The organism is Alcaligenes sp. WGS1538 (assembly GCF_043187505.1).
Taxonomy (GTDB): domain Bacteria; phylum Pseudomonadota; class Gammaproteobacteria; order Burkholderiales; family Burkholderiaceae_B; genus Alcaligenes.
This window is the reverse complement of record NZ_CP171109.1, coordinates 1-113,621: the sequence shown is the minus strand read 5'-3', so window position 1 is coordinate 113,621 and position 113,621 is coordinate 1. Positions and strand designations below refer to the sequence as shown.

Annotated in this window: 99 protein-coding genes and 1 pseudogene (1 of these 100 running past the window's edge); 40 read left to right on the top strand and 60 right to left on the bottom strand. The window is 66.4% G+C overall.

Going from position 1 to position 113,621, the window contains the following annotated elements; translation table 11 throughout:
* The 6 genes from aceK to ACF3ND_RS00475 all read left to right on the top strand — a co-directional run.
* Positions 1-1,142, top strand: partial view of a bifunctional isocitrate dehydrogenase kinase/phosphatase gene (gene aceK, locus ACF3ND_RS00500; protein WP_394063211.1) — the 3' portion only. The gene continues 733 nt to the left of window position 1, outside the view; only the last 1,142 of its 1,875 coding nucleotides appear in the window; the start codon falls outside the window, past its left edge; it ends in the stop codon at positions 1,140-1,142.
* Positions 1,135-2,316: an acetyl-CoA C-acyltransferase gene (locus ACF3ND_RS00495; protein ID WP_394063209.1), complete on the top strand. Its 1,182-nt coding sequence runs from the start codon at positions 1,135-1,137 to the stop codon at positions 2,314-2,316. Before aceK ends, ACF3ND_RS00495 begins: the two co-directional genes overlap by 8 nt.
* A gap of 73 nt (positions 2,317-2,389) precedes the next feature.
* On the top strand, positions 2,390-3,997 hold the full coding sequence (locus ACF3ND_RS00490; protein ID WP_394063207.1) for a carboxyl transferase domain-containing protein: 1,608 nt from the start codon (positions 2,390-2,392) through the stop codon (positions 3,995-3,997).
* A gap of 20 nt (positions 3,998-4,017) precedes the next feature.
* Positions 4,018-6,042: a biotin carboxylase N-terminal domain-containing protein gene (locus ACF3ND_RS00485; protein ID WP_394063205.1), complete on the top strand. Its 2,025-nt coding sequence runs from the start codon at positions 4,018-4,020 to the stop codon at positions 6,040-6,042.
* Between the two features lie 109 nt (positions 6,043-6,151).
* Positions 6,152-7,063 carry a tRNA glutamyl-Q(34) synthetase GluQRS gene (gene gluQRS, locus ACF3ND_RS00480; RefSeq protein ID WP_394063203.1) on the top strand — a complete coding sequence of 304 codons (912 nt, stop codon included), beginning with the start codon at positions 6,152-6,154 and terminating at the stop codon, positions 7,061-7,063.
* 233 nt (positions 7,064-7,296) lie between these two features.
* Complete coding sequence (locus tag ACF3ND_RS00475) at positions 7,297-7,755, top strand: DUF494 family protein (protein ID WP_394063201.1); 459 nt, start codon at positions 7,297-7,299, stop codon at positions 7,753-7,755.
* A gap of 85 nt (positions 7,756-7,840) precedes the next feature.
* On the opposite strand, the gene ACF3ND_RS00470 is transcribed toward ACF3ND_RS00475, so the two are convergent.
* Positions 7,841-10,240 carry a GDYXXLXY domain-containing protein gene (locus tag ACF3ND_RS00470; protein ID WP_394063199.1) on the bottom strand — a complete coding sequence of 800 codons (2,400 nt, stop codon included), beginning with the start codon at positions 10,238-10,240 and terminating at the stop codon, positions 7,841-7,843.
* Between the two features lie 128 nt (positions 10,241-10,368).
* Here ACF3ND_RS00470 and ACF3ND_RS00465 point away from each other — a divergent pair, with 128 nt between their 5' ends.
* The 5 genes from ACF3ND_RS00465 to ACF3ND_RS00445 all read left to right on the top strand — a co-directional run bounded on the left by ACF3ND_RS00465 (position 10,369) and on the right by ACF3ND_RS00445 (position 18,293).
* A complete protein-coding gene (locus ACF3ND_RS00465; protein WP_394063197.1) occupies positions 10,369-12,948 on the top strand; it encodes a DNA topoisomerase III in 2,580 nt (859 codons plus the stop codon).
* A 182-nt stretch (positions 12,949-13,130) separates the two neighbouring features.
* Entirely contained in the window at positions 13,131-13,661 is a 531-nt protein-coding gene (locus ACF3ND_RS00460) for an RNA polymerase sigma factor (RefSeq protein WP_394063195.1), read from the top strand.
* The gene (locus tag ACF3ND_RS00455) at positions 13,662-14,549 is read left to right on the top strand and encodes a FecR family protein (RefSeq protein ID WP_394063193.1); all 888 of its coding nucleotides are present in this window, start codon (positions 13,662-13,664) and stop codon (positions 14,547-14,549) included.
* Positions 14,550-14,628: 79 nt separating this feature from the next.
* On the top strand, positions 14,629-17,142 hold the full coding sequence (locus ACF3ND_RS00450) for a TonB-dependent siderophore receptor (protein ID WP_394063191.1): 2,514 nt from the start codon (positions 14,629-14,631) through the stop codon (positions 17,140-17,142).
* Between the two features lie 14 nt (positions 17,143-17,156).
* The gene (locus tag ACF3ND_RS00445; protein WP_394063189.1) at positions 17,157-18,293 is read left to right on the top strand and encodes a YncE family protein; all 1,137 of its coding nucleotides are present in this window, start codon (positions 17,157-17,159) and stop codon (positions 18,291-18,293) included.
* Here the strand turns inward: ACF3ND_RS00445 and ACF3ND_RS00440 are convergent.
* The 5 genes from ACF3ND_RS00440 to ilvB form a co-directional block, all read right to left on the bottom strand.
* Entirely contained in the window at positions 18,278-18,712 is a 435-nt protein-coding gene (locus ACF3ND_RS00440) for a CopD family copper resistance protein (protein ID WP_394063188.1), read from the bottom strand. The genes ACF3ND_RS00445 and ACF3ND_RS00440 overlap by 16 nt on opposite strands.
* A 28-nt stretch (positions 18,713-18,740) precedes the next feature.
* On the bottom strand, positions 18,741-20,018 hold the full coding sequence (locus ACF3ND_RS00435) for a TRAP transporter large permease (RefSeq protein WP_394063186.1): 1,278 nt from the start codon (positions 20,016-20,018) through the stop codon (positions 18,741-18,743).
* Positions 20,019-20,038: 20 nt separating this feature from the next.
* Positions 20,039-20,536, bottom strand: coding sequence for a TRAP transporter small permease (locus ACF3ND_RS00430; protein WP_394063184.1), 498 nt, complete (start codon positions 20,534-20,536; stop codon positions 20,039-20,041).
* 5 nt (positions 20,537-20,541) lie between these two features.
* A complete protein-coding gene (locus ACF3ND_RS00425; RefSeq protein ID WP_394065870.1) occupies positions 20,542-21,504 on the bottom strand; it encodes a TRAP transporter substrate-binding protein in 963 nt (320 codons plus the stop codon).
* 111 nt (positions 21,505-21,615) lie between these two features.
* Positions 21,616-23,352: a biosynthetic-type acetolactate synthase large subunit gene (gene ilvB, locus ACF3ND_RS00420; RefSeq protein ID WP_394063182.1), complete on the bottom strand. Its 1,737-nt coding sequence runs from the start codon at positions 23,350-23,352 to the stop codon at positions 21,616-21,618.
* A gap of 75 nt (positions 23,353-23,427) precedes the next feature.
* Between ilvB and ACF3ND_RS00415 the strand changes: the two genes are divergently transcribed.
* The 6 genes from ACF3ND_RS00415 to ACF3ND_RS00390 all read left to right on the top strand — a co-directional run bounded on the left by ACF3ND_RS00415 (position 23,428) and on the right by ACF3ND_RS00390 (position 29,643).
* Positions 23,428-24,120, top strand: a complete 693-nt coding sequence (locus ACF3ND_RS00415) for an SET domain-containing protein (protein WP_394063180.1) — start codon at positions 23,428-23,430, stop codon at positions 24,118-24,120.
* A 999-nt stretch (positions 24,121-25,119) separates the two neighbouring features.
* Positions 25,120-25,641, top strand: a complete 522-nt coding sequence (locus ACF3ND_RS00410) for a TRAP transporter small permease (protein ID WP_394063178.1) — start codon at positions 25,120-25,122, stop codon at positions 25,639-25,641.
* A complete protein-coding gene (locus tag ACF3ND_RS00405) occupies positions 25,638-26,951 on the top strand; it encodes a TRAP transporter large permease (protein WP_394063176.1) in 1,314 nt (437 codons plus the stop codon). Before ACF3ND_RS00410 ends, ACF3ND_RS00405 begins: the two co-directional genes overlap by 4 nt.
* A gap of 41 nt (positions 26,952-26,992) precedes the next feature.
* Positions 26,993-28,018: a DctP family TRAP transporter solute-binding subunit gene (locus ACF3ND_RS00400; RefSeq protein WP_394063174.1), complete on the top strand. Its 1,026-nt coding sequence runs from the start codon at positions 26,993-26,995 to the stop codon at positions 28,016-28,018.
* A gap of 151 nt (positions 28,019-28,169) precedes the next feature.
* Positions 28,170-28,976 carry a MetQ/NlpA family ABC transporter substrate-binding protein gene (locus ACF3ND_RS00395; RefSeq protein WP_394063172.1) on the top strand — a complete coding sequence of 269 codons (807 nt, stop codon included), beginning with the start codon at positions 28,170-28,172 and terminating at the stop codon, positions 28,974-28,976.
* 13 nt (positions 28,977-28,989) lie between these two features.
* Positions 28,990-29,643, top strand: a complete 654-nt coding sequence (locus ACF3ND_RS00390) for a methionine ABC transporter permease (RefSeq protein WP_394063170.1) — start codon at positions 28,990-28,992, stop codon at positions 29,641-29,643.
* A gap of 4 nt (positions 29,644-29,647) precedes the next feature.
* Here the strand turns inward: ACF3ND_RS00390 and ACF3ND_RS00385 are convergent, their stop codons facing one another.
* On the bottom strand, positions 29,648-31,150 hold the full coding sequence (locus ACF3ND_RS00385) for an AMP nucleosidase (RefSeq protein WP_394063168.1): 1,503 nt from the start codon (positions 31,148-31,150) through the stop codon (positions 29,648-29,650).
* A 99-nt stretch (positions 31,151-31,249) separates the two neighbouring features.
* Between ACF3ND_RS00385 and ACF3ND_RS00380 the strand changes: the two genes are divergently transcribed.
* The 5 genes from ACF3ND_RS00380 (at position 31,250) to ACF3ND_RS00360 (ending at position 37,228) form a co-directional block, all read left to right on the top strand.
* The gene (locus ACF3ND_RS00380; RefSeq protein WP_394063167.1) at positions 31,250-32,191 is read left to right on the top strand and encodes an AEC family transporter; all 942 of its coding nucleotides are present in this window, start codon (positions 31,250-31,252) and stop codon (positions 32,189-32,191) included.
* A 393-nt stretch (positions 32,192-32,584) separates the two neighbouring features.
* A complete protein-coding gene (locus ACF3ND_RS00375) occupies positions 32,585-34,756 on the top strand; it encodes a malate synthase G (protein ID WP_394063165.1) in 2,172 nt (723 codons plus the stop codon).
* Between the two features lie 296 nt (positions 34,757-35,052).
* Positions 35,053-35,205 carry a hypothetical protein gene (locus ACF3ND_RS00370; RefSeq protein ID WP_394063163.1) on the top strand — a complete coding sequence of 51 codons (153 nt, stop codon included), beginning with the start codon at positions 35,053-35,055 and terminating at the stop codon, positions 35,203-35,205.
* The gene (modD, locus tag ACF3ND_RS00365) at positions 35,202-36,131 is read left to right on the top strand and encodes a ModD protein (protein WP_394063161.1); all 930 of its coding nucleotides are present in this window, start codon (positions 35,202-35,204) and stop codon (positions 36,129-36,131) included. The genes ACF3ND_RS00370 and modD overlap by 4 nt, the downstream gene beginning before the upstream one ends.
* A gap of 113 nt (positions 36,132-36,244) precedes the next feature.
* Positions 36,245-37,228 (top strand): AraC family transcriptional regulator, encoded by a 984-nt coding sequence (locus ACF3ND_RS00360; protein ID WP_394063159.1) that lies wholly within the window; start codon positions 36,245-36,247, stop codon positions 37,226-37,228.
* Here ACF3ND_RS00360 and ACF3ND_RS00355 read toward each other — a convergent pair.
* The 3 genes from ACF3ND_RS00355 to dinB form a co-directional block, all read right to left on the bottom strand.
* Positions 37,225-37,734 (bottom strand): 2,4'-dihydroxyacetophenone dioxygenase family protein, encoded by a 510-nt coding sequence (locus ACF3ND_RS00355; RefSeq protein ID WP_394063157.1) that lies wholly within the window; start codon positions 37,732-37,734, stop codon positions 37,225-37,227. The two genes, ACF3ND_RS00360 and ACF3ND_RS00355, sit on opposite strands and share 4 nt — an antisense overlap.
* Before the next feature lie 195 nt (positions 37,735-37,929).
* Entirely contained in the window at positions 37,930-39,120 is a 1,191-nt protein-coding gene (locus ACF3ND_RS00350) for an acetylornithine transaminase (RefSeq protein ID WP_394063155.1), read from the bottom strand.
* A 190-nt stretch (positions 39,121-39,310) separates the two neighbouring features.
* The gene (gene dinB, locus ACF3ND_RS00345) at positions 39,311-40,465 is read right to left on the bottom strand and encodes a DNA polymerase IV (RefSeq protein ID WP_394063153.1); all 1,155 of its coding nucleotides are present in this window, start codon (positions 40,463-40,465) and stop codon (positions 39,311-39,313) included.
* Between the two features lie 252 nt (positions 40,466-40,717).
* Between dinB and ACF3ND_RS00340 the strand changes: the two genes are divergently transcribed.
* The 5 genes from ACF3ND_RS00340 to ACF3ND_RS00320 all read left to right on the top strand — a co-directional run bounded on the left by ACF3ND_RS00340 (position 40,718) and on the right by ACF3ND_RS00320 (position 46,324).
* Entirely contained in the window at positions 40,718-42,289 is a 1,572-nt protein-coding gene (locus ACF3ND_RS00340; RefSeq protein ID WP_394063151.1) for an ABC transporter substrate-binding protein, read from the top strand.
* Positions 42,290-42,442: 153 nt separating this feature from the next.
* Entirely contained in the window at positions 42,443-43,429 is a 987-nt protein-coding gene (locus ACF3ND_RS00335; RefSeq protein ID WP_394063149.1) for an ABC transporter permease, read from the top strand.
* Position 43,430: 1 nt separating this feature from the next.
* A complete protein-coding gene (locus ACF3ND_RS00330; RefSeq protein ID WP_394063147.1) occupies positions 43,431-44,345 on the top strand; it encodes an ABC transporter permease in 915 nt (304 codons plus the stop codon).
* A gap of 3 nt (positions 44,346-44,348) precedes the next feature.
* A complete protein-coding gene (locus ACF3ND_RS00325) occupies positions 44,349-45,323 on the top strand; it encodes an ABC transporter ATP-binding protein (RefSeq protein ID WP_394063145.1) in 975 nt (324 codons plus the stop codon).
* The gene (locus tag ACF3ND_RS00320; protein WP_394063143.1) at positions 45,320-46,324 is read left to right on the top strand and encodes an ABC transporter ATP-binding protein; all 1,005 of its coding nucleotides are present in this window, start codon (positions 45,320-45,322) and stop codon (positions 46,322-46,324) included. The genes ACF3ND_RS00325 and ACF3ND_RS00320 overlap by 4 nt, the downstream gene beginning before the upstream one ends.
* A 480-nt stretch (positions 46,325-46,804) precedes the next feature.
* On the opposite strand, the gene ACF3ND_RS00315 is transcribed toward ACF3ND_RS00320, so the two are convergent.
* Genes ACF3ND_RS00315 through ACF3ND_RS00290 form a run of 6 tightly spaced genes read right to left on the bottom strand, consistent with a single transcriptional unit; the run spans position 46,805 to position 52,125 of the window.
* A complete protein-coding gene (locus ACF3ND_RS00315; protein WP_394063141.1) occupies positions 46,805-47,515 on the bottom strand; it encodes an energy-coupling factor ABC transporter ATP-binding protein in 711 nt (236 codons plus the stop codon).
* Positions 47,512-48,201 carry a CbiQ family ECF transporter T component gene (locus tag ACF3ND_RS00310; protein WP_394063139.1) on the bottom strand — a complete coding sequence of 230 codons (690 nt, stop codon included), beginning with the start codon at positions 48,199-48,201 and terminating at the stop codon, positions 47,512-47,514. The genes ACF3ND_RS00315 and ACF3ND_RS00310 overlap by 4 nt, the downstream gene beginning before the upstream one ends.
* Positions 48,201-48,800 carry a cobalt transporter CbiM gene (gene cbiM, locus ACF3ND_RS00305; RefSeq protein ID WP_394063138.1) on the bottom strand — a complete coding sequence of 200 codons (600 nt, stop codon included), beginning with the start codon at positions 48,798-48,800 and terminating at the stop codon, positions 48,201-48,203. The genes ACF3ND_RS00310 and cbiM overlap by 1 nt, the downstream gene beginning before the upstream one ends.
* A 9-nt stretch (positions 48,801-48,809) precedes the next feature.
* Positions 48,810-49,316: a hypothetical protein gene (locus ACF3ND_RS00300; protein ID WP_394063136.1), complete on the bottom strand. Its 507-nt coding sequence runs from the start codon at positions 49,314-49,316 to the stop codon at positions 48,810-48,812.
* Positions 49,316-50,014 carry a DUF4198 domain-containing protein gene (locus ACF3ND_RS00295; protein WP_394063134.1) on the bottom strand — a complete coding sequence of 233 codons (699 nt, stop codon included), beginning with the start codon at positions 50,012-50,014 and terminating at the stop codon, positions 49,316-49,318. The genes ACF3ND_RS00300 and ACF3ND_RS00295 overlap by 1 nt, the downstream gene beginning before the upstream one ends.
* Before the next feature lie 26 nt (positions 50,015-50,040).
* Positions 50,041-52,125: a TonB-dependent receptor gene (locus ACF3ND_RS00290; protein ID WP_394063132.1), complete on the bottom strand. Its 2,085-nt coding sequence runs from the start codon at positions 52,123-52,125 to the stop codon at positions 50,041-50,043.
* A 352-nt stretch (positions 52,126-52,477) separates the two neighbouring features.
* Here ACF3ND_RS00290 and nikR point away from each other — a divergent pair, with 352 nt between their 5' ends.
* Positions 52,478-52,939 (top strand): nickel-responsive transcriptional regulator NikR, encoded by a 462-nt coding sequence (nikR, locus tag ACF3ND_RS00285; protein ID WP_394063130.1) that lies wholly within the window; start codon positions 52,478-52,480, stop codon positions 52,937-52,939.
* Positions 52,940-52,997: 58 nt separating this feature from the next.
* Here nikR and panD read toward each other — a convergent pair whose 3' ends face one another.
* Positions 52,998-53,555 carry an aspartate 1-decarboxylase gene (panD, locus tag ACF3ND_RS00280; RefSeq protein ID WP_394063128.1) on the bottom strand — a complete coding sequence of 186 codons (558 nt, stop codon included), beginning with the start codon at positions 53,553-53,555 and terminating at the stop codon, positions 52,998-53,000.
* Between the two features lie 271 nt (positions 53,556-53,826).
* Here panD and ACF3ND_RS00275 point away from each other — a divergent pair, with 271 nt between their 5' ends.
* Positions 53,827-54,603, top strand: a complete 777-nt coding sequence (locus ACF3ND_RS00275; protein ID WP_394063126.1) for an ABC transporter ATP-binding protein — start codon at positions 53,827-53,829, stop codon at positions 54,601-54,603.
* Positions 54,604-54,606: 3 nt separating this feature from the next.
* Here ACF3ND_RS00275 and ACF3ND_RS00270 read toward each other — a convergent pair whose 3' ends face one another.
* On the bottom strand, positions 54,607-55,221 hold the full coding sequence (locus ACF3ND_RS00270; RefSeq protein ID WP_394063124.1) for a flavin reductase family protein: 615 nt from the start codon (positions 55,219-55,221) through the stop codon (positions 54,607-54,609).
* Positions 55,222-55,373: 152 nt separating this feature from the next.
* Here ACF3ND_RS00270 and ACF3ND_RS00265 point away from each other — a divergent pair, with 152 nt between their 5' ends.
* Positions 55,374-56,351, top strand: a complete 978-nt coding sequence (locus ACF3ND_RS00265; protein ID WP_394063122.1) for an AraC family transcriptional regulator — start codon at positions 55,374-55,376, stop codon at positions 56,349-56,351.
* Positions 56,352-56,387: 36 nt separating this feature from the next.
* Here ACF3ND_RS00265 and ACF3ND_RS00260 read toward each other — a convergent pair whose 3' ends face one another.
* The 5 genes from ACF3ND_RS00260 to ACF3ND_RS00240 all read right to left on the bottom strand — a co-directional run bounded on the left by ACF3ND_RS00260 (position 56,388) and on the right by ACF3ND_RS00240 (position 61,686).
* The gene (locus tag ACF3ND_RS00260) at positions 56,388-57,980 is read right to left on the bottom strand and encodes a phytoene desaturase family protein (protein ID WP_394063120.1); all 1,593 of its coding nucleotides are present in this window, start codon (positions 57,978-57,980) and stop codon (positions 56,388-56,390) included.
* Between the two features lies 1 nt (position 57,981).
* Complete coding sequence (locus ACF3ND_RS00255; protein WP_394063118.1) at positions 57,982-58,569, bottom strand: flavin reductase family protein; 588 nt, start codon at positions 58,567-58,569, stop codon at positions 57,982-57,984.
* Between the two features lie 18 nt (positions 58,570-58,587).
* Positions 58,588-59,832 (bottom strand): styrene monooxygenase/indole monooxygenase family protein, encoded by a 1,245-nt coding sequence (locus tag ACF3ND_RS00250; RefSeq protein ID WP_394063116.1) that lies wholly within the window; start codon positions 59,830-59,832, stop codon positions 58,588-58,590.
* A 161-nt stretch (positions 59,833-59,993) separates the two neighbouring features.
* A complete protein-coding gene (locus ACF3ND_RS00245; protein ID WP_394063114.1) occupies positions 59,994-60,776 on the bottom strand; it encodes an SDR family oxidoreductase in 783 nt (260 codons plus the stop codon).
* A 22-nt stretch (positions 60,777-60,798) separates the two neighbouring features.
* On the bottom strand, positions 60,799-61,686 hold the full coding sequence (locus ACF3ND_RS00240) for a transporter (protein WP_394063112.1): 888 nt from the start codon (positions 61,684-61,686) through the stop codon (positions 60,799-60,801).
* 359 nt (positions 61,687-62,045) lie between these two features.
* On the opposite strand from ACF3ND_RS00240, the gene ACF3ND_RS00235 reads away from it, so the two are divergent.
* Positions 62,046-63,416, top strand: coding sequence for a DUF6056 family protein (locus ACF3ND_RS00235; protein WP_394063110.1), 1,371 nt, complete (start codon positions 62,046-62,048; stop codon positions 63,414-63,416).
* A 53-nt stretch (positions 63,417-63,469) separates the two neighbouring features.
* Here ACF3ND_RS00235 and ACF3ND_RS00230 read toward each other — a convergent pair whose 3' ends face one another.
* The 19 genes from ACF3ND_RS00230 to ACF3ND_RS00140 form a co-directional block, all read right to left on the bottom strand.
* Entirely contained in the window at positions 63,470-64,513 is a 1,044-nt protein-coding gene (locus ACF3ND_RS00230; RefSeq protein ID WP_394063108.1) for a TRAP transporter substrate-binding protein, read from the bottom strand.
* Between the two features lie 57 nt (positions 64,514-64,570).
* Complete coding sequence (locus tag ACF3ND_RS00225) at positions 64,571-65,860, bottom strand: TRAP transporter large permease (RefSeq protein WP_394063106.1); 1,290 nt, start codon at positions 65,858-65,860, stop codon at positions 64,571-64,573.
* 15 nt (positions 65,861-65,875) lie between these two features.
* Positions 65,876-66,379 carry a TRAP transporter small permease gene (locus tag ACF3ND_RS00220; RefSeq protein ID WP_394063104.1) on the bottom strand — a complete coding sequence of 168 codons (504 nt, stop codon included), beginning with the start codon at positions 66,377-66,379 and terminating at the stop codon, positions 65,876-65,878.
* A gap of 285 nt (positions 66,380-66,664) precedes the next feature.
* Positions 66,665-67,396, bottom strand: a complete 732-nt coding sequence (locus ACF3ND_RS00215) for an SDR family NAD(P)-dependent oxidoreductase (RefSeq protein WP_394063102.1) — start codon at positions 67,394-67,396, stop codon at positions 66,665-66,667.
* Positions 67,397-67,416: 20 nt separating this feature from the next.
* Positions 67,417-67,830: a Zn-ribbon domain-containing OB-fold protein gene (locus ACF3ND_RS00210; protein WP_394063100.1), complete on the bottom strand. Its 414-nt coding sequence runs from the start codon at positions 67,828-67,830 to the stop codon at positions 67,417-67,419.
* Positions 67,827-69,011, bottom strand: a complete 1,185-nt coding sequence (locus tag ACF3ND_RS00205) for a thiolase family protein (protein ID WP_394063098.1) — start codon at positions 69,009-69,011, stop codon at positions 67,827-67,829. The genes ACF3ND_RS00210 and ACF3ND_RS00205 overlap by 4 nt, the downstream gene beginning before the upstream one ends.
* Positions 69,012-69,014: 3 nt before the next feature.
* A complete protein-coding gene (locus ACF3ND_RS00200; protein WP_394063096.1) occupies positions 69,015-70,646 on the bottom strand; it encodes an AMP-binding protein in 1,632 nt (543 codons plus the stop codon).
* Between the two features lie 22 nt (positions 70,647-70,668).
* The gene (locus ACF3ND_RS00195; protein ID WP_394063094.1) at positions 70,669-71,151 is read right to left on the bottom strand and encodes an aromatic-ring-hydroxylating dioxygenase subunit beta; all 483 of its coding nucleotides are present in this window, start codon (positions 71,149-71,151) and stop codon (positions 70,669-70,671) included.
* 18 nt (positions 71,152-71,169) lie between these two features.
* Positions 71,170-72,489, bottom strand: coding sequence for an aromatic ring-hydroxylating dioxygenase subunit alpha (locus ACF3ND_RS00190; RefSeq protein WP_394063092.1), 1,320 nt, complete (start codon positions 72,487-72,489; stop codon positions 71,170-71,172).
* A gap of 24 nt (positions 72,490-72,513) precedes the next feature.
* Positions 72,514-73,488: a PDR/VanB family oxidoreductase gene (locus ACF3ND_RS00185; RefSeq protein ID WP_394063090.1), complete on the bottom strand. Its 975-nt coding sequence runs from the start codon at positions 73,486-73,488 to the stop codon at positions 72,514-72,516.
* A gap of 321 nt (positions 73,489-73,809) precedes the next feature.
* Entirely contained in the window at positions 73,810-74,598 is a 789-nt protein-coding gene (locus ACF3ND_RS00180; protein WP_394063088.1) for a cyclase family protein, read from the bottom strand.
* Positions 74,599-74,809: 211 nt separating this feature from the next.
* Positions 74,810-75,841, bottom strand: a complete 1,032-nt coding sequence (locus ACF3ND_RS00175; RefSeq protein WP_394063086.1) for a carbon-nitrogen hydrolase family protein — start codon at positions 75,839-75,841, stop codon at positions 74,810-74,812.
* Positions 75,842-75,856: 15 nt separating this feature from the next.
* Entirely contained in the window at positions 75,857-76,780 is a 924-nt protein-coding gene (locus tag ACF3ND_RS00170; protein ID WP_394063084.1) for a fumarylacetoacetate hydrolase family protein, read from the bottom strand.
* A gap of 90 nt (positions 76,781-76,870) precedes the next feature.
* Positions 76,871-78,001, bottom strand: a complete 1,131-nt coding sequence (locus ACF3ND_RS00165) for a cupin domain-containing protein (RefSeq protein ID WP_394063082.1) — start codon at positions 77,999-78,001, stop codon at positions 76,871-76,873.
* Positions 78,002-78,021: 20 nt separating this feature from the next.
* Positions 78,022-80,358 carry a bifunctional salicylyl-CoA 5-hydroxylase/oxidoreductase gene (locus ACF3ND_RS00160; RefSeq protein ID WP_394063081.1) on the bottom strand — a complete coding sequence of 779 codons (2,337 nt, stop codon included), beginning with the start codon at positions 80,356-80,358 and terminating at the stop codon, positions 78,022-78,024.
* Between the two features lie 143 nt (positions 80,359-80,501).
* Entirely contained in the window at positions 80,502-80,945 is a 444-nt protein-coding gene (locus ACF3ND_RS00155; protein WP_394063079.1) for an acyl-CoA thioesterase, read from the bottom strand.
* A 97-nt stretch (positions 80,946-81,042) separates the two neighbouring features.
* The gene (locus ACF3ND_RS00150; protein ID WP_394063077.1) at positions 81,043-81,558 is read right to left on the bottom strand and encodes a MarR family winged helix-turn-helix transcriptional regulator; all 516 of its coding nucleotides are present in this window, start codon (positions 81,556-81,558) and stop codon (positions 81,043-81,045) included.
* A 230-nt stretch (positions 81,559-81,788) separates the two neighbouring features.
* Positions 81,789-83,294 (bottom strand): indolepyruvate oxidoreductase subunit beta family protein, encoded by a 1,506-nt coding sequence (locus ACF3ND_RS00145; protein WP_394063075.1) that lies wholly within the window; start codon positions 83,292-83,294, stop codon positions 81,789-81,791.
* A 21-nt stretch (positions 83,295-83,315) separates the two neighbouring features.
* Entirely contained in the window at positions 83,316-85,514 is a 2,199-nt protein-coding gene (locus ACF3ND_RS00140; protein WP_394063073.1) for a thiamine pyrophosphate-dependent enzyme, read from the bottom strand.
* A gap of 200 nt (positions 85,515-85,714) precedes the next feature.
* Here ACF3ND_RS00140 and ACF3ND_RS00135 point away from each other — a divergent pair, with 200 nt between their 5' ends.
* A complete protein-coding gene (locus ACF3ND_RS00135; protein WP_394063071.1) occupies positions 85,715-86,173 on the top strand; it encodes a MarR family winged helix-turn-helix transcriptional regulator in 459 nt (152 codons plus the stop codon).
* Positions 86,174-86,302: 129 nt separating this feature from the next.
* Here the strand turns inward: ACF3ND_RS00135 and ACF3ND_RS00130 are convergent, their stop codons facing one another.
* The gene (locus ACF3ND_RS00130; RefSeq protein ID WP_394063069.1) at positions 86,303-87,286 is read right to left on the bottom strand and encodes a Bug family tripartite tricarboxylate transporter substrate binding protein; all 984 of its coding nucleotides are present in this window, start codon (positions 87,284-87,286) and stop codon (positions 86,303-86,305) included.
* A 58-nt stretch (positions 87,287-87,344) separates the two neighbouring features.
* A complete protein-coding gene (locus tag ACF3ND_RS00125; protein WP_394063067.1) occupies positions 87,345-88,952 on the bottom strand; it encodes a sulfatase-like hydrolase/transferase in 1,608 nt (535 codons plus the stop codon).
* Between the two features lie 253 nt (positions 88,953-89,205).
* On the opposite strand from ACF3ND_RS00125, the gene ACF3ND_RS00120 reads away from it, so the two are divergent.
* Positions 89,206-89,988, top strand: coding sequence for an IclR family transcriptional regulator (locus tag ACF3ND_RS00120; protein ID WP_394063065.1), 783 nt, complete (start codon positions 89,206-89,208; stop codon positions 89,986-89,988).
* Here the strand turns inward: ACF3ND_RS00120 and ACF3ND_RS00115 are convergent.
* On the bottom strand, positions 89,949-90,884 hold the full coding sequence (locus tag ACF3ND_RS00115) for a 5'-nucleotidase (RefSeq protein WP_394063063.1): 936 nt from the start codon (positions 90,882-90,884) through the stop codon (positions 89,949-89,951). The two genes, ACF3ND_RS00120 and ACF3ND_RS00115, sit on opposite strands and share 40 nt — an antisense overlap.
* 120 nt (positions 90,885-91,004) lie before the next feature.
* On the opposite strand from ACF3ND_RS00115, the gene ACF3ND_RS00110 reads away from it, so the two are divergent.
* From ACF3ND_RS00110 to ACF3ND_RS00095, 4 genes and pseudogenes are all read left to right on the top strand, one after another.
* Positions 91,005-91,706 carry a glutathione S-transferase gene (locus ACF3ND_RS00110; RefSeq protein ID WP_394063061.1) on the top strand — a complete coding sequence of 234 codons (702 nt, stop codon included), beginning with the start codon at positions 91,005-91,007 and terminating at the stop codon, positions 91,704-91,706.
* Between the two features lie 84 nt (positions 91,707-91,790).
* A pseudogene (locus ACF3ND_RS00105) lies at positions 91,791-92,015 on the top strand (putative quinol monooxygenase); the annotation flags it as partial.
* Between the two features lie 138 nt (positions 92,016-92,153).
* Positions 92,154-93,320, top strand: coding sequence for an MFS transporter (locus ACF3ND_RS00100; RefSeq protein WP_394065869.1), 1,167 nt, complete (start codon positions 92,154-92,156; stop codon positions 93,318-93,320).
* Between the two features lie 219 nt (positions 93,321-93,539).
* Positions 93,540-94,517 (top strand): tripartite tricarboxylate transporter substrate-binding protein, encoded by a 978-nt coding sequence (locus ACF3ND_RS00095; RefSeq protein WP_394063059.1) that lies wholly within the window; start codon positions 93,540-93,542, stop codon positions 94,515-94,517.
* A 173-nt stretch (positions 94,518-94,690) separates the two neighbouring features.
* Here ACF3ND_RS00095 and ACF3ND_RS00090 read toward each other — a convergent pair whose 3' ends face one another.
* A complete protein-coding gene (locus ACF3ND_RS00090; RefSeq protein ID WP_394063057.1) occupies positions 94,691-95,752 on the bottom strand; it encodes a CobW family GTP-binding protein in 1,062 nt (353 codons plus the stop codon).
* 57 nt (positions 95,753-95,809) lie between these two features.
* Positions 95,810-96,736, bottom strand: a complete 927-nt coding sequence (locus ACF3ND_RS00085; RefSeq protein WP_394063055.1) for a DMT family transporter — start codon at positions 96,734-96,736, stop codon at positions 95,810-95,812.
* A 201-nt stretch (positions 96,737-96,937) separates the two neighbouring features.
* Between ACF3ND_RS00085 and ACF3ND_RS00080 the strand changes: the two genes are divergently transcribed.
* The 3 genes from ACF3ND_RS00080 to ACF3ND_RS00070 are packed head-to-tail and all read left to right on the top strand — an operon-like array spanning position 96,938 to position 99,428.
* A complete protein-coding gene (locus ACF3ND_RS00080; protein WP_394063053.1) occupies positions 96,938-97,666 on the top strand; it encodes a GntR family transcriptional regulator in 729 nt (242 codons plus the stop codon).
* A 35-nt stretch (positions 97,667-97,701) separates the two neighbouring features.
* Positions 97,702-98,667 carry a Bug family tripartite tricarboxylate transporter substrate binding protein gene (locus ACF3ND_RS00075; protein WP_394063051.1) on the top strand — a complete coding sequence of 322 codons (966 nt, stop codon included), beginning with the start codon at positions 97,702-97,704 and terminating at the stop codon, positions 98,665-98,667.
* Between the two features lie 17 nt (positions 98,668-98,684).
* Positions 98,685-99,428: an aspartate/glutamate racemase family protein gene (locus tag ACF3ND_RS00070; RefSeq protein ID WP_394063049.1), complete on the top strand. Its 744-nt coding sequence runs from the start codon at positions 98,685-98,687 to the stop codon at positions 99,426-99,428.
* Positions 99,429-99,433: 5 nt separating this feature from the next.
* Here ACF3ND_RS00070 and ACF3ND_RS00065 read toward each other — a convergent pair whose 3' ends face one another.
* From ACF3ND_RS00065 to dnaA, 13 genes are all read right to left on the bottom strand, one after another.
* Complete coding sequence (locus ACF3ND_RS00065; protein WP_394063047.1) at positions 99,434-100,216, bottom strand: enoyl-CoA hydratase/isomerase family protein; 783 nt, start codon at positions 100,214-100,216, stop codon at positions 99,434-99,436.
* Positions 100,217-100,243: 27 nt separating this feature from the next.
* A complete protein-coding gene (locus ACF3ND_RS00060; protein ID WP_394063045.1) occupies positions 100,244-101,011 on the bottom strand; it encodes a GntR family transcriptional regulator in 768 nt (255 codons plus the stop codon).
* A gap of 17 nt (positions 101,012-101,028) precedes the next feature.
* Positions 101,029-101,829: an alpha/beta fold hydrolase gene (locus ACF3ND_RS00055; RefSeq protein WP_394063043.1), complete on the bottom strand. Its 801-nt coding sequence runs from the start codon at positions 101,827-101,829 to the stop codon at positions 101,029-101,031.
* A 2-nt stretch (positions 101,830-101,831) separates the two neighbouring features.
* Positions 101,832-102,203, bottom strand: coding sequence for a hypothetical protein (locus ACF3ND_RS00050; RefSeq protein ID WP_394063041.1), 372 nt, complete (start codon positions 102,201-102,203; stop codon positions 101,832-101,834).
* The gene (locus ACF3ND_RS00045) at positions 102,203-103,720 is read right to left on the bottom strand and encodes a class I adenylate-forming enzyme family protein (protein ID WP_394063039.1); all 1,518 of its coding nucleotides are present in this window, start codon (positions 103,718-103,720) and stop codon (positions 102,203-102,205) included. Before ACF3ND_RS00045 ends, ACF3ND_RS00050 begins: the two co-directional genes overlap by 1 nt.
* On the bottom strand, positions 103,713-104,441 hold the full coding sequence (locus ACF3ND_RS00040) for an ABC transporter ATP-binding protein (RefSeq protein WP_394065868.1): 729 nt from the start codon (positions 104,439-104,441) through the stop codon (positions 103,713-103,715). The genes ACF3ND_RS00045 and ACF3ND_RS00040 overlap by 8 nt, the downstream gene beginning before the upstream one ends.
* Positions 104,434-105,204 carry an ABC transporter ATP-binding protein gene (locus tag ACF3ND_RS00035; protein WP_394063037.1) on the bottom strand — a complete coding sequence of 257 codons (771 nt, stop codon included), beginning with the start codon at positions 105,202-105,204 and terminating at the stop codon, positions 104,434-104,436. The genes ACF3ND_RS00040 and ACF3ND_RS00035 overlap by 8 nt, the downstream gene beginning before the upstream one ends.
* Entirely contained in the window at positions 105,201-106,181 is a 981-nt protein-coding gene (locus ACF3ND_RS00030; RefSeq protein ID WP_394063035.1) for a branched-chain amino acid ABC transporter permease, read from the bottom strand. Before ACF3ND_RS00030 ends, ACF3ND_RS00035 begins: the two co-directional genes overlap by 4 nt.
* A complete protein-coding gene (locus tag ACF3ND_RS00025) occupies positions 106,178-107,035 on the bottom strand; it encodes a branched-chain amino acid ABC transporter permease (RefSeq protein WP_394063033.1) in 858 nt (285 codons plus the stop codon). The genes ACF3ND_RS00030 and ACF3ND_RS00025 overlap by 4 nt, the downstream gene beginning before the upstream one ends.
* A gap of 72 nt (positions 107,036-107,107) precedes the next feature.
* A complete protein-coding gene (locus tag ACF3ND_RS00020) occupies positions 107,108-108,265 on the bottom strand; it encodes an ABC transporter substrate-binding protein (RefSeq protein ID WP_394063031.1) in 1,158 nt (385 codons plus the stop codon).
* A gap of 310 nt (positions 108,266-108,575) precedes the next feature.
* The gene (gyrB, locus tag ACF3ND_RS00015; protein ID WP_394063029.1) at positions 108,576-111,029 is read right to left on the bottom strand and encodes a DNA topoisomerase (ATP-hydrolyzing) subunit B; all 2,454 of its coding nucleotides are present in this window, start codon (positions 111,027-111,029) and stop codon (positions 108,576-108,578) included.
* A 76-nt stretch (positions 111,030-111,105) separates the two neighbouring features.
* Positions 111,106-112,215 (bottom strand): DNA polymerase III subunit beta, encoded by a 1,110-nt coding sequence (gene dnaN, locus ACF3ND_RS00010; RefSeq protein ID WP_394063027.1) that lies wholly within the window; start codon positions 112,213-112,215, stop codon positions 111,106-111,108.
* Positions 112,216-112,217: 2 nt separating this feature from the next.
* Positions 112,218-113,621: a chromosomal replication initiator protein DnaA gene (gene dnaA, locus ACF3ND_RS00005; protein WP_394063025.1), complete on the bottom strand. Its 1,404-nt coding sequence runs from the start codon at positions 113,619-113,621 to the stop codon at positions 112,218-112,220.

Here is a 113,621-nt window from a genome sequence, read left to right as displayed (position 1 = left end):
TGGGCCGGCTGATCAACCACGGCGAGGTCCACCCCTTTTCGCTGGCCATCCTGCATCGTCCCTCGGGCCACCTGTACATCGACGCGCTGCTGCACACCACGGACGACCTGTCCACGCTGTTCAGCTTCACGCGGGCCTACTTCCTGGTGGACATGGAAGCGCCGTCGGCCTACGTGGACTTCCTGTCCAGCCTGCTGCCGCGCAAGCCCAAGGCCGAGCTCTACACCGCCATCGGCCTGCAAAAGCAGGGAAAGACGCTCTTCTACCGCGATTTCCTGCACCACCTGTCGCATTCGCACGATCACTTCGACCTGGCGCCGGGCATCCGCGGAATGGTGATGACCGTCTTCACCCTGCCGTCCTACCCCTACGTGTTCAAGCTGATCCGCGACCGCATCCAGAAGCCGGGCATGGATCACGCCACCGTGCGCGCCAAGTATCAGCTGGTCAAGAAGCACGACCGGGTAGGGCGCATGGCCGATACCTGGGACTATTCGCAGGTGGCCCTGCCCAAGGCGCGCTTCTCGCCGGCCCTGCTGCACGAGCTGCGCACCGAAGTGCCCAGCCTGCTGGAGGAAACCGAAGATACCATCGTGCTGCGCCACGTCTACATCGAGCGCCGCATGACGCCGCTGAACCTGTTCCTGAACAAGGCCAGCGACGCCGCCCTGAATGCGGCCGTGCGCCAGTACGGCAATGCCATCCGCGAGCTGGCCGCAGCCGACATCTTCCCCGGCGACATGCTGTACAAGAACTTCGGCGTCACCCGCCTGGGCCGGGTGGTGTTCTATGACTACGACGAGATCCAGCACATGCGCGAGATGAACTTCCGCGCCATTCCGCCCGCGCCCAACGAAGAGGCCGAGATGGCCAGCGAGCCCTGGTATCCCATCGGTCCGAACGACGTGTTTCCCGAGGAATTCGGCTACTTCCTGCTCGGCGAGCCGCGCATCCGCAAGGCCTTCATGGCCCACCACGCGCAGCTGCTGGATCCGCAATGGTGGGCTCAATGTCGCCAACGCGTGACACAAGGCCGAATTGAAAACATTTTCCCGTACGATAGTGACAGGCGGCTGCAGGACTTTCGTCGGCAGGCGCCTGTCACCGTCACTTCTTCACACTCAGGAGTCCCTCATGTCTGATCCAGTAGTCATTGTCTCGATCGCCCGCACTCCCATGGGCGGCATGCTCGGCAGCCTGTCCGACCTGGCCGCACACGAGCTGGGCGCCGTCGCCATCAAGGCCGCGGTCGAGCGCTCGGGCATCGCCGGGGAAGCGATCAACGAAGTCATCATGGGCAACGTGCTGCAGGCCGGGCAGGGACAGGCTCCCGCTCGCCAGGCCGCCCTGGGCGCCGGACTGCCCAAGGGCGTGGCGTGCACCACCATCCACAAAGTCTGCGGCTCGGGCCTGAAGGCCGCCATGTTCGCGCACGACCTGATCAAGGCCGGCAGCGCCAAGGTGGTGGTGGCCGGCGGCCAGGAAAGCATGAGCAACGCCCCCTACCTGCTGCTCAAGGGCCGCCAGGGCTACCGCTACGGCCACTCCACGGTCTATGACCACATGGCCCTGGACGGCCTGGAGGACGCCTACAGCCGCGGCACCGCCATGGGCGTGTTCGCCGAGGACTGCGCCGGCAAATACAACTTCAGCCGCGAAGAGCAGGACGCCTTTGCGCTGGAATCGCTGCGCCGCGCCCGCCAGGCCAGCGAGGACGGCAGCTTCGACTGGGAAATCGCCCCCGTGACCATCGCCGGCCGCAAGGGCGAAGTGGTCATCGCCAAGGACGAGGCGCCCGCCAAGGCCCTGCCTGAAAAAATCCCCACGCTGCGCCCCGCCTTCAAGAAGGACGGCACCATCACCGCCGCCAACGCCTCCTCCATCTCGGACGGGGCCGCCGCCATGGTGCTGACCACCGAATCCAAGGCCAGGGAACTGGGCGCGACGCCCCTGGCGCGCATCGTGGCCCACACCCAGCACTCGCAGGAGCCGCAGTGGTTCACCACCGCACCGGTGGGCGCCATCCAGAAGCTGCTCGACAAGACCGGCTGGAGCGTGGCGGACGTGGACCTGTTCGAGATCAACGAAGCCTTCGCGGTGGTCACCATGGCCGCCATGAAGGAGCTGAACCTGCCTCATGACAAGGTCAACATCCACGGCGGCGCCACCGCCCTGGGCCACCCCATCGGCGCCTCCGGCGCGCGCCTGCTGGCCACCCTGGTCGGCGCGCTGCGCAAGACCGGCGGCAAGCGCGGCATCGCTTCGCTGTGCATCGGCGGGGGCGAAGCCGTCGCCCTGGCCGTCGAGCTGGTCTAAGCAAGTCCGCCTGCCGGGCCGCGAGGCCCGGCAGGGCGCCCGGGCTTTCCTCCGTTCTCTTTCCAGGCACGCCATGTCAGTCATCGAATCCCGCATCAATACGCGCTCCCAGGACTTCCAAGACAACGCCTCGGTCATGCAGGCCCTGATCGCCGACCTGCGCCGGAAACTGCAGCAGACCGCCCTGGGCGGGTCCGAACAGTCGCGCCAGCGCCACCTGGCGCGCGGCAAGCTGCTGCCGCGCGAGCGCGTGGAGCGGCTGCTGGATCCCGGCACCCCTTTCCTGGAGCTGTCCCCGCTGGCGGCCCAGGACGTCTACGACAATGAATCGCCCGGCGCGGGCATCATCACCGGCATAGGCCGCGTGGCCGGCGTCGAATGCGTGATCGTCTGCAACGACGCCACCGTCAAGGGCGGGACCTACTATCCGCTGACGGTCAAGAAGCACCTGCGCGCCCAGGAGATCGCCCAGCAGAATCGCCTGCCGTGCATCTATCTGGTCGACTCGGGCGGAGCCAACCTGCCCAACCAGGACGAAGTCTTCCCGGACCGCGACCATTTCGGCCGCATCTTCTACAACCAGGCCAACCTGTCGGCCCAGGGCATCGCCCAGATCGCCGTGGTCATGGGTTCGTGCACGGCCGGCGGCGCCTACGTGCCCGCCATGAGCGATGAATCCATCATCGTGCGCGACCAGGGCACGATCTTCCTGGGCGGCCCGCCGCTGGTGAAGGCCGCCACGGGGGAGGAAGTCAGCGCCGAGGACCTGGGCGGGGGCGACGTGCACACGCGACTGTCCGGGGTGGCCGACCACCTGGCCGAGGACGATCTGCACGCCCTGCAACTGGCGCGCCGCTGCGTGGGCCGCCTGAATCGCAGCAAGCGCCTGCCCTGGCCCCTGCAGCCGGTGCGCGAGCCGCTGTACGACCCGCAGGAGCTCAACGGCATCATTCCCGCCGACACGCGCAAGCCCTACGACGTGCGCGAGGTCATCGCCCGCATCGTGGACGGCTCCGAATTCGACGAATTCAAGGCGCGCTTCGGCACCACCCTGGTCACGGGCTTCGCGCACATCCACGGCATGCCGGTGGGCATCATCGCCAACAACGGCATCCTGTTCTCCGAGGCCGCCCAGAAGGGCACGCATTTCATCGAACTGTGCTGCCAGCGCAAGACGCCGCTGGTCTTTCTGCAGAACATCACGGGATTCATGGTGGGGCGCAAGTACGAGAACGAAGGCATCGCCCGCCACGGCGCCAAGATGGTCACGGCCGTGTCCACCGCCGCCGTGCCCAAGTTCACCGTCATCCTGGGCGGCTCCTTCGGCGCCGGCAACTATGGCATGTGCGGCCGCGCCTTCGGCCCGCGCCTGTTGTTCCTGTGGCCCAACGCCCGCATTTCCGTCATGGGCGGCGAACAGGCCGCCAGCGTGCTGGCCACGGTGCGGCGCGACGGCCTGGAGGCCCGCGGCCAGAGCTGGAGCGCCCAGGAAGAAGAAGCCTTCAAGGCGCCCATACGCGCCCAGTACGAGCACGAAGGACACCCCTACTACGCCACGGCGCGGCTGTGGGACGACGGCATCATCCAGCCCTCGGACACCCGGCGCGTGCTGGCCCTGGGCCTGTCCGCGGCCCTGAACGCCCCCATCGAAGACACCCGCTTCGGCGTGTTCCGCATGTAAGCCCACGGGAGACAGAAAACATGTTCCAGACCCTGCTGATCGCCAACCGCGGCGAAATCGCCTGCCGGGTGGCCGCCACCGCCCGACGCCTGGGGCTGCGCACCGTGGCCGTCTATTCGGACGCCGACGCGGACGCCCAGCACGTGCGCGCCTGCGACCAGGCCGTGCGCATCGGCGGCCCCGAGCCGCGCGACAGCTACCTGAAGATAGACGCCATCCTGGCCGCCGCGCGCGCCGCCGGCGCCCACGCCGTCCACCCCGGCTACGGCTTCCTGTCCGAAAACGAACATTTCGCCCGCGCCTGCGAGGAGGCCGGACTGATCTTCGTCGGCCCGCCCGCCCAGGCCATCGCGGCCATGGGCAGCAAGTCCGCCGCCAAGGCCCTGATGGAGCGCGCCGGCGTGCCGCTGGTGCCCGGCTACCACGGCGACGAGCAGGCCCCCGACTTCCTGCACCGGCAGGCCGACGCCATAGGCTACCCGGTGCTGATCAAGGCCAGCGCCGGCGGCGGGGGCAAGGGCATGCGCATCGTGGAATCGTCGGGCGCCTTCCTGGGAGCCCTGCGTTCCTGCCAGCGCGAGGCCGCCAGCAGCTTCGGCGACGATCGCGTCCTGATCGAGCGCTACATCACCAAGCCGCGCCACATCGAGATCCAGGTCTTCGGCGACCAGCACGGCCAGTACGTCTACCTGTTCGAGCGCGACTGCTCGGTGCAGCGCCGCCACCAGAAGGTCATCGAGGAAGCCCCCGCGCCCGGCATGACGGCCGAGCGGCGGCAAGCCATGGGAGAGGCGGCCATCGCCGCCGCGCGCGCCGTGAACTACGTGGGCGCCGGCACGGTGGAATTCATCGCCGAGCAGGACGGCCGCTTCTACTTCATGGAGATGAACACCCGCCTGCAGGTCGAACACCCGGTCACGGAGCTGATCACCGGCCACGACCTGGTGGAGTGGCAGTTGCGCGTGGCCGACGGCCAGCCCCTGCCGGCCCGCCAGGAAGACCTGCGCATAGACGGCCATGCCATCGAGGTGCGCATCTACGCGGAAAATCCGGACAAGGACTTCCTGCCTTCCATCGGCACCCTGCGCACGCTGCGCTATCCGGAACACGCGGCCTTTGCGCCCGGCCCGGTGCGCATCGACAGCGGCGTGCGCCAGGGCAGCGTGATCAGCCCCTTCTACGATCCCATGATCGCCAAGGTCATCACGCACGGCGCGGACCGCGAACAGGCCCGCCGCCGGCTGATCCGCACGCTGGCCGACACGCAGGTGGCGGGCGTGCACACCAACAAGACCTTTCTGCAGCGCCTGCTGGGCGATGCGGCATTCGCCCAGGCCGACCTGGATACCGGCCTGATCCCGCGCCGGCATGACGCACTGTTCCCGCAGGCCGGCGCCGTGCCCGCCGCCGTGCTGTCCCTGGCCGCCTGCGCCCTGCTGGCCCGCCAGGGCCTGCCGGGCCGGGGGCGCAGCCCGGCCCCGCCGGCCGATCCCTGGTCGGCCCGCGACGGCTGGCGGGTGGGCGGCGACTACCACCAGACCCTGTCCCTGATGGTGGGCGAGCAACGCCACGACCTGCGCCTGGAACGCCAGGAGCAAAACTGGCGCCTGCAGGCCGCCGACGGCGTGCACCTGCTGGACTGGCAGGCCGCGGCCCGGCCCGACCAGCCCGAAGCGCAGAGCCTGCGGGTCTGGCTGGACGGCGCCGAGCATCGCGGCCAGGTGCTGCAGGACGGCGACCAGCTGCAGGTGAGCCTGGACGGCGCGGACTGGACGCTGAGCCTGTTCGACCCGCTGCTGGCCGCCGGCCAGGGCCGGGACGAAGGACATGGCGGCCGCCTGACCGCTCCCATGCCGGGCAAGATCATCGCCCTGAACGTGGACGCGGGCGCCAGCGTCAAGCGCGGCGACGTGCTGCTGGTCATGGAAGCCATGAAGATGGAGCACTCCATCCTGGCGCCGGCCGACGGCACCGTCACGGAACTGTTCTTCGCAGTCGGCGACCAGGTGCCCGAAGGCGCCGAGCTGGCCGCCATGGAGCACTAGCGCGCGGCGGGCCGATCCGGCGCGCCGCATTGCCGGACCGGCAAAATCAGCGTACAGTCGCAATCGGCAAGGGCCCCCGGAACGGGGCCCTTGCCGTTGAGACCCGATCATGAACGCCTTTTCCGTCCCTTCCTATTGCGGCCGCTTCGCGCCCAGCCCCAGCGGTCCCCTGCACGACGGCTCGCTGGTCGCCGCCATGGCCAGCCATCTGGACGCCCGCGCCCGGCAAGGCCGCTGGCTGCTGCGCATCGAAGACATCGATGCGCCGCGCGTGGTGGCGGGGGCCGACCGGCTCATCATGCAGCAGCTGCAGGCCCTGGGCATGCGCTGGGACGGCGAACCCGTCTGGCAGCAGCAGCGCCTGAGGCGCTATCAGGAGGTCTTCGACGGCCTGCTGGAACGCGGCCTGGTGTACGGCTGCGCCTGCACCCGCCAGGAAATCCAGGCCGCCTCGCGCCCGCCCGCCCCCGGGTCGCACGAACGCCCTTATCCGGGCACCTGCCGCCACGGCGTGGCGGCCGGCCGTTCGGTGCGGGCCTGGCGCCTGCGCGTACCCGAGGGCGTCGAACGCTTCAACGATCGCTGGGCGGGGCCGCAGCAGCAAGACGTGGCCCGCGACGTGGGCGACTTCACCCTGAAACGCGCGGACGGCCTGTGGGCCTATCAGTTCGTGGTGGTGATCGATGACGCCGACCAGGGCGTGACCGACGTGGTTCGCGGCGCCGACCTGCTGGACTCCACGGCGCGCCAGCGCGTGCTGCAGCGTATCCTGGGCGCGTCCTTGCCGCGCACGCTGCACGTGCCGCTGGCCCTGGACGAACGCGGCCAGAAGCTGTCCAAGCAGAACCACGCGCCCGCCCTGGACCTGGACCATCCCTTGCAGACCTTGAATCGCGCCTGGACCTTCCTGGGCTTCGAAGCCCTGGCTGCCGCCGGCATCGAAGACTTCTGGTCCAGAGCGACGGCGGCGTGGGCGCAACGCTTTCCCTGGCCCGGCCCGCAGGACGATGGTTTCAAATAAACCACACATCGGGTGAACCAGATTGCTTATTGTCAAAATTATCAGGCGCCGTAGCAGCAGAGCCCCCAGGCCCCTGCGGCCCTAGGGAAAAAACAAGCTTCTCACAGGGCCGGAGCGCCTGTCAGCCCAAGAAAATCCCCATTTGCCCCGCACCGTAAATCAGCGTAAAGTCTGACACAACGGTTACCGAACCACCCAGCCTTTTAATCACTTAGGACGGCAACCTTATACACATGTTTGATATCCTGGTTTACCTATTCGAGACGTACTACAACCCCCAGGCCTGTCCCAAGGCGGAGGTTCTGGCCCACAAACTGGCCGCTATCGGCTTTGAAGACGAGGACATCAACGACGCACTCAGCTGGCTGCACGCCATGGGCGAGACATCGTCCCAGTGCCAGCCCCTGCAACAACGAAGCGACGCCAGCCTGCGCATTTTCTCCGACCACGAACAGCATGTGCTGGGCGCCGAAGCCATGGGCTTCATCACTTTCCTGCAGAACTCGGGCGCCTTGCCCGCGCACCTGCGTGAAATCCTGATCGAAAGCGCGATGGCGGTGGACGAAAGCCCCGTGTCGCTGGACAAGATCAAGATCGTCGCCCTGATGGTGCTCTGGAGTCACGAAGCGGAGATCGACCACCTGATCTTCGAAGAACTGCTCAGCGACGACTCCACGCGCCTGTCCCACTGAACCCGAACCCGTACGACAAAGCCCCGCGCAAGCGGGGCTTTGTCGTTCAGACGCCGCCCCGGCCGGCGCGGACCGGGGCGCAGGTTCAAGGTATTTCCTGCAGTTGCGCATCCAGCATGCGGCGCAGCAGGGCCTGCCCTCCGTCGGACACGGCAAACTCGCCGTAACGAGCCTTGTCGAAGCGTTCGCCCGTGCCTTCCGCAAAGAACCAGGCGTCCGTACCCGGAGTCCAGCCCGACTGGCGACGCTTCAAGCTCAGGCGCACGGCGTCCTGCGGCTCGGCCTGCTGCTCCACGCCCAGCCAGCGCGATTCTCCGTCCATGTCCACATGCACTCCGCGCAGTTGCGCCACTCCCCGCTCGTCCGGCTGCAGGCTGGCCTGCAGCCGCCCGGCCTGGCGCACAGCCTGCTCCTGTTCGAGCGGCAGCCCGCCGATCAGGGCCGACACCTGCTGGGAGATGGCGAAGTTCAGCGCCATATAGTCGCCCTGCATCAGAGAACGGGGATCCACCGGCGCCAGCTCCAGCACCACGGGGCGGCCGCCGGACAGGATGCGTTCCTTCTGGACGATGACGGCATTGGCCACGCCCAGGACCAGCGCCAGACCGGCCAGCACGCCGGCCACGACTCCCCGAGGCGGGCTGGCCGGCGCAGCGGCCTGCCCGTCAAGGCGCCGTTCCCGGCCCAGCCCGGCCAGGACCACGCATCCGGCTCCGGTGGCCAGCAACAGCCAGGCCTTGTCCAACAGGCTGATGTCCAGCAGGTAGTAAAGCCGCCACAGGCTGAACAGCCCCAAGGCCACGCCCACGGCCAGCAGGCTGAGATAACGCCAGGCATAGGCGGCCAGGATCCAGCTCAAGGCCAGGGCCACGGGCGGATAGGGCAGCCAGGCCGCGCACAGGGCCGCCAGACCGGCAAAAGCGACCAGGCCGACCCGGGGGCGCTCACGCCAGTCCCGCCAGTACAGGCCCAGAATGAACAGGGGCAGGATGGACACCAGCACATCGACCACATTGAGGGGCGGGCGCTCCAGGTAGGCGCTCAGACCCCAGCGCACGGCTTCCCAGGCCACGCTGCGCCACAGGCCATGCAGCATCAGCGCCCAGAACAGCGGCATCCAGAAGGAGCCGCGGTCCGCCTGCTTGAAACTGCGGTGCCCCAGCCAGAGCGCCAGCAGGAAGAAAAGCAGGCCCGGAAGGCTCAGCAGCCAGCCCGGCGGCTCCTGCATGCGTTCCAGGAGGCGGTCGATGAACAAGTATTGCAGGCCCAGCAGCGCCCAGGCCGCCAGCAGGAGGCGCAGCACGAACTGGCCGCGCGCCTGGCGGTACAGCAGGCCGGCGACCAGCACGCCCAACAAGGCGCTGACTTCCCGCGGCCACGGATAATAGCCGTCGATGAGCGGGGCGCTGAGCAGCAGCACGGCGCACAGCACCCAGCCGCCCACCAGATCGCGGCGCGCCAGGGTCTGGGCGCGGACATACAGCAGCGGCGAGGCCAATGCCATCACCGCGCCCACCACGCCCATGGCCTCGATGCTCAAGTCCAGCGACAAGGCCAGATAAAGCAGCACCAGCAGGGGCAAGACGATGTAGAGCACCAGCTTGACCACGCGCAGATACCAGGGATAGTGCTCGTCGCCCGCGGGGTCAGCTTCGTCCCCGCCGGCGGCTGGCCGCGCATTCCGCCAGTGCGCCAGATGCAGCTGCAGGACGCGCAGCAGGCCCAGGCCCAGGGCGATCAGCACCGCCAGGGCCAGCAGGAAGGAGCTGTCGACCAGATAATCCAGCACCAGCGCGAACACGACGCCATAGGCGCCCAGCAGCGCCACCGCCGACATGAACAGATCGCTGCGCCACAGACGATAGAGCCCGTACAGCGCCAGGTACAGGCCCAGCGCCGGCCACAGCCCCTGCTCGATCGCCAGAACGGCGATGAAGCCGGCCACCGCCACGGCCGCGGACCGCGCCAGCAGCCGCCAGGGATCATGACGCGGCCGCCATACGGTTTCCGCCGCCAGGAGCAGCAGCGCATTGAGCCCCAGGCCCAGCCAGATCGGCCACGTTTCTGCGCCGCCCGCCCAATACGTCACCTGCGTGTCTATCCATAAGTACAGGGCGGCATTGAGCACGACCAGGCAGAGCACGGACAGGAACACGCTGCGCACCGTCAGCACCCAGGGCAGGATGAGGGCGGCCCACAAGGCGAACAGCTGCCAAGGGTCGGCCCCCGTCTGGTAGACCTGGCCGATCAGCGCGAACAGGCCGCCGCAGACCACGGCCGCCAGCCCGGTCAGGGCCGCGGGCACGCCCAGATCATGGGACCAGCCGCCCTGGCGCCGCCGCATCAGCAGCGCCAGCAGGGCGGACAGGGCCAACGCCCCCTGGGCCAGCGCCAGCCTGGCCGTCGGCCCCCAGCCCGGCCAATTGGCGGCGATCCAGGTGATCAAACCGCTGGCCAGCAGCAAAACCGCCAGCCCCCAGGCCATTTTTGTCAGAAAGACTCGCCAGTCCGACGGCCATACGTTAGTCTTGTCAGGTCTCATAACTTGCATAGAGCGATTGGCACCTCGTATCATCCGCGCTATTGCCGCGGAATTGCTGTCACTGGAATCATATGGATAAAACACTCATCATTGCCGAGAAACCTTCTGTCGCCGTAGATATATCACGGGCATTGGGCGGTTTCACGCGAGAAGGTGACTATTTTGAAAGCGATCGCTATGTGCTGGCCTCCAGCATCGGCCATCTGCTGAGCCTGGTGGCTCCCAATGATCCCGTGCGCGGCAAGTGGAGCTTCACGCATCTGCCCGTGATTCCCCCGCAGTTCGAGCTCAACCCCACCGACAAGAAATCGGCCGAACGCCTGAAGCTGCTGGTCAAGCTGATCAAGCGCAAGGACGTCGCCGCCGTCATCAACGCCTGTGACGCGGGACGCGAGGGCGAGCTGATCTTCCGCTACATCATGCAGTACGCCGGCGCCAAGAAGCCCGTGCAGCGTCTGTGGCTGCGTTCCATGACGCAGAGCGCCATCCGCGAGGCCTTCGAGAACCTGCGCGACGACGAGGACATGAAGCCGCTGGAGTCCGCGGCCCGCTCGCGCGCCGAAGCCGACTGGCTGGTGGGCATCAACGGCACGCGCGCCATGACGGCCTTCAACAGCAAGGACGGCGGCTTCTTCAAGACGCCCGTGGGCCGCGTGCAGACGCCCACCCTGGCCATCGTCAACGAACGCGAGAACCGCATCCGCCAGTTCGTCTCGCGCGACTACTGGGAAGTGCACGCCGACTTCGTGGCGGCCGCCGGCCTGTACACCGGCCGCTGGTTCGATCCCAAATTCGTCAAGGACGAGCACGACCCGGAAAAGCGCGACTCGCGCCTGTGGTCGCTGCCCGCCGCCCAGACCATCGTGGCCGCCTGCCGCGACAAGCCGGGCGTGGTCACCGAGGAATCCAAGCCCAGCACGCAGATCTCGCCCGCGCTGTTCGACCTGACCTCGCTGCAGCGCGAGGCCAACTCGCGCTTCGGCTTTTCCGCCAAGACCACCCTGGCCCTGGCCCAGACCCTGTACGAGCGCCACAAGGCCCTGACCTACCCCCGTACGGATTCGCGCTACCTGCCCGAGGACTACCTGGGCACCGTCAAGGACACCATGCGCGCCCTGGCCGACAGCGCCACGCCCGCCGCCGCTTCCGTCCAGCCTTTTGCCAGGACCGTGGTCCAGAACAACTGGGTCAAGCCCAACCGCCGCATCTTCGACAACAAGAAGGTGTCGGACCACTTCGCCATCATTCCCACGCTGCAGATCCCGCGCGAGCTGAGCGATGCCGAGAACAAGATCTACGAACTGGTGACGCGCCGCTTCCTGGCCGTGTTCTTCCCGGCCGCGGAATTCAAGGTCACCACCCGCATCACGGAAGTCTCGGGCTACCACTTCAAGACCGAAGGCAAGGTGCTGGTCTCGCCGGGCTGGCTGGCCATCTACGGACGCGACGCCCAGGGCGAGGACGCCTCGCTGGTGCCGGTGGCCGAGGGCGAGAAGGTGCGCACCGAGGACATCGCCCCCAAGGGGCTGGCCACCAAGCCGCCGGCGCGCTTCACCGAAGCCACGCTGCTGTCGGCCATGGAAGGAGCCGGCAAGCTGGTGGACGACGAAGCCCTGCGCGAAGCCATGTCAGAGCGCGGGCTGGGCACCCCGGCCACGCGCGCGGCCATCATCGAAGGCCTGCTCAACGAAGGCTACCTGCGCCGCGAGGGGCGCGAGCTGGTGCCCAGCGCCAAGGCGCGTCAGCTCATGACGCTGCTCTCGGGCCTGGGCGTGAGCGAACTGACCTCGCCCGAGCTGACCGGCGAATGGGAGCACCAGCTCAAGCAGATCGAGCAGCGCCAGCTGGACCGCGACGTCTTCATGCGCGAGATCGCGCAGATGACCCAGGTGATCGTCAAGCGCGCCAAGGAATACGAGCGCGACACCGTGCCGGGCGACTACGCCACGCTGCAGACCCCCTGCCCCAAGTGCGGCGGCGTGGTCAAGGAGAACTACCGCCGCTACGCCTGCACTTCCTGCGATTTTTCCATCGGCAAGCATCCGGGCGGGCGCACCTTCGAGCTGCCCGAAGTGGAGGAGCTGCTGGCCAAGAAGGAACTGGGCCCGCTGCCCGGCTTCATCAGCAAGATGGGCCGGCCCTTTGCCGCCATCCTGCGCATCACCGACGACTACAAGCTGGAATTCGACTTCGGCCAGAACGACGAGGACGAGGACGAAGCCGTGGACTTCACCGGCCAGACTCCGGTCGGCCCCTGCCCCAAGTGCCAGTCCCCGGTATTCGAGCACGGCCTGCGCTACATCTGCGAAAAATCCGTCGGTCCGGCCAAGTCCTGCGATTTCCGCAGCGGCAAGGTCATCCTGCAGCAGGAGATCAACCGCGACCAGATGGCCAAGCTGCTGAACGAGGGCAAGACCGACCTGCTGGACGGTTTCGTGTCCTCGCGCACCAATCGCAAGTTCAAGGCCTTCCTGGTGCGTCAGGCCGACGGCAAGATCGGCTTCGAGTTCGAACCGCGTCCGGAGAAGACCGCGCGCAAGACCGCGGCCAAGAAGAGCGCGACCAAGGCCGCCGCCAAGAAGACCGCCGCCAAGAAAACGGCGGCGAGAAAGACGGCCGTGAAAAAAACCGCCGCCAAGGCGGCGGAATAAGACGCTGCCGCCGCCAAGGCAACGGCCTCCCTCCGGGAGGCCGTTTGCTTTGGATGAGCCTGCGCGCCGCCAAGAACAGCTGAGTTCTACCTGGATTTTCACTTTATATTAAAATAAGAATCGTTTTTATTTGCCTTACCTTTTATAACTCCATTTTCAGCCTAGCAGGCGTCCGATTCTGCATGCCGACAGACTCCAGCTCATCCTCCAACAACCGGCGCAGCCTACTGGTCGACGCCTTATGCGAGCATTATGACGATCTGCTCGGCCAGTTGCGCCGACGCTTTGGAGCCCATGCCTTTGTACAGGACGTGCTGCATGACGCCTGCGTGCGCTTGCTGGAGCGCCCCGAGCCTGCCCTTGTGCGTTCGCCCCTGCGCTTGCTGCGCCGCATCCTGAATCACCTGGCGATCGACCGCTATCGCAGCGATCAGGCGCGCGCACGCCATGACGCCCAATTCAGGGCCATGGACGAGCTGGCCTGCCCGACCGCCAATCCTGAACAACGGACCTGCGCACGCCAGCAGCTGGAGCGATTGATGCATGCCATCGACACCTTGCCGCCCCGCTGCCGCGAGGTCTTCATTCTGCACAAAATCCACGGCATGCATCAGGCCGACGTGGCCCGCCTGCAAGCCATTTCCATCAAGACCGTGGAAAAACATATACGGACGGGCCTGGCGCACTGCCGCCGCCGGATGGAGCGCTGCTGAATGAACCCGACGCCTGCCGAACAAGCCTGCCTGCCCCCAGAGCCCGACGGGCAGGGCATGGACAAGCTGCTGAGCCGTCACCAGGCCGAACTGCGCGCCCGCTTCCCCTTGCCCGACCTGGAGCGCCTGGCCCGCGATGCCGCCGAGCGCAAGCGCCAGCGCGAACGCCGGCGGGCCGGCGGGGGCCTGCTGGCCCTGGCAGCCTTAAGCGCGAGCCTGTGGTATTGGAACCCGGCCTGGCGCCACGAGCGCCTGAGCAGTCCTCTGAACGCCCAGGCCCGGGTAACGCTGCGCGACGGCACATTGGCGACGCTGGACCGCGACACCCGCCTGTCGGTCGCCTGGCGGTTGCGCAGCCGCGACCTGACCCTGGAGCAAGGGCGCGCCTACTTCGACGTCAGCCATTCCGCCTGGCGCCCTTTCCACGTTCAAGCCGGCCGCGTCCAGGTGCGAGTCCTGGGAACTCGCTTTGCCGTGGAGCAGGCCGCCTCTGCCGTGGCAGTGACCGTCGAAGAAGGCCGGGTGCACGTGCGCCACCAGGCGCATCCCGGCATCCAGGACCAGGAACTGGACGCAAACGAACGTCTGATCCTAAGCGATACGGGCCAGGCCAGCCGCGAAACGGTTCAGGCCGACAGGCTGTTGGCCTGGCAGCGCGGCCAGTTGATCATCAATGACCTGCCCCTGTCGCAAGCGCTGGCGCAATTGCAGCCCTACTTGCCCCAGCCCCTGCGCCTGGGCGACCCGGCGCTGGCCCGACAGCGCGTCAGCGCCGTCTTTCAACTGGCCTCATTGGCGCAGCTGCCTGCTCTGCTGCCGCATGTATGGCCGGTGTCCGTCCAGAAACAGGACGACGGAGGCCTGCTCTTGCTGCCCGCCAAGAAGTAACGTTTTGCAACGATGGTAGGGATGACTTCCGATTGAAACGGCTAAGCCTGTTCAGACCTCTTTCCAAGGATTTCCGCTCATGCCCTTGCCGTTCATCGTTCGCCTGGCTCCGCTGGCCCTTGCCTGCGTGAGCGCGGCACTTCATGCCCAGTCCCTGACTTTCAGCCAGGCCGCCCAGCCCCTGGGCACGGCCTTGACCCGTATCGCCAGCCAGGCCGGGGTGCAAGTGTTCTTCACCCAGGACCTGGTCGAGAACCGCCAGGCGCCCGCCCTGCGAGGCCAGTACACGGCCCGCCAGGCCTTACAAGCAGTACTGCAGGGATCAGGGCTGACCTTGAAGCCGGCGGGCCCCGATTCCTACACGCTGCAAACGGCAGACGTCCCGCTCGGCGAGACAAAAACCATCCGACAGGGCGATACCCTGGCTGCGGTGACGGTCGTGGCCTCGCGCACGCCCAAATCCATCGAGGAAACCGCCAATACCGTGTGGGTCATTGATTCGGAGCAGATCGCCGAGCAGACCCGGGGCGGCGTGCCGCTGAAGGAAATGCTGGGTCAGTTGATTCCTGGCCTGGACATGGGCGGGCAATCGCGCACCAATGCCGGCCAATACCTGCGCGGCCGTCCCACGCAAGTCATGATAGACGGCATCTCCCTGAACGGCTCGCGCCAGCTCAGCCGCCAGTTCGACTCCATCGATCCCTTCAATATCGAGCGTATCGAGGTCTTGTCCGGCGCAACCGCCATCCACGGCGGCAACGCGACCGGCGGAATCATCAACATCATCACCAAGCGAGCAGAGCCCGGAGCGGCCAGTTTTGTTTCGGAGGTCGGGATACGCAGCGGCCTGCGCGCCGGCGACGACCTGAACGCCACCTTGTCCCAATCGGTGCAGGGCGGCACCGATACCGTCCAGGCACGGCTGGCCCTGTCCTTGAGCCGCAACGGCGGCGCCTACGACAGCCGCGGCGACCGGGTGCTGCCCGACATCACCCAGACCGATCTGCAGTGGAACCGCTCGGTGGATCTGATGGGCGCGCTGAACGTAGATCTTCAAGACGCCGGCGAGCTGCGGCTGCTGGCCCAGTACTACGACTCCGGATTCCAGCCCGGCAAAGCCCTGTGGCTGCGACCCGGCGCCGACGGCAGCATCCTGACCCCGTCCGAACTGGACATACGCAGCGGCTTCGACTCCGACTACAAGCCGCACACCGAACGCCAGATCCTGGCCGCCGACTACGTCAAGGGCGGCATTCTGGGCGGACAGGACTTGTACCTGAAGGCCTACGTGCGCAACGAGTCCATGCGTTTCTATCCCTATCCCGATTCGGACGCCAATCCGCTGGCGCCAGGCGCCCGCATCTACAACTGGAGCGTGTCCACCCAGGACACGCGCACTTTCGGCCTGAAGGCCATGCTGAACAAAGACTGGGAGCGCATCAGTCTGAACTACGGCCTGGACTACGACCATGAAACCTTCAAGGCCGACCAGACCATGTTCGACATCGCCAAGGCCATGAACAGCGGCGGCCTGGTATTTGACAAGACCAGCACCCTGAAGCGCTATCCCGGTTTCCGCAACCATATCCTGGGAGCCTTCGCGCAGGCCGATGCGCGCCTGAACGACAGGCTGAGCCTGAGCGCAGGCGTACGCCGCCAGCACGTACGCGTGCGGGTGGACGACTTTGTCCAAGGCATCCAGCAGCGTCTGATGGCGGGCGGCTACGGCCAGTCCGCCGACCCCATTCCAGGCGGACGCAACAGCTACGGCACGACCTTGTTCAATGCCGGCCTGCTGTACAAGCTGACGCCCGCTCAGCAACTGTGGGCCAATTACTCCGAAGGCTTCGAGCTGGCCGACCCGGCCAAATACTACGGCACCGGGGCCAGCTACACCCTGGTCGGCAACCATTGGACGCTGGGCCGGCATCTCAGCGTGGAAGGCTCCACCATGGCAGCCATCAAGACCCGTTCGGCCGAGATAGGCTGGCGCTACAACGACGGCCCCCTGTCCGCCCAGGTAGCCTTGTTCCACTCGCAATCGGACAAATCCATCGTCCTGGACCGCAAAACGCTGAACATTTCCCTGATGGACACCAAGGTGCGCAACTACGGCCTGGAAGGCCAACTGGATCTGCGCCTGGGCGATGGCTGGAGCACCGGGGCCAGCTTGCTGCTGATCCGCAACGAAGAGCTGAAGGACGGCGACTGGCAGCGGCGCGGCGTCTACTACTCCAGCCCCTCCAAAGTCACCGCCTATGTCGGCAAGCAAAGCGGAAACTGGGCCGTTCGCGCCCAGCTTGCCCATTCCATGAAGCTGCGCAGCGACATCCCCAGCGTAGGCGGCGGCCAGCAGCAGGAATCCCTGCCCAGCCTGACGCTGGTCGATTTGCTGGGACGTTACCGCTTCGACCACAGCGCCCAGGCCAAGGGCACATTGTCCCTGGGCGTGCAGAACCTGTTCAACAAATCCTACGAGACGCGCTGGAGTCAGCAGGCCAAGCTGATCTACAGCGGCATTATCGCCCCCGGCGTGCTGGACTTCCGCGGCCAGGGACGCACTTACGCCCTGACCTACACCCTGGAATATTAAAAGGAGCGACATTCATGCCTTCACGTTGGACTCTGGCCATGCTGGCCCTCGGCTGCACGCTGGCCGCCCCTTTGCAAGCCCAGCGCCTGTGCGCCCCCGACACACCGCCCTTGCAGAACCAGGTCGGACCCGGGGTCTATGAACTGGCCTACAGCCCCAGCCAACAGGCGGTCTATGCGGCAGTGGCGGGCGGCTTCAAAGACGATGCGCCGCCCAGCAGCGTGGTGCGCCTGGACGCTGCGACCCTGCAAGAGCAGTCCCGCCTGCTCTTGCCTTATCGGGCCTTCGGGCTGGCCCTGGATGATGAAAAAGGGCGCTTATACGTGGGCCACTCTCTGCAGGGACGCATCAGCGTGGTGGATACGGCACGCAATCGGCGGCTGCACACCGTGCAGCTGAGCCGTCCGCGTCCGGACGGCAAGCGCTATGAGCACGATTTGCGCGGCTTGATCCTGGACAAGGCCAACAGCCAGTTGTTCGTGCCCGGCCTGTCGGCCGGCGACAGTGTTCTGTTCGTGCTGGACAGCGACACTCTCGTTCTGAAGAAAACCATTCCCAATCTGGGCATGTATCCGACCGGCTTGGCGCTGGATGAAGCTGGCCAGCGCCTGTTCGTCTCGACCATGGCGGGCGAGATCGCCGTGGTGGACGTCCGGACCCTGCGTGTACTGGGTCGATGGACCCTGACCGGGGTGCACCAGCCGGTCAACCTGGCCTATCACCAAGGGCGCCTGTATGTGGCCGATCAAGGCCTGGAGTCCATCACGCCGTGGCAGCAGCGCCTGCTGCCCAAGCGCGACTGGTCCGGATCGCGCCAACAGGTCCTGATGCTGGACCCGGACAATGGCCAGGTACTGGCTGCACAGGCCGCGCGGGGTCATCCGCTGGCACTGGCCGTCGACGCGGCAGCGGGCCTGCTGTACGTGACCGAGCGCAGCGACGGGCGCGTGGCAGCCTATACGCTGGACGGGCTGCGTCCCGTTGCCGCCGGCTTGACCGGCAAGCTGGCCAACAGCCTGGCGCTGGATGCCGCGCACAGCCGGGTCTACGTGTCTGTAAAAAATCCCGGCAAAAGCGAACAGCCCACCGGCGAATCCGTAGCGCTGCCCTGCTTCGAGCCTTGGACGGCCGTCGCTCAGAACGGGAAATAAAACAGGGACTTGGCCAGCACCACGATCAGCAGCACGTGCACGAAGACGCTGCGATGAATCAGGCGGGAGCGGCGCCCCGTCATGGCGCCGCGCCGGCTCAGGACCATGACGGCGACGAAATGGCCGAACACGCTGAGCGCCAGGACGATCTTGGCGCCCAGCAGCCAGGCGGAGCCTCCGCCCGCCTCGAACAGGGCGCGATGCTGCCAGGCCAGGCCCAGGCCGGCGCCGTACAGGACCAGCAGGACCCAGGGGACGATGCGGCGCGCACGCCGGCCCAGTTCCTGCTCCACCGCGCGCATGGCCGGCTGGGGCACGCGGCGGGCGATGGGCGAGAGCATCAGTACTTCGAAGAACACGGTGCCGATGAAGAACAGGGCGGCCAGCAAGTGCGCCAGGAGCAGGGCCAGATAAGTCATGGAGGAAGCAGGCAGGGCGGACGATGAACTAACGATACACCAGGTCCCGCGCCCAGAGGCTGACTTCCGGCACATAGCTGATCACCATCAAACAGGCCACCACCACCAGCACGAAAGGCACCAGGGGCCTGGCCAGTCTTTCCAGCGAGATGCCCGCCACGGCGCAGGCGGCGAACAGGTTCACGCCAAAGGGCGGGGTGACCATGCCCAGAGCCAGGTTGACCACCATGATGACGCCGAAATGCGCCGGATCGATGCCGAAATGCAGGGCGACCGGCAGCAGCAGGGGGGCCAGCACCACGATGGAGGCGGAGGTCTCCACGAACATGCCGATGAGGAACAGGGCAGCGTTGACGCCCAGCAGAAAGGTGAAGGGGCTGTGGAAAATCTCGCCCAGCCAGGCCCCCAGGGCGGCCGGTATGCCGGCGCGGTTGAGCAGGAAGCCGAACACCCCGGCGTTGGCGATGATGAACATGATGACGGCGGTGGACACCACCGAGCGGTGCAGCACCTTGGAGAGATCGCGCAGGGTCAGGCTGCGATAGACGAACAAGGCGACCGCCAAGGCGTACATGACGGCCACGGCCGAGGCTTCCGTCGGCGTGAAGATGCCGCCGTAGATGCCGCCCAGGATGATCACCGGCATCAGCAGGGCCAGCCAGGCCTGGCGCAGGGCGGCCCCGAAGCCCAGGCGGCCCTGGCCGTCCTGCAGGCCCAGGCCGTGGCGGCGCGCGTACAGCCACACGTACACCATCAGTGCGCCGCCTATCAGCAGCCCCGGCCCCAGGCCGGCCACGAACAGTTCGCCCACGGAGGTGTCGGTGGACACGGCGAACAGAATCATGGGGATGGACGGCGGGATGATGACGCCCAGCTCCGCGGCCGAGGCCTGCAGGGACGCGGCGAAAGGGCGCGGATAGCCGTGGCGCACCATGGCCGGGATCAGGATGGCTCCCACGGCGAAGGTCGTGGCCACGCTGGAGCCGGCCACCGCCGCGAAGATCATGCAGGTCAGCACGCAGCTGCAGGCCAGCCCGCCCTGGACGCCGCCCACCACGCTCTTGGCGAACTCCACCATGCGGGCCGAGATGCCGCCGGCCTCCATCAGGTTGCCGGCCAGGATGAAGAAGGGCACCGCCACCAGGGGATACTTGTCCAGCGCCGCATACAACTGCTGGGCGATGACCAGGAAGGTCATGCGGCCTTCCCAGGCCACCCCGGCCATATTGGCCAGTCCCACCGCGATGGCCACGGGCACGGTCAGCACGAAGAACAGCAGCATGGACAGGAGCATGATCTGGGGCACGGTGTCTTCTCCGCTTCAGGCTAGAGCTGGGTATCGTCCACGACGGCGGGCGCCGGGTTCTCGATCCAGCGCGCCAGCAGGCCCAGCATGGCCAGCACGGCGCCGATCGGGATGGCGATGTACACCCAGGAGATGGACCATTCCAGACTGGGCATGGTCTGGAAACGCACCCGCCAGCTCATCTGCCCACCCACCCAGGCCAGCAGGCCGAAGAACGCCAGGCAGATCAGCAGCACCACGCCGTCCAGCCAGCGCTGCGAGCGGGTGCTCAGCCACAGGCGCGCAACGTCCACGCTGAGCATGGCGCCCTGGCGCAAGGCCAGGCACAGGCCCAGCATCACGGTCCAGATCAGGGCGGCACGCGACCAGGCCTCGCTCCAGTCGGCGGGCGACTGGAGCACGAAACGGGCGATGACCTGGTAGAAGGCCGCCAGCACGGCCGACAGCAGCAAGGCCTGCGCCAGCCACGACACGACGCGGAACAGCCCCCGGTCCAGGACGGACAGCATGGCCTTCATGGCGCTTACTGCGTCTGGCGGATGGCCTCGACCAGTTCCTGGCCGAACTGCTTGTAGTATTGCGGATAGACGGGCTCGACCGCCTTGGCGAAGGCGGCATGGTCCACCGTATTGACCTGCATGCCTTCGGCCTTGACGGCGTCCACGCCGGATTTCTCGATGTCGTCCACATAGGCGCGCATGGCCTGGGCGGCCGCCAGGCCCGCCTCCTTGAACTGCTGCTTGTCCGCGTCCGACAGGCCGTCATAGGCGGCCGGCGACATCAGCACCAGGGCCGGGCCGTACACGTGCGCCGTCAAGGACAGATATTTCTGCAATTGCGGCAGCTTGGCCGACACGATCACGGACAGCGGATTCTCCTGGCCGTCGATGGTGCCCTGCTGCAGGGCGGTGGCCACCTCCGGCCAGGCCATGGGCGTGGCCAGGATGCCCATCTGGCGGAAGGCGGCGATGTGGATGGGGTTTTCCGTGGTGCGGATCTTCAGGCCCTTGGCGTCGGCCGGCGTATTGACCGGACGCACATTGTTGGTCAGGTGCCGGAAGCCCTGCTCGCCCCAGGCCAGCGCCACGATGCCGCGCTTGGGAAATTCCGCCAGCATGTCCTGGCCGATCTTGCCGTCCAGCACACGGCGGGCGTGGTCCAGGTCGCGGAACAGGAAGGGGATGTCGAACACGCCGGTCTTGGGCACGAAGTTCAGGGTGGCGCCCGTGGACACGATGGCCAGGTCTATGGTGCCCAGCTGCAGGCCTTCGATGACCTCGCGCTCGCCGCCCAGGGCGCTGTTGGGGAAGGCCTCGATCTTGTACTGGCCGCCTTTTTCCAGGGTTTGCGCCAGGGCCTTGGCGCCTGCTCCGTAGTGGGAGCTGGTGGACAGGGCGTAGGCCAGCTTCAGGGTGGTCTGCGCCCCCGCCGTGGCCGCCATGGTCAGGCCCAGTGTCAGGGCCGCGGCCAGAAGGCCGTTCTTCATCCGCTTGCACAGCATGACTTCCCCTCCTGTCTGAATGGATCAGATGTATTTAAATCTCAGGCTCTACAGGGCGACATTGGGGTTTCTACGCCCGTGCGCGCCCGAACCGGCCTATTCTTCCACGTACCAGTTGTCCTCGGACAGCATCACCTGCTGGTGCCCGTAGCCGGCCGGCATCATGGGAAAGCAGTTCTCCAGGGCCAGCACTTCCACGTTCAGGAAGAACGGCCCGTCATGGGCCAGGCAGCGCTCCAGCGCGGCGTCCAGCTGGTCGGGCTGGGCCACCCGTTCGGCCTGCCAGCCAAACGAGCGCGCCAGGGCCACGAAGTCCGGCAGCGCCTCGTTGTAGCTGTGGCTGTAGCGTCCGTCGTGGATCAGTTCCTGCCACTGGCGCACCATGCCCATGTGGCGGTTGTTGCACAGGATGACCTTGACCGGGGCGCGGTGCTGCACGGCGGTGGCCAGTTCCTGGATGTTCATCAGCACGGAAGCGTCGCCGCTGACGCACACCACCAGCTTGTCCGGATGAGCGATCTGCGCGCCCAGGGCGGCGGGCAGGCCGTAGCCCATGGTGCCGGCGCCGCCCGAGGTCAGCCAGCGGCGCGGCCGGTTGAAGTGGATGTACTGCGCGGCCCACATCTGGTGCTGGCCCACGTCGGTGGACACGATGGCGTCGCGCCCCTCCAGCTGCGCATCCAGGCGCTGCAGCAGGTGCTGCGGCAGGATGGCGTCGGCCTGCGGCGTAACCTTCAGGCATTCCTGGGCGCGCCAGACGCCGATGCGCTGCCACCAGTCGTCCAGCCGTCCCGCGGGCAGGTCATGGGCCGAAAGCTCTTTGCGCAGGGCGCGCAGCAGGGGGTAGCAGTCGCCCACCAGGGCCACGTCGGCGCGCACCACCTTGTCGATGGAGCCGGGGTCTATGTCGATGTGGATCTTGCTGGCGTGCGGGCAGAAGTCCGACAGGCGGCCGGTGATGCGATCGTCGAAGCGCGCGCCCACGCAGATGATGAGGTCCGCATGGTGCATGGCCAGGTTGGCCTCCAGCGTGCCATGCATGCCCAGCATGCCCAGGAACTGGCCGTCCCTGGCCGGATAGGCGCCCAAGCCCATCAGGGTCAGCGTGCAGGGCGCGCCGGTCTCCTGCACCAGGCTGGTGAAGGCGTGGCAGGCGTCGGCGCCCGAATTGATCAGGCCGCCGCCGCCATAGAAGACCGGGCGGCGGGCATGGGAAATCAGGGCGGCGGCGCGCTTGATGGCGGCTTCCTGTGCGGGAGCGGCCTGCGCGGCCGGCGGCTCGGTCTGGTCCGGTTCGGCGGCCTGGGCGGGCGCCGCGGCGATCTGGATGTCCTTGGGGAAGTCCAGCAGCACCGGGCCGGGACGGCCCTGCGTGCACAGGCGCAGCGCCTTGGCCGCCAGCGCGGCCACGTCCTCGACGCGGCGCACCTGGGCGTTCCACTTGGTGACAGGGCGCGAGATGCCCACGGCGTCGCATTCCTGGAAGGCAGAGGTGCCGATGGCGGTGGTGGCGACCTGGCCGCTGATGCACAGCACGGGGATGGAATCGCACAAGGCGTCCAGCAGGCCCGAGGTGGTGTTGGCCATGCCGGGCCCCGAAGTCACCAGGACCACGCCGGGTTTGCCGGTGCTGCGCGCGTAGCCTTCGGCCGCGTGCACGGCGGCCTGCTCGTGGCGCACCAGGATGTGGCGGATCCGCGGCTCGGCGTACAAGGCATCATACAGCGGTAACACCGCTCCGCCAGGATAGCCGAATATGGTATCCACCCCCTGGGCGATCAAGGTTTCGAGCAAGAGTTGCGCGCCGTTGCGAGCGGTCGGTTCGACTGACATGGTTACGTGGCCCTGCTTGTTTTGTAAGATAGAGATCGCCTTCCAGTTTATTCCTTTTTTACAGGCACATCCCTCATGGTCGCTCAACGCCAACCCTGGCACGTCGTCAAACCTTCGCAACTGCATGGCAACGGCGTGTTCGCCAACCGCGACATCCCCGCCGGCACCCGCATCCTGCAGTACGCCGGCAAGCGGCTGACGCCCGAGCAGGCCGATGCGCTGTTTCCCGTCAACCCGGACGATCCGTACCACACTTTCTTCTTTTCGCTGAGCAGCGGCAAGATCATCGACGGCGGGCAGGGCGGCAACGATTCGCGCTGGATCAATCACTCCTGCGCGCCCAACTGCGAAGGCCACGAGAACAGCGACGGCACGCGCGTCTACATCGTGGCCATGCGCGACATTCCCGCCGGTGAGGAACTGCTGTACGATTATTCCCTGGTCATCGATGACGAGATCACCGAAGAACTGAAACAGAATTACCGCTGCCTGTGCGGAGCCCCCCAGTGCCGGGGCACCATGATCGCCCCCCAGCCGGCCGACGAGCGCCGCCAGGCCGCCGCAGACGAGCTGCGCCAGGCCGCCGCCGAACTGGAAGCCGAAATGGAGCATGCCCGCAACGCCCCTCTGGAAGAGGATGCGCCGGCCGGCGAAGATAAGAAGAAAGGCAAGAAGGACAAGAAATCCAAAAAGAAAAAGGACGGCAGAAAGGACAAGAAAGCCGCCAAAAAGGACAAGAAGGACAAGAAAGAAAACAAGAAGAAGTAGGGCGCTTCGCGCCCGCCGGGTCCGCCCGGCCGCAACCCCGTCGCATGGCGGGGTTTTTTTTTGGTACTGGATCGATTCCGGTGGACTTTGCAGTATGGATGAGGCCTTCTTGGGCCAAGCCGGGAAAAGTCTCGGTTTCCTTGAGGAGGCCTGGGCGGGCCGGCTTGGCTGGGTCCTTCGCCCGTGCTGCGCACGGGTGCCCTTGTCAGCACGCCGGGGCGGGCGGGTCGTGAACTCGGAGCGCGATTCGTCCCCCGGACGAACCGCAAGCGTGCTCCTCGAACAGCACGCCCCTTGCCTCCCGCCCCAACGTCCTGCCAAGGCGAAGTCCCTGACTCGCCCGCCGGCCCGCCCAGGCCCCCTCAAGGAAACAGCATCGCTTTGCTCGGCCCAAACAGCGCTGCGCCAACGTCATGAAGACTCCAGGCGCGGTCCACCAAGGCCAGGATGCTGCAAGACGTTCTTTATCGGCAGACACCTTCCTCGGCTGGTCGATAAGGTGGCCATTGTGTGCCGTTCAAGAAGTGGGCGGGCCGGTCAGGGCGGATCAGACGGCTTGCCGCAGGCGGAGGAACGATCCGGGAGGCAAGCATTCTGCTGTTCGAGCGCGACGCTCATGGCTCGTCCGGGAGACGAGCCATCGCGCGAGTTCAGAATGCGCCCGGAGCGATCCGCCGACAAGGGTACCGGTGCGCAGCACCGGCAAGCCGTCAGCCCAGACGGGCCCGCCCACTTCTTGAACGGCGTCTTTGCAAAGGCCAGCTTGGTTATCGATCGGCCGACTGCTACCCCGTAAACCGGGAAAAACTTTTGTGCCGCCTGTGCTTTCCAAGCCACGAACATCCACCGGGAGGGCAGGCCGCAACCGCAACGTGGAAGAAAAACCTGCCGCCGCTCAGGACTTCATACAGAAACGTCCACCGGGGGAAATCACCCAATGCCAGCGCGCCCCATGACCGCTAGCATGTAGCTTTGTCGCAAATCCCGAATCCATCCTCCATGGAACCACGCCTTCACGAACCGCCGCAAGAACACCTGGTCACCCCGCCGGCGCCCCGCACCCGCATCCCCCTGCAGCTCGAAGACTGGGCCTCGGTCCTGATCATGGCCGCGCTGGCCCTGATCACCTTCGCCAACGTCATCGTGCGCTACCTGACCGACACCTCCTTTGCCTGGACCGAAGAAATCTCCATCTTCCTGCTCGTGGTGCTGACCATGAACGCCGGGGCCAGCGCCTTCGTGCGCCACCTGCACATCCGCATCGAAGTCGTGGCCGACACCGGGGCCGAGCGCCGCCGGCGCCGCCTGGCCCTGTTCGGCATCGGCGTGACGCTGCTGTTCTTCGTCGGCATGGCCGTCTTGTCAGGCCGCATGGCGCTGGACGAACTGGAGTGGGGCGACACCTCGCCCTCCATCGGCGTACCCACCTGGCGGTACTCCATGTGGCTGCCCATCCTGTCCACCACCCTGAGCCTGCGCCTGCTGGGCATGTGGGTGCGTCGCTGGCGGGGCGAACCATGATCGCCGCCGCACTCGCCGCCGCACTGTTCCTGATCTTCATCGCCCTGATGATCTTGGGCGTGCCCGTGGGCGTGGCCCTGGGCGCGGGCGGGGCCTTCGCCATCCTGATGTCCAACCTGGACACGCACTGGTTCGGCCTGATGGCCGTGCCCCAGAGCTTCTACGCCGGGCTGGCCAAGTACCCGCTGCTGGCCATCCCCATGTTCGTGCTGGTGGGCTCCATCTTCGACCGCTCCGGCGTGGCCAGCCGCCTGGTCAACTTCGCCATCGCCGTGGTGGGGCGCGGGCCGGGCATGCTGCCGCTGGTGGCCATCGCCGTGGCCATGTTCCTGGGCGGCATCTCCGGTTCCGGCCCCGCCTGCGCGGCCGCCGTGGGCGCGGTGATGATAGGGGCCATGAAGCGCGCCGGCTATCCCAATCCCTTTTCCGCCAGCATCGTGGCCGCCGGGGCGGCCACCGACATCCTGATCCCGCCCTCGATCGCCTTCATCATCTATTCCGTGCTGGTGCCCGAAGCCTCCGTGCCGGCGCTGTTCGCCGCCGGCATGTTCCCCGGCATCCTGGCCGGCATAGGCCTGATCATCCCGGCGGTGTGGCTGTCGCGCCGCTACAAGCTGGGCACGGCCGAATCCCAGCTGCCGCGCCCGCCGTTCTGGCGCAGCCTGCGCGAAGCGTCCTGGGGCCTGATCGCCCCGGTCATCATCCTGGGCGGCATGCGCATGGGCCTGTTCACGCCCACCGAGGCCGCGGTGGTGGCCGTGTTCTACGGCCTGTTCGTGGGCATGGCCATCCATCGCACCATCAAGGTGCGCGACCTGTTCGACATCCTGCGCGAGGCCGCGGAACTGTCGGCCGTGATCATGATGGTGGTGGCGCTGGCCGGCATCTTCGCCTGGGCCCTGTCCACCCTGAGCATCGTCGATCCCCTGACCTCCGCCATCATCAACTCGGGGCTGGGCGAGTACGGCATCCTGGCGCTGATGATCGTGTTGCTGATCGTGCTGGGCATGTTCCTGGACGGCATCTCCATCTTCCTGATCTTCGTGCCGCTGTTCATGCCCATCGTGCACAACTTCGGCTGGCACCCGGTCTGGTTCGGCGTGCTGCTGACGCTGAACGTGGCCCTGGGGCAATTCACCCCGCCGGTGGCCGTGAACCTGATGGTGTCCTGCCGCATCGCCGGCGTGCCCATGGAAAGCACGCTGCGCTGGGTGGGCTGGCTGCTGCTGGGCATGGGCCTCACCATGCTGCTGGTCATCGCACAACCCGAGATCGCCCTGTGGCTGCCGCGCCACCTGGGCTTCAACTAGAAAACTTCATCACCACTGATAAAAAAAGGGAGACACGCCCCATGAAACTGCGACACATCCTGGCCGCCCTGGCCTGCACGGCCGCCACGCTGGCCGGCGCGCCCGCCGCGCAGGCGGCCTACAAGTCCGAATACAAATTGTCCATCGTGGTGGGCACCACCTTCCCCTGGGGACAGGGCGCGGTGATCTGGTCCGACCTGGTGCGCGAGCGCACCGACGGGCGCATCAACATCAAGATCTATCCCGGCACCTCGCTGGTGCAGGGCGACCAGACGCGCGAATTCACCGCCATCCGCCAAGGCCTGATCGACATGGCCGTGGGCTCCACCATCAACTGGTCGCCGCAGATCAAGCAGCTGAACCTGTTCTCGCTGCCCTTCCTGCAGCCGGACTCCAAGGCCACGGACGCGCTCATCCAGGGCGAGGTGGGCAAGGAGCTGTTCGGCTACATCGAGAAGGCCGGCGTGGTGCCGCTGGCCTGGGGCGAGAACGGCTTTCGCCAGCTGAGCAATTCCCAGCATGAAGTCTCCAAGCCCGAGGACATGAAGGGCCTGAAGCTGCGCGTGGTCGGCTCGCCGCTCTACATCGACACCTTCACCGCGCTGGGCGCCAACCCCACCCAGATGAGCTGGGCCGACGCCCAGCCCGCCCTGGCCAACAAGGCCGTGGACGGCCAGGAGAACCCGCTGTCCATCTATGCCGGCGCCAAGCTCTACGATGTGCAGCAGCAGTACCTGACGCTCTGGAACTATGTGTCCGATCCGCTGGTCTTCGTGGTCAACCGCGACGTCTGGAAGTCCTGGTCGCCCGAGGACCAGAAGATCGTGCGCGAAGCCGCCATCGAGGCCGGCAAGCGCGAGATCGAGATCGCCCGCAAAGGCATCACGGCCGAGGACCCCAGCCTGCTCAAGGAGATCGAAGGCCACGGCGTGACCATCACGCGCCTGACGCCCGAGCAGCACCAGGCCTTCGCGCAGGCCACCGCGCCCGTGGTCGAGAAATGGACCAAGACCATAGGCGAGGACCTGGTGAAGAAGGCGCGCGAGGCCATCGCCCAGTCGCGCTGATGCCCATGGCGGCCGGGCGACGGCTCAGGCCCGCGCCCGGCTATATGTTTACGACCGCGCCCGGCATAACCATGTAATCAGTCTGTCGTAGGGCGCGGGCGGCGAGCTTCCTAGAATGGATCCTTCCATTGCACTCCTGAAGGAAGCCGTCATGAAGCCCTACCTCGCACGCCGCCTGCTGGCCCTGTTCATCCTGACCGCCTCCCAGGCCTGGGCGGCGGACGACGTCCCGCTGAAAGTCGGCGTGCGCGGCGGGGTGGATGAACAGATCTGGGAAGTGGTCACCCGGGTGGCGGCCGAGCGCGGCCTGAAGGTGCAGCCGGTGGTCATCACCGGCACCGCCAGCCCCAACGAGGCGCTGAACAACGGCGATCTGCACGCCAACGCCTTCCAGCACATCCCTTTCCTGAACGACCAGGTCAAGCAGCGCGGCTACCGCATCGTGCCGATGGCCAATACCCTGATCTCGCCCATCGCCTTTTATTCGCGCCGCCACAAGGACATCAAGGACTTGCCCGAGGGCGCCAAGATCGGCATTCCCAACGATCCCAGCAACCAGACCCGCGCGCTGGCGGTGCTGCGCGACCACGGCCTGATCACGCTGCGAGACGGCGCGGACCCGCGCCAGGGCGCGGTGACGCTGGCCGACGTGGCGAGCAATCCGAAGAAGCTGGACTTCGTGGAAAGCACCTCCGTGGTGCTGGCCCGCTCCCTGCAGGACGTGGACGCCGCCGCCATCGTCAACAGCTTCGCCTACCAGGCCGGCCTGATCGCCACCCGCGACGGCATCGCCGTCGAGAAGGCCGAGGACAATCCCTACGTGAACATCATCGCGGTGCGCGAGCAGGACAAGGACGCGCCCTGGGTGCCCGAACTGGTCAAGGCCTACCACTCGCCCGCGGTCAAGGACTTCATCGAGAGCAAGTTCGAGGGCTCGGTGATTCCCGTCTTCGACTGAGGGCGCGTCCGCCATGTCCTCGCCCGCGCTCGACAAGTACCTGGCCGCCTTCCTGGAGACCCTGATCATGGTGGGGGTCTCCTCGGTGATCGCCATCTCGACCGGACTGCTCATCGCGCTCGTGCTGGCCATCAGCGGCAAGGGCGGCATCCACCCCCTGCCACGCTGCCACAAGGCGCTGTCGGTGCTGATCAATGCCTTCCGGGCCGTGCCCTTCATCATCCTGCTGATCGCCATGCTGCCGGTGACGCGCGCCCTGGTCGGCACCACGCTGGGCACCTGGGCGGCCATCGTGCCGCTGTCGGCCAACCTGATTCCCTTCTTCGCGCGCATCGCCCAGGTCAGCCTGAACGACGTGGACCCGGGCCTGATCGAGGCCGCGCGGGCCATGGGCTGCGAGCGCCGCCACATCGTGCGCCACGTGCTGCTGCCCGAGGCGCTGCCGGGCATCATCGGCGGCATGACGGTCAGCGTCATCGCCATGATCAACGCCTCGGCCATGGCCGGCGCCGTGGGCGCGGGCGGCCTGGGAGACCTGGCCATACGCTATGGCTACGAGCGCTACGAGACCCGCGTCATGTTCGAGGTGATCGTGATCCTGATCGCGGTGGTGTCGCTGATCCAGTTCGCGGGCGAATGGCTCGCCCGGCGGGTGAACCACCGCTAGGTTCCTACTGGAAGGCGGTTTCCAGGAAGCTGCGCAGCTTGCGCGAATGCAGGCGTTCCTTGGGCATGTCGCGCAGCAGCTCCAGCGCCCGTATGCCGATGTGCAGGTGCTGGCCCACCTGGCGGGCGTAGAACTCGCTGGCCATGCCCGGCAGCTTCAGCTCGCCGTGCAGCGGCTTGTCGGACACGCACAGCAAGGTGCCGTAGGGCACGCGGAAACGGAAGCCGTTGGCCGCGATGGTGGCCGACTCCATGTCCAGCGCGATGGCGCGCGACTGCGACAGGCGGCGCACCGGCTCGTGATGATCGCGCAGCTCCCAGTTGCGGTTGTCGATGGAGGCCACCGTGCCCGTGCGCATGATGCGCTTGAGCTCCCAGCCCGACAGGCCCGCGACCTCGGCCACGGCCTGCTCCAGGGCCACCTGGATTTCCGCCAGCGGCGGAATGGGCACCCAGGTGGGCAGGTCGTCGTCCAGCACATGGTCCTGGCGCACATAGCCGTGGGCCAGCACATAGTCGCCCAGGCGCTGCGTGGTGCGCAGGCCCGCGCAGTGGCCCAGCATCAGCCAGGCGGCCGGGCGCAGCACCGCCACGTGGTCGGTGATGGTCTTGGCGTTGGACGGGCCCACGCCGATGTTGATCAGGGTGATGCCGGTATGGTTGGCGCGCCGCAGGTGGTAGGAGGGCATCTGCGGGGCGCGGGCCAGGGGCGAACCGGTGGTGGCCGCATGGGCGCCGGCCGGCGTGATGATGTTGCCCGGCTCGACCAGGTCTATGTAGCCCTGGTCGTCGGCCGCCAGCACATCGCGCGCCCACTGGCAGAACTCATCCACGTAGAACTGGTAGTTGGTGAACAAGACGAAGTTCTGGAAGTACTCCGGGCGCGTGGCCGTGTAGTGCTGCAGGCGGTGCAGGGAATAGTCGATGCGCGGCGCGGTGAAGGGCGCCAGGGGCAGGGGCTCGTTGTGCACGCGCTCCCAGGTGCCGTTGACGATGGCGTCGTCCATGACGGCCAGGTCGGGCACGTCGAAATGATCCCTCAAGGTGTCGCCGGGGGATTCGGGAACGATGGTGACGGCGGACTTCACCCCGTTGCTCAACGCGAAATGCAAGGGGATGGGCAGGGAGGATTCGCCGATCTCCACCTTCACGCCGTGGTTGCGGATCAACAGCTCCAGCTGCTCGAGCAGATAGTCGTGGTAGAGCTCGGGCGCCGTGATGGTGGTCATGTAGGTGCCGGGCTCGACCACGTGGCCGTAGGACAGGCGGCTGTCCACTTCCTGGTAGGTGTCCACGCGCAGGCGCACGGCCGGATAGCAGGCCCGGAAGCGCTGGCCGCGCGGAAAGCCCGTCTGCAGGCACTGGGCGAAGGAGTCGCGCAGAAACGCCGTGTTGCGGTCGTAGATGGCGCGCAACTGCGCCACGGCCCGGCCGGCGTCCTCGTAACCAGCGAACGGGACCAGTTCGGGCGTGGACGTGGTGCGGGCATAACCGGTCTGCTCAAGCATGGCGACAGTTCCAAAGCAAAAAAACGAGTATAGAAAGACAGCATGACAATCATAAGCGGTTTATAGTGCCCGCTTATCGCTTCCGCCCCTTATCCTGCCGTGAGCCAGATCATCAACGCCGTCCTGCCCACGTTCGCCCTGATCCTGCTGGGCTGGCTGGCCCGGCGCGGCGGCGTGCTGGGCGGGGAGGCCATGGACGCGCTCAACAAGTTCGTGGTCTACCTGGCCCTGCCGGCGCTGCTGTTCAAGGCCATGGCCGAAATCCCCCTGGACCAGTTGCGCCAGCCCGGCTTCATCGCCGCCACGCTGCTGAGCATCGCCGTCGTCTATCTGCTGGGCTGGCTGTCCAGCCGCCGCCAGGGCGTGGAGCGCGCGGACGCCGCCCTGGACGCGCTCTCGGCCTCCTACTCCAATTCCGGCTACATGGGCATCCCGTTGTGCCTGATGCTTTATGGTCCGCAAAGCCTGCCCGTGGTGGCGCTGGCCATCGTCATGACGGCCTGCCTGCTGTTCGCCTTCACCCTGGCCAAGATCGAGTTCCTGCGCCAGCGCGGCGGCAACGGCCTGGCCGTGGCCCTGACGGTGGGGCGTTCGCTGCTGCGCAACCCCCTGGTGCTGGCGCCGCTGGCCGGCGCAGCCTTCGCCCTGGGCGAACTGCGGCTGCCCGCGGGCCTGTCCAGCACCGCCGGCCTGCTGGGCGCGGCGGCCAGCCCCTGCGCTCTGGTTTGCATTGGACTGTTTCTGGCGCAACCGCAAGCCCCCCTGTCCACCCAGCGGACACGTCTTTCTGTTGTTTTGTGCCTAAAACTGCTCGTCCAGCCAGCCCTGGCTGCGCTGTTTGCCTTCGTTTTGTTCGATATGCCGGTGATGTGGGCCAGCATCGCCGTACTGCTTTCCGCGCTGCCCACCGGCACCGGTCCATTCATGCTCGCGGCGCTCTACATGCGGGATAGCGCCCTGATCTCGCGCTCCATCCTGTGGTCCACATTGCTGTCCGTGGCGACCGTTTCGGTGCTCGTACGTCTTCTACCTCATATATAAGACTTGTCGAAAACCAGTAAATACATTAAGTATGTAGTCTTATTACAATAAGTATGAGATTCGAGCAGGCCGACTCCTTCATAATTTAGCGTTATCCAACCTGGCGTTGTGCTGGACGCGCGTGTGCCGTCTGCCATCAAGCCGCAAAATTAGCCTCCGTTAGAGCTTGTTTGCGAGGGTTTAGCGTTTTTTATATGCCGTTGGATGACGGTCTGCTTGCCCTGATGCCTTACGAGCCCCGACGCCTGCGCTGCGGCCAGCGTCCCGCGCCCGACCCCCGCCCGCCGGCTGTATCGGGCGGGTTGCAGCAGCGATGTACGCCCGGCCTTTGCTTCGGGTTGGTCTGCGACATCGCCTTTACCGAATCACTTTTCACTATCAGCAAGGGTAACCATGACCACACGAATCTCCTGCCAGCGATTGCAAGTCGCCGAGGTGCTTCATCAGTTCATCGAGCAAGAAGCCTTGCCCGGCACTGGTGTTTCCTCCGAGTCCTTCTGGGCTGGTTTCGACAAACTGGTACATGACCTGGCCCCCAAGAACCGCGCACTGCTCGCCGAGCGCGACCGCCTGCAGGCCGAACTGGACAAATGGCACGGCGCGAACCCAGGTCCCATCGCCGACATGGGCGCCTACAAGACGTTCCTGAAATCCATCGGCTACCTGCATGATGCGCCCGCCTCCGTGCAGGTGAACACCGCCAACGTGGACACCGAGATCACCGACCAGGGCGGCCCGCAGCTGGTCGTGCCCATCATGAACGCCCGCTACGCCCTGAACGCCGCGAACGCGCGCTGGGGCAGCCTGTACGACGCCCTGTACGGCACCAACGCCATCCCCGACGCCGACGGCGCGGAGCGCGGCGGCGCCTACAATCCCGTGCGCGGCGCCAAGGTCATCGCCTTCGGCCGCCAGTTCCTGAACGATTCCATCCCCCTGGCCCAGGGCAGCCACGACCAGGCCACCTCCTACGCCATCGTCGACGGCGCCCTGCGCGTCACGCTGGAAGACGGCGGCAGCACCGGCCTGAAGGACACCACCACCCTGCTGGGCTACCGCGGCCAGCCCGACGCGCCCGAGGCCATCGTGTTCCTGCACAACGGCCTGCACTTCGAGCTGCAGATCGACGCCGACAGCCCCATCGGCAAGACCGATCCGGCCGGCGTGAAGGACATCGTCCTGGAATCGGCCCTGACCACCATCATGGATTGCGAAGACTCCGTGGCCGCCGTGGATGCCGAGGACAAGACCCTGGCGTACCGCAACTGGCTGGGCCTGATCACCGGCTCGCTGACCGAAGACATCCGCAAGGGCGACAAGGTCTTCACCCGCCGCCTGGCCGAAGACCGCCAGTACACCGACCTGCAAGGCAAGGCCCAGGTGCTGCCCGGCCGCTCGCTGATGTTCGTGCGCAACGTGGGCCACCTGATGACCAACCCCGCCATCATCGACGGCGAAGGCTTCGAGATCCCCGAAGGCATCCTGGACGCCGTGGTCACCACCCTGATCGGCATGCGCGACCTGCAGCTGAAGAAGAATTCGCGCACCGGCTCGCTGTACGTGGTCAAGCCCAAGATGCACGGCCCCGATGAAGTGGCCTTCGCCTGCGAGACCTTCGACCGCGTCGAAGCCCTGCTGGGCCTGCCCGCCAACACGGTCAAGATCGGCATCATGGACGAAGAGCGCCGCACCAGCGTGAACCTGAAGGCCGCCATCGCCAAGGCCACCGAGCGCGTGGTGTTCATCAACACCGGCTTCCTGGACCGCACCGGCGACGAGATCCACACCTGCATGCAGGCCGGCCCCGTCGTGCGCAAGGCCGACATGAAGCAAGCCGCCTGGCAGCCCGCCTACGAGCGCAACAACGTCCAGGTCGGCCTGCAGTGCGGCCTGCGCGGCCACGCCCAGATCGGCAAGGGCATGTGGGCCATGCCCGACCTGATGGCCGAGATGCTGGAGCAGAAGATCGCCCACCCCAAGGCCGGCGGCAACACCGCCTGGGTGCCTTCGCCCACGGCCGCCACGCTGCACGCGCTGCACTACCACCAGGTCAACGTGGTGGAAGTCCAGAAGAGCCTGGAAAACGAAAACAACGACTACCTGGACAGCATCCTGACCATCCCCGTGGTGGAGAAACCCACCTGGACCGCCCAGGAAATCCAGGAAGAGCTGGACAACAACGCCCAGGGCATCCTGGGTTACGTGGTGCGCTGGATCGACCAGGGCGTGGGCTGCTCCAAGGTGCCCGACATCCATGACGTGGGCCTGATGGAAGACCGCGCCACGCTGCGCATCTCCAGCCAGCACATCGCCAACTGGCTGCTGCACGGCATCGTCACCCGCGACCAGGTCGTCCAGACCCTGCATCGCATGGCCGCCGTCGTGGACAAGCAGAACGCCGGCGACCCCGCCTACCGCGACATGGCCGGCAACTTCGACACTTCGGAAGCCTACAAGGCCGCCGAAGACCTGGTGCTCAAAGGCCTGGAACAGCCCAACGGCTACACCGAGCCCCTGCTGCACCAATGGCGCCTGGTCTTCAAAGAAGCCCACGCCACGGTCTGAGCCCGGCTGCGCCGCCCCGCCCCACGCGGGGCAGGCCCATCCCCAGGAATCCCCGCCTCGCCAGCGGGGATTTTTTTTGCCGCCGGGCCGTCGGAATGCCGCTTCACCCAAGGCAAAAGCGCCCCCTTGGGGGGCAGCGTGGGGGCATTCTTTTACCGCCGGGAAAAATCGGGCCGCCGTGACGGCGATGCCTTTGAAGAACCCCCCTTTCCTGCCGACGCGCTGCGGGCGATTCCTGTTCGTCCATTCTCGTTATAAACTTTCATATATAGCGTAAACCGCCGACAGGAAATCCCATGAGATCTTTGCTGTTTTCCGCCGTCCGCCATGAGCCCATCGACCTGAACCTGGCCGTGCTGAAGGGACGCCTCGACACGCCCGCCCTGGCTTGCTGGACGCGGTTCCTGGGCTGCTTTCTGGCGCTGCGGCGCTACGGAAATCACACATGAACGTATTTTTCGAACAAAGCCAGATCGACCAGTGGATCAGCGAAGATGCTTCCTGCCTGGACCTGACCAGCCACATGCTGGGCCTGACCGAACAGCCGGCCATGCTGCGCTTCGTGGTCAGAAACGAGGCCACCGTGGCCGGCACCGAGGAAGTCATGCGTCTGGTGCAGGCCTGCGGCGGCCAGACCCGGCTGCACCTGCGCAGCGGCGCGCGCGCCGCGCCCGGCCAGGCCTTGCTGCTGGCCCAAGGGCCGGCGCAGGCGCTGCTGCGCGCCTGGAAGGTGGGACAGAATCTGCTGGAATTCGCCTGCGGCGTAGCCAGCCTGACGCACGAAGTCGTGCGGGCCGTGCAGGCCGCGGACCCCGCCGTGGCCGTGCTGACCACCCGCAAGCATGCGCCGGGGCTGCGCAAGCTAGCGCTCAAGGCCACCCTGGCCGGCGGCGCCATGCCCCACCGCCTGGGCCTGGGTGAAACCATCCTGGTCTTTCCCCAGCATCGCGCCCTGCTGGGCGGCTGGGACGAGGTCGGGCAGGCTGTCGCCCGCCACAAGCACGCCATGTGCGAAAAGAAGATCGTGATCGAAGCCGACGGCCTGGACGAGGCCCGCCGCGCGATCGAAGCCGGCGCCGACGTGGTGCAGTTCGACAAGGTGCCGCCCGAGACACTGGCGCGCATCGTGCCCGAGCTGCGCGCCGCCCATCCCGGCGTCCCCCTGCTGGCGGCCGGCGGCATCCACGCGGGCAACGCCGCCGCCTATGCGGCCACGGGCGTGAATGCGCTGGTGACCAGCAACCTGCACTACGCCAAACCGGCCGATATCGGCGTGAAGATCGAACTGGCGGACGGCCGCGGCGAACAGACGCTGCCGGCCATCGGAGTGCCGGCCACCGGGATGCCGGCCACCGGAACCAACGGGTTTCGCTGAGCCGCGAGCCGGATGAAGCGCTCAGGGATACCCCCCATGCAGGCGCCGGCCGGGCGGGCCTACACTAGGCCCTTGCCACATTTCCACTCATGCTCGGGAACGGAGGGTTCCACATGGCGGCGGCAGCAGGGCTGGACCTGTCGGGACTGTACCGCAGCCCGGTCTTTCATTCACAGGCGGCGGACCCGTCGCACCAGGAACTGAGCAAAGTCATCTCCAAGCACGGCCTGACGTGGGGCCGGGGCCGCGTCAACACGACGCTGTTTCGCCGCGACATCAGCCGCATCAGCGTCATGATCCTGGGCTATGGGGCCGAAGTGGAGATCCAGGCCGACGGCTTCCAGGACTTCAGCCTGGTGCAGATGCCCTTGCGCGGCGTCGCCGAATTCATCAGCGACGGCTGCACGCTGACCGCCTGTCCGGGCGAGGTCGCCATCCTGTCGCCGCGCCAGCAGGTGCGCACGCTCTGGCAGGGCGGTTGCGAACAGCTCATTCTCAAGGTCCCCCATGCCCTTTTCGACGGGGCCTCTGCGCAGGACGCGCCGACAGGCGTACGCCCCGCTCCCGCAGGCAAGATCGACGACCGCCACGCGCCGCAGTGGGCGGCCCTGATCCGGCAATTGTTGTCCTTGTCCGGCTCCGACCATCCCGCCTGGCTGCGCCATGTCGAGACCGGACTCGCCCTGTTCCTGCTGTGCCACGGCGCCGCCGAGGAGCCAGCGGCCCGCGAACAGGTTCTGCTCGGATCACAGGACCGGGCCGGGCTGGCGCGCCTGCGGCAGGCGCAGGCCTACGTGCTGGGTCACCTGCACGCTCCCATTTCCCTGGCCGACCTGGCCGGAGCGGCCGGGCTCAGCCCGCGGGCGCTGCACATACTGTGCCGCCGCCACCATGGGGAATCGCCCATGAACTGGGCGCGCAACCTGCGCCTGGAGGCCGCGCGCCGATGCCTGCTGGCCGACCCTCGCGTCGGCGTCACCGAGGTGGCGCTGGCACACGGCTTCGGGCACCTGGGCCGTTTCTCCGCCTACTACCAGGCGCGCTTCGGCGAATTGCCGAGCGCCACGGGGCAGCGCGCGCCGCCCGGTCCGGCCTAGATGAACATGGCCTTGTTGATCGGCAGATCGTGCTGCTTACAGTAGCTCAGGTAGTGGTCCATCATCCAGAACACATCCACGATCTCGATGATGCGATCCTGCTCGTCCAGGAACTCGATGGGCGTGCCCAGGTGGAACAAGGTCTCCATGCCCTCGTCGGAGACCAGGGTGTGCGTGCGGCCGGGACTTTCATGGATGTAGTCGCCCGCCCTGGCCACCCAGTCATATTCTTCGTAGCGCAGGCTGCCCTTCAGCACGTAGCCGGTCACCTTGGCACGGTGCCGATGCCGGCCCAGCGAACCGCCCTTGTCCGCGCGCATGATGTGCACGGATACGTTGTTGCGCACGTCAAAGCTCAAGTGGCGCAGCCAGATGTTGGGGATGAAGGGAATCCACGGCGAGGTCTCTTCCGACGTGTCGAAATGGCCCTCCACCAGCGCAAACTGGTCCCGCACCTGATCCAAACGCCGTTCCACCTCGATGTACTTGTCGACGGTCTGTTCCATGTGTTTGTCTCCTGTTGAAATGATGGCGTGATGCCGGACTTCATTCTAGGAATCGATACGCCGCCAAACTATCCAGAAACCGCATGATGTGGGGCGGCGTCTGTCCGCTTCCGGCACGGACCGCCCGCGCCCATGCCGGGCGCGCAAGAAAAAACCCGCCGAGGAGGCGGGTTTTTCCGGGAAGGCAGCGGGGACTTAGCCGCGCACCTGCACCAGCAGTTCGTCCAGCCAGGCCAGCATCAGGTCGATTTCCTGGGACGTGATGTTCAGGGCGGGCATGAAGCGCAGCAGATTGGGGCGGGGCGAATTGAGCAGCATGCCTTCGGGCGCGCGCTCGCGGGCGGCGTTGACGATGGCCGGACCGTCATCCTGGTCCAGGATCAGGGCGCGCAGCAGGCCGGAGCCGCGCTCGCCCTGCATGCCCCACTTAGCGCTGATGGCCAGCAGGCCCTCGGACAGTTGCCGGGCGCGGGCGTTGACCGCGTCCAGGAAGCCGGGCGAGGTCAGTTCGTCGAACACGGCCACGCCGGCGGCGGTCATGAGAGGGTTGCCGTTGTAGGTGCCGCCCTGGTCGCCGGGCTGGAAGCAGGCCACTTCCTCGCGGGCGCACAGCGCCGACAGCGGCACGCCGCCGCCGATGCCCTTGCCCAGGGTCATGATGTCGGGACGGATGCCGGCCTGTTCGTAGGCGAACAGCGTGCCGGTGCGGCCCATGCCGGTCTGCACCTCGTCCACGATCAGCAGCACTTTATGTTCGTCGGCCAGGGTGCGCAGGCCCTGCAGGAACTCCGCCGTGGCGGGAATGACGCCGGCCTCGCCCTGTACGGGCTCCAGCATGATGCCCACGGTCTTGTCGTCGATCAGGGCGCGGACCGATTCCAGGTTGTTCAGTTCGGCCTTGGGGAAGCCCTCCACCTGGGGCGCGAACAGGCGATCCCAGCCGGGCTTGCCGGAGGCGGACATGGTGGCCAGGGTGCGGCCATGGAAGGAATGGTCGAAGGTGATGATCTTGTAGGCGCCGTCCTTGTTCAGCTGGCCCCACTTGCGGGCCAGCTTGATCGCGCCTTCGTTGGCCTCGGCGCCGCTGTTGGCGAAGAACACGCGGTCAAAGCAGGAGTGCGTGACGATGCGCTTGGCCAGCTCGATGGAGGGCTCGTTGTAGAAGGCGGGCGAGGGATTGATCAGCTTGGCGGCCTGCTCGTTGATCGCCTTGATGACGCCGGCGGGGCTGTGGCCCAGCGCGTTCACCGCCCAGCCCTGGACCGTGTCCAGGTATCGCTTGCCGTTGTGGTCTTCCAGCCAGGAACCTTCTCCTCGCACGAAAACCAACTCCGGACGCTGGGTAATTTCCATTAATGCACGTACACCGGCCCGATCGAATTCCATAACGGCAAACCTTGATCAAAGAAGAAAAAATAAACCAGCCCGGCGGCTGGACAAGCCAATTCTAACGCAGCCTGCCCCGACCGGAACGCTTGAGCCTGGGACAATTGCCTTCCGGCCGCCGATTGTCCCTTTTCCGGCACAAACGGAGCGCCCGGGCCGGCCGCAAGCCGCGCGCCGACGGGCCTGGCAGCTAGAACAGGCCGTCCAGGTTCAGTTGGCGGGGCTGCTCCGGGGGCAGCTCGCTGATGGGCAGCAGGGCGCTGGCCTTGACGCCCAGCAGGCGCAGGCGCCGGTCCAGCACGGCGCGCTTCAGGTTCTGGCGCGCGGCAGCCAGGATGGCCTCGGACGCCAGCACCGGCACGGGCAGGGACAGGTCGCGGGTGACGATCTTGAAGTCCTCGAACTTGAGTTTGACGCCTATGGTCTGGGCGCACATGCCGGACTTGCGCAGGTCCTGCTCCAGCTGCTCGCACAAGGCCTGCAGCACGGCCGACAGGCGGGCGCGGTCCTGGCGCACGTGCAGGTCGCGCTCGAAGGTGGTTTCGCGACTGGTGGACTTCGGAGTGCGTTCGGTGGACAGGGGCCGCTCGTCCTGGCCCCGGGAGACAGCCATCAGCCACCGGGCGTAGCGCAGGCCGAAATGCTCCTGCAGCAGCTCGGCCGGGGCGGCGGCCAGTTCGCCGATCTGGTGTATGCCCAGCCCCGCCAGCTTCTGGAAGGACTTGGGGCCAATGCCGTTGATCTTGCCCACCGACATGGGCCAGATGCGCGTGGGCACGTCCTCCATGGTCAGCACGCAGGCACCGTTGGGCTTGTTCAGCTCGGAGGCGATCTTGGACAGCAGCTTGTTGGGCGTGACGCCCACCGAACAGGTCAGGCCCGTGGCCTGGTTGACGGCGTGACGGATCTGCTCGGCCAGGACCAGGCTGTCTTCGGTCCTGTGGCTGAGGTCCACGTAGATCTCGTCGATGCCGCGGTCCTCGATGCGATCGGACACTGTGGCCACGGCCTGCTTGAACAGGCGCGAGAAATGGCGATAGGCGTGGAAGTCGGCCGGCAGCAGGATGGCCTGGGGCGCCAGCTGGGCCGCCTTCATCAGGCCCATGGCGGAGAACACGCCCAACTGGCGCGCTTCGTAGGTGGAGGTGGTGACCACCCCGCGCCCGACATAATCCCCCAGGCGTGCCAGATGCCAGCTGCCGTCGGGCAACTGGCGCGGCGCCTGCGTGCTGCGCCCGCCGATGACCACGGGCAGGCCGCGCAGATGCGGGTAGCGCAAAAGCTCCACGGAGGCGTAGAACGCATCCATGTCCACGTGCGCGATGCGTCGGTCAAGCGATTCCATCCCCTGCGCCTGGGCCTTGGCCAGCCTCCATACTGTATATATAGACACCATTGTAGCGCCAAGACCGGGCGCCCGGCTGAATGAACCGATGGTTGACCCAGGTCACTAAATTACATAAAACGAGCTTTTCACTGAAATCATGTAATGAGCTTATCTGACTTATAGCTGAAATTACGTATTGAGTCGGCTTGTGTGGCTCATATACTATGCAGCCACTCGTCAGCGAACCACACACCCCACAAGGAGGTTTTCATGAAAAAAACACTATTGGCCGCCGCACTGGCGGCCCTGGTCGCCGTACCCCTGGCCGGCCATGCCAAAACGCTGAGATGGTCCAGCCAGGGCGACTTCATGACCCTGGACCCGCACGCCCAGAATGAAAACCTCATCATCACCGGCAGTTCCTATGTGTACGAGCCGCTGGTGGATTACGACAAGGACTTCAAGATCGTGCCTTCGCTGGCCACGTCCTGGGAGCAGCGCGAACCCACCGTCTGGCGCTTCAAGCTGCGCGAAGGCGTGAAATTCCACAACGGCGAACCCTTCTCGGCCGACGACGTGGTGTTCTCCATCCATCGCGCCCTGGCGCCCACCTCCAACTTCAAGGCCTACGTGAACGGCATCGACAAGGCCGTGAAGGTGGACGAGCACACGGTGGACATCATCACCACCGCCCCCAACCCCGTGCTGCTGCGCCAATTGACCAACGTGTTCATCATGAACAAGGACTGGTCGGAAAAGAACAACGCCGCCCAGCCGCAGGACTTCAACAAGAACGAGGAAACCTATTCCGCGCGCAACACCAACGGAACCGGCCCCTACAAGCTGAAGTCGCGTGAAGTGGACGTGCGCACCGTCTTCGTGGAAAACGAGCAATGGTGGAACAAGGACAAGAAGATCGGCAATGTCACCGAAGTGATCTACACCCCGATCAAGCAGAACGCCACCCGCACGGCGGCCCTGCTCTCGGGCGAAGTGGACCTGGTGCTGGACCCGCCCGCCCAGGACCTGCAGCGCCTGCGCCAGCAGGCCAAGATCGTGGAAGGCAACGAATACCGCACCATCTTCCTGGGCCTGGACCAGAAGAGTCCCGAACTGAAGTACAGCACCATCAAGGGCAAGAACCCCTTTGCCGACCAGCGCGTGCGCGAGGCCCTGTACCTGGCCATCGATACCGAGGCCATCAAGAAGGCCGTGATGCGCGGCTCCTCCGCCCCCACCGGCACCATGATCGCGCCCCAGGTCCATGGCTGGACCAAGGAGCTGGCCCAGCGCGTGCCCTACGACCTGGACAAGGCCAAGCAACTGCTCAAGGACGCCGGCTACGAGAACTCCCTGTCCTTCACGCTGGACTGCCCGAACAACCGCTACATCAACGATGAGGCCATCTGCCAGGCCGTGGTGGGCATGTGGGCCAAGGCCGGCGTCAAGGCCAGCCTGAACGCCATGCCGCGCGCCACCTACTTCCCCAAGGTGCAGAACTACGACACCAGCGCCTACCTGTTCGGCTGGGGCGTGCCCACCTTCGACGCCCTGTACACCCTGCAAAGCCTGATGCACAGCAAGGGCGAAGGCGCCGACGGCTCCTTCAACTTCGGCAACTACGAGAACGCCGAGGTGGACAAGCTGATCGACCAGATCAAGACCGAGACCGACACCGCCAAGCGCGACGCGGCCATCCACAAGGTCCTGGAGATCCACGCCAAGGAATTCGGCCACATTCCCCTGCACGACCAGATCATTCCCTGGGCCATGGCCAAGAACGTGGACGTGATCCACCGCGCCGACAACCGCCTGTCCGCCCAGTGGGTGACCATCAAGTAAACCCGTCCCGCGCCCGCCCCGCATCCGGGGCGGCGCACCTGTCCTGCCGCCGCAGGGAGCCATGCCCCCCATTGCGCAATCCATGGACGAATTCAAACTATAAAGACAACACTGGGGTCGCGAGTGATCCTCGCATTCCACCAGGAGCAGCCTATGCTGGTATTCATCATCCGCCGCCTGATCCAGGCGGTCCTCGTCATGCTGACGGTCAGCCTGCTGGCCTTCGTGCTTTTCCGCTACATCGGCGATCCGGTCACCATCATGCTGGGCCAGGACGCCACTGAACAGGATCGCATCCAGTTGCGCGCCAGCCTCGGGCTGGACCAGCCCGCGCCCGTGCAGTTCACCCGCTTCGTGAGCCAGGCGGTGCAGGGCGAGTTCGGCCTGTCGCTGCGCCAGGCCCAGCCGGTCTCCACACTGCTCAAGGAACGCCTGCCCGCCACCGTGGAGCTGTCCGTGGTGGCCGCCTTCCTGGCCCTGCTCATAGGCCTGCCGCTGGGGGTATACACCGCCCTGAAACGCAACGGCTTCCTCGCCCAGAGCGTGCTGGCCTTCTCCCTGCTGGGCATCTCGCTGCCCACCTTCCTGATCGGCATATTGCTGATCCTGGTCTTTTCCGTGCTGCTGGGCTGGCTGCCCAGCTACGGCCGAGGCGAGGTGGTGCGCCTGGGCTGGTGGAGCACGGGCCTGCTGACCTGGGACGGCATCAAGCACCTCATCCTGCCGGCCATCACCCTGTGCCTGTTCCAGCTCACGCTCATCCTGCGCCTGGTACGCTCGGAGATGCTGGAAGTGCTGCGCGCCGACTACATCAAGTTCGCCCGCGCCCGCGGCCTTTCGCGGCGCGCCATCCACTTCGGACACGCCCTGAAGAACACCATGGTGCCGGTCATCACCATCACCGGACTGCAGCTGGGCGGCATCATCGCCTTCGCCATCGTGACCGAAACCGTCTTCCAGTGGCCGGGCATGGGCCTGCTCTTCATCCAGGCCGTGCAGTTCGCCGACATCCCTGTCATGGCGGCCTACCTGTGCCTGATCGCCCTGGTCTTCGTCATCATCAACCTGCTGGTCGACCTGCTGTACTTCCTGGTCGATCCGCGTCTGCGCTCCCAGTTGTCGGGCGCCAAGGGGCATTGACATGAGCGCCAGCCTGAAACGCGCCTGGAACAGCGACCTGGTCTGGTCGTGGCGCCATTCCCCCATGGCCGTCGCGGCCACCATCCTTACGCTGCTGCTGTTCATCGGCGCCCTGGGCGCCCGCTGGATAGCGCCCTTCGACCCCTTCGACCTGGCCTCCATCAACCTGATCGACGCGCTCAAGCCGCCCGTCTGGGCCGCCGACGGCGAGGCCCGCTACCTGCTGGGCACCGACAGCCAGGGCCGGGACCTGTATTCCGCCCTGCTGTACGGCACGCGCACCTCGCTGTTGATCGGCCTGGCCTCGGTGCTTCTGTCCATGCTCGCGGGCATCGTGCTGGGCCTGGTCGCCGGCTACGCGGGCGGACGCGTGGATGCCTTCATCATGCGGGTGGCCGACGTGCAGCTGTCCTTCCCGGCCATCCTGATCGCGCTGCTGATCGACGGCGTTGCGCGCGCCGTCTTCCCGCTGAACATGCACGATGCCATCGCCTTCCCGGTGCTGATCGGGGCCATCGCCCTGGCCGGCTGGCCGCAGTACGCCCGCACCGTGCGCGGCTCCACGCTGGTGGAGAAGAACCGCGAGTACGTCCAGGCCGCGCGCGTCATCGGCGTGTCCGCGCCGCGCATCATGTTCAGCCACGTGCTGCCCAACGTGACGGGGCCCGTGCTGGTGCTGGCCACCGTGCACCTGGCCACCGCCATCATCACCGAGGCCACCCTGTCCTTCCTGGGCGTGGGGGTGCCGGCCACCTCGCCCTCGCTGGGCACCCTGATCCGCATCGGCAACGACTTCCTGTTCTCCGGCGAGTGGTGGATCACCATCTTCCCCGGCGCCATGCTGGTGCTACTAGTGCTGTCGGTCAACCTGCTGGGCGATTGGCTGCGCGACGCCCTGAACCCCAAACTGAACTGAACCATGACTGCCTTATTGACTGTCCAAGACCTGTGCGTCGAATTCCCGACCCGGCATGGCGTGCTGCATGCGCTCGATCATGTGTCGTTCTCCATCAGCGCCGGCGAAGTGCTGGGCGTGGTGGGGGAATCGGGCGCCGGCAAGTCCCTGACCGGCTCCTCCATCATCGGCCTGCTCGATGCGCCGGGACGCATCAGCGGCGGCCAGATACTGCTGGACGGCCAGCGCATCGACAATCTGGACGAAGAACAGATGCGCAAGGTGCGCGGCCGCCAGATCGGCGCCATCTTCCAGGACCCGCTGACCTCGCTCAACCCGCTGTACACCGTAGGCCGGCAGCTTGCCGAGACCATCGTGACGCACCTGCCGCTATCCTGGAAGCAGGCGCGCGAACGAGCCATCGAGCTGCTGGAGGCCACCGGCATCCCGGCCGCGCGCGAGCGCATCGACCACTACCCGCACCAGTTCTCCGGCGGCATGCGCCAGCGCGTGGTGATCGCCCTGGCCCTGGCGGCCGAGCCCAAGCTGATCGTGGCCGACGAGCCCACCACCGCGCTGGACGTGTCCATCCAGGCGCAGATCATCGACCTGCTCAAGAAGCTGTGCCGCTCGCAGGGCACGGCCGTGATGCTGATCACGCACGACATGGGCGTGATCGCCGAGACGGCGGACCGCGTGGCCGTCATGTACGCCGGGCGCGTCATCGAGATCGGCCCGGTGCAGGACGTGATCCAGAAGCCCAGCCATCCCTATACCGCGGGCCTGATGCGCTCCATCCCCAACCTGCACGCCCAGCTGGAGCGCCTGGAGCAGATCCCCGGCAGCATGCCGCGCCTGAACGCCATCCCGCCGGGCTGCGCCTTCAATCCGCGCTGCAGCCGCCGCATGGAGCGTTGCCTGCGCGAGCGCCCCGAACTGATGCCCGTTCCCCCACAAACGCTGGCGGCCTGTTGGCTGCATGAACAGGAGCCCGCATGAGCACCTCCCATCAAGCCCTGGTCCACGTCGAGGACGCCGCCTGCTGGTTCGACGTCTCGCCGCCGCTGCTCGAGCGCCTGGTGTACCGCAAGCCCAAGGTCAGCCTGCGCGCCGTGGACGGGGTGAGCTTCACCCTGAACAAGGGCGAGACCCTGGCCCTGGTGGGCGAGTCCGGCTGCGGCAAGTCCACCGTGGCGCGCCTGCTGACGGGCCTGTATTCACTGACGCGCGGCGACATCCGCTTTGACGGCAAGTCCATCCAGTCCATGGACAAGGCCGAGCTGCAGGCCATGCGCAAACGCCGCCAGATGATCTTCCAGGATCCCTACGCCAGCCTGAATCCGCGCTGGCGCGTGGGCCGCATCATCGCCGAGCCGCTGGTCACGCACACGCGCCTGACGGCCCAGGAGCAGGAACAGAAGGTGGGCGAGCTGCTGACCCAGGTCGGCCTGAGCCCGGCGGATGCGCAGCGCTATCCGCACCAGTTCTCGGGCGGCCAGCGCCAGCGCATCTCCATTGCGCGCGCCCTGGCCATGCAGCCCGAGTTCATCGTCTGCGACGAGCCGACCTCGGCCCTGGACGTCTCGGTCCAGGCCCAGGTGCTCAACCTGATGAAGGACCTGCAGCGCGAGCTGGGCCTGACCTATCTGTTCATCTCCCACAACCTGGCCGTGGTGCACCACGTGGCCGACCGGGTGGGCGTGATGTACCTGGGCCGCATCGTGGAGATCGCCGGCCGCGATGCCTTGTTCTCGCAGCCGCGCCACCCCTACACGCGCATGCTGCTGGGCGCCATTCCCGACATGAGCGGAGCCGGCAAGAGCCGCATCCCGGTGGCCGGCGAAGTGCCCAACCCGCTGAACCCGCCCTCGGGCTGCACCTTCCATCCGCGCTGTCCCCTGGCCAACGAACGCTGCCGCCGCGAGGCGCCGGCGCTGCTGGACACCGCCGGGCACGAAGTGGCCTGCCATGCGGTGCAGGAGGGTCGCAGCGAGCCGTGAATACGGGCTCTTCCTTGATGAATTCACAGGGGGGCTCTACCTGTTCAGAAGCAGGGGAAGCTTGGGGTCGGCTAAGCAATGGCAAGAATGGTCTTTGTGAAGGCGCCATGGCCTTGGGTCACTGCGCTCCATGTCTTGATCACGCTGGCACACCGCCGTTTGGGCCAAGTAAAGCGATGCTGTTTTCTTGAGGGGGGCCGGGGCGGGCCGGCGGGCGAGTCAGGGACTTCGCCGCAGGCAGCACGCCGGAGCGGGAGGCAAGGGGCGTGCTGTTCGAGGAGCACGCTTGCGGTTCGTCCGGGGGACGAACCGCGCTCCGAGTTCACGCCCCGCCCGCTCCGGCGTCCTGCCAAGGGAACCCGTGCGCAGCACGGGCGGAGGACCCAGCCAAGCCGGCCTGCCCCGGCCCCCTTCAAGAAAACCGAGGTTTCCCCCTGCTTGGCCCAAACGGCCCGCCCCACAAAAACACCCTCAAACGAATCAAGCCCGCCGGCGCAAAGGCTGCAGGCCCGGCGCCGGCGTGACGGCGGGGCGAGGGGCCTGCATGTACAGGCTGCGGGTGGCCAGGGCTTGTTCGCAGGCGTCGTCGTGCGTGGCGAACAGCAGGGGCAGGCCGCAGTCGAGCAGGGCCTGCTCCACCTGCTGTGCCGCCCGACGATCCAGCGAGGCCGTGGGCTCGTCCAGGATCAGCAGCCGCGGACGCATGGCCAGCAGGCCCGCCAGGGCCACGCGCCGTTTCTGCCCGCCCGACAGCACGGCGCAGGGGCGCTGCGCCAGCTCGGCGATGTGCAGCGCCTCCAGCACGCTCCAGGCCCGCTCGGTGGCCTGGGCGTCATTCAATCCCAGGTTCAAGGGGCCGAAGCGCACGTCGTCCAGCACCGTGGGACAGAACAGTTGATCGTCGGGGTTCTGGAACATGAAACCCACCGGCCCGCGCAGCACGTCGAAATCGCGCGGCCGCGCCAGGGCGTGGCCCAAGATGCGCAAACTTCCGGCGTGCAGGGGCAGAAAGCCCATCAGAGCCATCAGCAAAGTGGTCTTGCCGGCTCCCGACGGCCCGCGCAAGGCCAGGCGCTCGCCCGGCAGCAGGTCCACATCCAGCTGGTCCACGATGCGCAGCCCGCCCTGCTCGACGCACAGGCCGCGCGCCTCGATCAGGGAATCGGCAGAGGTGTGAGAAATCGGTTTCATAAGGGCATCCATAACAGCAGCGCCAGCCCCATCAGGGCCAAGGCCGCCAGCAAGCCGTCGCGCCGCGCCGGGCCCGCGTCCGCCCGCACGAGGAAGCGGCCGCGATAGGCCCTGGCCTGCATGGCCCGGGCGATGGCGGTGGCGCGGTCCAGGCCGTCCAGGAACAGGTGGGCCAGCAGCAGGCCCAGCGTGCGATAGCTGTGCCGGTCGCTGCGAAAGCGAAAGCCGCGCGCCGCCAGCACGCGCTCCAGGCGCAGGCGCACCTGGCGAATGTCTTCCAGGTAGCGGATCATCAGAAAGGCCACCAGCGCCAGCTTGTCCGAGCGCGTCAGGGCCGCGATGCCGGCCGCCAGCGAATCGGCATTCTGGCGGCGCAGCGCGATGGCGCACAACAGCATGGCCCCATTGGCCCGCGCCAGGGCGAGCAGTCCCAGGTCCAGGCCCGCCGGCGACAGGCTCCAGGCGGAAATGTCCACCGCCAGCAAAAGCAGCATGAACAGCAGCAATATATTGGCCGGGATCAAGCGGCGCAGCAAGGCGCGCTGCTGGCCGCGCCAGCGCCATAGCGCCAGGGGCAGCAGCAGGACGGCCGCCAGGACGCTGCGCGCCAGATCGTGCGAGACGGCCAGCATCAGGCTGCCGGCGAACGCCAGCAGCAAAGGCAGCCGGGCGTCGCGCGCGGCCATCAGGAGCGCAGCAGCGCGAACACGTCCGGGCGCAGTTGCTGCAGGCCGCGCAGGCACAGCGCCGTCACCACCGCCTCGATGGCGACGATGGGCAGGTGGAACACGAACAAGGTTGCAATGGCCTTGGCGAACAAATGGCCGCCGCTCAGGTACAGCAGCACGGCGGCCACGAGCGCCGCGCCACTGACGCCGGCGGCCGCGGCCAGGGCGCCGGCCAGCAGGGGCCGCGTCTGCAGCCAGGGGCGGGCCAGGTAATGGGCCAGCACGGCCGGCAGCCCCATGATGAGCAGGTTGGCGCCCCACACGGCAAAGCCGCCGAAGCCGAACAGGGCCGCCTGCAGCACCAGGGCCAAGGCGATGACGGGCAGGGCGGTCCAGCCCAGCAGCGCGCCCAGCAGGCCGTTCAGGATCAGGTGCACGCTGCCGGGCCCCACCGGCACGTGTATGGTGCCCAGCGCGAAGAACACGCAGCCCAGCATGGCCGCCAGCGGGATGGTGCGCTCGTTCAGGCGGCGCACCGTGGCGGCCACCAGCGCGCCGGACAGGACCAGGCTGCTGGTGACGACGGGAGCGGACAGGATTCCTTCGGATAGATGCATGGTCGACGCCTAGCGGGGACGGCGGCGGCTGAGCCAGTACAGGTACGCGCCCGCCAAACCGACAATGTAGCCGATTCCGCCCACGATATCCGACAGTCGCACGCGCGCCTCCAGGCGGGCGATGTCCTGGCGGATCAAGGCCAGGTCGGCCGCCTGCGCGGCCGGCACGGCCGAGCCCGCCGAGGCGGCGCTGACGGCCACCTCGGCCTGGGCGCGATGGCCTTCCATGCCGTAGGCCACGGCCAGGTAATGGCCGTCGGGGGCGTCCGGCCACGCGAAGCGGCCCTGGGGGTCGGTCTGGGTGTAATGCCTGGGATCGCCGTCGATCGGGCCGGGCTGGGCGAAGAATTCCACCCGCTCGTCCACGGCGGGCGTGCCGTCGGAATAGAAAAGCTGGCCGGTGACGCCCTGCTCGCCGGACTGGGCCGACAGCATCAGGGCGTGGGACCAGGCCGCGCCCGCCCACAGGGCGGACAGGCCCAGCACGCCGGCGGCGAGTCGCTGGACCGTCTTCATCACTGGCCTGCGTTGAAGATCAGGTTGACGGAGATGGAATTCTCGTCGGTCTTGGGATCGCCCTGCACGGGCACGCGGTGGCTGGCGGAAATGAAATTGCGGCCCGGCGTCACGTCGAAGAAGGCCTTGCCCTGCGCGTCGGTCCTGAGCGGGCTGTCCTCGGAATCGTCGATGCCCACGGCCCAGCCGGCGGCCGGCCGCCCCTGGTACAGCACCTGGACCTCGACCTTCTCGCCGGCCTTGGGAGCCTGGGCGTTCAGGGCAAGGATCTCCGCCTCCTGGCCGGCGGGCCGGCCGGCCTGGGCGGACCAGTCCATGATGTATTTGTGATACTTGACCGGATGCGTGCCATGCGTGGCGCCTTTGTTCTCGTCCTTGGCCACATTGATGGTCTTGCCGCCGGGGGCCTTGCTCCAGTAGCCATTGTCGAACACCAGGGTGGCCAGGGCGGGCTCGCCCGCAAAGCTCAGCACCACGCCCTTGTCGGTGTCCTGGCGCTGCACCTGCAGCGCCTTGCCCTGGGCGTCCACCGCCTGGACCTGTTTGACCTTGTCGTTGGCATAGGGCTCGAAGCCGGCCTTGTGGCCGTAGACCACAGCCCAGTTGCCGTCCTGGGGCGCCAGCCAGGCATCATGCGCCTGGGCCAGGCCCGTCAGGGACAGGGACAGGGCCAATGCGGAAAGAAGGCTTTTTTTCATGACAGACTCCATCAATAAAAATCAGGTTAGAACGAAAGCTGGGCGCCCAGCATGACGCTGCGCGGCGCGCCCACGCCATAAAGCGGCTGGCCGGAGATCATGAACGCGCTGGAGGCGTACTTCTTGTCGAAGACATTGGCCACGTTCAGGTAGAGGCGATGCGCGCCCTTGTGCTTGAAGCGATAGCCGAGGCCGGCGTCGAACACGGTGTAGGCGCCCGCCATGCGCTGCTCGCGAAGCTCGGCGTCAGGCACATTGAGCGCCTGGCGGCCCACATGACGCACGGCCGCGAAACCGCCCAGGCCCAGTTCCGGGCGATAGGACACTTCCAGGCGGCTGGTGCTGCGCGGCACATTGGCCACGCGCGCGCCCACGGCATGGGGATCGGGATTGCGCAGCACCTCGCTGTCGGACCAGGCGGTGACGGCGGCCAGATGCCAGTCGGGTACGAACTCCCAGCCCAGGGACAGTTCCACGCCGTCGCGGCGCGTCTTGCCGAAATTCTGCGCCACCCCGCCCACGGTGCCGATCTCGTTGCTGCTGGTCAGGCGATACCAGGCCAGGTCCGCCTCCAGCGAATCGAGCAGGTCGAACTTGGCGCCCACCTCGATCTGGTCGAAGGTATTGGGCTTCAGGTCCACGCCGCGCTTGTAGATGGCTTCCACGGGCGGCAAGGCGAAACCGCGGCTCCAGCTGCTGCGCAGATCCAGCCAGGGAGCCACCTGCGAGCTGAAGCCGATCTTGGGACTGAACTGCTTGTAGCGCTCGGTGGAGGAGCAGTCCTGTCCGTCGGCCAGCTCCCTGCCGCGCACCGAGCACTTGCCCTTGAAGGTATCGAAGCGCAGCCCCGCCGTGGGACGGAACACGGGCGTGGGCACCCACTGCACTTCGCCGAACAGACCGGTGCTGTCCAGGCGGTAGCGGCGGTTGTTGCCGGGCTCCAGCCCCGCGCGCGAGCGCTCCTGCTCGCCGTCGAAGCGCAGATAGTCCGTGGTCTCGCGGTACAGCTCGAAGCCGCTGGTCCAGTTCAGTTCCGAACCGCCGCCCAGCATGTGGCGGCCGTTCAGGTTCATGCCCGCGCCCAGCACGGTGCGCTTGTAGTCATCCTCGCTCTGGCTCCAGGGGCCGTCCGGCGTCGCGTCCTTGGGGTAGGTGGACCAGCGGGTCAAGGTCTGGTGCGTGGCGTAGGCGAAGCTCAGCAGCTTGAGCTGCTCGGACAGGGCATGGTTGACGTCCACCCGGCCCGTGAAGAAATTCTTCTTGCCGCCATCGCCCTGCACGCGCGGATCCACGCTGTAGGGGTCCCGGTCGAAGCGGTCCTGAGTGACATAGGAGCCGGCATCCCACCTGCCGCTGTAGGCGCGCCCCGAAAAAGCGATGTCCAGATCCGGATTGACGAGCCAGTTGTAGCGCGCCGCCACCGTGCCCTTGTCGAAGCGCGAATCAGCGCGGAAACCCTTGCTGCGGCTCAGCTGCATGGCCGCATTGAATTGGCCGGCCTCGTTCTCGGCGCCGACGGCGCCCTGCAGGTCGCCCGTGCCGAAGGAGCCCCCGGACGCGTCCACCTCCTGGTAGTTGCCGCCCTTGCGGGTCTGCATCTCCACCAGGCCGGCACGGTTGAAGTTGCCGTACAGCACGGAGCTGGGGCCTTTGTAGACCGTCATGCGCTCCAGCTCCAGCGGAATGACCACATTCAGGTCCGCGTAGCCGTCATCGTGCGACATGGCTTCGTTCAAGGGAATGCCATCCAGCATGAAGCCCAGGCTGCCGCCATGTCCGCCGCCGCTGAAGCCGCGCACGGAGATCGAATCGGCGATGCCGCCCAGGTTGTAGTTGTCCACGCTGACGCCCGCCACGCGGTTCAGCAGTTCCTGGGGCTGGCGAGCGGCGGAGTCGCGGATCAGTTCCTGGTCGAAGCTCTGGGCCGTGACCGGCAGCACGTCGGCCCGCAGCGCCTGGCCCTTGACCACGATGGCGTCCAGGCGGGCCGCCTCCTGCGCGTGGACGGTCGCGGCCAGACAGGCCGACAGGACGGCGGCGCTCCATGCGCACAGCCGGACGACAGAAACGTGACGCGACATGCCGCCGTCGCGACCCAGGTGCAACAACATCGAAATTCCTTGAGTTCCAGAGAATGACCGGCGGCCTGCCGCGCGCAACGCGCTCGCCCAGAAGGATCAGCACCGGAGCAAATGGCGGCGCATCCCTGCCGGCGGCAGGCATGGCTCCATGCAGCGTATGAAGAATTCATAAAAGTTCATACGGCGGCACAGAATAGCATAGTGGCGGCGGGAATCAATATGCCGCCCCCAAATACGCATATCGGTTTGAATATAGTCCTGATCAGCTTGGCGCAGGGCGTCGCCTCCAACCGCCCATCAGCGCTCTTTGGCCTGCTTTCCCGCGTAAAACGCGTAAAATCGGACATTGCGCCCACGCCCCGAAACCGCCACAAGGAACGCCATGCGACGCCTAACCATTTCTGTCGAGGACAGCCTGGCCGACGCGTTCGATGAACTCGTCCAGAAGAAGAACTACCTGAATCGCTCCGAAGCCTTCCGCGACCTGGTCCGCAAGGAACTGGGCCAGCACGAACTGCAGGATGATGGCGTGGAGTGGTGCGTGGCCACCGTATCCTATGTGTACGACCACCACGAACGCCAGCTGGCCAACCGCCTGACCCAGATGCAGCACGACCATCACGACGTCATGGTGGTCTCCCAGCACATCCACCTGGACCACGCCCACTGCCTGGAAACCGCCATCCTGCGCGGTCCCATCGCCCAGGTGCGCGCCTGCGCGGACGCCATCGTGGCCCAGACCGGCGTGCGCCACGGCCACGTGCACATCGTGCCGGTGCAAGTCAGCGAGCACGCCCACACCCACGGCCACAGCGAGCACGTGCACGTCCAGCCGCTGCGCTAGGCGGGGCCGGAATCATCTGGCAGGAAGGTAAAGCCCAGGCGCCGCCTGGGCGAAGCGGCTAGCCCTGGCGCGCGGGAGCGAAATCCGCCAGGTGGCAGGACAGGATGTCGGCGATGGCGCGGTCGTCCAGGCCGCGCTGGCGCAGGTCGGCCGACAGGGCGTCTATGTCCACGCGGGCCAGTTCGCGTTCGGCGCCGCGGGGCCGTTCATCGCGCACGATGCGAAAGTCGAAGTCCCGCTGGGCGGTCTTGCGCACTTCGTAGTGCATGATCTCGTCGATCTCGTTCTCGGGCGTGAAGGTCAGCACCGTGGGCCGCATGTCGTACAGCTCGGCCGTCTGCACGTACTCGGAAGCGCAGATGATGACCGTGTCGCCCTTCTGGCAGGTGCGCGCGGCCGCGCCGTTGAGCACCACGCAGCGCGAGCCGGGCTCGCCGTAGATCACGTAGGTGGATATGCGGGCGCCGCTGTCCTTGTTCCAGATCTCCACGAACTCCATGGGCAGGATGCCTGCCTTTTCACAGATTTCGGGATCCAGCGTGATGGACCCGTGGTAATTCAGGTCGGCGCCGGTAATCTTGATGCCATGCAGCTTCGCACGGACCACTTTTTTCATGACAACACTCTCTAGGGTGAATCAGTCCGCTTCGGGCGGACTCCTGGAGCCCTGTGGACGCGCCGGCGGCGCGGGCCCCGCAACCCCGTCGGGGGTAAGATGGAGTCTGAATGATAAACCCAGAAGCTTCGCGAAATACGTTTTTATCCACAAATGTTTACGGGAAAACCACAGCCCGGATGATTTTCCTGGGACGCACTCTGTGATGTAATTCCCCTTTCGCGCGCAACGCCCGGCCGACCTTTTTCATTTCCGACACGATACGCCCTCCATGCCCAACCTGCTCATCGAAAACATTCACAAACGCTACGGCTCCCTGGAAGTCCTCAAAGGAGTGTCGCTGAGCGCCGAGCCTGGAGACGTCATCAGCCTGATCGGCTCCAGCGGTTCGGGCAAGAGCACCTTCCTGCGCTGCATCAACTTCCTGGAGACGCCCAGCGCGGGCCGCATCGTCATCAAGGGCGAGGAACTCAAGACCCGGCCGGACCCCAGGACGGGCGAGCTGGCCGTGCAGGACAAGCAGCAGCTGATGCGCCTGCGCACCAGCCTGGCCATGGTGTTCCAGCACTTCAACCTGTGGTCCCACATGACGGTGCTGGAAAACATCATCGCCACGCCAATCCATGTGCAAGGCGTGGACAAGGCCCAGGCCATCGCCAAGGCCGAGCACTACCTGGACAAGGTGGGCCTGTCGCGCGACCTGGCCAGGCAATACCCGGCCTTCCTGTCCGGCGGCCAGCAGCAGCGCGTGGCCATCGCCCGGGCGCTGGCGCTGGAGCCCGAAGTGATGCTGTTCGATGAACCGACCTCCGCCCTGGACCCGGAACGCGTGGGCGAGGTGCTGCGCGTGATGCAGGACCTGGCCGAGGAAGGCCGCACCATGGTGGTGGTGACGCACGAAATGAGCTTTGCGCGCAATGTATCCACCAAGGTGGTCTACCTGCACGAAGGCGTGGTCGAGGAAGAAGGCGCGCCCGAGCAGGTGCTGGTGGCCCCGCGCAGTCCCCGCCTGGCCCAGTTCCTGGCGGCCGGGGACCACCCGCGCTAACGCCTACTTGGGCCGGCGCATGTCGAACAGCGTCGTGTCCGAGACTTCGAAATAATCGCCGGGGCCGCCGCCGCGCAGAATGGGGCGCGGCAGGGCGGTCTGGTAGATGCCGTCCACGATGCAATCGGGCGACACGTGCACGCCCACGACTTCGCCCAGCACCATCCAGGTGTCCAGTTCCTTGCCCTGCGAGTCCTGCAGGCGGAAATGATGCGTCAGCCTGCACTCCAGCGAAGCCGGACTCTCGCCCACGCGCGGCGCGTCCACGAAACGCGATTCCACCGGCGTCAGGCCGGCGATCTCGAATTCGCGCACGTCCTGCTCCAGGCTGGTCTGGTTCATGCGCTCGGCCAGCTCGCGCGTGGCCAGGTTCCAGGTGAACACGCCGGTCTCGATGGCGTTGCGGATGCTGTCCTTGTAGCCCACGCTGGAAAAGGCGATCACCGGCGGGCGGTAGTTGAACACATTGCAGAAACTGTAGGGGGCCAGGTTCAGCACGCCCTGCGTGCTCTTGGTGCCGATCCAGCCGATGACGCGAGGGCCGACGATGGAACTGATGGGGTCATGACGCAGCCCATGGCCTTGCGTCGGCTCGTAGAAATGAAAATCTTCCTGCACGGTTCTCTCTGTTGTTCGTCAAGGAATGCACCTCGGGAAATCCCGATGGCCCACGATATACTTTACAACTAAAATATAACTGCTGCAAACCGTTGAAACTCAAGGTTTTGCCTACAAACCCTGCCTTCCTGAACCATCCAGGCGCACGAATCATGCAGAACACCACCACACAATGGGCCTGTTTCGCATCCGGTGACCTGGAGCAGGTGCGCAATTCGGTCAGCGACTTGATCAAATCGCACCAGCTCAGCCAGTTGCGCGCCGACCAGACCCTGCAGACCCGATTGCGCCACGCGCAGTTCGGCCAGGTGGCGCTCAGCCGCCTGGGCTATGGCGCCGACGTGCACATCCAGCCCGAGCACCTGGCCGGCTTCTACCTGGTGCAGATGCCGCAGTACGGCACCGCCCGCGTGCGCTGCGGCGGACAGACCGTGGAGTCCGCCCCCGACACCGCCACCATCCTCAACCCCAACGAGGACGTGGACATGGTCTGGCACGCCAACAACGAACAGCTCATGCTCAAGATAGACCGCAGCCTGGTCGAGCAGGCCGCGCGCGGACTGGGGCTGGACGCGGGCCCGCAAGGGCTGGTCTTTCCGGTGCGCCTGCAGGCGCACACCCAGCCTTCCTGGCAGATCATGCTGCGCTTCGTGCTGGACTGCGCCCGCAACTCGCAGGACATCCTGCGCTCGCCGCTGCTCGTCAGCCAGCTCGAACAGCTGACCGTGACCACGCTGCTGGGCCTGCATCCGCCCGCCCAGGCCCGGCGCCAGCCGCTGGGCCGCGTGCTGCCGCGCCATCTGAAGAAGGTGGAAGCCTACCTGCAGGACAAGGCCCACCTGCCCATCACGGTGGACGAGCTGAGCGCGGTGGCCGGGGTGAGCGCACGCACGCTGCAGCAGGCTTTCCGCGACCATTACGGCCTCAGCCCCATGCAGTACCTGCGCCAGGTGCGGCTGGACCGGCTGCGCCACGAGCTGATGCATTCGGACCAGGTCCACCTGTCCCTGGCCGACCTGGCCATGCGTTGGGGCTTCGCCCACCAGGGCCGCTTCAGCGCCGAATACCGCAGCCGTTTCGGCGAGACGCCGAGCCAGACCCTGCTGCGCGTGCGGGGCCTGCAGCACTGAGGCGGCCGGCCCCCGCCTGACACCTCCGGACCTGTTCTAGCCCTTCAGGATGCGCTGCGCCGCCAGATAGCCCGACTGGCCGCCCAGGCCGGGACCGGGATGCACTGAAGCCCCGATCTGGTGCAGGTTGCGCCAAGGCGTGGCGCCGCTGCGGGCCTTCTTGTGGCCGGCGAACGGGCGCATGAAGAAGAACTGATCGGGCGAGCACACGCCGCTGTAGGGATCGCCGCCCACCAGGTTCATGTTCAAGGACTCCAGATCGGCGGGGCTGAAGCTGCGCCGGCCGATGATCTTGCCGGCCAGGCCGGGCATCACGGTTTCCAGGCGCGCCTGCACGCGATCGGCCATGGCCTCGCGCACCGCCTCGGTCCAGCGCCCGCCGGGCGGCACGGCGATCTGTCCCGCCTCGTCACCCTTGATGCGCGCGGGCAGCTCCTGCATCTGCACCCACAATATCCAGTGCCCATCGGGGGCGCGGCTCGCATCCACCGCCACCGGCTGCCCCACGGCCAGGGTGGGGCGGGCCGGCAGGTAGCCGTTGTTGGCCATGACGACCGAGGCGCAGACCTGCTCCATGCTTTCGGTGACATGCACCATGGGCACGCGGGCCAGCTCCGGATCCACCCAGTCGGGCGGAGAATTCAAGGCGAAGTGGATCTGCATGCCGCCGCGGCCATAGTGATAGTCGCGGGCCGACTGCTGCAGGGCGGGCTCGACCTCGGGCAGCAGCTCGCCGTAGAGCTGGCCGGGCGTCACATTGCAGACCACGGCGCGGCGCGCCCGATAGACCTGCGCGCCCACGCTCACGCCCGTGGCCTTGCCGCCCTCGACCAGTACGCGGTCCACATGACGATCGGTCAGCACGGCGCCGCCGGCCTGCTCGATGAGGCGGGTGAAAGCCTGCACGATGCGCGCGCTGCCGCCCTTGACCACCGGCATGCCGCCGCCGACCACGGCCCCGAAGGTCAGCTTGCCGATCAGGGCAGAGCTGGCTTCGTCCGGACCCAGGCCGCTGTGCAACACCCAGGGCGCGATCATGGCGCGCGCCAGATCCGTGCGCAAGTCGCGCAAGGCCCAGCGCCGGAAACTCTCCAGCGCCTGCGAGCCGAAGGCCAGCAGGCCGTCCAGGCCGCGCTCGCGCCAGGCGCCGAACACCAGCCTGGCCATGGGCCAGCGGTAGGGTTCACCGCCCAGCAGGCCGAACACCAGGCCGGCGTCCGGACCGAACATGCGCGCCGCCATGGCGCCCAGGGCGTCGCCCTCGCCAGGCGCCAGGCTGTTGAAGCGGCGCACGGTATCGTCCATGTCCTGGCGCAAGGCCAGGGCCGGGCCGCCGGGAATGGCCAGGCCGGTGCTGTACTGGCCCTGCGCGAACTCCAGGCCGGCCGCCGCCAGGGGGCCCGAGAGCGCCGCATAGGAAGCCCCGCCCATGAACAGCGGATACCAGCTCGAGAGCACGTCGTGCGTAAAGCCCGGAAACAGCTCCTCGGTGCGTATGCAGCCGCCGGCCACGGCATTGCGCTCCAGCACCGTCACCTTCAGGCCCCGCTGGGCCAGCAGGGCCGCGCAGGTCAGGGAGTTCATCCCGCTGCCGACGAGGACCACGTCGGCGCTGTGCGCCTCGCTCATGTCAGCGGTCTCCCTGCGGGGTGGACAGGGTCGCGAAGCGGCCGCGATGGAAGACGGCCGGCTCGTGCTCGGTCAGCGTGTTGTGCCGCACCACCCGGCCGATGAACAAGGTATGGTCGCCGCCTTCGTGCTGGCGGTAGTTCTCGCACACGAAAGTGGCTACGCAATCATCGATCAATGGCACGCCTTCCTCGCCGTCCATGTGCGAGACCAGCGCGAACTTGTCCTTGACCTGCGAGTTGGCGAAGCCCAGGGCCACGGGCACCTGCTCCTGGCTGATCACGTTGATGGCGAAGTGGCTGCAGTTCTGGAAAATCTCCAGGCTGGGGGAATGGTTCACCAGGCTCCACATCACCAGCGGCGGCTCCAGCGACAGGGAGGTGAAGGAATTGATGGTCAGCCCCACCGCCCGGCCATCCGGACAGCGGGTGGTGACGATGGCCACTCCGGTCGGGAAATGGCCCAGCGCCTGGCGGAAAGCGCGGCTGTCGATCACGTTCGGGCCGCCCGCGGACTGGGCGCGGGGCCCGGCGGCCAGTACGGGAGCCGGCTCGGGCGAAGGACGTTGCAGCGTAGCGGTCGGGGTCATGATGCTTCTCCTCGTGTATCAGGCGGCCACGGTCTGGCTCGCGCTCTGGGCAATCAGTTGCTGCGCCGCGCCCATGTCGTCCCAGGCGGGGAACAGCACGGGCGGGTGGTTGAAGGCGTTGGCCAGGAAATGCGCTAGGCGCGGATGTTGCTGGGCGGACGTCAGCAGGGCGAAGGACTGCTCGGTAGGCGGCACCAGCATGGAATTGGTCCAGCGCACCACCAGGTTCGCGTAGTTCCAGTAGCGATCGAACGTGGCCTGCATCCAGGCGCGGTCGAAGGCGCCCTCGCCGTGCTCCAGTATGCTGTCCAGGTAGACCTGAGCGGCCTTGGCGGCGTTATTGGAACCCTGGCCGGTGATGGGGTCGTTGACCACCACGGCATCGCCCAGGCCCAGCACGATACGGCCCGAGGGCAGCGTCAGCACGGGCTTGCGCACCGTGGGAGGGAAGGCTCCGGACAGGTAGCCCTGCACGTCGGTCAGTTCCACGTTGCGGGCGCGGTCGGCCTCCCAGGGCAGGAAGTCGCGCAGGAAGGACAGGCTCTGCTCCAGGTGCGCCTCGGGCGTCTTGGCATCGCGGAAACGGTCCAGCGGGCCGCCGGGCACGCCTTCGAACACCATAATGTCGCAGGGGCCGGACAGGGTCAGGGAAGGGAACACGAAGTATTCGCCCACGCCCGGGATGAAATTGAAGGACACGCGCGAATACTCGGGCGTGGGCTCCAGGCCGTGCACGTAGGTCAGGGCCAGGGCGCGCTGGGGCTTGTCATAGGGGGAACGGTCGGCGTCGCGCTCGAACAGCTTGACCACCTCGCCCTTGCCGGCGGCCAGCATGGTCAGGTCGTATTCCTGCGTGATGCGCTCCAGCTCGGCCACGCCCACGTCCTCCAGGACCAGCTTGCCGCCGCGCTGCTCGAACAGCTCCAGCCAGTATGGCATCTTGACGCGCTGGTCGGTGGCCTGCGCCTCGCGGTCCAGCCGGCCGCTCCAGTCCACCGCCTTGGTGTCGGGCTGCTCGGGATTGGGCAGGGCGAAGCCGATGCCCTGGACGGGCGGGCATTCCTCGTCCCAGAAATTCAGGCCCAGGCGGCGCTCCACGTCCAGAGCCTCGGCGAACATGCACTGGCTGGACATCACGCGGCCGCGGCGCACGTCGTCCGGGCTGCGGTTGGTGAACACGGCCACTTCATAGCCCTTGGCCAGCAGGCCGAATGCAACGGGCATGCCGGCCTGGCCGGCGCCCACGATAGCAACTTTACGCATAATGATTTCCTTCTAGAGAGTGAAGAACTCCGGCTTCCTGTCCGGAGCCTCTTCGCCATGATTCATGGGACGCTTGCCGCGCCACAGCGATCCCGCCTTGCTTGACCCGGCCGTAAACGGCGAGGTTTGCGCGAGGGCGCGGGGCCGGGCGGGGGCGCTCGCTACTCGGCCAGCTTGGGGATGGCCGGCACGTTCTGCTCGGGACCCATGGCCGAATAGCCGCCGTCCACGGCATAGTCGGCGCCGGTCACGAAGCTGGCGGCGTCGGACAGCAGGAAGGCCACGACTTCGCCCACTTCCTGCGGGTCGCCCACGCGGCCCAGCAGGTGGAAGGCGGAGGCGACGCGATCGGTCTTGGCGCGATCGCCGCCGGTCAGCTCGTCCATCACGCGCGACCAGGTCCAGCCGGGCGAGACGGAATTGACGCGGATGCCGTCGGGGGCGAAGTCCATGGCCATGCTGCGCGTGAGCTGCAGCAGCGCCGCCTTGGACACGGGGTAGAGCCAGCGTCCGGTCTGGGCGATGGACGAGGAAATCGAGGTGAAGTTGACGATGGAACCGCCCCGGGGCAGCAGGGGCCGCACGGCCTTGGCGGCCTGCACGGCGCTGACCAGATTGATGTCCAGCGCCTTGAGCCAGTCCGCGCGGCTCGAGGCCATGCCTTCGTCCAGGTAGGAGCAGGCCAGATTGACCAGGCCGTCCACGCGGCCGAAATGCGCCTGCACCTGCTGCGCGGCGGCCTCGAGGCGGGCGTCGTCGGTGATGTCCGCTTCCCAGAACCTGGCGCGCGCCTCGTCCGCGCCCACCGCCTTGCGTCCGCCGACCGCATCGATGTCGAACACCGCCACGCGCGCGCCGTAGCCCAGCAGCACCTCGACCACGCCGGCGCCGATGCGGGTCGCCCCGCCAGTCACCACGAATACCTTGTCCTTGAGTCCTTTCATGTCACTCTCCTGCTTCGGGCCGTCAGAACGGCACCGCCACTTTCACAAAAAACTGCTTGCCTTCGGGGCGGCCGCGCACGCCCAGGTCCTGCTGGTACTTGGCGGTGATCAGCAGGCCCTTGTCGTTGGCGTAGCGGATGCTGGGGCCGATGGCGAAGGCCCGGGCGCGGCCGTCCCCGGCCAGGGGGCCGCGGTCGCGCTCGATCTGCTGGTAGGCGTAGCCGCCCACGCCCACCACCAGGCCGTTGCCCAGCCCCCAGCCCAGGGCGTAGTCGGCATGGATGGCCTTGCCCGTGCGGGTGTCGGTGTCGCGATTGCGCATGTTGATGTCGAACATCACCTTCAGGTCCGCGTTCAGGCCGCTGGGCTGGATGTAGCTCAGGGCGGCGGCGGGCTGGATGGCCCAGTAGTTGCGGCCCAGGTTGGCGCTGTCATTGACGTCGTAGCGGCCCGTGGGCGCCACGAAGTCCACGCCCAGGATGTAGTGCAGCTTCTCGCTGGGATGAAAGCCCAGGGCCGGGCCGAACACCACGTCGCCCAGGCCGCTGCGGCGCTGCGACTGGCCCGCGGCCTGCGCCTTGACGGTCAAGAGCGGCGCCAGCGCGTGAAAGGCCAGTTGGCCGCCCAGCACCTGCTGCTCCGTCACCCACACCAGGCGCGGCGCGATCACGCCCACGTCCACGCGGAAGTCCGGAATCGGCAGCTTGTCGCCATGGCGATCGCGCACCGAGTCGTAGCGCATGGCCCCGCCATAGATCAGCGCGTGCACGCCGGGCGGCGGCAAGGCGCCGCTCATGTAGTTCTCCAGGCCGTCCGGATAGACGGGCAGGCCGTTGCCTTCGATGGCCCAGGCCGAGCCCGCGCCCAGCGAACCGGCCGCCAGCAGGGCCGCCATTGCGTTCTTTTTCATGCCCCCCATGTCTCCACTCCTTTTCTTTTTGGGTTTGACAGTGAGGCCCATGGTAGGAGCGCATCCAAAGCGGGTATATCCACTTTGCGCAGCGCCTGGCCGATAAACGCAGCAACACGCAAAAGCAGGGAAAACCCCAATCTTGTTTAGGCTTAAAGGAGCAGGCGCCGCGCCGGGCAATGATGCGCGCCGGCACGCGTCCAGAACCGCCCGTCCCGGCCTTTAAACGGCTGTCAGCGAAACTCACTCGCCAAGGCAGTTACGTAATAAGGAATATCACCGGCGATTTCACGAATGAACGGTTAAATGAAATCCAATACGGTAGTCTGCGCCCTTGGGCCATTTTCCAGCGAATCACCATGAGTCATCCCCTCGCCGCCACCTCTCCCAGCATCGGCACGCCCCGCCTGCGCGCGCGACTTTCAAACCGCATCGCGGTCTGCCTGGCGGTGTTGGCCCTGGCGGCGACCTGGGCGCTGAACTGGCTCACGCCCATGAGCTCCGACGACTTCAGCTACGCCAATAAAGGCGTGTCATGGGATGCGGTCTGGCGCCACTACACGGGCTGGAGCGGGCGCCTGGTCGCGGATACGCTGTCCAGCTGGATGCTCAACCTGGAGCAGACCTGGGTGGTCGCCATGCTCAACACCATGGCCGTGGCCGGCCTGTCCCTCATCCTGGCCGCGCTGGGGGCCCGCCTGGCCGGCCGGACGCTGCGGCCGCAGCTCGTATTGCTGGTCTTCTTTCTTTACTGGCTCGCCAACCCCGACCTGGGGCAGACCACCTTCTGGGTCGTGGGCGCCGCCAATTACCTGTGGCCCAATGTCTTCAACTTCGGCTTTGCGCTCGCCTATCTGTGGCGTCTGCGGCAAGGCTCCACGCCGCTCTGGCTGGCCGCGGCCCTGGCCCTGCTGGCCGTGCCGGCCGGCTGTTCCAACGAAAACACCGGCATCGTCACCTGGTGCCTGCTGGCCTGGCTGACCTACCGCCATGCCCGCCAACGCCCCCTGGGCGCATGGCCCCTTGTCTGGCTGCTGTGCATGGCGGCCGGCATTGCCATACTGCTGCTGGCGCCGGGCAATCAGATCCGCGCCGAAGCCTTCGACCACTGGTACAGCCAGCCCGCGCTCGGGCGCGCCTGGGACCATTTCAGCCGCCGCTTTCCCGACGCCATGCTGCGCTACGCCGGCGTCTTCCTCATCCTGGGAGCGTGGCGCCTGCATGCCGGCCCGCCGTCCCCCAAAACCCGGCGCGCAATGGCTCTGCTGGTCGGCGCCTCCTGCCTGGCCAACGCCATTCTGGTCCTGGCGCCCAATATTCCGAAACGGGCCCTGAATGGCGGATTCATGTACCTGCTGGTCGCGCTGTCCCTGTATGGGCACGACCTGCAGGACAAGGCGGCGCTCTGGCGGCGCAGCCTGTCCGTCACGCTCGCGGCCTGCGCCCTTGCATGGCTGCTGTCCAGCGGGCTCATGCTGCGCGCCTATCACGGCGCCTGGCAGCAGGACCAGGTCCGCAGGGCCATCATCGCCGACGGGCTGGAGCGCAAGCTGGCCCGCATCGAAATTCCCCAGTACCACTTCCGGCGCACGCTGCGCTCCCGGGACCGGTTCGACACCTTCTTCGACGGCAGCGCCCTGGCAAGCTACTACGACAGCACGGCCACGATCGTCGAATACCCCGTCAAGGAACACTACGACCTGCACAAGCCGCCGCAACGCCTGGAATGAAAAAAACCCCGCGACCCGAAGGGCGCGGGGTTCATCCAGCCATGCGAAGCCGCTTACTGCTGCTTGGCGGCGCTCAGTTCCTTGATCTGTTCACGGAAGTAGGCCAGGGCGGCGGGGCCGTCCACCTTCTTCTTCTCGGCGGCCTTCAGCCAGTCCGCTTCGACAAAGGCCAGGCGCTGCTTCAGCTGTTCCAGGGCCTCGCCCTCGATGCGCACCGTCTTCAGGCCCTCCGCGGTCAGTTTCTCGATGGCCTTCTGCTCGGCGGCCTGCCACTTGGAGCCGAAATCGTTGGCCATCCATTCGCCGGTGATCTTCTCGATGGCGGCGCGGTCCTGCTCGGATAGGCTCTTCCACTTGCGCTCGTTCATGAACAGGTACTGGCTGGACTTGCCAAAGCCGCCCGGCACGGACACGGCGGTCTTGATCAACTTGTCCAGCTTCCAGTTCTCGATCTGGTCGTACTGGAAGTACATGCCGTCGATCACCCCGCGCGAGAGCATTTCATAGCTGTCGGAGGCCGGCGCATTGACCGTGACGATGCCCAGGGCCTTGCCGATGGCATCGAACAGCGGACTGGGCGAACGCAGCTTCATGCCCTTCAGATCGTCAATGGACTTCACGTCCTCGCGGCTGGTGAAGATCACTGTGGCCGGGCTGGTCCACACGCCCATCAGCTTGACGCCCTTATGCTCGCCGGCGTCCATCATGAACTTTTCATAGGTGCGCCAGTAGGCCACCGAGTTCACGCCGCCGTCATCGGTGGTGAAAGGCAGCTCGGCGAATTCGATCAGCGGGAAACGGTTGGCGGTGTAGCTGTGCACCGACATGCCCAGGTCCGCCACGCCGTTGCGCACCAGGTCCAGGTGGGCCTGCGGCTTGCCCAGCGCATTGATGAACTCCACCTTCACGCGGCCTTCGGTGACCTTCTCCACTTCCTTGGCCCAGGGCTCGAACATCTCGGTGACGATGTAGTGGCCCGGCGGCATCCACTGGGAAAAACGCAGGGTGGTGACTTCGGCAGCCGCGGACGGCAGCGTCGGGGCCAGCGCGGCGGCGGCCAGGCCCAGGCTCAGACCCAGTTTCTTGAAAATACGCATAATGACTCCTCGTTGGTTATGTCTTGCCGGGGCACGGCCCAGCGGCAAAATTTCGGTTTACATGCTGTTGGGTATGACCAGGATGATCCAGGGCACGAAGATCAGCAGCAGCAGGCGCACGATGTCGGTGATCACGAAAGGCGTCACCCCGCGGATGATGGTGCCCAGCGACACGTCCGGCATCACGTTCTTGATCATGAAGATGTTCAGGCCCAGCGGCGGGGTGATCAGGCTGATCTCGGCGGCCACCACCACGATGATGCCGAACCACACCAGATCGAAGCCCAGCGAGGCCACGATGGGGTAGAAGATGGGCACGGTCAGCATGACCATGGACATGGTTTCCAGAAAGCACCCCAGCACCAGGTAGATGGCGCAGATGATCAGGATCACCACGATGGGCGAGACGTCGATGCCGTCGATGAAGCCCAGCAGCTGGTTGGGCAGGCCGGCCACCGTCAGGAAGTTGGTGAACACCAGCGCGCCGATCACCAGGGCGAACATGATGGCGGTGGTCTGGGCCGCCTCGATCAGCACGGTCAGGTACAGGCGCGGCTGCCAGCCGCGGCGCTTGAAGGTCATCAGGAAGGTGGCCGCCGCGCCGATGCCGGCCGCTTCCGTGGGGGTGAACACGCCGCCGTAGATGCCGCCCATGATGACCACGAACAGCACGGTGATGGCCAGCACGCCCTTGGTGGCCTGCAGGCGCTCGCGCCAGTCGGCCTTCTCGCCGGGGCGGCCCAGGTTGGGGTTGATGGCCGTGATGATCATGACGGTGACCAGGTACATCAGCATGGCGACCATGCCGGGCAGGAATCCCGCGGCGAACAGCTTGCCGATGTCGGTTTCCGTCAGGATGCCGTAGACCACCATCATCACGCTGGGCGGAATCAGGATGCCCAGCGTGCCGCCGGCGGCGATGCTGCCGGTGGCCAGGCGGTCATCGTAGTTGTACTTGCGCATATTGGGCATGGCCACGCGGCCCATGGCGGCCGTGGTCGCCATGCTGGAGCCGCACAGGGCGCTGAAGGCGCCGCAGGCCACGATGGTGGCCATGGCCAGGCCGCCGCGCAGGTGGCCGATGAAGGCGTTGGCGGCCTTGTACAGGTCCTTGGACAGGCCCGAGGCGTTGACCAGATTGCCCATCAGGATGAACAGCGGCAGCACCGTGAAGCTGTAGCTCATGGCGGTGTCGAAGCTGGTCTGGGCCGCCATGGTCAGGGCGGCCTCCAGGCCGGTGAAATAGGCAAAGCCCAGCGTGCCCACCAGCAGCATGCCCCAGGCGATGGGCAGGCCCAGGAAAAGGCTGGCCAGCAGGACGACCAGTCCGATAATGGAAATCAACATGGAAACACTCCGTCTTTATCGGCGGGGGGAGCAGAAGACCTGGATCAGCGAGGCCAAGGTGGCGATCCCGGTCATGATGGAGATGGCGTAGGCGAAGGGCGCGATGGGCACCTGCAAGGCGTTGCTCATGTCGCCGTATTCGGCCAGCTGGTCGGCGTGCTCCCACAAGTAGACCGTCAGCACCGCCAGCATCACCGTGGAGGCGACGTTGATCAGGAACTGCTGCACGCGGCGCGCCAGCGGTCCCAGCCAGGCGTCGATCAGGCTGACCGTCAGGTGCTGTCGATGCCAGGTCACGCGCGGCAGGGCGGCAAAGATCAGCACGCCCAGCAACAGTTCGCTGGCCTCATAGGCGCCCAGAAGGGGGGAATGAAACAGATACCGGCCCACCACGTCCACGGTGGTGATGCCGGTCATGAGGATCAGGATGACCACACAGACGGTATCCAGAATTGCTTCTACAACTCTTACCACTCCACGTGACCGTACCAGCTCCATCCCTGGCAGATCGTCGTTCATTACAGCTCCACTTGTCTCGGCCCGGTCGGGGCCAGTTTCCTCGGCGAGCGTGCGGCGCGCGGTCGCGGACGCACCTCTTATATTTCTGTTCTAAATAGTTTATAGATGAACAAATCCACGTAAATAGAAAAAAACCCTTAAATCCATCCAGAATCATGAATTCCAGGAACACGTTGCCGGTTCGACTGCATACCCGGCAAGCCCTGGCAAATCTTCAGTGAATAAAAAAGCCCCCTGGAAAACCAGGAGGCTATCGCCGCAGCAGGATGTGAAGGACCTGCGCGATCAGATCGTCAAGGTCCCCACGCTGGCGCCGCCGCAGACGTACAGGGTCTGCCCGGTGACAAAACCGTTCTCCGGATCGGCGAAGAACATGGTGGCGCGGCTGATGTCGTCCACGCGGCCCAGACGCTTGACGGGAATGGAGGCGGCCAGCTGGGCCTCGCGCTCGCTGCCGGCGTCCACCACGTCGTAGAACATATTGGTCTGGATGGGGCCGGGAGCCAGCACATTGACCGTGATGCCCTGGTCGGCCAGCTCCAGCGCCCAGGTGCGGGCCATGCCCAGCATGCCGGCCTTGGTCGCCGAATAGGCGGTGCGCGTCTGCAGGCCCAGCACGCCGCGCGAGGACATCAGGATGATGCGGCCGAACTGGCGTTTGCGCATGGCCGGCAACACGGCCTGGGTGATCTGTATGGCCGAGCCCAGGTGGATCTGGGTCAGTCCCTGCAGGTCCTCCAGCTTCACTTCGGGCAGCAGGGCGGGCCAGATCACGCCGGCGTTGTGCACGAAGTGAGTCACCTCGAAGCGCTCTGCGATGTCTTGCGCGGCTTTTTCCGTGGCGGCGGCATCGAGCAGGTCCACCTGCACGCAATGCAGGCGCTCGTGGGTCCAGGGCAGCGCATTGCGGGCCATGGAGATCACGGTATAGCCGGCATCGAGCATCTTGCGACAGATGTCTTCGCCAATGCCGGTGCTGCCTCCGGTGACCACGGCGGTGTAGTGGGGTTGTGTCATGTCTTGTTCTCCAGGCAAATTCAGGGGACGGGCCGGGCCACCAGCACGGCCACCCCGCCCTCGTCCAGCTCCAGGCTCAGGCGCACGGGCTGGTCGGCCTGCCCGCCTTCGGGCAGATGGGCGATGGCGAAGGGGCCGCAATCCAGCTGCACCGTGCCGATGCGCCAGGGCAGGCGGGCGCGGAAGTAGGCCTCGTTGCTGTGGTGCAGCGTGGTGGTGGCGCGCAGCACGCCGGTGTCGGGCACCTGCTTCCAGATCAGGGTGGTGTGCAGGCAACGGTCGCAAACGTCGCGCACGGGGTACTGCACCGTGCCGCAGGACGGGCAGACCTGCAGGGCGAATTCGCCGCGCTGCGCCGCCTCGGTCAGGCCCGCCGCCGGGGCGCTGCGCGCGCCGGGCGGCAGTGCGCCATTCAGGGCATCGGAAATCGTCATGGCTGGCCTCGTTCGAGCAGGGCCGCGGCGGTGCAGAGGCCGCGGTCATAGTTGATCATGCCAAAGCCGGAGACCAGGCCGATGCGCGCATCGCGCACCTGCGTGTCGCCGGCCGTGCCGGTCAGTTGCCGCAAGGCCTGCACCAGGCCCAGGTAGCCGCCGGCCGCGCCCGCCTGCCCCACCGACAGCTGGCCGCCGCTGGTGTTGAAGGGAAAGCTGCCCTCTATCGTGAATGTATGCTCGCGGATGAAGGCCGGGCCCTGGCCCTTGGCGCAGAAGCCCAGGTCCTCGAACTGCAATACATTGATGACCGGATAGTCATCGTAGGTTTCCAGGAAGTCCACGTCCGCCGGGCGCAGACCAGCATGCTCGTAAAAGGCGTCCTTGTCCATGGCCCAGCCGCCGCGAAACTGCACGGGATCCTGGGGAAAGGCATTGTGGCGCTCGATGGTGGAACGGATGCGCACGTAAGGCAGGCCCAGTTCCTCGGCCTGTTCGCGGCGCATCACCAGAAAGCCTTCCGCGCCCGCGCAAGGCATGACACAGTCGAACAGATGGATGGGGTCGGCGATGACGCGCGCCTCCAGGTACTGCTCCAGCGTCAGGGGCTTTTTCATCAAGGCATGCGGATTGCGCAGCGCATTGTCGCGCTGGGCCACGCACAGCTTGCCGAAATCTTCGCGGGTGGCGCCGAAATGGCGCATGTAATAGTCGGTCAGCAACGCGAAGCTGGCATTGGGACCGCCCGCGCCGTAGGGGTAGACGGCGTCCTGCGAGAAACGCGAGAAGCCGGCCACCGTGTTCTTGAAGGATTCGAGCTGGTTCGTGTCGCCCGCGATGCAGGCCACGATGGACGCATCGCCGCACTGCACGGCGCGCGCCGCGCGGCGCAGGGCCACCACGCCGCTGGCCCCGCCCATGGGGATATGGTCCAGCCAGCGCGGACTCATCTGGAAGTGCTGCATCAGGCCCACGGCGGTGTCCGTGCCCAGCGTGAAGCTGGACACGCACACGCCGTCGACATCGGCCTTGCTCAGGCCAGCCTCGCGGATGGCCTGGCCCAGGCCCGCGCCCAGCCACCAGTGCGCCGTCTGCTCGGAGTGACGCTGGTAGGGAATGGTCACCGGCGTGGTCAGCACGACGTCGTCGTAGGCCATCCGGGCTTTTGGCTTCAAGGCCATGACTCAGGCCTCCTGGCGCTTTTTCAGGTGGTTGGTGTTGATGCAGTCGGGATTGGCCAGGGCCGCCAGGGCCACGGTCTTGAGCTCGCCGCGCTGGATCTTGTTGGTGGAGGTCAGGGGCAGCGCATCCACGAACAGGACGTAGCCGGGCACCTTGAAATAGGCCAGCTGCGTCAGGCCCCACTTGACCAGCTCGACAGCGGCCTTCTCCTTGTCCTCGCGGCTGGCCAGCGGCGCGTGCGGCACGACCAGGGCCATGACTTCGTCGCCGCGGATGTCATCGGGCACGGCGGCCACGGCAATGGAGCGCACCAGCGGGTTCTGCTGCAGGATGTTCTCCACTTCCACGGCGGCGATGTTCTCGCCGCTGCGGCGGATCACGTTCTTCTTGCGGTCCACGAAATGCAGATAGCCTTGCGCATCGCGGCGCACGATGTCCCCGGTATGGAACCAGCCGTCCTTCCAGGCCTCGTCGGTGGCGGCCGGGTCCTTCCAGTAGCCGGAGAAAAAGCCATAGCGCGGATTCTCGCCGGCCGAGCGCACCAGCAGCTCGCCGTTCTCGTCCGTGGCCGCGGGTCGGCCCTCGTCGGTCATCAGCAGCACTTCGACCACCGGCATCTCCTTGCCGAAGCAGGAGGTGCCGATGTGGCGCGGCTCGTGATTGGCGATGATGCTGGCGCCCGCGCCGGTCTCGGTCATGGCCCAGGCTTCCAGCAGCGGAAAGCCGAAGCGTTCCTCGAACAGGGGGTGCAAGCCGCGGTCCACGCCGGCGCCGAAGCCGAAACGCACCTGGTGCTCGCGGTCCTGCGCGGACGGTTCGGCCTTCATCAGGATGGCGGGCATCACGCCCAGGTAGTGCACCACGGTGGCGCGCGACTCGCGCACCGACTGCCACCAGCTGCGCGGGTGGAAGCGGTCCAGGGAAATCAGGCAGCCGCCGGTCTTGACCATGGCCATGGTCGAGCAGGCCATGGCGTTCATGTGGAACAGGGGCAGGGGCGTGAGCATGCGCTCCTGGCCGGGGTGCAGCCGGGCCAGGCCGCCGATGTCGCGATACCATTCGCCCGCATAGTGGAAATACTGGTTGGACAGCATGCAGCCCTTGGGGCGGCCGGTGGTGCCGGAGGTGTACAGCAGGGCGCACTCGCTGTGCTCGTCGGGCATGTCGCAGGAGCGCGATGCGGCCTGCGTCACCACGGGCGGCACATCGCCGTCGGCCATGATGGCAAAGGGCTGGCCGGCCCGCTGGGCCGCTTCCACCAGGTCCTGGTGGCGGCTGGGCAGGGCGATGGCCATGATCATCTCGGAGTGGCCGATCAGGTATTCCAGCTCGGCGGCGCGCAGGTCCGGATTGATGGGGACGATGGACACGCCCAGGCTGTTCAGGGCGAACCAGTGCAGGAAGAACACCGGGCGGTTCTCCAGCAGGATGCCCACGCGGTGGCCGTGGCCATAGCCTGCGGCGGCATAGTCGGCGCGCAGGGCGTCGATGCGCTCCAGCGCTTGGCCGTAGCTCAGTTCGCCGGCCGGGATGCCGTAGATCTCGGCGGTTTCGGGCAGGGTGCACACGAACGGCTTGTCGCCCCAGCGTTGGGCGGTATCGCGAAAAGCCTGGTAGACCGTGGTATTGGCCATTGAAATGTTCTCCTGTCCTCTGTCACATAAACAACTGGATGTTGCCGAAGGGGGCGTCGCAGTTGAGCAAATCCACCCGCTTCAGGCGGATCTTCAGCGCGCCTTCCTGGCGCACCAGCGTGTAGGTGCTCCAGCCCACATAGATTTCCTGCCGGTCGCCGCGGGTTTCCGTGTAGTGGAAGGCGCAGCGCACGCTGTACTCGCCCTTTTCCTCGTCCATGCTTTCCACGGTGGGCTGCTGCAGCAAATGGTGGCTGCGGCTCTTGGGCTGCTGGGAAAACGTGCGCCGGCCCGCCAGACGCTCGACGCGGATGCGCAGCAGCAGCTTGTCCTCGTGCATCAGGGAGGCATGCAGGCGGGCGTCCTGCTGGTCGTGCGCCAGCGGCATCCAGTAGTAGCCGTCCTCGGTGAACAGGTCGAGCCACTGCTCGTAGCGCTGTTCGTCCAGCAGGCGGGCTTCCGCATAGACAAAGTCGATGAGTGCCTGACGGCTGATCTCGCTCATGGTCGTTCCTTTTATTTCTTATGCCTGCTGCTCGGGCAGCATGTACTTGAGCCAGGCGCGGAACTGCGCGCGCATCTGCATCTCGCTGGTGCCGTTGATCACCACGTTCTTCTTCTGGTCCTCGTCCTTCTCGACCAAGCGGGCCAGGTTCATCCAGTCGCGGCCGCGCGATTGCAGGCCCTGCTGGGCGCGTTCGTACATTTCCAGGTCGTCGTGACCCACCATGGAGGTCGGCGCGTTGATCAGGCGGTTGTACATCAGGGTGCGCTCCAGGAAGGTATCGGGCGCGCCCACCAGGCGGAAGGTCCAGGACTCCACCAGGGTCTTGTCGGCGGCCAGCGGCTTGAAGACGCGCAGGGTCTGGATGGGGCCCTTGACCATGATGTTGGGGAAATAGCAGGTGTTGTGGCGGGTGTCGGCCAGGATGGCCTTGGCGCGCTCTTCGCCGTAGGCCTGCACCATCTGGTCCCAGTAGCCGGGAATCTCGGAGTAATCGGCATGGATGGAGTTGCTCACGCCCGTATGGCCGTGGCCGTTCTCCCACACGCGTATGCCCATGCCCTCGTAGAACTCGTAGGGCGACATGAAGGGCGCGAACAGCTCCACGGCCATGGGCTTGGGAGTGCCTTCGGGCGCTTCCTGCCAGGCCTTGACGGCCGTGCCGGCCGAAGACTCGTGCGCCACCATGGGATGGCAGGTGTCGGTCTGGTTGTCCACCAGCATCTTCCAGTTGCAGTGATGCATGTAGCGCATCACCCCGCCGGCCACTTCCAGGCGCCCTTCCGGCGAGCGGTCCACCATATTGTCGATGGTGCTCAGGGACTGGCCGAAGAAGTCCTCGAAACTCTCGCCTTGTTCGCTCAGGCGGCAGAAGACGAAGTCGCGGTACACCTGCACGTTCTTGACGGCGGCCATGCCGTGGCTGGCCTCGGTGCACTCGAAGCCGGTGTTCTCGTAGCCTTTCTTCAGCGGGATGGACAGCAGCGAGCCGTCCGTCTTGAAGGTCCAGGCGTGATAGGGGCAACGGAAGAACTTGCCCGTGTTGCCACAGGGTTCGGCGGCGACCTGCACGCCCTTGTGCGGGCAGCGGTTGTACAGCACGCGGATGCTGTCGTCGGTGTGGCGCACCATGATCACCGATTCATTGCCCACCGTGGTGGTGTAGAAATCGCCCTTGTTGGGCACCTGGCTGGCGTGGCCCACGTAGACCCAGGTATTGGCGAACAGGCGCTCCATCTCCAGCTCGAACAGCTCCTGGCTGATGTACAGGTCCTTGTGCACCTCGGCTTCGCGCACCAGTTCGCGGATGGCCTGGGGATTGTCGCGGTACTTTTCCATGTTGTTCTCCGTGGCTCTCAGGCGTTACAGATCCAGCACCAGACGCGGGGTCTTGGAGCGGGAAATACAGATCTGGATGACTTTGTTGCTGGCTTTTTCCGAGTCGCTCAGGAAATAGTCGCGATGGTCGGGCTCGCCTTCGATCACGTCGCAGGTGCAGACGCCGCATTCGCCGCGCTTGCAGTCGATCATGGGATCCAGGCCCTGCTCTTCCATCACGTCCACGATGGTCTTGTCGGCGGGGATCTGCAAGGTCACGCCGCTCTGGCGCAGCTCCACCTCGAAGGGCTGGTCGCCTTCCTGCGCGGCGGCGGTCGCGAACAGTTCGAAGTGCACGTGATCAGCGGGCCAGCCGCGCTGCTTGCAGCCCTCGATCACCGCATCGATCATGCCCTTGGGACCGCAGACATAGATGTGCTGGTCCTTGGACAGGCCATCGAGCAGGGCGTCCAGGGAGAAGCGCTGCTCGGTGTCGTCGGCGTAGTGGCGCACGGCCGGGCCGGCCAGCTGCTGCAGCTCGTCCAGGTAGGCCAGCTGCTGCAGGCTGCGGCCGGCGTAATGCAACTGGTAGGGACGACCCTGGTGATGCAGGGCCGCGGCCATGCTGGCGATCGGGGTGATGCCGATGCCGCCGGCGATCAGCACCGTCTCGGTCTCGCCGGGCGTGGCGGCATGCAGGGGAAAATCGTTCTTGGGGCCGGACACCGTCAGCGCATCGCCCACTTTCAGATCGTGCATGTAGCGCGAGCCGCCGGCGCTGTTTTCCTCCAGGCGCACGCCCAGGCGGTAGCGGTCGGGGCACTGGCCGTTGACGCAATGCGGCTCCAGCGAGATCAGCGAGTAGCAGCGGTGATCATTCAGGGCGGGAATGTGCACCTTCAGGTGCGAGCCCGGCGCGAATGCGGGCAGGGCGCCGGCCTGGGCAGGCTCCAGCGTGAAACTGCGGATCAGCGGGGATGCGTTCTGGATGTCCCGGATGACGAGTTCAAAAGTATCCATCGTGTGCCTACCATTGAGCGTGACAACAACCATTACCCAGCCGGGGCGGCGGGCCTGTGTCATGATGCACCGGTAAGCGGCGGTCCGATGGCGCCGGCCCCTGGGGCTGGCTTTATCCTCGTCTACTGTCTCCGCCAGACCGTGTGCAGGGCATCAGGGCAGGCTGCACGGCTGGATCACTATTCATTATTCTGAATTTTATTTTATTGATGAATAGTTTACGGATCAATATATACGCGCGAATATAATGGAAAACCACTAGGTGAGAATCCAGCATGGGCGGGACAAGGCCCCGCCCATGCTGGATGGCTCGAACGCGGCTTACTGGGCGACCAGGGCGACGACGCGCAGCGGGCTGCCCGAACCGCCTTCGATCTTCAGCGGAGCGGACATGATCAGCGCGCCCTGGGGGGGCAGCTGGTCCAGGTTGCACAGGCACTGCAGGCCGTAGCGGTTGGCGCCGTGCATCAGGGTGTGGCAAGGATAGGCCACGGGCCAGGAGTAGGACTGGCCGGCGTCGGTGTTGATGGTCTCCACGCCGAAGCCGTGCACATTGCGCTCATGGATCATCCATTCCACGGCGGCCTGCGACGGGCCGGGCGTATGGGCGCCGTCCTCGCGCATGTTCAGGAAGGCGGCGGCGTCATTGACGCGCTTGGACCAGTCGGTGCGAAACAGCACCCAGGCGCCCGCGGGGATGCGGCCATGCTTGGCCTCCCAGGCCTGCAGGAATTCGGGCGTCAGCACGAAATCCTCGTTCTGGGCCACTTCGGCGCTGGCGTCCACCACCACGGCGGGGCGCAGGAAGTTGTCCACGGGAATGGTGTCCACGCTGTTGTTGGGGTGGTCCTTGCCCGTGATCCAGTGCACCGGCGCATCGAAGTGCGTGCCCGTGTGTTCGCCACAGGTGAAGTTGTTCCAGTACCAGCCTGGACCGGCCTCGTCGTACTGGCTGATGCGCTGCACGGAGAAACCGACAGTCTGACCGAACTGCGGCGGCAGCTGCAGGGCGGGGAAACTGGGGGAGAGGGTCTGGGTCAGGTCCACGAAGCGGACCTTCTTGCTGTCCAGCGCCTGGGTCAGGGCGGCCAGTGGGTGCATCTCGGTCATGTCATCTCCTACGTCGATCTTGTTTAATCGTTATCAGTGTCTTTCTGCGCCGCGGCGCAGGGCTCGGGAGCGCCGGCGCAGCGGCCCGGCCCCGAAAGCCGGATGCGGCCCGCCGCTCAGGAGGTCGGCGGACCGCAGAGTGCTTTCCGCCGCGCCTCTTGCGGCGGAAAACGCGCTCGATGGGCGGCAGTCCGGAACGCCGCCCGTGGTCTTACAGACCCGCGTCCTTGTCCTCCACGGCGGAGAACTCGGCTGGATTCAGGTCTGGCTGGGGCTGGTCGCCTTCGTAGAATCGGGCCGGCGTCATGGCCTTGCGGTTGACGCGCAGATCGAAGATGTCGAAGCGGTTGTAGTGCCCCGTGATGTCGTGCATCTGGCGTGGCTGGATGCAGCGCGACAGGTCGATGTCCGCGTAGGCGATACCTTCGCGGTCGATCAGGGCCTCGCCGATCACGCGGCCGTCAGGGCCGATGATGCCGGAGAAGGCGCTGTTCGGACGGGCCAGCAGTTCGCGGGCCTCGGGATGCGAGGCCGCCATGGCGTCCACGATCTCCTCGGACACGGTCGAGCAGGCCACCACCGTGAACACCTTGCCCTCGAAGCAGTGGGCGGAGGCGCGCAGGCGGATGGCTTCGGCCATGTCGTAGTCCTTGGGCGCCACGGGCAGCGAGATGTAGCTGGCCACATGCACCAGCTCGCCCTGGGACAGCAGGCTGAAGCGGGCGAGCGTGTTGGTGTTCTCGCCGCAGGCCAGCGCGCCCAGCGGGCCGATGGTGGTGTCGTGCACGCGCAGCGAGGACGCATCGCCGTTGGCCCAGGTCAGCTTCTCGGCCCAGGTGGGCACCAGCTTGCGGTGGCGGCCCAGGATGCGGCCGTCCGCACCGATGGTCACCAGGGTGTTGTAGATGGTGGCCACGCCGACCGGACTGCGCTCGTTCACGCCCAGCACCACGTTGACCTTGCGCTGGCGCGCAACCTGCGCAACCTTCTGCACTTCAGGGCCGGGCACTTCGATGGCCGACTTGCACAGGCGCTCGAACCAGGGGCTGCCTTCGACCGGGTTCATCACCCAGCTCCAGTAGGGATAACCGGACACGAACACCTCGGGGAAGGCGATCAGTTCGGCCCCGTTGTCAGCCGCTTCGTGAATCAGGCGGCACACCTTGTCGATGGTCGCATTCGTGTCCAGGAACACGGGAGCCGCCTGGACTGCCGCGGCCTTGAACTGGCGCAATTCCAGCATCACGCTCTCCTTTGCTTAGTTTTGAGGGGTCACGTCCACGATGGGGTGACGCAGCTCGCCAATGCCTTCCACCACGGCATGCACCACGTCGCCCGGCCACATCCATTCCTGAGGATTGCGGCCGGCGCCCACGCCTTCGGGCGTGCCGGTGGCGATGATGTCGCCCGGCTCCAGCGTGATGCCGGCGCTGATGTCGGCGATCAGGTCGTTGACGTTGAACAGCATGTGCTTGGTGTTGGAGCTCTGCTTGGTCACGCCGTTCAGGGTCAGGCTCAGATTCAGGTTGTGCGGATCGGTCAGCTCGTCGGCGGTCACGATCACGGGACCGAATGGAGCGTAGGTGTCCTGGCCCTTGGAGTAGATCCACTGGCCGGCGCGGCGGCAGTCACGGGCGCTGACGTCGATCATCACGGAGTAGCCGAAGACGTACTTCAGGGCGTCTTCCTTGGCCACGCGCTGGGCGCGGGTGCCCATGATCACGGCCAGTTCCACTTCCCAGTCCATCTGCTGCGTGATGTTCTTGTTGTGCTCGATGGCGTCGCCGGGGCCGATGACGGTGGTGGGCGGCTTGGAGAAGATCACGGGCTGCTTGGGCAGCTCCTTGGAGGTGTCCAGGGTGCGGCTGGATTCGGCCACGTGCTCGACGTAGTTCAGGCCGATGCCGAAGATGTTCTTGCGTGGACGCGGAATGGGCGCCAGCAGCTTGACGTTGGCCAGGGGCAGCGCCACGCCGAAAGGCATGTCGTCGGCGTAGGTTTCCAGCAGGCGGGCCGTGGACTTCACGGCGGCGGGGCCCAGGTCGATGAAATCGAGCATGTTGTCGGGCAGCATGTGGCCGGTGGCATCGCCCAGGTAGCCCAGGTCCACCACCAGATCGCCAACGATGGCGCCCAGGCGGCCGGCTGCAGCAACTTCACTACGGTACGTTACAAGACGCATTTCTATCTCCAGATTGGGCCATCTTTGAAGATGGCTTGAATAAACGGTGGCGGGTCCGCCGCAACGGGCCCGCCGAACAAGCTTGAGCGATCAACCTTCCAGGATGGGCTGGTATCCGCCGTTCTCGGCCAGGGCCTGTTCGCGATACAGGTTCAGGGCGCGCATCACGGGCAGGTCATGGAAGGAGAACAGGCAGGCGTCGTCCGAGGACGAGCCGTTGACGTGTTCGTGGAACATCCAGGACGGCACGCAGAAGATGTCGCGCTCGCGCCAGTCGTAGCGCTTGCCGTTGATGATGGAATAACCCTCGCCCTTGGCGCATTGGTAAATGATGCTGCCGGTGTGGCGGTGGGCCTTGGTGTGCTCGCCGGGGCGCAGCATCTGCATGCTGGCGCCGATGGTGGACATCACCGGGCCGCCGGTCAGCGGATTGATGTAGTCCATGATGACGCCGTCGAACGGGCTGCCGTCGGTGACCTTGGCGTAAGCCGACAAGGCCTCGTAGGTGGGCTCCCACTCGTACTTGAGCAGCGGCGAATACGGCTTTTGCCAGTCGTGCAGCGTGGGCTTGAGGCCGCGGCCGCCCCAGATGCCCACGGCGTCGTTGACCGGGTGGGTCACGGCCTGGGACAGGTCGGGGTGGACCACGTAGAAGCCGGCTTCCAGCGCGTTGACCAGGGGGATGTCCAGGCCGTCCTGCCAGATGCAGGGCGTGCCGTCGGCCTCGACGCCGTGCTCGTGCCAGCAGCCGTTGGGCGTCAGCACGAAGTCGTTGGCGCCCAGCGTCATCTTGTGGCCGTCCACGATGGTGTAGGCGCCGCGCCCTTCCATGATGAAGCGCAGGGCCGAGGAGGAATGGGCATGGGCCGAGGCGGCCTCGCCCGGGTTCATGACCTGCAGGCCCGAGTACAGCCAGCCCACGGCGGCCGAGACGTCCTGGCGGCCGGGGTTGTTCAGGTAGATCACGCGGCGGCCGGCTTTTTCAGGGGTGACCAGGTCCACCGAGCGCAGCACGTAGTCGCGCAGGTCGCGGTAGCGCCAGACCACGGGCACGGAATCGGACTTGGGCTCCCAGGGCTCGATCTTGTTGGCCACGGTCCACAGGGCGCCGGCCTCGAACCGGGTCAGGTCCTGGTAGTACTTCACCAGCTCGGGCGTGTCCTCGACATCAGCACGGCCAAGCACGCTTTCGCGATAGGTGTCAAAACGTTCTTCCGACATGTTGCTGTCTCCTTCTGTTCTTAATGGATGGCGGGGCCTTCCTGAGCGGCCGAGGCGCGCTTGGTCTGGCGGTGCAGCCAGTCCTTGCCCAGTTCGTACTGCACGGGCCACTGCACCCCTTCGTAGCCCACCAGGGCGGCTTCGCGCTGCGGCCAGTTGGGCTCGGCCATGAAGCCGCGCGACAGGGCGCACAGGTCGGCGCGGCCGGCCGCGATGATGCTGTTGGCGTGATCCGCTTCCATGATAGAGCCGACAGCCATGGTGGCGATACCCGCTTCGTTGCGGATGCGGTCCGCGAACGGCGTCTGGTACATGCGGCCGTAGACGGGCTTCTGCTCGGGCACGACCTCGCCGGAGGACACGTCGATCAGGTCGGCGCCGGCCTGCTTGAACAGGCGGGCGATCTGCACGCCGTCATCGGCCGTGATGCCGCCCTCGGCCCAGTCGGTGGCGGAAATGCGCACCAGCACGGGCTTGCCCTGCGGCCAGACGGCGCGCACGGCCTGGAACACTTCCAGCGGGTAGGCCATGCGGTTTTCCAGGCTGCCGCCGAATTCGTCGCTGCGCTGATTGGTCAGCGGCGAGATGAAGCTGGACAGCAGGTAGCCGTGGCCGGCCTGCAATTCGATGCAGTCGAAGCCGGCCTGATCGGCGCGGCGGGCGGCCGCCACGAAGGCGTCGCGGATCTCGTCCATCTGGGCGCGGGTGATTTCGGCGGGCACGGCGGACACGCCGGGCTGGTAGGCCAGCGCGGACGCCGACACCAGCGGCCAGTTGCCCTGGGCCAGCGGCTGGTTGGGCTTGTCCCAGCCCAGCTGCGTGGAGCCGCGGCGACCGGCATGGCCCAGCTGCACGCCGATCTTGGCGCCTTGCTCGTGGGCGAACCGCACCACGGGCGCCCAGGCGGCGGCCTGCTCGTCATTCCAGAGGCCCGTGCAGCCGGGAGTCACGCGACCCTCGGGCGTCACGGCGGTCATCTCCGCCATGATCAGGCCTGCGCCGCCCATGGCGCGGCTGCCGTAGTGAACCTGGTGCGTGGCGCCGGGCATGCCGTCCACGGCGCTGTACAGCAGCGTGGGCGAGAGCACGATGCGGTTCTTGAGCTGCATGTCGCGCAGCTTGAAGGGGGTGAACATGGGCGGCGGGGCTTTTTCGCCCTCGGCCAGCTTCAGGCCCGATTCCGCAGCCAGCCAGCGCTCGTACTGTTCGATCCAGGCCGCGTCGCGCAGGCGCAGGTTCTCGTGCGAGATGCGCTGCGAGCGGGTCAGCATGGAATAGGTGAACTGCTCGGGCTTCATGCTGGCGTAGCGGGCCACGTTCTCGAACCATTCGGTCGAGTTGCGCGCGGCATTCTGGATGCGCAGCACGTCCACGCTGCGGGCGGCCTCGTAGTCCTTCAGGGCCTCTTCCAGCGACTCGCGGTTCATGTGCTGGGCCAGGCTGATCGCGTCTTCCAGCGCCAGCTTGGTGCCCGAGCCGATGGAGAAGTGGGCCGTGTGGGCGGCGTCGCCCATCAGCACCACGGGGATCTTCTTGCCCGTGCCGTAATCCTGCCAATGCACCCACTTGTTGCAGATGACGCGCGGGAAGCGGATCCAGATGGCCGAGCCGCGCAGATGGGTGGCGTTGCTGATCAGCTTGTTGCCGTCCAGGTAGGGGGCGAACAGCTTTTCGCAATAGGCGATGGCGTCTTCCTGCGACATCTCGCCGATGCCGGCCTTCTGCCAGGTTTCCTCGGGCGTTTCCACGATGAAGGTGGACAGGCCGTCCTGGAAGCGGTAGGCGTGTGCCTGGAACCAGCCGTGCTCGGTCTCGACGAAGATGAAATTGAAGGCGTCGAACACTTTTTCCGTGCCCAGCCACACGAAGCGGCAGTTGCGCGTGTCGATGTCGGGCTGGTAGACGTCCTGGTAGCGGGTGCGGATGGCGCTGTTGATGCCGTCCGAGGCGATCAGCAGGTCGGCATTGTATTTGCGGGCCAGTTCGGCCTCGTCGGACACATTGGTCTCGAACACCAGGTGCACGCCCACTTCTTCGCAGCGCGCCTGCAGGATGTTGAGCAGTTTCTTGCGGCCGATGCCGATGAAGCCGTGGCCGCTGGAGCGCACGGCGCTGCCCTTGTAATGGGTCTCGATGTCGTCCCAGTGGTTGAACGCATCACCGATGGTCTGCGCGGACACGGGGTCGGCCTCGCGCAGATTCTCCATGGTGGCGTCCGAGAACACCACGCCCCATCCGAAGGTGTCGTACGGTCGGTTGCGCTCCACCACGTAGACCTCGTTCTGAGGGTTCTGCAGCTTCATCAGCAGACCAAAATACAACCCGGCCGGGCCTCCGCCAATACATACGATATTCATGATATGTCCGTATGGTCTAAATACCGCTCATGTGCCTGAGCATAGTATATTTATTAATAAATATTATACAAGTCAACTATTCAGGTCAAAAAAAACAGGATAGTCGGACCCGCACAATACTTGCCGCTTCATCAAAAAGAACGTCAGACGCTGGCCTGCTCCTGCGCCGGAATCACGTATTCCTGCATGGGCGCGCGCAGGAAGTCGGGAATCGGGATGCCCAGGTGGGTTTCCAGCGAGGTCGTCACCACGGTCTGGCGCACCTGCATGCGCAGCACGCCGTCCTTGCCGGTGCAGCGCAGGCGCAGCGTCAGCGAGCTGTTGCCGATGCGCTCGATACCCAGGCTCATCACCACATCATCGCCCATACGGCTGATGGCTTTGAAATCGGCCTCCAGATGCACCGAGGGCATGCCCACGCGCTTGCTGGCGATCATGTTGTGAAAACCCTCGGGGACCATGGAATCGATCCATGCTTCCAGCAGGTCGTTGAACAGCACAAAATACTGCGGGTAGAAAACGATGCCCGCCGGATCGCATTCCGAAAAACGGATGCGATGTTCTTGTTCGTACAGCTTGAAACCCATGTTGTAGACACCTTTTTAGCAAGTGTTTTATTTGCGCCTTGCGGGGCGCTCCCAGCGTCCTGCCAGGCCCTGGAGCCGGGCGGGACGCATCCTGTGGCTAGCCGGCCGCGCTTTGCAGGTGGACGCGCAGCAGGCCCAGATGCTGGTGGATCTGCACGACCTGATCCGTGCCCAGGCCTTCGAACATCTCCGCGATCCAGTCGCTGTGCGCCTTGGCCATGGCCTCGAAACTGCTTTTGCCCTTGGGCGTGAGGCGCAGCACCCAGGCGCGTCTGTCGGTCGGACTGCTCTCGCGCGAGACCATGCCTTCGCGGGCCAGCTCGTCGGTCAGTCCGGTGATATTGCCGCCGGTCACCATCAGGTAGCGGGACAGCTCACCCATCTTCAACCCTTGCGGGTAGCGGTAGAGCTGGGCCATGTAGTCGAAACGGGCCAGCGAAATATCAAAATTCTGGCGCAGGCGACGACGGATCTCGTCCTCGATCTGCTTGGTACATGTGAGCATGCGCAACCACAATTTCAGGCTGGCGGGGTCCTTGGGGCCCAGCCGGCCTTCGTAGCCCGCCTCGGCCGGCTCCGGCTTGAATTGGAGTGCTGCTTCACTCTGGTTCATGTGTTATTTCCCCCAAACTTCGGCTATTTCAGGTTGACCGGCAGCTTGCATCTTCTTGCTCGAATACCTGCCGGATGGAGCGGCGCCGCGCCCGCAAAGGCCCGCGCGCCGCACTGTACACCTTAATTTAGATTCTACTATGAATATTTTAGAAATAAAGTATTTAAGAGGGAAAAATCACTGGTTCCAGGGTTTTCACCGAGGCCGCCGGCGGGCGGCCCCGGCACGGCTCAGACCAGCGCGTTCTGGCGCAGCGCCGCCTCCAGCTTCTTGCCATGCTCATCGGCCAGCGCGGCCTCGCGCAGCGCGCCCAGCAGGGCCGGCGACATGGTGGTCTCGTTGCGCGCCAGCGCATCCATCACGGTCTGGTAGTTGCGCAGGCCGCGGGCGTGCGTATCGCCGTAGCCCTTGACCAGGCGCTGGCACTGCGCGATCTCCAGGGCCAGCGCGGGGTGCGCGTCGGCCGCATCCTGGATGCGCTTGAGCCAGGCCTCGATGCGCTGCTGCTCGGCCTGGTAGCGCAGGGTGCGGCGGCGCCAGCGCTTGAAGCCCGAGAGCAGGTACAGAGGAATGAAACCGCGCACCGAGCTGGTCTGGATGACGCGGCCGGACTTGGTCTGCGTCTTGAGCAGCTTGTTGCCCCAGGTCGGGCGCATCAGCCAGCGGCCCAGGCCTGCGAAAGGCAGGATCTCGCTGATCTCCTCGACGCGCGGATGCATGTATTCGTTGATGGCCACGATCTGGCCGTCGGTGGCGCGCACTTCCTTGCGCACGCGGTCAAAGCGCGTGGCGCGGGTCTTGAGTTCGGCCACGCGGATGGCGTCCTCGTAGGACATCCACAAAGCCAGGTAGCGGCCGGTCTCGCGGATCAGGGCCACGTCGTCGGGACGGGCGTACTGGCGGATCTGCTTGAGCCGGTCCAGGTACAGGTTGGCGTAGGCCACATCCTGGTAGTCCAGCACGCGGCGCACGCCTTCCACCACGATCTGCTGGGCGCCTTCGGGGATCTCGGCGCGCACGCGCTCGACCAGCCTGGCCACGGCCGGATCGCGCGGCTTCAACTGCGACACCGGCACGGCGGGCGCGGCCTGTTCATCCTTGCCGGCGTCGCCTTCGGCCACACGGGCATAGGCGGCCGAGAAGGCCTTCAGGCTGGGCTTGACGCCCACGCCGCCGCGCTCGATGGTCTGCTCGAACTGCGAGCGGCTGAACGGCAGCACGCCGGTGGAGGCCAGGGCGCCGAACATCACGGCGCTGATCACGCTGCCGGAATCCTCGGCGGCCTTTTCCATGTTGAAGTGCACGAAGCGCTTGGCCGCCTGCGTGGCATGGGCAATCAGGGCGTCGTTGTCCACGCGGCCGTCGCCCATGGCCGATTTCTCGGCAATGGAGTAGACGCGGTGCGTGGAGGCGATCAGGGTGGTGCGGTCATTGGTCACCAGGCCGCGCTGCACGGCGCGGCCGGCTTCCATCAGCTCGGAGGCCAGCACCACGTCCACGTCGCCGGGCATGGGCATCAGGGCCAGCACCGGCGTCTTGCCGGCGGGCGCGGCCTCGCGGGGGAACAGCTCCACGTAATAGATCGTGGCGCCGGTGCGCTGGGCCACGCCGGGCACCGAGGTGGTCTGCGCGAAATAGCCGTTGTGCTCGCCCAGGTTCACGATCCAGTCGGCCAGCACGCCGCCGCCTTCGCCGCCCATGGCGAGAATGGCAATCTTGATTGGTTTCATCTGCATGATAGAACTCACTTCGGGTGATCAGAATGCCAGGCGCTCGCGGCGGGCAGCGTCGCGACGCTGCAGCCAGCCGATGAAGCCGCGGCGGGTCTTTTCACGGAACTTGTCCCAGCCGGTGGGGTTGCTGACCACCTGGGCGCGGTAGAAGGACGGGCACAGGATGGCGGCGTGCGATACCTCGCCGCACAGGCCGCAGCCCACGCAGCTGTTCATCACATTGGCCACCGGATCGGTGCGCAGGGTGTCCGGATTGGGCCGGATGGACAGCGAGGGGCAGCCCGACAGGCGGATGCAGGAGTGATCGCCCGTGCAGGTGTCCGGATCCACGCCGAAGCGCTCGCGCACCACGCGCTCGCCCGCGGCCACGGCCTTGCGGACCTGGCCTTTCTCGCGGCGCTGGCGGTTCAGCATGCACTCGCTTTGCGCCACCAGCACCTTGGGACCCTTTTCCTTGGTCGTCAGCGCTTCGCGCAGGGTGGCCGTCATGGTCTTCAGGTCGTAGGTGCGGCGGATGGTGCGCAGCCATTCCACACCCACGCCGCGCGCGGCCTTCTCGATCAGGTGGCCGGTGCTGCGCGTCTGGTTCTTGGCCTTGGAGGACAGGATGTCCTGGCCGCCCGTGGCCGCCGTGTAGCTGTTGTCGATGACGATGGTCAGGTTGTCGCTGCGGTTGAACACGGCATTGGCGATGCCGCTGGTCAGGCCGTTGTGCCAGAAGCCGCCGTCGCCCATCACCGAGATGGCGCGCTTGTCGGATTCGGCGTTCAGCGCGGCCGAACCGGCGCCGCCCAGGCCGTAGCCCATGGTGGTGTTGCCCAGGTTGAAGGGCGGCAGGATGGAAAACAGGTGGCAGCCGATGTCGGCGGACACGTGGTGCTCGCCCAGCTCGCGCTCGACCAGTTTCAGGGCGGTGAAGATGGGGCGCTCGGGGCAGCCGGTGCAGAATCCGGGCGGGCGCGCATGCACGTTCTCGTCCAGGCTGCTCATGGGCTTGACCTCGGCGGCCAGCACTTCGGTCTGCGCCTTGGGACGCTCGGCGGTCTCCACCTTCATGGGGATGACGCGCGGCTTGGGCGCGGGCAGCGGCTCGATGCGGCCGTATTTTTCCATGAAGGCGCGCATGCCCTTGAGCATGGTGGCCGTATTGTATTCGCCGGCCAGGGGCAGCAGGTCCTTGCCGTGCAGGACCACCTTGCATTCGTGGCGGCGCACGATGTCGGAGATGTTCTGCTCGACGAAGTTGGGCTGGCCTTCCTCCAGCACCAGCACGGCGCGCTTGCCCTGGCAGAAACGCACGATCTCGGACTCGATCAGCGGATAGGCCACGTTCATGACGTACATGGGAACCTTGGACTCGCCGAACACATCGGCCAGGCCCAGGTGCTCCAGGGCGCGGATGGCGGTGTTGTAGCCGCCGCCCTGCACGATCAGGCCCACGTCGTCGGTCCCGTCGGCAAAGAATTCGTTCAGCTGGCGCTCTTCGATGAACTTGACGGCGTTGGGCCAGCGCTGCTCGATCTTTTCTTTTTCATGCAGGAAGCTGGCCGGCGGCAGCACGATGCGATTGATGTCGCGCGTGGGCTGCTCCATGGCTTCCTTGATGGTGAACTTGGCGCGGCGGTTGTCCGAGGCCACGAACTGGCCGTGCACGTGGCAGGCGCGGATGCGCAGCTGCAGCATCACGGGCGTGTTGGACGCCTCGGACAGGTCGAAGCCGTCTTTGACGGCCTGCACGATACAGGGCAGGTTGGGGCGCGGATCCAGCAGCCACATCTGCGACTTCATGGCAAAAGCGTGGCTGCGCTCCTGCATGATGGAGGAGCCTTCGCCGTAGTCCTCGCCCACGATGATCAGCGCGCCGCCCTTGACCCCGCCCGAGGCCAGGTTGGCCAGCGCGTCGGAGGCCACGTTGGTGCCCACGGTGGCCTTGAAGGTGATGGCGCCGCGCAGCGGATAGTTCACGGACGCGGCCAGGGTCGCGGCCGCGGTGGCCTCGCTGGCGCTGTTTTCAAAACGGATGCCGTTTTCCTTCAGGATGTCCTGGGCGTCGGCCAGCACGTCCATCAGGTGGGAGATGGGCGCGCCCTGGTAGCCGGCCACGTAGGACACGCCGGATTCCAGCAGCGCCTTGGTGACGGCCAGGATGCCCTCGCCGCTGAATACGTCCCCATCACCCAAGCGCAGTTTCTTGACTTCTTCGACAAAAGATCGCTCAGCCATTTTATTTCCTCAGTAACCGCTTATTTTGAACATGGTATTTATTTTCATCGGAATATGTTTATATCTCAACATATCCATCCTCATGGTTTTCCCTAGTAAGGTGTTTCCATGCATTTGCGACACGCGCGGGTCCGGGTTCGGTATAGTGAGCGCTGCCGCCCCGGGCGGCGCTTCATAGCCTGCAACGATAACAACGCATCATGAGTCCCACCGAACACGATACGGTCTTCGTCGAGAACTACCTGCCCGCCCTGCTGGCGCAGGCCAGCCAGCTCATTTCCGCCGAATTCCACCAGGTCGTCCTGAGCAACGGCCTGTCCATCTCCGAATGGCGCGTGCTCTCCACGCTGTCGGGCGCCGGCGAGGTCAGCATCGGCCACCTGGCGCGCATCGCCACCACCAAGCAGCCCACCGTCACCCGCCTGCTGGACCGGCTGGAAAAACAGGGCCTGCTGCGCCGCGTGGCGCACGACGTGGACCGCCGCATCACGCTGGTGCGCATCACCGACGAGGGCCAGACCCTGATCTCGGGCCTGATCGCCAAGGCCCGCCTGCACGAGGACGAAGTGGTCAAGCGTCTGCAGCCCCTGGACGTGGACGCCCTGAAATCCACCCTGCGCCGGCTGATCGCCGAGCAGCACGACTACAACGAGCAGTGAAACGCAGCGCGCCCCGGCGCGCCATTCGTTGAAACCCTGCGCGCGCACCCGCGCTGCTTCCTTCACGCTTCCACTACGAAAAACCGCGCCCCGAGGGGCGCGGTTGCGTGACGGCCAGGCCTTGTCGCCTTACTCGGGCTGTATGCCCAGGGTGGGGATCAGCTCGGAATAGACCTTGGAGTCGTTCTGCACCCGCTCCAGCGTCTGGGCCGGCGTGGTGTAGAACTGGGCCAGGCCGCGGCTCTTGAAGGCCGCCTGCATCTCGGGGGTGCGCAGGGCGGCGTCCACTTTCTCCTGGATCTCCTTGACGGTCTCGTCGGGCGTGGCGCCGGGCGCGAACAGGGCGAACGTGGTGGTGGGAATGCTGTTGGCATGGCCGCCGGCTTCCTGCACGGTGGGCACGTCAGGCAGCAGTTCGGTGCGCTTGTCCGCGCCCACGGCCAGCACGCGGATCTTGCCGCCGTTCACGTGCTGGGAGGCCAGGATGCCGCCCACCAGCATGGCGTCGGTCTCGCCGCCCAGAATGGCGTTGGTGGCCGGGGCCATGCCCTTGTAGGGCACGTAGGTGAAGTTCAGGCCTTCCTCGCGCGCCAGCAGGCCCATGCCCAGGTGGGTGACGTGGCCGCGCCCGCCGGTGCCCACGTTGACGTCGCCATTGGCCTTCTTGGCGGCCGCCACGAACTCCTTGTAGTCCTTGGCGGGGAAGTCGTTCCTCACCAGCAGGTACAGGTTCACGCCGGCCACGGTGGTGACGGGCTTGAGGTCCTTTTCCCACTTGTAGGGCAGGTTCTTGTACAGCAGCGGGTTGGTGGACACGGCCAGGCTGTCCACCATCAGCAGAGCGGAGCCGTCGCCCTTGGCCTTGGCGATGTTGTCGGTGCCGATGATGGCGTTGGCGCCGGGCCGGTTCTCGATCACGAAGACCTTGCCGGTGGCCTTGTTCAGGTGCACGCCCAGGTCGCGGGCCAGGATGTCGGGCTCGGTCCCGGGAGGATAGGGCACCACGATGCGCACCTGTTCGGTCGTGGGCCAGGCGGCCTGCGCCATCATGGGGGCCAGGGCGCCCACGCCTGCCAGCAGCAGGGCCAGTGTCGTGTTCTTGAGCTGCTTCATTATCTCCACTCCTTGTGTTTTTATGGATATGCCGCGCCTGCGCGGCCTTGCAAAGCCTTTACCACCGGCCAATCAGAATATTCATCATGCGCTCGTGCGCATTGGTGCGGTCTTCCACGTCCGGCCAGCTCTCGCTGGCCCGCCCCTTCAGTCCGTCCTTCCAGTCGAACAACGCTTCCTTCATGCGTCGGCGCACGTCCTCGCGGCCCGGGTCGGCGCCCAGGTCATGCAGTTCGTCCGGATCCTGGCGCAGGTCGAACAACTGCGGCCGGTATCCCTGCCAATGGATGTACTTGTAGCCGCCGTCGCGCAGCATCAGGCCGTGGCACTCGTTGACGCCGCGGCCCAGCAGCTGGCGCGCCTCGCGGTAGGCGTAGTCCAGGCTGGCCACCGTGTAGCCGCGCGCCCAGCCGCCGCGCCCATGCAGCAGCGGCAGCAGGGAATGGCCCTCCACGCGGTGCGGGCGGGCCGGCAGACCCAGGGCGTCCAGAATGGTGGGCGTCACGTCCACGCATTCCACGAACTCGCCGCTGGCCTGGCCGCGGGTGGCATCGGCCTGCATGCGGGGGTCGACCACGATCAGGGGCACGCGGATGGCGTTCTCGAAAAAGTATTCCTTTTCTCCGAGCCAGTGGTCGCCCTGCAGGTCGCCGTGGTCGGAACTGAAGATGATCAAGGTATCGTCCAGCCGGCCCTGCTGCTCCAGCATGTCCAATAGCCGGCCGATCTCGTCGTCGATCTGCTTGACCAGGCCCATGTACACCGGCTTGACGGCCCGCCAGACCTCGTCCTTGGCGAAGGACCGGGACTCCTCGTGCTGCTGGTAGGCCGCATGCACGGGATGGGCGTGCTCGCGCTCATGGTCCGCGCGCACCGGCGCCTCGGCGTCCTCGGGACCGAACAGGTCGTTGTAGGGCGCCGGCGCCTTGTAGGGCCAGTGCGGCTTGATGAAGGACAGGTGCAGCACCCAGGGCTCCTCGCCCTTCTCGGTGATGAAAACCATGGCGCGCTGCGTGAAATAGGCCGTCTCGGAATCCTCCGCCCGTACGCGCGCCGCCAGGGGCGCGTTGCGCATGTACCAGCCCGAGGCGAAGCGGCCGTCCGCGTCCAGGCTGCCGATGACGTAGTCCTCCCAGGGGCGGTCGCTGTCATAGCCGCGCGCCTGCAGGTATTGGCGGTAGTCGCTGTCCTTGCCCATCTCGAAGTGGCCGTCGTAGCGCTCGACGGGCGTGAAGCCGCCCTGCCAGAAACGGTCCGCGCCGTCGGCCTGGACCTGGAAGCGGCGCGCGTTGGCGCCCGCCGGATCGGGCACATGATGCGTCTTGCCCAGCAGCCAGCAGCCCAGCCCGGCCTGCGCCAGGTAGTCGCCCAGGTACTGCTCGTCGATGGGATGGGGCACGCGGTTCCAGGTGACGCGATGCGAGAGGGGATGGCGGCCGGTGTAGTAGGAGGCGCGCGCCGGCCCGCAGACGGCGGAATTCACGTAGGCGCGCTCAAAGCGCATGCCCATGCGCGCCAGCCTGTCGATGTGCGGCGTGCGCAGCGGCGTGCGCAGGGCGCCCCCCGGCGCATAACAGGACAGGTGATCGGCGCGCAGCTGATCACACATGATGAAAAGCACATTCCTGACGGCCTTGGGCGCCGTGTTCCGTACTGCCTCGTCCATGTCCACCTCGGTGGCGGCCCGGCCACCATGCCGGTCTGCCTGACTGCATTATGATGATTGTCGGATGCTGCCTGCACGCTCTATGGGCATGCTCGATGCCTTCATTATTACCGCAGTCTGAGAATTAATGATTAAGAAGTTTAATATTTAGGTGTAAACCATTAGAGCGACGAAGGTGTTTTCGTTGCGCCACATACGCGGTCCGCTCCGTGGTTAGAATGATGCAACGCCAACCCCGCTGCCACGAGGGACCATGAACAGCCTCAGACGCATGTTGCAGATTCTCGACCTGTACGGCCCGGGCACGCCCGTGCTGGATGTGGACACCATAGGCCAGCGCCTGCAATATCCGCCCGCCACCATCTACCGCTACCTGAAGGAGCTGTGCGCCTGCGGCCTGCTGATCCGCTCGCCCGGCGGCTATGCGCCGGGTCCGCGCTTCATCGAGATGGACCTGCTCATCCGCGAGTTCGACCCGCTCATCACGCGCTGCCGGCCGCTGCTGCGCTCCCTGGTGGAGCAGACCGGGCTGGACGCGCTGATCGGGCAGCTCTATGGCGACCGCATCCTGAGCACGCACCAGGAAACCGGGCCCGACCGATTCGACCTGATGTTCGGCCGGGGCCGCACCATGGACATGTTCCGCAGCTCGACCGCGCGCATCGTGACCGCGCACCTGCCCCCCCGCCACCTGCGCCGCCTGTACGAAGCCAACCAGCACCTGGACTACGTGCAGCGGCTGGGCGCGCAATGGCCCGAATTCTCCGGCCACATGCAGGAGCTGCGGCGCACGGGCTACTGCATCTCGCAGGAGCAGATCAATCCCGGCATCGCGGGGATATCCGCGCCCATCTTCGACGATTCCCGGCGCATCTTCGGCAGCCTGACCCTGCTGGGCAGCATCGAACGCTTCCATGCCGTCAACCAGGAAGCGCTGGCCACCCTGATCCAGCAGGCCGCGCGCGCCGTCAGCCGCGCCCTGCTGTGGGAGCAGCGTCAGCCCGACGAGTCGTTGACCACGCCGAACGGTATGTGAACCGAGGGCAGGGACTGCGCAGTGGGAATCAGGTGCGTGGTCTGGTCATCGAAGAAGATGTGCGGCTGCAGCACTTCCAGCACGCGCCGCTTCTCGATGCCGCCCAGGAAAAAAGCCTCGTTGACCTCGATCCCCCAGCTGCGCATGGTGTAGATGACGCGTTCGTGGGCCGGCGCATTGCGCGCCGTGACGATGGAGATCTTCAGGCGCGGCGCATAGGCGGCGTCGGCCTGATGGCGCGCCTGCTCCAGGGACTGGATGTGCGCCAGCTTCAGCAGGAAGGCCTGCAGCAAGCCGGGTTTGTGCGGCGTCTGCACCAGACGGGTCTCGTGTTCGAAGAAGGCCGGCAGCCCGCCCTGGAGCTGGTAGATGCGTTCGGACTCGTCGTCCGCGATCACCCCGTCGAAGTCGAAGGCCACCCGGATGGGCTGGTCGTCGAACGCATCCTCGAACGCGGTGCTCAACACCCGCCCGGCCGGGTAGCCCTGCCGCACGGCCCGATGCACGTCGTCTTCGTTGGCGGACAGGAACAGGCTGATGGACAGGGGCTGGATGTAGCGGCTCGGGTCGCCCCCTTGCAGGAATACCGCGCGGCTGATGCCCAGGCCGTGGTGGCGGATGGAGTTCATGACCCGCAGGCCGGTGTTGGGATCGTTGCGCGAGAGCAGGACCACCTCCACCAGCGGGTCGTCGGGCGAGAGGTCATTGAGGGCCAGCAGGCGCTTGATGAAGGAAAAAGCCACGCCGGGCCGCAGGGGCTGCTGCTCCCGGGCGAGCTGGTGCTCCCGGTACGCCGCTTCGCCCTTTTCCAGAAAGACCTGGTGCGATTCGCTCAGGTCGAACAAGGCGCTGGACGCCAGTCCGATCACCAGGCGCTTGTCCAGATCGTAAGCCATTGCCATCCTCCGTCGACGTGCAGCAGACAGCATACCAACGGCGGCCGCCGCCTGGCACTACCCAAGCGGGACAAAGCCCACTAAAGTGCAATAATTCCTACCACCACCACCGGAAACCCCATGAACGCAGCTACTGGCTACACCCTCGTCCTGGCCAATCCCCATTATTCGTCCTGGTCGCTGCGCCCCTGGCTCCTGATGACCCAGCAGGGCATCGGCTTCGAGACGCAGTGGTTCAATTTCGGTCCGCCGTTCAGCAGCCTGGCTTTCCACAAGGCCGCCCCGGCAGGAATGGTGCCGGTCCTGCACCACGATGGCGAGATCATCTGGGACAGCCTGGCCATCACGGAGTACCTGGCCGAACGCCACCCCGGCATCTGGCCCATCCAGCCGCGCGCCCGCGCCTGGGCGCGCTGCGCCAGCGCCGAGATGCATTCAGGCTTCACGGTCCTGCGCACCCTGTGTCCCTTCGGCGCCGCGGTGCGCGCCCAGCACCACCAGCCCGACACCCGCCTGCAGGGCGACCTGGAGCGTCTGCAGGCCATCTGGCAGGAAGGGCTGGAGCGCTTCGGCGGGCCGTTCCTGGCCGGGCCGCATTTCAGCGCGGTGGACGCCTTCTACGCCCCGGTGGCCTTTCGCATCCAGACCTACGGCCTGGAACTGGACGAAACATCCCAGGCCTATGCGCAGCGGCTCCTGGCCCTGCCGGCCATGCAGCAGTGGCACGACATGGCCTGCCGCGACACCTGGCGCGACCCCAACCACGAGGCCGAGATCCTGCGTGTGGCCAATGTGCGCCAGGACCTGCGCCGCAGCGCATAGCACGGCGCTTTTTGCGTGTGGGCGCACGGACGAGGGAGTATCCTTGATGGTCTGCTTCAACCCCGCCGTCAAGGAATCCGCCTCATGGGCGACACGTATTTCCGCAAAGTCACCTACCATCTGCATTGCCGGGACCAGCAGGCCCTGGCCGAACGCCTGCGCCAGCTCGCCCACCAGGCCCGCGCGCAGCAAGCCTGCATCTGCTTCGACGTGCTGCGCGAGCAGCAGTCGCCCGAACGCTGGGTCATCTACGAAGGCTGGCTCAGCCAGGAAAGCTGCGACGCCTTTCACGACAGCGCCGCCGCGCGCGAGCTGCACCGCAACATGATTGAACAACAGGTCACGGACGCGCCCCAGAACGTGGAGCTGCGCAGCATCACCACGCCCGAACCCCGGCAGCGAGACCGCTCCCGACGCTGGCAGCCCTACCTGTGGGTCTGCCTGGCCATGTGCGTGGGCGTCATGGGCACGGCGCTCGCCAGCCCGCTCTATCCCCTGTACCAGGCGCGCTGGAACCTGAGCGCCAGCCACATCACCCAGCTCTACGTGGCCTACATGGCCGCCGCCCTGCTGGGCCTGCTGTTCCTGGGCCGGCTGAGCGACCGCAAGGGCTTCATGCCCGTGCTGCGCACCGGCCTGGTGCTGGTCACCAGCGGCGTGGCCCTGTCCGCCTTCGCCTGGGACGTCTACAGCTTCCTGGTCAGCCGCATACTGATCGGCCTGGCCTCCAGCATGATCGTCACCTCGGCCTCCATCGGCCTGACCCAGCTTAACCGGGGCGGAGACATGCAGCGGGCCGCCGCCACGACCTCGCTGATGCTGGCCTTCGGCTTCGGCCTGGGTCCGGTCGTGGGCGGGCTGATCGCGCAATGGGCGCCCACGCCGCTGTTCTCCAGCTACCTGCCCTCCATCCTGCTGGGCGTGCTGGCCATCTACGCCCTGTTCCAGATCACGCCGCCGCCCAGCAGCCTGCCGCAGCGCAAGGACAAGGGCGGCTGGCGCGCCTGGCTGCCGCGCATCATGATGCCGGCCGGTCCCCTCAAGCGTCCCTTCCTGCTGGGCTGCCTGTCGGCCTGCTGCGCCTTCGCCATGTTCAGCCTGTTCGCCTCGCTGGCGCCCAGCTTCATGGCGCAGATGGTGCCCTGGCACGGCCCGGCCACCAGCGGCCTGTCCATCGGCATCATCCTGTTCCTGTCCTCGGGCTTTCAGCTGATGGTGCGCCGCTGGCCCGCCAAGCGCAGCGTGCTGGTCGGCCTGTCCGCCTTTTCCCTGGCCAACCTGGCCCTGCTGACCAACCTGTGGGCGGCCTCCTCGCTGCTGTTCGTGCTGTGCGTGCTGGTCACTTCCTTCGGGCACGGCCTGTGCATGGTGGGCGGCATGTCGGTGGTCAACAAAGTCTCGCCGCCACACCAGCGCGCCGGCATGACCTCCACCTACCTGGTGATCGCCTACCTGGGCGCCATCCTGCCCATCCTGGGCCTGGGCTGGCTGGCCGACCACCTGGGCCTGGACCAGGGCCTGATGATCTTCTGCGGCATGATGATCGTCGCGACCATCGCCGTCGCCACCGTGGTGCGGCTGACGCCCGCCATCGCCGCGCCGGCCCGGTCCTGACCTCCCCGGGCCGGCCCCCCCGCCGGCCCCGGCGAGCTCCCGCCTGAGTGTATTCCCCTACGCCATTTGGGGCTTGTCCTAGGGTTAGACCTGAACAGGAAAATGGCCGAAGCTGAGTAGAATAGCCTTCACGCGATACAGCTTGGCAACACCCGGCGCCTGGGGAGCATCACCCTCGAGCGCCGTCATAAAAAAAGCAATCCTTACCAAGGAGACACCATGACTGTTGCAGTCAAGAAGCTGGCATTGGGCCTGACCGCGGCCCTGGCAAGCCTGGGCGCCGCGCATGCGGCCGACTACCCCGACCATTCCATCAACATGGTCGTGCCTTTCGCCGCCGGCGGCCCCACCGACAACGTGGCCCGCGCCCTGGGCGAAGCCATGCGCCCGGTCCTGGGCCAGCCCATCGTGATCGAGAACAAGGGCGGGGCGGGAGGCTCCATCGGCACGGCCCAGGTGGCCCGCGCCAAGCCCGACGGCTACAACATCCTGCTGATGCACATCGGCTTCTCGACCGCTCCTTCGCTGTACAAGAAACCCGGCTACGACGCCATAAACGGCATGGCGCCCATCGGCCTGGTGGTCGATGTGCCCATGACCATCATCGCCCGCGAGGACTTCCCGCCCAACACCATCCAGGAACTGGTCCAGTACCTGAAGGACAACCATGACAAGGTGTCCCTGGCCAACGCCGGCATCGGCGCCGCCAGCCACCTGTGCGGCACCATGCTGACCGAGGCCCTGGGCGTGGACCTGCTGACCGTGCCCTACAAAGGCACGGCGCCGGCCATCGCCGACCTGATGGGCAAGCAGGTCGACATCATGTGCGACCAGACCACCAACACCACACAGCAGATCCAGTCCGGCAAGGTCAAGGTCTATGCGGTCACCAGCAAGCAGCGCGTGCCCACGCTGCCGAACGTGCCCACCATGCAGGAATCGGGCTTCAAGGATTTCGAAGTGGGCATCTGGCATGGCATGTGGGCGCCCAAGGGTACGCCGCAGCCGGTGGTGGACACGCTGGTCAAGGCCCTGCAGGCCGGCCTGGCCGACGCCGACTTCAAGAAACGCATGGCCACGCTGGGCGCCACCGTGCTGGAGCAGGACGCCAATCCGGCCGCCCTGCAGGCCAAGGTGGAGCAGCAGGTGCCGCAGTGGAGCGCTTTGTTCAAGAAAGTGGGCGTGGAGCCCCAATAAATCCTGCCGACAGGCCCTGAAAGGGACGCTGCGGCGTCCCTTTTTTTGTCGCTGGGCTCCCCCGAAAGCACAGGCTCCGACAACTCCTCCTTCGTCCGGCAAACCGGGGCGAAACACGAGTCACACGAAGACCAGCGCTACGCCGCCGTCTGCATAGCCTGAAAAGCCCTTCTTCAAGCAGGACGCACGGCCTCATCCAGTTCGCGCAGCCGGGCCCAGACCGCTTCCGGGTCCAGATCCCGGGTGATCAGCACCAGCCGGCCTTCGCGTCCCGGCCAGGGCCATTGCGGCAGCTCCTGCAAGGGATAGGCCCGATGCTGCACGGCGTGCACGACCTGCGGTTGTCCGCGCCCCCGCAGGGCCAGCACGCCTTTCAAGCGCAACAGGCGCTCGCCCGCCCATTCGCAAAATGAAGCCAGCCAATCCTGCAGCCGGGCCGCCGGCAGCTCGCCGGGCAGCACCACGCTGAGCGAGCGTATGGCCTCGCCATGCCGGTTCACATCCGGCCCGTGGTCGTGGTCGTGGTCGTGGTCGTGGTCGTGGTCGTCATCATGATCCTCGATCATGAAAGCCTGCTCGCGCCAGGCGCGCCATTGTCCCGCTTGCCCGCCCAGGCCCAGCAGCCAGGGCGCCACGGACTCGTGCGCGGACAGCACATGACGCTGGGCAAGGGGATTGAGCTCGCGCAGGCGCTCGCGCACGGCCCGCTCCCGGGCCGGCCCCGCCAGGTCGCGCTTGCTGAGCAGCAACAGGTCCGCCACCGCGACCTGCCGGCGCGCCTCCGCATGCTGTTCCAGCGCGGCCAGGCCATGCTCCAGATCCACCACCGTCACCAGGCCGTCCAGGCTGTACCTGCCCGCCAGTTGCGGCTCGCTCAACAGCGTATGAATGATGGGGGCCGGATCCGCCAGGCCGGTGGTCTCGATCAGCACGCGGCTGAACTGGCGCCGGCCCTGGCGCGAGAAGCGCCAGGTGATGTCGCGCAGCGTCTGCACCAGGTCGCGCCGTATCGTGCAGCACAGGCAGCCGCTGCCCATCTCCTGGATGATGTTCTCCTGGCTGTGCGCCACCAGCATATGGTCCAGCGCCGTCTGGCCGAACTCGTTGATGATGACCAGCGTATCGGCCATCTGCGCTTCGCGCAGGCAGCGGTTGAGCAGGGTGGTCTTGCCGCTGCCCAGGAACCCGGTCAGCAACGTGACCGGAACAGGCGGGTTCTGTGAAGCGAAAGTCATGAAGCGTCCATCCGAAAACGCGGCCGGCGCCGCCTGGACATTATACGGAGCCGGCCTTCAGCCCCGCCGGTCCAGCCATGGCTTCAGCCAGCTGTAGGTGCTGACCAGGGTGATGCCGGCCAGCACCAGGGCCGCGCCCATGACGAAGCGCGGCTCTATGGTTTCGTTCAGCAGCCAGGCCCCCAGCAGCACGCCGAACAAGGGCGTGGCAAAGGAGAACACGCCCAGGCGCGAGGCCTGGTAATGCCGCAGCAGCCAGAACCAGACCAGAAAGCTCAGGAAGGCGACCACGACGGACTGGAACAGCAGGCTGGCCGCCAGCGCGCCGGTCCAGTGCACCTGATCCTGCCCCGTCAGGAAGGCCGCGGCCAGCAGCAGCACGAAGGCGCTCAGCAACTGGTAGAGCAGGGCCTCGGAAGGCGGGATGCCGGACAGGCGCGAACCGCGTATCACCACCGTGGTCAGTCCCCAAAGCGCCCCTGCGCCCAATGCCATCAGGTCCCCCAGCAGCATGCGGCCCAGGTCGGCGCCGGCCAGCTCCCCGGGCCGCAGGAAGGTCACGGCGATGCCCGCCGCCGCCAGGCCTATGCCCAGCCACTGCCCCCAGGCCAGGCGCTCGGACGGCAGCAACAGATGCAGGCCCAGGGCCGCGAAGACGGGCGCGGTGTACAGGAACACCACCACATGAGCGGCGGAGGTGAAGCGCAGGCTTTCGCCCACCAGCAGGTATTCGGTGGCGAACAGCAGGCCGGCCAGCAGGCCCGGCTTCCAGGCGCCGGGCGAAAAAGCCAGGCGGCGCGTGCGCGCCAGCACCAGCAAGGCCACCAGCACGGCCGCCGCCCCGGAACGCAGGCCGATCTGCAGCACCGGCGCCATGTCGCCGCCCGTACCCTTGAGCACGATCTGCTGCAGGCTCCAGATCAGGCACAGAATCAGCATGGCGCTGACCGCCAGCGCATCCAGGGGCTTACGTTCGTCGTTCATGGTGTCTCGGCAAAAGAGGGCTAGCGCCGGGCGCGGACCCGCGGCAGAAGCAAAAAGTGCATTATGCGCGAAATCCGCCCCGGCCTGCAGGGCGCGGCCGCAGGCCGGACAACCGCTCCAGGGAAGCGTCAATTGATATATCAAAAACCCCTACCTAAAATATTTTCATACTTGAAAACAAGACGCGCCGCAGGAGACAGCATGGCACTGAGCAACACCGATCGAGTCCGGGTCGAACTGGAACACCGCATCGCCAGCGGCGACCTGCCGCCGGGCAGCGCCATCGACGAAGCCCTGCTGTGCACCTTCTTTCGCGTCTCGCGCACTCCCGTGCGCGAGGCCCTGCTGCAACTGGCGGCCACCGGCCAGGTGCGTATCGCCCCGCGCGCCGGCATCTTCGTGACCCAGCACACGATCGCCGAGCTGGAGGAAATGCTGGAGACCCTGGCCCTGCTGGAAGGCGCCTGCACCCAGCTTGCGGCGCACCGCATCAGCAACGCCCAGATCCGCGAACTGGGACGCCTGCAAAAACGCGGCGCCGCCGCCCTGCACAAGCAGGACCTGCCCGAATACGCCGCCTACAACGCCGAGTTCCACGCCCTGGTGCACGGCATCGCCGGCAACAGCTTCATGGTGCAGCAGATCGAGCACCTGCGCCGCCTGACCAATCCCTACCGGCACCGTCACCTGGACCAGGAGAACCGCATGGAGCAATCCTGGCACGAGCATCAGGCGCTGACCCAGGCCCTGGCCGCGCGCGACGGCCACAACGCCATGCAGGCGGCCGCGGGCCATGTGCTCTCCGGCGCCGAGTCCCTGCGTCGCGTCGCCCAGGCCCATCCCGAAAAATGGGAGTTCGACAAGCGCGAACGCTACAGCTGGCTGAACGCCCATCTCAACCCCTTGTCCGCCATCTTCATGCGGCACTAGAACACCCCACAATATCCATAATCAGGAGACTTTTCATGACGACACGCCGTTTCACGCGGCGGGTGCTGGCCGCGCTCGCCCTGTCCATCGCCCCCCTGGCCCTGCATGCGGCCGAACCCCTGCGCCTGGTCGTGGGCTTCGCCCCCGGCGGCGGAGTGGACACCCTGGCGCGGGTGACCGCCCAGGCCCTGGGCCAGGAGCTGAACCGCACCGTGATCGTCGAGAACAAATCCGGCGCGGGCGGCACCATCGCGGCCGACTACGTGGCCAAGTCCCAGCCCGACGGCAATACCGTGCTGTTCGCCGACACGTCGCTGCTGGTGGCGCCCTACATCTACCCGGCGCTGCGCTACGACCTGCAACGCGACTTCGTCACCGCCGGCATGGTGGGCCAGTCCGACCTGGCGCTGGCCGTGCCCAGCAACAGTCCGATCAAGACGGTGGCCGAGCTGGTCGAGTCCATACGCAAGGCGCCGCCGCAGACCGAGACCTTCGCTTCGGTGGGCGTGGGCTCGCTGCACCACCTGGGCGGGGAACTCTTCGCCCTGAAGACCCAGACCGAGCTGGTGCACGTGCCCTACCGCGGCGGCGCGCCCGCCAGCCAGGCCCTGGCGGCCGGGGAAGTGGCCATGTCCTTCGCCAGCCTGGCCTCCTCCATCGGCCTGGCCAATTCCGGCCGCATCCGCCTGCTGGCCACCCTGTCCGAGCGGCGCTTTCCCGGCATGCCCGATCTGCCGGCCGTCTCCGAGACCATTCCCGGCTACAGCGTGACGCCCTCGCTCTTCCTGCTGGCGCCCAAGGACGTGGATCCCGCCTTCATCCAGACCCTGAGCGCGGCCCTGCAGAAGAGCATGGGGCAGAAAGCGGTGCAGGACGCCTTCCTGGCGCAGGGCTCGGTCGCCGCCTATCAGGATCCGCAGGCCACCCGGCAATGGCTGGGCGATGAGACCGCCCGCTGGGCCGGCGTCATCAAAGATGCCAAGCTGACCTTCAAACAATGAACCCTGGTGACTGACTCATGAGCACAAGCAATACGCCTTCCGCCCGCCCCCTGCTGGGCCTGATCGTGCCCCCGGCCGCCGGCCTGGTGCCGCCCGAAGGCCCGCAGATGTACCCGGAAGTGGATTTCATCGCCCAGGGCCTGGCCCTGGCCTCCGTGGACAAGCAGGGCTACGACCAGGTCATAGGCCAGGTTGTGGACGCCGCCCGCAAGCTGGCCGGACGGGGCGCGCAGGCCATCTCGCTGATGGGCACCTCGCTGAGCTTCTATCGCGGCTCGGAATTCAATGAACGGCTGGCGGAGCACCTGCGCGAGGCCACGAGCCTGCCCTGCACCACCATGAGCCACGCCATCCTGCGCGGGCTGCGCGCCAGCGGCATAACGCGCGTGGCCGTGGCCTCGTCCTACATCGAGGACGTCAACCAGCGGCTGGTGCGCTTCCTGGGCGAGAATGGCATCGAAGCCGTCTGCGCCTACGGCCTGGGCGTGACCGAAGTCAGCGCCATGGCGCGGATCAGCACGCAGGAGCTGGTGGACCTGTGCCTGACGACCTGGAGGCTGGCCCAGGGCAAGGCTCAGGGGCTGCTGCTGTCCTGCGGCGGCCTGGTCTCGCTGGAGGCCGTGCGCATCGTGGAAGAGCAGTTGGGCGTGACCGTGGTGTCCAGCTCGCCGGCCGGCTTCTGGGACCTGGTGGCCACGGCCGGACTGGAGCTGTATCCGCAGGACGCCGGCCGCCTGGCGCGCGAGCGCCAGACAGCCTAGGCGTATCAGGCGCGGCCCAGGAAACCGGCGCGCGCCTGCGCGCCCTCCGCGCTGTCGCGGCACACCAGGGCCTGGTCCGCGTCCATGTAGATGCCCAGGCGATTCAGGGCATGGGCCACCTGGTTGACCGACTCCTTGGTCATGCGCACGATGGCCGCCGGCGACTGGGAGGCGCGCTGCGCCAGCGACTGGGCGGCGGCCACGGCCTGGCCGGGCTCGCAGACCTCGTCCAGCAGGCCCCAGTCCAGCGCCTGCGGCGCGCCCAGGCGCTCGGCCAGCAGGATGGCGCGCTTGGCCCGCGGCGCCCCGAGCAGATTGACCATGCGCGGTATCGCGCCCCAGCCCATGTTCAATCCCACCTTGGCTTCCGGCAGGTACAGAAAGGCTTCGCGCGAAGCCACCCGCCAATCGCAGGCCAGGGCCAGGGCCACGGAGCCGCCCACGGCCGCGCCTTCGATGGCGGCGATGGTCAGCTGCGGCAATTCCTCCCAGAGCCGGCACAGACGGGCGCCGCGCTGGGCGACGTCGCGGCGCTCCAGCAGGCCGGCCTGCTCATCGTTCCACTTCTGCGGGTCCTTCAGGTCTATGCCCGCCGAGAAGATATCCCGGGCGCCGGTCAGCACCACGGTGTGGATGGACAGGGACTGCGCCAGGTCCAGCGCCACCTGGGTCAGGGCCAGCAGCGTGTCCTGGTCGATGGCGTTGCGGTTCACGCCGCGATCGAAGCGCACCAGCGCATGGTCGCCCGTCACCTTGACCGTCACGCTGCGGCCATATTTGCGTTTCATGGTTGTCTCCCCAAAGGTTCGGAAAAATCAGCTCTGCGAGCGATGGCTGCCGTCGCCGCGCGACAGGCGCGTGACGTAGCGGAATTCATAGGGCGGATAGAAGCTGACGGCCACTTCCATCACCTTGCCGGCCGGATTGCGGAACGTGCGGATGATGAGCAGGGCCGGGTCGGACTCCTCGTAGCCCAGGAAGCGCGCGATGTGCGGCGGGAAACGCGAGGCCGAGATCTCCATCTCTATGGTCTCGACCACTTCGCCGCAGTGCTCCTCCAGCAGGGGATAGACGCCGCCGGGCTGGGTGGAGATCAGGTCGGCCACGACCTGGTATTCCTTGCGCAGGTAGATGTCCGTCCAGGAGATGCCGCGCTTGCTGCCCGGCACGCTGCGGTAGGTCTCCACCTTGACCCAGTCCGCGGGGTCGCCGTCCAGCGCCGTCTCCGGCGGCTGCTTGTCCAGACAGGCCGCCTTCCTGTGCACGTGCAGGTCGGTGAATTCCAGGTAGCGCTGCAGCTGGTCCGTGGTGTCCAGCTCCAGGCCGAACTGCGGCTTGGGGTGCTGGCGTATCACGGTGGTCCCCGCGCGCCGGCGCCGCTCGATCAGGCCCAGGTCGGTCAGCTTGCGTATGGCTTCGCGCGCCGTGTGCCGGCCCACCCCGTACATCTCGCACAGTTCCATCTCGGTCGGCAGCTTGGAGCCGACCGGATAGTGGCCCGAACGGATCAGTTCCAGCAGGCGATCGCTCATGCTCTGGTACAGGGTCGGCTTGGCGCAGGACTGGGATTCGTTGTTTGCCATACGGAGTGTGCTTCAGCTTAAAGGGACAGGCGGCGCAGGGCGGCCAGGGTGTCGCGTGTGAACAGATCGGGGCATTCGCTTTGGGGAAAATGTCCGATGCCCGGCCATTCTATATATTCCACCGGAACTTTGCCCTCCCGCAGCGCGCGCTCCACCTGGCGCGCCGACTCCGGCGGCACGGACCAGTCCTCCTCGCCTTCCACGATGATGACCGGGCAGCGTATCTCCCCCAGGATCTGCTCCATGCGGAACCCCCCGAAGGCGCGGATGTCGGCGAAGGCCACCGCCGGAATGCAGCGCCGGGCGTCGGTCACCACCTCCAGCGCGCGCTGCGGATCGGACCGCGAGCCCATCAGGGTGCGGAAAGTCACCTCGAACCAGTCGCCTGGATTGATGCGCGCCATCTCCAGGATGCGCGGGTTGTAGCCCGAGGACGTCACCACATTGACCGAGGCGCCGTCCACCAGGACCAGCCCGCGCACGCGCTCCGGCGCCAGGACGGCGGCCTGGGCGACCACGCCCCCGCCCATGGAGTGGCCCATCAGCACCGGATCCTGGATGCCGGCCGCCTCCAGGAACTGCAGCAGGTAGCGCGCGTTCTGCAAAGTGGCCGAATGCGGCCCGCCCGCGGGCATGCCGCTCTTGCCGTGGCCGGGCAAGTCCAGCGCGTGGACGGTGTAATGCGGCGCGAACAAGTCGATCACATACTGCCATGACAGGCTGTCCTGGCTGGCGCCGTGCACCATGACCAGGGCGGGGCCCGAGCCGGCCAGATCGTAATAGGCGCGGATGCCGTCCGCGGTCGTCACATAAGGCATGGTCAGCTCTCCAGCTCGCCCGTCAACCGGGTCAAGGCATACAACAACATCCAGTTCTGCACGCAGGCGCGCAGATCGCCGCCCACCACCAGCCGGTGCTGGCGCACCAGGCGGTTGAAGGGAAAGCCCCGCGCCAGATCGGCGAAGGCCGCACTGTCGCCTTCCAGCCAGAAGGGCGCCGCGCGCTCGCCCACGCCGGCCTGCACGTCCTGCTCGCGCACCGCCAGCCAGGCCTGCTCGCCGGTCTGCGTATTGCGCAGGGCCAGGCACAGGTCGGCCAGCACGCTGTGCTGGCGCACGAACTCATCCGCGCCGGCCCGCCGCGCCCAGGCGGCCAGCACTCCGGGGTCAAACAGGGAAAGAGGGATCTGCATCACAAATACCTTTGTCGAAGAAGGAACTTCTGCACTTTGCCGGAAGAGGACTGGGGCAGGGAATCCACGATGAAGATGCGCTTGGGCACCTTGAAGCCCGACAGCTTCTGCCGGCAGAACTCGCGCAGCACTTCCACGTCCGGCTCGCGTCCATTGGCCGGCACGACGGCGGCCACCAGTTCCTCGCCCCAGTATTCGTGCGGCAGGCCGAAGGCCGCCGCCTCGCGCACATCGGTATGGCTGGCCAGGCAGTTCTCCACCTCCAGGGCGGCCACGTTCTCCCCGCCGGTCTTGATCATGTCCTTGCTGCGGCCCATGAAGTAGGCGAAGCCGTCGTCATCCACGCGGATCAGGTCGCCCGTGTGCAGCCAGCCTTCGGCATCGAGCACCTGCGCCGTCAGCTCGGGCTGGCGCCAGTAACCCTTGAAGACGGTGGGGCCGCGCACCTGCATCTCGCCCGGACCGCGCTGGTCGGCCAGCACCCGGCCCTGTTCATCGACCAGGCGATACTGCACGTGCCGCCACAAGTAGCCGATGGAGCCGGGGTGCTCCAGGATCTCCTGGGTGTAGCGGTTCTTGATGGTCGTCACGCAGCTCTCGGTCATGCCGAAACCCCAGCTGAACTGCGCCTTGGGGAACACGGAGCGGATCAGATCCTGACGCCACTGACCCAGCGGCGCGGCCGCCGTCTGCACGAATTGGGCGCAGGGCAGGGACAGGTCGCGGAACTCCGGATGGTCCGTCAGGCCGACCCACATGGCCGACAGGAGGAACACATGGGTGGGCTGGTACAGGCGCAGCGCGTCCATGACGGCGTCGGCCTCGAAGCGCGGCACCACGTGCAGGCTGCCGCCCGCGTAAAGGATGGGGCCGTTGACCACGCCGAAGCCGCCGATGTGGAACAGGGGCGTGGCCAGCAGCGAGCGGCTGTTCGCATCGATGCCCAGCTCCATGATGTAGTTCACCGCGTTGGCCGACAGATTGCCGTGCGTCAGCATGGCGCCCTTGGGCGCCGAGGTGGTGCCCGAGGTGTACATGATGATGGCTACGTCCTCGTCCTGCACGCGGCCGAAGCGCTGCTGCACCGGATCATCCGCACGGTGATCGGGCAGGCTCTCGGGGAACTGCTCCAGCCACTGCACGGGCGCGGCCAGGCCGCCTTCGCGTTCGATCTGCTCGCGCAATGGCCGATAGGCCGGATCCATGATGCATACGACGGGCTGGGCGTCGTCCAGCAGGTAGCGCAGCTCGGCCGCGCCGTAGCGCGTATTGACCGGCACCAGGGCGAATCCGCCCACCGCCGTGGCGTGCAGCAGGGCCAGGTAGTCGATGGAGTTGGGCGTCATGATGGCCACGCGATCCCCCGGCCGCACGCCCAGGCCCGCCAGATGGCCCGACAGGGCGCGGGCGCGGGTGCAGAACTGGGCGAAGGACAGGGCCTGCCGCTCGTCCGAGACCGCCACCTTGCCGGGGTAGCGCTCGGCGTTGAACATGGCGACCTGATAGATGTTAGGCATGATGCTGTGGCTCTCCAGCGCGGCCCAGGTAGGCCGCCGCGATCTGTGGGTTGTTCATGATGTCCCGGCTGTCGCCCGCCAGGGTCAGGCGCCCGGTCTCCAGGACCACGGCGCGGCTGGACAGCTTCAGGGCCAGCCGGGCGTTCTGCTCCACCAGAACAATGGTGGCGCCGTCCTGGCTGATCTGGCGGATGGCGCGCGCCACCTCCAGCGTGACCGCCGGCGCCAGGCCCAGGGACGGTTCGTCCAGCAGCAACAGGCTGGGCCGGGACATCAGCGCGCGCCCGATGGCGCACATCTGCTGCTCGCCGCCCGACAGGTGGCGGCCCTGGCTGCGCTCACGCTCCAGCAGGCGCGGAAAATAGGCATAGATGCGCTCCAGGTCCCGGGCGATGCCGGCGCGGTCGCGCCGCAGATAGGCGCCCATCAGCAGGTTCTCGCGCACGCTCAGCTCGGGAAACAGCCGGCGCCCCTCCGGAGACAGGGCGATGCCCAGGGCCACGCGGCGCTCGGCGCTCAAGGCCTGGATGGGCCGGCCCTGCAGGCGGATCTGCCCCGCGGCCGCGGGCGCCAGCCCGCTGATGGCTTTCATCAAGGTGGACTTGCCGGCCCCGTTGGCGCCGATCACCGCGCACACGCTGGCCTGCTCCACCGAGAAGCTGACCGAATCCAGGGCCTGCACCGCGCCGTAGAAGACGCTCAGGCCGTCAATTTCAAGCATCGTCAAGATCGGCTCCCAGATAGGCTTCAATCACGCGCGGGTCCTGCCGCACCTGGGCGGTGGGGCCTTCGGCCAGCAGGCGGCCGTTGACCAGCACCACCAGCTTCTGGCACAGGCGCATCACCAGCCCCATGTCGTGCTCGACCACCACCACATCGATGCCGCTGGCGTGGATGCGCTCGATCAGGTCGGCCATGGCCACCGTCTCCACCGGATTCAGGCCGGCGGCCGGCTCGTCCATCAGCAGCAGGCGCGGCATGGCGGTGAGCGCCATGCCCACGCCCAGGATCTTCTGCAGGCCGTAGGCCAGCGAATCGGCCTGCGCATGCGCGACGGACTCCAGTCCGATCAGGGCCAGCGCCTGGTCGGCCTGGCGGGCCGCTTCCCGCCTGCCGCGCCGCACGCCCCAGGGATTGAACAGCGACCAGGGCGAGGGGAACTGGCGGAACAGGGCCGCGCGGTACAGGTTCTCGTACACCGTGTGGCCCGCGAACACATGGGTCATCTGGAAGGTGCGCACCAGGCCCTGGCGAGCCAGGCAGGCGGCGGGCCGCCCCGTGATGGCGACGCCGTCCAGGGTGACCGCGCCCGCGCTGGGCCGGGTGGTGCCGGCGATCAAGTTGAACAGCGTCGTCTTGCCCGCGCCGTTGGGACCGATCACGCCGGTGATCTGGCCGGGCGCGGTGCTGAAGGACACCTCGTCCACCGCCCGTATCCCGCCGAAGTGCCGGCTCAGGCCCCGGACATTCAATTGCACGCTCATGCCGCCTCCTTGCGCGCCGCGCGCCGCTTGCGCCACAGGCCGGCCAGGCCCTGGGGCATGAACAGCAGCAGCAGGATCAGCGTCAGGCCGTAGATCAGTCGCTGGTACTGCTGCAGGTCGCGCAGCAGCTCCGGCAGGGGGATCAGGATGGCGGCGCCGACCACGGCCCCGGCCAGCGCGCCCACGCCGCCCAGCACATTCATGATGACGGCGTTGACCGCCGTCCAGAAGCCGAAGGAATCCGGCGAGATATAGCCCTGGTAATGGGCGTACAGGCTGCCTGTCCAGCCGGCGATCAAGGCGCTGAGCACGAAGACGCTGACGCGGAAACGCAGCACGTTCAGGCCGCCCGAGCGCACCAGCTGCTCGTTCTGGTGCAGGGAATCGGCGATCATGCCCCATTCGCGCCGGTACAAGGCGCGCAACACGAAATACACCAGCAGGGCGAAGCCGACCGCCACCAGATAGACGCCGTAGCGTCCCTCGGGGATGGGCAGGCTGGCCTGCAGCGGCGGGATCTGGCCGAAACCGTTGTTGCCGCCGAACAGCTCGTGGAACTCGATGAAGCACAGCACCACGGCCTCGCCCAGGGCGAAGGTCAGCAGGGCGAAATGCACGCCCTTGATGCGCATGAAGATGGGGCCGGTCAGGGCGGCCAGGGCCGCCGTCAGCACGCCCGCGCCCAGAAAGGCCCAGGGGAAGGACCAGCCATAGTCGCGGCTGAGGATGGCCGAGGCGTAGGCGCCCAGGCCGAACAGCGCGCCGTGGGCCAGGGACAGCTGGCCGATGCGCAGCACCAGGTTCATGCTCATGGCCAGGCAGGCGTACAGCGCCACCATGATGGCCAGGTGCAGGGCGAAGCGCGGCTGCCCCGCCCACGCCGGCCAGCCCAGCAGCGCCACGACCAGGATGGCATGCCAGAGCCAGCGCAGCGCGCCGTCGCGAGGATAAAGAGAAACCGCATTGTTCAGGCTCATGTCGACTTCCCCATCAGGCCGCTGGGCTTGACCAGCAGCACGGCCATCACGATCAGGAAGGACAGCATGGTGGCCACGGTCGCGTTGTAGAAGGTGGAGGCCACCGCCTCGGTCACGCTCAGGATGAAGGCGGCCACGACCGCGCCCGGCAAGCTGCCCAGCCCGCCCAGCACCACGATGATGAAGGCCTTCACCACCACGGCCTCGCCCATGTACGGATGCACGGTGTAGACCGGCGCCATCAGCGCGCCGGACAGTCCCGCCAGGCCGCAGCTGAGCGCAAAAGTGAATGCCATGATCTTCCAGGAGCTGACGCCCTGCAGCCGGGCCACTTCCCTGTCCTGGGCGACGGCTCGTATCGTCATGCCCAGGCGCGTGCGTTCGATCAGGAAATAGAAACCCGCCAGGGCGAGCACGCTGATGCCCACGATCAGCAGCTGATCCTTGGCAAAGAAGGCCTGGCCGACCTGCCAGGCGCCTTCCACCGGCCGGCGCACCGACTGCTCGTCCACGGAAAACAGCAACGAGATGCCCGCCTGCAAGGTGATGGCCAGGGCCAGGGACATGATCATGCCGCCCATCTCGTCGCCGGCGAAGCGCCGGAAAAAGCCGCGCTCGGCCAGCAGGCCCAGCACGCCCACCAGCACGGCCGCCGCCGCGATGGAGGGCAGGTAGGGCCAGGAGAACTGGCCGTAGAACACATACATGGCGTAGGCGCCCAGCATGTAAAACTCGCCATGGGCGAAGTTGACCACCCGCAAGATGCCGAACACCAGCGTGAAGCCCAGGGCGACCAGGGCGTACACGAAAGTGGACATCAAGGCGATGATGGCGATCTGCATTGCGATCTGCATGATTGCGAACCGTGGTAAGCCGCTCCCCGCCGTGACGGCGGGGAGCGCGGGAACAAAAGACAGGAGCGGCGACTAGCGGGCCTCGAACTTGTTGATGACCTTGGCCTTGCCGTCCTCGATCACGCCCAGGTAGGCGGGCGTGGCGATCTGGTGGTTTACGCCGTAGACATCCTTGCCGCCCCACACGATGGCGCCCTGGACGCCGTCGAAGCTGGGATTGGCTTCGATGCGGGCGCGCACGGCGTCGGTGTCGTCCACCGTGCCGGCTTCGGTGATGGCCTTGAACAGCAGGCGGGTGGCGTCGTAGAAGTAGAAGACGAAGTCATCCATGCTGTTGCTGTGCACCATGGCGTAGGCTTGCGACAGCTTCTGGTAGGGTTCGCTGGACGGGTCGGCGGACAGGTACACCAGGGTGCCTTGCGCATTGTCCGCGCCGGCGGACTTCACCGTCTCGGCCACGTTGTTGCCGCCGAACTTGGTGAACTGGCCCTTGAAGCCCATCTCGCGGGCCTGGCGGATCACGATGCCGGCCGGGCCGGGCGGCACGGTGTCCAGCTCGATGAAGTCCACGTTCTTGGCCAGGATGCCGGTCAGCAGGGTGCGGAAATCGTTCTGCGAACGCTCGAAGAATTTGGTTTCGGCCACGTCATAGCCCGCGTCCTCATAGGCCTGCTTCTGGATCTTCTGCGTGCTCCAGCCCGTGGCGTCGTTGGGGGACAGGATGGCCAGGCGCTTGAGCTCGGGGCGTTCCTGTTTCAGCCAGCCGATCAGCTGGCGGTTGTATTCATATTGCGTGGGCAGGACGCGGAACATGTACTTCGTGTTGGCGTCCAGCACCTCGGTGGAATAGCTGTTGGACAGCATGATGACCTGGTTGCGCTCGGTGATGGGCTTCATGGCCATGACCGAGGCCGAACCGATGGGGCCGATGATGTATTTCACCTCGTCCTGGTCGATCAGGCGATTGGTGGCCGTGACCGCGTCGGCAGCCTTGTAGTGGTCGTCGTAGGTGACCACCTCCACCTTGTACTTCTTGTCCCCGACCGGCAGGCCGCCGGCCTGGTTGATCTCGTCCACGGCGATCTTCACGCCGCCGTCGATCGCCAGGCCCCAGGGCGCGCCCGGTCCCGTCATGCCTCCCACCACGCCCAGCTTGAGCGTCTGCGCCTGGGCGGCCAACGCCGCCAGCATGCCTGCCGCCGCCAGTACACCCCGAATCCCTTTCTTCATGGACCTGCTCCTATTAATTGACCGGACATATTGTTGTTTGATACGAACAATATAATAAGGAGGTAACGCTTGTCCATGGAAATATGGATTGATAATGACCTTATTACCGTCTTCTCCCAGCAGGTTGCAGCTTCAATAAGGGAAAACACCGACATGGCTGTCGGTTTATTTGTACGGATGTTATTTCATAAGCTTATGCCTAACAGGCATAAGGCCCTAGCGGAACGTCGACCTAACCGCCCTCCGCGGGAATAAAAAAACCGGCTTGTCGTGCAACAAGCCGGTTTTCTTTTTCATGCAGCCGAAGCGCTCAGATATCCAGATTCCCCACCTGCAAGGCATGGGTTTCGATGAAGGCGCGGCGCGGTTCGACGTTGTCGCCCATCAGCGTCGTGAAGACTTCGTCGGCGTGCATGGCGTCGGCGATCTGCACGCGCAGCAGACGGCGCACGGCGGGGTCCATGGTGGTTTCCCAGAGCTGCTCGGGATTCATTTCGCCCAGGCCTTTGTAGCGCTGCTTGCTCAGGCCGCGCTCGGCCTCGGACAGCAGCCACTGCATGACCTCGCGGAAGTCGTCCACGCGGGCTTCGCGGCGCTTGTCGCCTTCGCCGCGCACGATGACGGCGCCCTCGCCGATCAGGCCGGCGAAGATCTCGCCGGCGCGCGCCAAGGTCTGGTGGTCGGCGCCGCGCACGAAGTTGCGGTCAAAGACCGTGACGCGGATATTGCCGTGATGCAGGCGCTGCACGATGACGCGCCAGGCGTCGCTGGCCTCGTCGTAGGCCGCGAAGACCTTGATCGCATGCGGAGCCGCCTCGTCGAACAGGGCCTGCTGCAGGTCCCGGGCGCTTTGCTCGGCCTGCTCCTGGCCTTCCAGGTTCAGCTTGACGCCTTCGGCCAGGGCCGAGAGGGCGTCGCCGTCCATGTGGCGCGACAGGCGCTCGATCACGCTCTTGGCCTTGACGTAGCGGTGCGCGTACTCGGACAGGGGCTCGCCGGTGATGGGCTCGGCGCCCGCGGCCGGCGTCAGCACGGCATCGCGCAGCGCCAGCTTCAGCATGAATTCGGCTTCCTCGGCGTCGTCCTTCAGGTACATTTCCTCGCGGCCGACCTTGACCTTGTACAGCGGCGGCTGGGCGATGTAGACGTAGCCGCGCTCGATCAGCTCGGGCATCTGGCGGTACAGCAGCGTCAGCAGCAGGGTGCGGATGTGCGCGCCGTCCACGTCCGCGTCGGTCATGATGATGATGCGGTGGTAGCGCAGCTTCTCGATGTCGAAGTCCGGACCGATGCTGGTGCCCAGCGCGGTGATCAGGGTGGTGATCTGCTCGCTGGAGATCAGGCGGTCGAAGCGCGCCTTCTCCACGTTCAGCACCTTGCCGCGCAGCGGCAGGATGGCCTGGAACTTGCGGTCGCGCCCCTGCTTGGCCGAACCGCCGGCCGAGTCGCCCTCCACGATGTAGAGTTCGCACAGGGAAGGATCCTTTTCCTGGCAGTCGGCCAGCTTGCCGGGCAGGCCGGCGCCTTCCAGCACGCTCTTGCGGCGGGTCATCTCGCGGGCCTTGCGGGCGGCCTCGCGGGCCCGGGCCGCTTCGATGATCTTGCCGCACAGCGCCTTGGCGTCGTTCGGATTCTCGAGCAGCCAGGTCTCCAGGGTGCGGGCCACGGCCTCTTCCACGGCGGGGCGCACCTCGGAGGAGACCAGCTTGTCCTTGGTCTGGCTGCTGAACTTGGGCTCGGGCACCTTGACCGAGAGCACGCAGACCAGGCCTTCGCGCATATCGTCGCCCGACGTATCCACCTTGGCCTTCTTGGCCAGTTCATTGTCCGCGATGTACTTGTTGATCACCCGCGTCATGGCCGCGCGCAGGCCGGTCAGGTGCGTGCCGCCGTCGCGCTGCGGGATGTTGTTGGTGAAGCACAGCACGGTTTCCGCGTAGCTGTCGTTCCACTGCATGGCCACTTCCACGGTCACGGGCACGCCGCCGGCGTTCGATTCGGTGGTGACGTTGAAGACGTTCGGATGCAGCGCCGTCTTGTTGCGGTTGATGTACTCCACGAAGCCCTTGACCCCGCCCAGGAAGGCGAAGTCTTCTTCCTTGCCCTGGATCTCGTCGACCAGGCGGATCTTGACGCCGTTGTTCAGGAAGGACAGTTCGCGCAGGCGCTTGGCCAGGATCTCGTGGTGGTACTCGATCTGGGTGAAGATTTCCTGGTCGGCCAGATAGCGCACGCAGGTGCCCGTGCGCGCTCCCGCTTCGCCGGTGACCGCCAGCGGGGCGGTGCGCTCGCCGCGGCGGAATTCCAGCTCGTGCACCTTGCCGTTGCGCCAGATGGTCAGACGCAGCCATTCGGACAGGGCGTTCACGCAGGATACGCCCACGCCGTGCAGGCCGCCGGACACCTTGTAGGAGTTCTGGTCGAACTTGCCGCCGGCGTGCAGCTCGGTCATGACGATCTCGGCGGCGCTGCGCTGGTGCTCGTCATCCTTGTGGATGTCGGTCGGGATGCCCCGGCCGTTGTCGCATACCGAAATGCTGTTGTCCGTGTGAATGGTGACCACGATGTCGTCGCAATGGCCCGCCAGGGCCTCGTCGATCGCGTTGTCCACCACCTCGAACACCATGTGATGCAGGCCGGTGCCGTCGGACGTATCGCCGATGTACATGCCCGGGCGCTTGCGCACGGCTTCCAGGCCCTTGAGCATCTTGATGGAATCGGCGCCGTAATCGGCTTGCTGGGTGGTCGTGGTTTGTTCGGTCATAGCGTAAAACCTTGTAGTTGCCTGTCTGCTTCAAGCCGGCGCAGCCCGGCGGGCCGCGCCTGTGGGAACGAACGCATCAGATGCGCATCGGCATGACCACGTATTTGAAGGCTTCTTCTTCGGGCAGCGTCATGAGCACCGACGCGTTGGCATCCGGCTGCACCGACCAGCGGACGGTCTCGTCCTTGATGTTGGCCAGCACGTCCAGCAGGTAGCTCACGTTGAAGCCCACATCCAGGCTTTCGTGTTCGTAATCGATGTCCAGCTCTTCGACCGCCTCTTCCTGCTCGGCGTTGGACGCCGAGATCTTGAGCTGGTTCTGGGACAGCTGCAGGCGCACGCCGCGCAGCTTGTCGGTGGTCAGGATGGCGGCGCGCTGCAGGCTGCCCTGCAGGGCCTCGCGGCTGACATCGAAATGACGGGTGTAGTTGGAGGGGATGACCCGCGCGAAGTCGGGGAACTTGCCCTCGACCAGCTTGGAGATCAGCTCCACGTCGCCGAAGCGGAAACGGATCTGGCCGCTGGCCACGTCGATCTGCACGGGATCGTCTGTTTCGGCCAGCAGGCGCTGCATCTCCAGCACGGTCTTGCGCGGCACGATGACGTCGTGGCGGGCCTGGATGCCGTCGATGGCGGTGGCGTTGTGGGCCAGGCGGTGGCCGTCGGTGGTGACGGTGCGCACGAAGCCGGGCTCGAACACGAACAGCATGCCGTTCAGGTAGTAGCGGATGTCCTGCTGGGCCATGGCGAAGTGCACCGTGTTGAACAGGTGCTTGAGCGTGCGCTGCGGCAGGCTCAGGGACACGTCCCACTGCTCGGGCTGGTTCAGGGTGGGGAAGTCCGCGGCTTCAAGCGTCTGCAGCTGGAAGCGGCTCTTGCCGGACTGGATGGTCAGCTTGCCGCTGTCCAGGCCCAGCTTGACCTCGCCGAAGTCGGGCAGCGCCTTGAGGATGTCCAGCAGCTTGCGCGCCGCCACCGTCGTGGCCGCCGTGTCCCCGCCCACGCCGAAGTCGGCGCTGGTGGTGATCTGCACTTCCAGGTCCGTCGCCAGGAAGGAGACGTCCGGGCCATTCTTGCGCAACAGGATGTTGGCCAGGATGGGCAGTGTGTGACGGCGTTCCACAATGCCGACGACAGTGGACAAGGGCTTGAGCAATGCGTCACGGGTCGCTTGAACGAGTTGCATGGTCATCCTTTGAGAGTTTGTTCCAGTACGTGTAATGCGTGATTCAGTTCGGCTTGCTTGGTGCGCGCGTCGGATATCTTGCGCACGGCGTGCAGCACCGTGGTGTGGTCCCGTCCGCCGAAGAGATCGCCGATTTCCGGCAGGCTCTTCTGGGTGAGCTCCTTGGCCAGGTACATGGCCACCTGGCGCGGCATGGCGATATTGGCCGGGCGACGCTTGGAGTACATGTCGGCGACCTTGATCTTGTAGAAGTCGGCCACGGTCTTCTGGATGTTCTCCACCGTGATTTGCCCGTTGGAGACCGACAGCAGGTCCTTCAGGGCGTCCTTGCACACCTCGACCGTCAGCACTTCGCGGCCGTGGAAGCGCGCGTAGGCCGATACCTTGCGCAACGCCCCTTCCAGCTCGCGCACGTTGCTGCGCAGGTGCTTGGCGATGAAGAAGGCGACTTCCTCGGGCATGGCGATGCCTTCGGTCTGGGCCTTGCGCAGCAGGATGGCCACGCGCATCTCCAGCTCCGGCGGCTCGATGGCCACCGTCAGGCCGGAGTCAAAGCGCGAGATCAGGCGGCTGTCGATGTTGGCCAGCTCCTTCGGATACGTGTCCGAGGTGATGATGATCTGCTTGCGCTGCGCCACCATGGCCTCGAAGGCGTAGAAGAATTCTTCCTGGGTGCGATTCTTGCCGGCGAAGAACTGGATATCGTCGATCAGCAGCAGGTCCAGCGAATGGTAGTAGCGCTTGAATTCGTCAAAGGCCTTGCGCTGGTAGGCCTTGACCACGTCGGACACGTACTGGTCCGCATGCACGTAGCGCACCCGCACGCCATTGCCGTTGGCCACCAGCGCATTGCCGATGGCGTGGATCAGGTGGGTCTTGCCCAGGCCCACGCCGCCATACAGAAACAGCGGGTTGTAGGACACGCCCGGGTTTTCCGCGACCTGCAGCGCGGCGGCCCGCGCCAGCTGGTTGGCCTTGCCGGTGACGAAGTTGTCGAAGGTCAGGTCGGCGTTCAGCCGGGAGCGGTCCTGCACCGCTTCGGCGGCCGCCGCCAGGGCCGGATTGGCGGAGGCGGGCGCAGGCGCGGGCGCCGTGCCCGATTCGCCGGGCTCGGCCGCGGGCGCGGCGCGGTCGGCCAGGGCGCGACGAGGCGCCGCGCTGGCCGAAGGCAGCTCGAACTGCACCGTGACGGGACGTTCGTAGAAGTCCGAGGCCAGCTCTTCGATGCGGGTGGCGAAATTCTTGCGGACCCAGTCCAGCTTGAAACGGTTGGGAGCAGAAACACGCAGCACCCCGGCTTCGTCGTCGAAGTCGAGCGGGACCAGTGGACGTATCCACGCGCTTATCTGTTGGGGGGGAAGCTCCTGTTCCAGTTTCTGGACGCAGGACTGCCAGAATTCATTCAT

Excerpts from the sequence above, each read along its gene's own strand:
- ACF3ND_RS00095 (WP_394063059.1), top strand. The coding sequence starts at position 93,540 with ATGACTGTTGCAGTCAAGAAGCTGGCATTGGGCCTGACCGCGGCCCTG.
- panD (WP_394063128.1), bottom strand. The coding sequence starts at position 53,555 with ATGAAAAAAGTGGTCCGTGCGAAGCTGCATGGCATCAAGATTACCGGC.
- dinB (WP_394063153.1), bottom strand. The coding sequence starts at position 40,465 with ATGGAATCGCTTGACCGACGCATCGCGCACGTGGACATGGATGCGTTC.
- ACF3ND_RS00265 (WP_394063122.1), top strand. The coding sequence starts at position 55,374 with ATGCAGAACACCACCACACAATGGGCCTGTTTCGCATCCGGTGACCTG.
- ACF3ND_RS00400 (WP_394063174.1), top strand. The coding sequence starts at position 26,993 with ATGAAACTGCGACACATCCTGGCCGCCCTGGCCTGCACGGCCGCCACG.
- ACF3ND_RS00450 (WP_394063191.1), top strand. The coding sequence starts at position 14,629 with ATGCCCTTGCCGTTCATCGTTCGCCTGGCTCCGCTGGCCCTTGCCTGC.
- ACF3ND_RS00325 (WP_394063145.1), top strand. The coding sequence starts at position 44,349 with ATGACTGCCTTATTGACTGTCCAAGACCTGTGCGTCGAATTCCCGACC.
- ACF3ND_RS00215 (WP_394063102.1), bottom strand. The coding sequence starts at position 67,396 with ATGACACAACCCCACTACACCGCCGTGGTCACCGGAGGCAGCACCGGC.
- ACF3ND_RS00360 (WP_394063159.1), top strand. The coding sequence starts at position 36,245 with ATGGCGGCGGCAGCAGGGCTGGACCTGTCGGGACTGTACCGCAGCCCG.
- ACF3ND_RS00220 (WP_394063104.1), bottom strand. The coding sequence starts at position 66,379 with ATGAACGACGATCTGCCAGGGATGGAGCTGGTACGGTCACGTGGAGTG.
- ACF3ND_RS00415 (WP_394063180.1), top strand. The coding sequence starts at position 23,428 with ATGGTCGCTCAACGCCAACCCTGGCACGTCGTCAAACCTTCGCAACTG.
- ACF3ND_RS00025 (WP_394063033.1), bottom strand. The coding sequence starts at position 107,035 with ATGCAGATCGCAATGCAGATCGCCATCATCGCCTTGATGTCCACTTTC.
- ACF3ND_RS00050 (WP_394063041.1), bottom strand. The coding sequence starts at position 102,203 with ATGCAGATCCCTCTTTCCCTGTTTGACCCCGGAGTGCTGGCCGCCTGG.
- ACF3ND_RS00030 (WP_394063035.1), bottom strand. The coding sequence starts at position 106,181 with ATGAGCCTGAACAATGCGGTTTCTCTTTATCCTCGCGACGGCGCGCTG.
- ACF3ND_RS00160 (WP_394063081.1), bottom strand. The coding sequence starts at position 80,358 with ATGAATATCGTATGTATTGGCGGAGGCCCGGCCGGGTTGTATTTTGGT.
- ACF3ND_RS00405 (WP_394063176.1), top strand. The coding sequence starts at position 25,638 with ATGATCGCCGCCGCACTCGCCGCCGCACTGTTCCTGATCTTCATCGCC.
- ACF3ND_RS00110 (WP_394063061.1), top strand. The coding sequence starts at position 91,005 with ATGAACGCAGCTACTGGCTACACCCTCGTCCTGGCCAATCCCCATTAT.
- ACF3ND_RS00040 (WP_394065868.1), bottom strand. The coding sequence starts at position 104,441 with ATGCTTGAAATTGACGGCCTGAGCGTCTTCTACGGCGCGGTGCAGGCC.
- ACF3ND_RS00155 (WP_394063079.1), bottom strand. The coding sequence starts at position 80,945 with ATGGGTTTCAAGCTGTACGAACAAGAACATCGCATCCGTTTTTCGGAA.
- ACF3ND_RS00295 (WP_394063134.1), bottom strand. The coding sequence starts at position 50,014 with ATGAAAAAAAGCCTTCTTTCCGCATTGGCCCTGTCCCTGTCCCTGACG.
- ACF3ND_RS00035 (WP_394063037.1), bottom strand. The coding sequence starts at position 105,204 with ATGAGCGTGCAATTGAATGTCCGGGGCCTGAGCCGGCACTTCGGCGGG.
- ACF3ND_RS00080 (WP_394063053.1), top strand. The coding sequence starts at position 96,938 with ATGGCACTGAGCAACACCGATCGAGTCCGGGTCGAACTGGAACACCGC.
- ACF3ND_RS00475 (WP_394063201.1), top strand. The coding sequence starts at position 7,297 with ATGTTTGATATCCTGGTTTACCTATTCGAGACGTACTACAACCCCCAG.
- ilvB (WP_394063182.1), bottom strand. The coding sequence starts at position 23,352 with ATGTCAGTCGAACCGACCGCTCGCAACGGCGCGCAACTCTTGCTCGAA.
- ACF3ND_RS00070 (WP_394063049.1), top strand. The coding sequence starts at position 98,685 with ATGAGCACAAGCAATACGCCTTCCGCCCGCCCCCTGCTGGGCCTGATC.
- ACF3ND_RS00250 (WP_394063116.1), bottom strand. The coding sequence starts at position 59,832 with ATGCGTAAAGTTGCTATCGTGGGCGCCGGCCAGGCCGGCATGCCCGTT.
- ACF3ND_RS00235 (WP_394063110.1), top strand. The coding sequence starts at position 62,046 with ATGAGTCATCCCCTCGCCGCCACCTCTCCCAGCATCGGCACGCCCCGC.
- ACF3ND_RS00180 (WP_394063088.1), bottom strand. The coding sequence starts at position 74,598 with ATGACCGAGATGCACCCACTGGCCGCCCTGACCCAGGCGCTGGACAGC.
- ACF3ND_RS00205 (WP_394063098.1), bottom strand. The coding sequence starts at position 69,011 with ATGGCCTTGAAGCCAAAAGCCCGGATGGCCTACGACGACGTCGTGCTG.
- ACF3ND_RS00075 (WP_394063051.1), top strand. The coding sequence starts at position 97,702 with ATGACGACACGCCGTTTCACGCGGCGGGTGCTGGCCGCGCTCGCCCTG.
- ACF3ND_RS00140 (WP_394063073.1), bottom strand. The coding sequence starts at position 85,514 with ATGGCTGAGCGATCTTTTGTCGAAGAAGTCAAGAAACTGCGCTTGGGT.
- ACF3ND_RS00255 (WP_394063118.1), bottom strand. The coding sequence starts at position 58,569 with ATGACCCCGACCGCTACGCTGCAACGTCCTTCGCCCGAGCCGGCTCCC.
- cbiM (WP_394063138.1), bottom strand. The coding sequence starts at position 48,800 with ATGCATCTATCCGAAGGAATCCTGTCCGCTCCCGTCGTCACCAGCAGC.
- ACF3ND_RS00230 (WP_394063108.1), bottom strand. The coding sequence starts at position 64,513 with ATGCGTATTTTCAAGAAACTGGGTCTGAGCCTGGGCCTGGCCGCCGCC.
- ACF3ND_RS00185 (WP_394063090.1), bottom strand. The coding sequence starts at position 73,488 with ATGGATACTTTTGAACTCGTCATCCGGGACATCCAGAACGCATCCCCG.
- ACF3ND_RS00350 (WP_394063155.1), bottom strand. The coding sequence starts at position 39,120 with ATGGAATTCGATCGGGCCGGTGTACGTGCATTAATGGAAATTACCCAG.
- ACF3ND_RS00210 (WP_394063100.1), bottom strand. The coding sequence starts at position 67,830 with ATGACGATTTCCGATGCCCTGAATGGCGCACTGCCGCCCGGCGCGCGC.
- ACF3ND_RS00060 (WP_394063045.1), bottom strand. The coding sequence starts at position 101,011 with ATGGCAAACAACGAATCCCAGTCCTGCGCCAAGCCGACCCTGTACCAG.
- ACF3ND_RS00045 (WP_394063039.1), bottom strand. The coding sequence starts at position 103,720 with ATGCCTAACATCTATCAGGTCGCCATGTTCAACGCCGAGCGCTACCCC.
- dnaN (WP_394063027.1), bottom strand. The coding sequence starts at position 112,215 with ATGCAACTCGTTCAAGCGACCCGTGACGCATTGCTCAAGCCCTTGTCC.
- gyrB (WP_394063029.1), bottom strand. The coding sequence starts at position 111,029 with ATGACCGAACAAACCACGACCACCCAGCAAGCCGATTACGGCGCCGAT.
- ACF3ND_RS00355 (WP_394063157.1), bottom strand. The coding sequence starts at position 37,734 with ATGGAACAGACCGTCGACAAGTACATCGAGGTGGAACGGCGTTTGGAT.
- ACF3ND_RS00300 (WP_394063136.1), bottom strand. The coding sequence starts at position 49,316 with ATGAAGACGGTCCAGCGACTCGCCGCCGGCGTGCTGGGCCTGTCCGCC.
- ACF3ND_RS00130 (WP_394063069.1), bottom strand. The coding sequence starts at position 87,286 with ATGAAGCAGCTCAAGAACACGACACTGGCCCTGCTGCTGGCAGGCGTG.
- dnaA (WP_394063025.1), bottom strand. The coding sequence starts at position 113,621 with ATGAATGAATTCTGGCAGTCCTGCGTCCAGAAACTGGAACAGGAGCTT.
- ACF3ND_RS00395 (WP_394063172.1), top strand. The coding sequence starts at position 28,170 with ATGAAGCCCTACCTCGCACGCCGCCTGCTGGCCCTGTTCATCCTGACC.
- ACF3ND_RS00245 (WP_394063114.1), bottom strand. The coding sequence starts at position 60,776 with ATGAAAGGACTCAAGGACAAGGTATTCGTGGTGACTGGCGGGGCGACC.
- ACF3ND_RS00020 (WP_394063031.1), bottom strand. The coding sequence starts at position 108,265 with ATGAAGAAAGGGATTCGGGGTGTACTGGCGGCGGCAGGCATGCTGGCG.
- ACF3ND_RS00150 (WP_394063077.1), bottom strand. The coding sequence starts at position 81,558 with ATGAACCAGAGTGAAGCAGCACTCCAATTCAAGCCGGAGCCGGCCGAG.
- ACF3ND_RS00465 (WP_394063197.1), top strand. The coding sequence starts at position 10,369 with ATGGATAAAACACTCATCATTGCCGAGAAACCTTCTGTCGCCGTAGAT.
- gluQRS (WP_394063203.1), top strand. The coding sequence starts at position 6,152 with ATGAACGCCTTTTCCGTCCCTTCCTATTGCGGCCGCTTCGCGCCCAGC.
- ACF3ND_RS00240 (WP_394063112.1), bottom strand. The coding sequence starts at position 61,686 with ATGAAAAAGAACGCAATGGCGGCCCTGCTGGCGGCCGGTTCGCTGGGC.
- ACF3ND_RS00275 (WP_394063126.1), top strand. The coding sequence starts at position 53,827 with ATGCCCAACCTGCTCATCGAAAACATTCACAAACGCTACGGCTCCCTG.
- ACF3ND_RS00170 (WP_394063084.1), bottom strand. The coding sequence starts at position 76,780 with ATGCGTCTTGTAACGTACCGTAGTGAAGTTGCTGCAGCCGGCCGCCTG.
- ACF3ND_RS00120 (WP_394063065.1), top strand. The coding sequence starts at position 89,206 with ATGAACAGCCTCAGACGCATGTTGCAGATTCTCGACCTGTACGGCCCG.
- ACF3ND_RS00310 (WP_394063139.1), bottom strand. The coding sequence starts at position 48,201 with ATGGCCGCGCGCGACGCCCGGCTGCCTTTGCTGCTGGCGTTCGCCGGC.
- ACF3ND_RS00410 (WP_394063178.1), top strand. The coding sequence starts at position 25,120 with ATGGAACCACGCCTTCACGAACCGCCGCAAGAACACCTGGTCACCCCG.
- ACF3ND_RS00065 (WP_394063047.1), bottom strand. The coding sequence starts at position 100,216 with ATGAAACGCAAATATGGCCGCAGCGTGACGGTCAAGGTGACGGGCGAC.
- ACF3ND_RS00335 (WP_394063149.1), top strand. The coding sequence starts at position 42,443 with ATGCTGGTATTCATCATCCGCCGCCTGATCCAGGCGGTCCTCGTCATG.
- ACF3ND_RS00315 (WP_394063141.1), bottom strand. The coding sequence starts at position 47,515 with ATGAAACCGATTTCTCACACCTCTGCCGATTCCCTGATCGAGGCGCGC.
- ACF3ND_RS00320 (WP_394063143.1), top strand. The coding sequence starts at position 45,320 with ATGAGCACCTCCCATCAAGCCCTGGTCCACGTCGAGGACGCCGCCTGC.
- ACF3ND_RS00340 (WP_394063151.1), top strand. The coding sequence starts at position 40,718 with ATGAAAAAAACACTATTGGCCGCCGCACTGGCGGCCCTGGTCGCCGTA.
- ACF3ND_RS00260 (WP_394063120.1), bottom strand. The coding sequence starts at position 57,980 with ATGAGCGAGGCGCACAGCGCCGACGTGGTCCTCGTCGGCAGCGGGATG.
- ACF3ND_RS00430 (WP_394063184.1), bottom strand. The coding sequence starts at position 20,536 with ATGAAGGCCATGCTGTCCGTCCTGGACCGGGGGCTGTTCCGCGTCGTG.
- ACF3ND_RS00125 (WP_394063067.1), bottom strand. The coding sequence starts at position 88,952 with ATGGACGAGGCAGTACGGAACACGGCGCCCAAGGCCGTCAGGAATGTG.
- ACF3ND_RS00375 (WP_394063165.1), top strand. The coding sequence starts at position 32,585 with ATGACCACACGAATCTCCTGCCAGCGATTGCAAGTCGCCGAGGTGCTT.
- ACF3ND_RS00225 (WP_394063106.1), bottom strand. The coding sequence starts at position 65,860 with ATGTTGATTTCCATTATCGGACTGGTCGTCCTGCTGGCCAGCCTTTTC.
- ACF3ND_RS00445 (WP_394063189.1), top strand. The coding sequence starts at position 17,157 with ATGCCTTCACGTTGGACTCTGGCCATGCTGGCCCTCGGCTGCACGCTG.
- ACF3ND_RS00055 (WP_394063043.1), bottom strand. The coding sequence starts at position 101,829 with ATGCCTTATGTGACGACCGCGGACGGCATCCGCGCCTATTACGATCTG.
- ACF3ND_RS00330 (WP_394063147.1), top strand. The coding sequence starts at position 43,431 with ATGAGCGCCAGCCTGAAACGCGCCTGGAACAGCGACCTGGTCTGGTCG.
- ACF3ND_RS00425 (WP_394065870.1), bottom strand. The coding sequence starts at position 21,504 with ATGAAGAACGGCCTTCTGGCCGCGGCCCTGACACTGGGCCTGACCATG.
- ACF3ND_RS00490 (WP_394063207.1), top strand. The coding sequence starts at position 2,390 with ATGTCAGTCATCGAATCCCGCATCAATACGCGCTCCCAGGACTTCCAA.
- ACF3ND_RS00485 (WP_394063205.1), top strand. The coding sequence starts at position 4,018 with ATGTTCCAGACCCTGCTGATCGCCAACCGCGGCGAAATCGCCTGCCGG.
- ACF3ND_RS00115 (WP_394063063.1), bottom strand. The coding sequence starts at position 90,884 with ATGGCTTACGATCTGGACAAGCGCCTGGTGATCGGACTGGCGTCCAGC.
- ACF3ND_RS00495 (WP_394063209.1), top strand. The coding sequence starts at position 1,135 with ATGTCTGATCCAGTAGTCATTGTCTCGATCGCCCGCACTCCCATGGGC.
- nikR (WP_394063130.1), top strand. The coding sequence starts at position 52,478 with ATGCGACGCCTAACCATTTCTGTCGAGGACAGCCTGGCCGACGCGTTC.
- ACF3ND_RS00385 (WP_394063168.1), bottom strand. The coding sequence starts at position 31,150 with ATGCTTGAGCAGACCGGTTATGCCCGCACCACGTCCACGCCCGAACTG.
- ACF3ND_RS00090 (WP_394063057.1), bottom strand. The coding sequence starts at position 95,752 with ATGACTTTCGCTTCACAGAACCCGCCTGTTCCGGTCACGTTGCTGACC.
- ACF3ND_RS00390 (WP_394063170.1), top strand. The coding sequence starts at position 28,990 with ATGTCCTCGCCCGCGCTCGACAAGTACCTGGCCGCCTTCCTGGAGACC.
- ACF3ND_RS00460 (WP_394063195.1), top strand. The coding sequence starts at position 13,131 with ATGCCGACAGACTCCAGCTCATCCTCCAACAACCGGCGCAGCCTACTG.
- ACF3ND_RS00085 (WP_394063055.1), bottom strand. The coding sequence starts at position 96,736 with ATGAACGACGAACGTAAGCCCCTGGATGCGCTGGCGGTCAGCGCCATG.
- ACF3ND_RS00165 (WP_394063082.1), bottom strand. The coding sequence starts at position 78,001 with ATGTCGGAAGAACGTTTTGACACCTATCGCGAAAGCGTGCTTGGCCGT.
- ACF3ND_RS00135 (WP_394063071.1), top strand. The coding sequence starts at position 85,715 with ATGAGTCCCACCGAACACGATACGGTCTTCGTCGAGAACTACCTGCCC.
- ACF3ND_RS00190 (WP_394063092.1), bottom strand. The coding sequence starts at position 72,489 with ATGGAAAAGTACCGCGACAATCCCCAGGCCATCCGCGAACTGGTGCGC.
- ACF3ND_RS00175 (WP_394063086.1), bottom strand. The coding sequence starts at position 75,841 with ATGCTGGAATTGCGCCAGTTCAAGGCCGCGGCAGTCCAGGCGGCTCCC.
- ACF3ND_RS00290 (WP_394063132.1), bottom strand. The coding sequence starts at position 52,125 with ATGTTGTTGCACCTGGGTCGCGACGGCGGCATGTCGCGTCACGTTTCT.
- ACF3ND_RS00200 (WP_394063096.1), bottom strand. The coding sequence starts at position 70,646 with ATGGCCAATACCACGGTCTACCAGGCTTTTCGCGATACCGCCCAACGC.
- ACF3ND_RS00455 (WP_394063193.1), top strand. The coding sequence starts at position 13,662 with ATGAACCCGACGCCTGCCGAACAAGCCTGCCTGCCCCCAGAGCCCGAC.
- ACF3ND_RS00470 (WP_394063199.1), bottom strand. The coding sequence starts at position 10,240 with ATGGCCTGGGGGCTGGCGGTTTTGCTGCTGGCCAGCGGTTTGATCACC.
- ACF3ND_RS00370 (WP_394063163.1), top strand. The coding sequence starts at position 35,053 with ATGAGATCTTTGCTGTTTTCCGCCGTCCGCCATGAGCCCATCGACCTG.
- ACF3ND_RS00440 (WP_394063188.1), bottom strand. The coding sequence starts at position 18,712 with ATGACTTATCTGGCCCTGCTCCTGGCGCACTTGCTGGCCGCCCTGTTC.
- modD (WP_394063161.1), top strand. The coding sequence starts at position 35,202 with ATGAACGTATTTTTCGAACAAAGCCAGATCGACCAGTGGATCAGCGAA.
- ACF3ND_RS00100 (WP_394065869.1), top strand. The coding sequence starts at position 92,154 with ATGTGCGTGGGCGTCATGGGCACGGCGCTCGCCAGCCCGCTCTATCCC.
- ACF3ND_RS00195 (WP_394063094.1), bottom strand. The coding sequence starts at position 71,151 with ATGAGCGAGATCAGCCGTCAGGCACTCATCGACTTTGTCTATGCGGAA.
- ACF3ND_RS00145 (WP_394063075.1), bottom strand. The coding sequence starts at position 83,294 with ATGCAGATGAAACCAATCAAGATTGCCATTCTCGCCATGGGCGGCGAA.